At 44.5% G+C, this 115,343-nt stretch carries 91 protein-coding genes, 1 tRNA gene and 1 riboswitch (1 of these 93 running past the window's edge); of the genes, 58 read left to right on the top strand and 34 right to left on the bottom strand.

Translation table 11 applies throughout. The annotated features are described in order from the left end of the window. Window positions 1-878 precede the first annotated feature (878 nt). A complete protein-coding gene (locus AB4583_RS01345; protein WP_017061334.1) occupies window positions 879-2,159 on the bottom strand; it encodes a sodium:proton antiporter in 1,281 nt (426 codons plus the stop codon). A 169-nt stretch (window positions 2,160-2,328) separates the two neighbouring features. Here AB4583_RS01345 and metH point away from each other — a divergent pair, with 169 nt between their 5' ends. Next, window positions 2,329-6,006, top strand: a complete 3,678-nt coding sequence (gene metH / locus AB4583_RS01350; protein ID WP_017071532.1) for a methionine synthase — start codon at window positions 2,329-2,331, stop codon at window positions 6,004-6,006. 106 nt (window positions 6,007-6,112) lie between these two features. Here the strand turns inward: metH and lysC are convergent, their stop codons facing one another. Then, window positions 6,113-7,480, bottom strand: coding sequence for a lysine-sensitive aspartokinase 3 (lysC, locus tag AB4583_RS01355; protein ID WP_372072816.1), 1,368 nt, complete (start codon window positions 7,478-7,480; stop codon window positions 6,113-6,115). A gap of 108 nt (window positions 7,481-7,588) precedes the next feature. Then, a riboswitch (Lysine riboswitch) is annotated at window positions 7,589-7,766 on the bottom strand. A gap of 176 nt (window positions 7,767-7,942) precedes the next feature. Here lysC and AB4583_RS01360 point away from each other — a divergent pair. Beyond that, window positions 7,943-9,082 carry an alanine--glyoxylate aminotransferase family protein gene (locus tag AB4583_RS01360; protein ID WP_102332733.1) on the top strand — a complete coding sequence of 380 codons (1,140 nt, stop codon included), beginning with the start codon at window positions 7,943-7,945 and terminating at the stop codon, window positions 9,080-9,082. 112 nt (window positions 9,083-9,194) lie between these two features. On the opposite strand, the gene AB4583_RS01365 is transcribed toward AB4583_RS01360, so the two are convergent. From AB4583_RS01365 to AB4583_RS01380, 4 genes are all read right to left on the bottom strand, one after another. Continuing rightward, window positions 9,195-10,958 (bottom strand): PglL family O-oligosaccharyltransferase, encoded by a 1,764-nt coding sequence (locus AB4583_RS01365; protein ID WP_372116087.1) that lies wholly within the window; start codon window positions 10,956-10,958, stop codon window positions 9,195-9,197. Window positions 10,959-11,054: 96 nt separating this feature from the next. Next, on the bottom strand, window positions 11,055-13,886 hold the full coding sequence (gene uvrA / locus AB4583_RS01370) for an excinuclease ABC subunit UvrA (protein WP_372116088.1): 2,832 nt from the start codon (window positions 13,884-13,886) through the stop codon (window positions 11,055-11,057). Between the two features lie 149 nt (window positions 13,887-14,035). Next, complete coding sequence (gene galU, locus AB4583_RS01375; RefSeq protein WP_017061340.1) at window positions 14,036-14,908, bottom strand: UTP--glucose-1-phosphate uridylyltransferase GalU; 873 nt, start codon at window positions 14,906-14,908, stop codon at window positions 14,036-14,038. Between the two features lie 157 nt (window positions 14,909-15,065). Next, the gene (locus tag AB4583_RS01380; protein WP_029235590.1) at window positions 15,066-15,713 is read right to left on the bottom strand and encodes a LuxR C-terminal-related transcriptional regulator; all 648 of its coding nucleotides are present in this window, start codon (window positions 15,711-15,713) and stop codon (window positions 15,066-15,068) included. A gap of 278 nt (window positions 15,714-15,991) precedes the next feature. On the opposite strand from AB4583_RS01380, the gene AB4583_RS01385 reads away from it, so the two are divergent. The 26 genes from AB4583_RS01385 (at window position 15,992) to tldD (ending at window position 46,812) form a co-directional block, all read left to right on the top strand. Further along, window positions 15,992-16,543, top strand: coding sequence for a single-stranded DNA-binding protein (locus AB4583_RS01385; protein WP_017062970.1), 552 nt, complete (start codon window positions 15,992-15,994; stop codon window positions 16,541-16,543). 161 nt (window positions 16,544-16,704) lie between these two features. Further along, a complete protein-coding gene (gene csrD, locus AB4583_RS01390) occupies window positions 16,705-18,720 on the top strand; it encodes an RNase E specificity factor CsrD (protein WP_372116091.1) in 2,016 nt (671 codons plus the stop codon). Window positions 18,721-18,722: 2 nt separating this feature from the next. Beyond that, window positions 18,723-20,165: an MSHA biogenesis protein MshI gene (locus AB4583_RS01395; RefSeq protein WP_017061344.1), complete on the top strand. Its 1,443-nt coding sequence runs from the start codon at window positions 18,723-18,725 to the stop codon at window positions 20,163-20,165. After that, complete coding sequence (gene pilO / locus AB4583_RS01400; protein ID WP_102321222.1) at window positions 20,165-20,812, top strand: type 4a pilus biogenesis protein PilO; 648 nt, start codon at window positions 20,165-20,167, stop codon at window positions 20,810-20,812. Before AB4583_RS01395 ends, pilO begins: the two co-directional genes overlap by 1 nt. Further along, a complete protein-coding gene (locus AB4583_RS01405; protein ID WP_372116094.1) occupies window positions 20,805-21,137 on the top strand; it encodes an MSHA biogenesis protein MshK in 333 nt (110 codons plus the stop codon). Before pilO ends, AB4583_RS01405 begins: the two co-directional genes overlap by 8 nt. 15 nt (window positions 21,138-21,152) lie before the next feature. Continuing rightward, window positions 21,153-22,790 carry a pilus (MSHA type) biogenesis protein MshL gene (gene mshL / locus AB4583_RS01410; protein ID WP_017065932.1) on the top strand — a complete coding sequence of 546 codons (1,638 nt, stop codon included), beginning with the start codon at window positions 21,153-21,155 and terminating at the stop codon, window positions 22,788-22,790. A gap of 53 nt (window positions 22,791-22,843) precedes the next feature. Continuing rightward, complete coding sequence (locus tag AB4583_RS01415) at window positions 22,844-23,683, top strand: ExeA family protein (protein WP_017061348.1); 840 nt, start codon at window positions 22,844-22,846, stop codon at window positions 23,681-23,683. A 2-nt stretch (window positions 23,684-23,685) separates the two neighbouring features. After that, window positions 23,686-24,861: a tetratricopeptide repeat protein gene (locus AB4583_RS01420; protein ID WP_372116096.1), complete on the top strand. Its 1,176-nt coding sequence runs from the start codon at window positions 23,686-23,688 to the stop codon at window positions 24,859-24,861. Then, complete coding sequence (locus AB4583_RS01425; RefSeq protein WP_017061350.1) at window positions 24,851-26,575, top strand: GspE/PulE family protein; 1,725 nt, start codon at window positions 24,851-24,853, stop codon at window positions 26,573-26,575. Before AB4583_RS01420 ends, AB4583_RS01425 begins: the two co-directional genes overlap by 11 nt. A 12-nt stretch (window positions 26,576-26,587) precedes the next feature. Further along, entirely contained in the window at window positions 26,588-27,808 is a 1,221-nt protein-coding gene (locus AB4583_RS01430; protein WP_372116098.1) for a type II secretion system F family protein, read from the top strand. Window positions 27,809-27,810: 2 nt separating this feature from the next. Continuing rightward, complete coding sequence (locus tag AB4583_RS01435; protein ID WP_372116101.1) at window positions 27,811-28,290, top strand: hypothetical protein; 480 nt, start codon at window positions 27,811-27,813, stop codon at window positions 28,288-28,290. A 115-nt stretch (window positions 28,291-28,405) separates the two neighbouring features. Further along, window positions 28,406-28,948 carry a prepilin-type N-terminal cleavage/methylation domain-containing protein gene (locus AB4583_RS01440; protein ID WP_076645622.1) on the top strand — a complete coding sequence of 181 codons (543 nt, stop codon included), beginning with the start codon at window positions 28,406-28,408 and terminating at the stop codon, window positions 28,946-28,948. Window positions 28,949-28,982: 34 nt separating this feature from the next. Beyond that, window positions 28,983-29,450 carry a type II secretion system protein gene (locus tag AB4583_RS01445; protein ID WP_372116104.1) on the top strand — a complete coding sequence of 156 codons (468 nt, stop codon included), beginning with the start codon at window positions 28,983-28,985 and terminating at the stop codon, window positions 29,448-29,450. Window positions 29,451-29,576: 126 nt separating this feature from the next. Further along, window positions 29,577-30,092, top strand: a complete 516-nt coding sequence (locus tag AB4583_RS01450; protein WP_372116105.1) for a prepilin-type N-terminal cleavage/methylation domain-containing protein — start codon at window positions 29,577-29,579, stop codon at window positions 30,090-30,092. Further along, window positions 30,089-30,691 carry a prepilin-type N-terminal cleavage/methylation domain-containing protein gene (locus AB4583_RS01455; protein WP_372116107.1) on the top strand — a complete coding sequence of 201 codons (603 nt, stop codon included), beginning with the start codon at window positions 30,089-30,091 and terminating at the stop codon, window positions 30,689-30,691. Before AB4583_RS01450 ends, AB4583_RS01455 begins: the two co-directional genes overlap by 4 nt. Beyond that, entirely contained in the window at window positions 30,691-31,458 is a 768-nt protein-coding gene (locus AB4583_RS01460; protein WP_372116110.1) for a PilW family protein, read from the top strand. The genes AB4583_RS01455 and AB4583_RS01460 overlap by 1 nt, the downstream gene beginning before the upstream one ends. Then, window positions 31,448-31,870 carry an MSHA biogenesis protein MshP gene (locus AB4583_RS01465; protein ID WP_372116112.1) on the top strand — a complete coding sequence of 141 codons (423 nt, stop codon included), beginning with the start codon at window positions 31,448-31,450 and terminating at the stop codon, window positions 31,868-31,870. Before AB4583_RS01460 ends, AB4583_RS01465 begins: the two co-directional genes overlap by 11 nt. A gap of 3 nt (window positions 31,871-31,873) precedes the next feature. Further along, complete coding sequence (locus tag AB4583_RS01470) at window positions 31,874-35,779, top strand: DUF6701 domain-containing protein (RefSeq protein ID WP_372116114.1); 3,906 nt, start codon at window positions 31,874-31,876, stop codon at window positions 35,777-35,779. Window positions 35,780-35,929: 150 nt separating this feature from the next. Beyond that, a complete protein-coding gene (locus tag AB4583_RS01475; RefSeq protein ID WP_017062957.1) occupies window positions 35,930-36,973 on the top strand; it encodes a rod shape-determining protein in 1,044 nt (347 codons plus the stop codon). A 94-nt stretch (window positions 36,974-37,067) separates the two neighbouring features. Beyond that, window positions 37,068-37,955: a rod shape-determining protein MreC gene (gene mreC / locus AB4583_RS01480; RefSeq protein WP_004735927.1), complete on the top strand. Its 888-nt coding sequence runs from the start codon at window positions 37,068-37,070 to the stop codon at window positions 37,953-37,955. Continuing rightward, on the top strand, window positions 37,945-38,433 hold the full coding sequence (mreD, locus tag AB4583_RS01485; protein ID WP_017061361.1) for a rod shape-determining protein MreD: 489 nt from the start codon (window positions 37,945-37,947) through the stop codon (window positions 38,431-38,433). The genes mreC and mreD overlap by 11 nt, the downstream gene beginning before the upstream one ends. Window positions 38,434-38,440: 7 nt before the next feature. Beyond that, on the top strand, window positions 38,441-39,064 hold the full coding sequence (locus AB4583_RS01490; RefSeq protein WP_372098526.1) for a nucleoside triphosphate pyrophosphatase: 624 nt from the start codon (window positions 38,441-38,443) through the stop codon (window positions 39,062-39,064). Between the two features lie 20 nt (window positions 39,065-39,084). Continuing rightward, window positions 39,085-40,554 (top strand): ribonuclease G, encoded by a 1,470-nt coding sequence (rng, locus tag AB4583_RS01495; RefSeq protein ID WP_102321214.1) that lies wholly within the window; start codon window positions 39,085-39,087, stop codon window positions 40,552-40,554. Window positions 40,555-40,564: 10 nt separating this feature from the next. Beyond that, window positions 40,565-44,440: a YhdP family protein gene (locus AB4583_RS01500; protein WP_372116117.1), complete on the top strand. Its 3,876-nt coding sequence runs from the start codon at window positions 40,565-40,567 to the stop codon at window positions 44,438-44,440. A 94-nt stretch (window positions 44,441-44,534) separates the two neighbouring features. Further along, window positions 44,535-45,347: a carbon-nitrogen hydrolase family protein gene (locus AB4583_RS01505; protein WP_372116120.1), complete on the top strand. Its 813-nt coding sequence runs from the start codon at window positions 44,535-44,537 to the stop codon at window positions 45,345-45,347. 19 nt (window positions 45,348-45,366) lie between these two features. Then, a complete protein-coding gene (gene tldD, locus AB4583_RS01510) occupies window positions 45,367-46,812 on the top strand; it encodes a metalloprotease TldD (protein WP_372116122.1) in 1,446 nt (481 codons plus the stop codon). Between the two features lie 108 nt (window positions 46,813-46,920). Here the strand turns inward: tldD and AB4583_RS01515 are convergent, their stop codons facing one another. Continuing rightward, window positions 46,921-48,300 (bottom strand): PhoH family protein, encoded by a 1,380-nt coding sequence (locus AB4583_RS01515; RefSeq protein WP_372116125.1) that lies wholly within the window; start codon window positions 48,298-48,300, stop codon window positions 46,921-46,923. Between the two features lie 466 nt (window positions 48,301-48,766). Here AB4583_RS01515 and rapA point away from each other — a divergent pair, with 466 nt between their 5' ends. Beyond that, window positions 48,767-51,676 carry an RNA polymerase-associated protein RapA gene (gene rapA, locus AB4583_RS01520; RefSeq protein WP_017068801.1) on the top strand — a complete coding sequence of 970 codons (2,910 nt, stop codon included), beginning with the start codon at window positions 48,767-48,769 and terminating at the stop codon, window positions 51,674-51,676. A gap of 92 nt (window positions 51,677-51,768) precedes the next feature. Here rapA and AB4583_RS01525 read toward each other — a convergent pair whose 3' ends face one another. Continuing rightward, window positions 51,769-53,046 carry an NRAMP family divalent metal transporter gene (locus AB4583_RS01525; RefSeq protein ID WP_017061369.1) on the bottom strand — a complete coding sequence of 426 codons (1,278 nt, stop codon included), beginning with the start codon at window positions 53,044-53,046 and terminating at the stop codon, window positions 51,769-51,771. 158 nt (window positions 53,047-53,204) lie between these two features. Between AB4583_RS01525 and rluA the strand changes: the two genes are divergently transcribed. Continuing rightward, window positions 53,205-53,939 (top strand): bifunctional tRNA pseudouridine(32) synthase/23S rRNA pseudouridine(746) synthase RluA, encoded by a 735-nt coding sequence (gene rluA / locus AB4583_RS01530; RefSeq protein ID WP_372116128.1) that lies wholly within the window; start codon window positions 53,205-53,207, stop codon window positions 53,937-53,939. 36 nt (window positions 53,940-53,975) lie between these two features. After that, entirely contained in the window at window positions 53,976-54,938 is a 963-nt protein-coding gene (locus AB4583_RS01535) for a D-2-hydroxyacid dehydrogenase (RefSeq protein WP_372116130.1), read from the top strand. An 84-nt stretch (window positions 54,939-55,022) separates the two neighbouring features. Here AB4583_RS01535 and AB4583_RS01540 read toward each other — a convergent pair whose 3' ends face one another. From AB4583_RS01540 to argR, 4 genes are all read right to left on the bottom strand, one after another. Then, window positions 55,023-55,460 carry a universal stress protein gene (locus tag AB4583_RS01540; RefSeq protein ID WP_004740830.1) on the bottom strand — a complete coding sequence of 146 codons (438 nt, stop codon included), beginning with the start codon at window positions 55,458-55,460 and terminating at the stop codon, window positions 55,023-55,025. A gap of 104 nt (window positions 55,461-55,564) precedes the next feature. Then, on the bottom strand, window positions 55,565-58,144 hold the full coding sequence (locus AB4583_RS01545) for a TRAP transporter permease (RefSeq protein WP_372051225.1): 2,580 nt from the start codon (window positions 58,142-58,144) through the stop codon (window positions 55,565-55,567). A 254-nt stretch (window positions 58,145-58,398) separates the two neighbouring features. After that, window positions 58,399-59,367 carry a TAXI family TRAP transporter solute-binding subunit gene (locus AB4583_RS01550; RefSeq protein ID WP_372116133.1) on the bottom strand — a complete coding sequence of 323 codons (969 nt, stop codon included), beginning with the start codon at window positions 59,365-59,367 and terminating at the stop codon, window positions 58,399-58,401. 342 nt (window positions 59,368-59,709) lie between these two features. Next, entirely contained in the window at window positions 59,710-60,180 is a 471-nt protein-coding gene (gene argR / locus AB4583_RS01555; RefSeq protein ID WP_004740827.1) for a transcriptional regulator ArgR, read from the bottom strand. A gap of 332 nt (window positions 60,181-60,512) precedes the next feature. On the opposite strand from argR, the gene mdh reads away from it, so the two are divergent. Together mdh and AB4583_RS01565 are read left to right on the top strand one after the other, a co-directional pair. Next, entirely contained in the window at window positions 60,513-61,448 is a 936-nt protein-coding gene (gene mdh / locus AB4583_RS01560; protein WP_009847834.1) for a malate dehydrogenase, read from the top strand. Window positions 61,449-61,572: 124 nt separating this feature from the next. Next, entirely contained in the window at window positions 61,573-61,764 is a 192-nt protein-coding gene (locus AB4583_RS01565; protein ID WP_017061375.1) for a hypothetical protein, read from the top strand. 131 nt (window positions 61,765-61,895) lie between these two features. On the opposite strand, the gene ispB is transcribed toward AB4583_RS01565, so the two are convergent. Then, entirely contained in the window at window positions 61,896-62,867 is a 972-nt protein-coding gene (gene ispB, locus AB4583_RS01570; protein ID WP_017061376.1) for an octaprenyl diphosphate synthase, read from the bottom strand. A gap of 268 nt (window positions 62,868-63,135) precedes the next feature. On the opposite strand from ispB, the gene rplU reads away from it, so the two are divergent. From rplU to folA, 6 genes are all read left to right on the top strand, one after another. Then, the gene (rplU, locus tag AB4583_RS01575) at window positions 63,136-63,447 is read left to right on the top strand and encodes a 50S ribosomal protein L21 (protein ID WP_004740823.1); all 312 of its coding nucleotides are present in this window, start codon (window positions 63,136-63,138) and stop codon (window positions 63,445-63,447) included. Window positions 63,448-63,466: 19 nt separating this feature from the next. After that, window positions 63,467-63,724 (top strand): 50S ribosomal protein L27, encoded by a 258-nt coding sequence (gene rpmA / locus AB4583_RS01580; protein ID WP_004735905.1) that lies wholly within the window; start codon window positions 63,467-63,469, stop codon window positions 63,722-63,724. A gap of 323 nt (window positions 63,725-64,047) precedes the next feature. Then, the gene (cgtA, locus tag AB4583_RS01585) at window positions 64,048-65,220 is read left to right on the top strand and encodes an Obg family GTPase CgtA (protein ID WP_017061377.1); all 1,173 of its coding nucleotides are present in this window, start codon (window positions 64,048-64,050) and stop codon (window positions 65,218-65,220) included. Window positions 65,221-65,384: 164 nt separating this feature from the next. Beyond that, window positions 65,385-66,152, top strand: a complete 768-nt coding sequence (locus AB4583_RS01590; protein ID WP_017061378.1) for a threonine/serine exporter ThrE family protein — start codon at window positions 65,385-65,387, stop codon at window positions 66,150-66,152. After that, window positions 66,152-66,625 carry a threonine/serine exporter family protein gene (locus tag AB4583_RS01595; protein WP_017062945.1) on the top strand — a complete coding sequence of 158 codons (474 nt, stop codon included), beginning with the start codon at window positions 66,152-66,154 and terminating at the stop codon, window positions 66,623-66,625. Before AB4583_RS01590 ends, AB4583_RS01595 begins: the two co-directional genes overlap by 1 nt. Before the next feature lie 71 nt (window positions 66,626-66,696). Then, window positions 66,697-67,227, top strand: coding sequence for a type 3 dihydrofolate reductase (folA, locus tag AB4583_RS01600; RefSeq protein WP_372051227.1), 531 nt, complete (start codon window positions 66,697-66,699; stop codon window positions 67,225-67,227). Between the two features lie 45 nt (window positions 67,228-67,272). Here folA and AB4583_RS01605 read toward each other — a convergent pair whose 3' ends face one another. From AB4583_RS01605 to lptD, 6 genes are all read right to left on the bottom strand, one after another. Then, a complete protein-coding gene (locus AB4583_RS01605; protein WP_372116136.1) occupies window positions 67,273-68,085 on the bottom strand; it encodes a symmetrical bis(5'-nucleosyl)-tetraphosphatase in 813 nt (270 codons plus the stop codon). Between the two features lie 29 nt (window positions 68,086-68,114). Then, on the bottom strand, window positions 68,115-68,495 hold the full coding sequence (gene apaG / locus AB4583_RS01610; protein ID WP_372116137.1) for a Co2+/Mg2+ efflux protein ApaG: 381 nt from the start codon (window positions 68,493-68,495) through the stop codon (window positions 68,115-68,117). 88 nt (window positions 68,496-68,583) lie between these two features. Continuing rightward, the gene (gene rsmA, locus AB4583_RS01615; protein ID WP_017062942.1) at window positions 68,584-69,399 is read right to left on the bottom strand and encodes a 16S rRNA (adenine(1518)-N(6)/adenine(1519)-N(6))-dimethyltransferase RsmA; all 816 of its coding nucleotides are present in this window, start codon (window positions 69,397-69,399) and stop codon (window positions 68,584-68,586) included. Continuing rightward, the gene (pdxA, locus tag AB4583_RS01620) at window positions 69,396-70,388 is read right to left on the bottom strand and encodes a 4-hydroxythreonine-4-phosphate dehydrogenase PdxA (RefSeq protein WP_017061382.1); all 993 of its coding nucleotides are present in this window, start codon (window positions 70,386-70,388) and stop codon (window positions 69,396-69,398) included. Before pdxA ends, rsmA begins: the two co-directional genes overlap by 4 nt. Next, the gene (surA, locus tag AB4583_RS01625; RefSeq protein WP_136982213.1) at window positions 70,375-71,673 is read right to left on the bottom strand and encodes a peptidylprolyl isomerase SurA; all 1,299 of its coding nucleotides are present in this window, start codon (window positions 71,671-71,673) and stop codon (window positions 70,375-70,377) included. The genes pdxA and surA overlap by 14 nt, the downstream gene beginning before the upstream one ends. Window positions 71,674-71,716: 43 nt before the next feature. Next, window positions 71,717-74,053, bottom strand: a complete 2,337-nt coding sequence (lptD, locus tag AB4583_RS01630; RefSeq protein WP_032546258.1) for an LPS assembly protein LptD — start codon at window positions 74,051-74,053, stop codon at window positions 71,717-71,719. 149 nt (window positions 74,054-74,202) lie between these two features. Between lptD and djlA the strand changes: the two genes are divergently transcribed. Both djlA and AB4583_RS01640 read left to right on the top strand, forming a co-directional pair. Next, entirely contained in the window at window positions 74,203-75,057 is an 855-nt protein-coding gene (gene djlA / locus AB4583_RS01635) for a co-chaperone DjlA (protein ID WP_017061385.1), read from the top strand. A gap of 57 nt (window positions 75,058-75,114) precedes the next feature. Then, window positions 75,115-75,660, top strand: a complete 546-nt coding sequence (locus AB4583_RS01640; RefSeq protein WP_017061386.1) for a DUF924 family protein — start codon at window positions 75,115-75,117, stop codon at window positions 75,658-75,660. A gap of 95 nt (window positions 75,661-75,755) precedes the next feature. On the opposite strand, the gene AB4583_RS01645 is transcribed toward AB4583_RS01640, so the two are convergent. The 5 genes from AB4583_RS01645 to leuA form a co-directional block, all read right to left on the bottom strand. After that, window positions 75,756-76,538 (bottom strand): DUF547 domain-containing protein, encoded by a 783-nt coding sequence (locus AB4583_RS01645; protein ID WP_137001752.1) that lies wholly within the window; start codon window positions 76,536-76,538, stop codon window positions 75,756-75,758. Between the two features lie 156 nt (window positions 76,539-76,694). Then, window positions 76,695-77,297, bottom strand: a complete 603-nt coding sequence (leuD, locus tag AB4583_RS01650; protein ID WP_017062937.1) for a 3-isopropylmalate dehydratase small subunit — start codon at window positions 77,295-77,297, stop codon at window positions 76,695-76,697. Window positions 77,298-77,311: 14 nt separating this feature from the next. Further along, entirely contained in the window at window positions 77,312-78,724 is a 1,413-nt protein-coding gene (gene leuC, locus AB4583_RS01655; protein ID WP_017062936.1) for a 3-isopropylmalate dehydratase large subunit, read from the bottom strand. A gap of 111 nt (window positions 78,725-78,835) precedes the next feature. After that, the gene (gene leuB / locus AB4583_RS01660) at window positions 78,836-79,927 is read right to left on the bottom strand and encodes a 3-isopropylmalate dehydrogenase (protein ID WP_372116144.1); all 1,092 of its coding nucleotides are present in this window, start codon (window positions 79,925-79,927) and stop codon (window positions 78,836-78,838) included. Window positions 79,928-80,025: 98 nt separating this feature from the next. Then, entirely contained in the window at window positions 80,026-81,573 is a 1,548-nt protein-coding gene (gene leuA / locus AB4583_RS01665) for a 2-isopropylmalate synthase (protein WP_017066940.1), read from the bottom strand. Between the two features lie 568 nt (window positions 81,574-82,141). Here leuA and AB4583_RS01670 point away from each other — a divergent pair. From AB4583_RS01670 to AB4583_RS01715, 10 genes are all read left to right on the top strand, one after another. Then, complete coding sequence (locus AB4583_RS01670; RefSeq protein WP_017068813.1) at window positions 82,142-82,801, top strand: TetR/AcrR family transcriptional regulator; 660 nt, start codon at window positions 82,142-82,144, stop codon at window positions 82,799-82,801. Further along, window positions 82,801-84,138: an efflux RND transporter periplasmic adaptor subunit gene (locus AB4583_RS01675; protein ID WP_017068814.1), complete on the top strand. Its 1,338-nt coding sequence runs from the start codon at window positions 82,801-82,803 to the stop codon at window positions 84,136-84,138. The genes AB4583_RS01670 and AB4583_RS01675 overlap by 1 nt, the downstream gene beginning before the upstream one ends. Then, complete coding sequence (locus AB4583_RS01680; RefSeq protein ID WP_017068815.1) at window positions 84,135-87,242, top strand: efflux RND transporter permease subunit; 3,108 nt, start codon at window positions 84,135-84,137, stop codon at window positions 87,240-87,242. The genes AB4583_RS01675 and AB4583_RS01680 overlap by 4 nt, the downstream gene beginning before the upstream one ends. Window positions 87,243-87,535: 293 nt before the next feature. Then, window positions 87,536-88,060 carry a phosphatase PAP2 family protein gene (locus AB4583_RS01685; protein WP_017068816.1) on the top strand — a complete coding sequence of 175 codons (525 nt, stop codon included), beginning with the start codon at window positions 87,536-87,538 and terminating at the stop codon, window positions 88,058-88,060. Window positions 88,061-88,114: 54 nt separating this feature from the next. Beyond that, complete coding sequence (locus tag AB4583_RS01690) at window positions 88,115-89,170, top strand: MJ1255/VC2487 family glycosyltransferase (protein WP_017068817.1); 1,056 nt, start codon at window positions 88,115-88,117, stop codon at window positions 89,168-89,170. A 346-nt stretch (window positions 89,171-89,516) separates the two neighbouring features. Beyond that, complete coding sequence (gene leuO, locus AB4583_RS01695) at window positions 89,517-90,476, top strand: transcriptional regulator LeuO (RefSeq protein WP_017061397.1); 960 nt, start codon at window positions 89,517-89,519, stop codon at window positions 90,474-90,476. Between the two features lie 202 nt (window positions 90,477-90,678). Beyond that, window positions 90,679-92,487 (top strand): long-chain fatty acid--CoA ligase, encoded by a 1,809-nt coding sequence (locus AB4583_RS01700; protein WP_017068818.1) that lies wholly within the window; start codon window positions 90,679-90,681, stop codon window positions 92,485-92,487. A 460-nt stretch (window positions 92,488-92,947) separates the two neighbouring features. Continuing rightward, window positions 92,948-94,705: an acetolactate synthase 3 large subunit gene (locus AB4583_RS01705; protein ID WP_017062926.1), complete on the top strand. Its 1,758-nt coding sequence runs from the start codon at window positions 92,948-92,950 to the stop codon at window positions 94,703-94,705. A 1-nt stretch (window position 94,706) separates the two neighbouring features. Then, window positions 94,707-95,201, top strand: a complete 495-nt coding sequence (gene ilvN, locus AB4583_RS01710) for an acetolactate synthase small subunit (protein WP_008219984.1) — start codon at window positions 94,707-94,709, stop codon at window positions 95,199-95,201. A 113-nt stretch (window positions 95,202-95,314) separates the two neighbouring features. Next, on the top strand, window positions 95,315-97,198 hold the full coding sequence (locus AB4583_RS01715) for a diguanylate cyclase (RefSeq protein WP_372116150.1): 1,884 nt from the start codon (window positions 95,315-95,317) through the stop codon (window positions 97,196-97,198). A gap of 582 nt (window positions 97,199-97,780) precedes the next feature. Here the strand turns inward: AB4583_RS01715 and AB4583_RS01720 are convergent. Both AB4583_RS01720 and pykF read right to left on the bottom strand, forming a co-directional pair. Continuing rightward, window positions 97,781-98,452, bottom strand: a complete 672-nt coding sequence (locus AB4583_RS01720) for a GntR family transcriptional regulator (protein ID WP_080582236.1) — start codon at window positions 98,450-98,452, stop codon at window positions 97,781-97,783. A 176-nt stretch (window positions 98,453-98,628) separates the two neighbouring features. After that, the gene (gene pykF, locus AB4583_RS01725) at window positions 98,629-100,041 is read right to left on the bottom strand and encodes a pyruvate kinase PykF (protein WP_017061403.1); all 1,413 of its coding nucleotides are present in this window, start codon (window positions 100,039-100,041) and stop codon (window positions 98,629-98,631) included. A gap of 429 nt (window positions 100,042-100,470) precedes the next feature. Here pykF and AB4583_RS01730 point away from each other — a divergent pair, with 429 nt between their 5' ends. After that, a complete protein-coding gene (locus AB4583_RS01730) occupies window positions 100,471-101,241 on the top strand; it encodes a DeoR/GlpR family DNA-binding transcription regulator (protein WP_017061404.1) in 771 nt (256 codons plus the stop codon). Between the two features lie 107 nt (window positions 101,242-101,348). Further along, window positions 101,349-103,181, top strand: a complete 1,833-nt coding sequence (glmS, locus tag AB4583_RS01735; protein ID WP_017061405.1) for a glutamine--fructose-6-phosphate transaminase (isomerizing) — start codon at window positions 101,349-101,351, stop codon at window positions 103,179-103,181. Between the two features lie 102 nt (window positions 103,182-103,283). Here the strand turns inward: glmS and AB4583_RS01740 are convergent, their stop codons facing one another. The 6 genes from AB4583_RS01740 to rpsU form a co-directional block, all read right to left on the bottom strand. After that, window positions 103,284-104,552, bottom strand: coding sequence for an O-acetylhomoserine aminocarboxypropyltransferase/cysteine synthase family protein (locus AB4583_RS01740; protein WP_372116153.1), 1,269 nt, complete (start codon window positions 104,550-104,552; stop codon window positions 103,284-103,286). 204 nt (window positions 104,553-104,756) lie between these two features. Further along, a tRNA-Ile gene (locus tag AB4583_RS01745) sits at window positions 104,757-104,832 on the bottom strand. A 163-nt stretch (window positions 104,833-104,995) separates the two neighbouring features. Next, the gene (rpoD, locus tag AB4583_RS01750; protein ID WP_017061407.1) at window positions 104,996-106,840 is read right to left on the bottom strand and encodes an RNA polymerase sigma factor RpoD; all 1,845 of its coding nucleotides are present in this window, start codon (window positions 106,838-106,840) and stop codon (window positions 104,996-104,998) included. Window positions 106,841-106,939: 99 nt separating this feature from the next. Continuing rightward, the gene (gene dnaG, locus AB4583_RS01755) at window positions 106,940-108,691 is read right to left on the bottom strand and encodes a DNA primase (protein ID WP_102428404.1); all 1,752 of its coding nucleotides are present in this window, start codon (window positions 108,689-108,691) and stop codon (window positions 106,940-106,942) included. A gap of 119 nt (window positions 108,692-108,810) precedes the next feature. Further along, window positions 108,811-109,254, bottom strand: a complete 444-nt coding sequence (locus tag AB4583_RS01760) for a GatB/YqeY domain-containing protein (RefSeq protein WP_017061409.1) — start codon at window positions 109,252-109,254, stop codon at window positions 108,811-108,813. Window positions 109,255-109,279: 25 nt separating this feature from the next. Then, window positions 109,280-109,495, bottom strand: coding sequence for a 30S ribosomal protein S21 (rpsU, locus tag AB4583_RS01765; RefSeq protein WP_004396009.1), 216 nt, complete (start codon window positions 109,493-109,495; stop codon window positions 109,280-109,282). A 258-nt stretch (window positions 109,496-109,753) separates the two neighbouring features. Here rpsU and tsaD point away from each other — a divergent pair, with 258 nt between their 5' ends. After that, window positions 109,754-110,770, top strand: a complete 1,017-nt coding sequence (gene tsaD, locus AB4583_RS01770; protein ID WP_017061410.1) for a tRNA (adenosine(37)-N6)-threonylcarbamoyltransferase complex transferase subunit TsaD — start codon at window positions 109,754-109,756, stop codon at window positions 110,768-110,770. Window positions 110,771-110,894: 124 nt separating this feature from the next. Beyond that, a complete protein-coding gene (locus AB4583_RS01775; RefSeq protein ID WP_372116157.1) occupies window positions 110,895-111,710 on the top strand; it encodes an alpha/beta fold hydrolase in 816 nt (271 codons plus the stop codon). A 91-nt stretch (window positions 111,711-111,801) separates the two neighbouring features. Here the strand turns inward: AB4583_RS01775 and plsY are convergent, their stop codons facing one another. Further along, the gene (plsY, locus tag AB4583_RS01780) at window positions 111,802-112,398 is read right to left on the bottom strand and encodes a glycerol-3-phosphate 1-O-acyltransferase PlsY (protein WP_009847793.1); all 597 of its coding nucleotides are present in this window, start codon (window positions 112,396-112,398) and stop codon (window positions 111,802-111,804) included. A 138-nt stretch (window positions 112,399-112,536) separates the two neighbouring features. On the opposite strand from plsY, the gene folB reads away from it, so the two are divergent. From folB to AB4583_RS01795, 3 genes are read left to right on the top strand one after another with little or no spacing between them, the layout of a single operon-like run. Then, window positions 112,537-112,896, top strand: coding sequence for a dihydroneopterin aldolase (gene folB, locus AB4583_RS01785; protein ID WP_017080233.1), 360 nt, complete (start codon window positions 112,537-112,539; stop codon window positions 112,894-112,896). After that, window positions 112,893-113,375 (top strand): 2-amino-4-hydroxy-6-hydroxymethyldihydropteridine diphosphokinase, encoded by a 483-nt coding sequence (gene folK, locus AB4583_RS01790; protein WP_017062921.1) that lies wholly within the window; start codon window positions 112,893-112,895, stop codon window positions 113,373-113,375. The genes folB and folK overlap by 4 nt, the downstream gene beginning before the upstream one ends. A 15-nt stretch (window positions 113,376-113,390) precedes the next feature. Then, window positions 113,391-114,194: an undecaprenyl-diphosphate phosphatase gene (locus AB4583_RS01795; RefSeq protein ID WP_017069477.1), complete on the top strand. Its 804-nt coding sequence runs from the start codon at window positions 113,391-113,393 to the stop codon at window positions 114,192-114,194. 91 nt (window positions 114,195-114,285) lie between these two features. Here the strand turns inward: AB4583_RS01795 and AB4583_RS01800 are convergent, their stop codons facing one another. Beyond that, window positions 114,286-115,343 carry the 3' portion of a multifunctional CCA addition/repair protein gene (locus tag AB4583_RS01800; RefSeq protein WP_372116160.1) on the bottom strand. It continues 259 nt past the right edge of the window, so the window shows 1,058 of its 1,317 coding nt (coding positions 260-1,317); its start codon lies beyond the right edge, outside the window; its stop codon occupies window positions 114,286-114,288.

The raw sequence follows: 115,343 nt of genomic DNA on the forward strand, positions 1-115,343 counted from the left end.
AGGTCTGTAGCGCTTGGAATGGATTTCTTGAGTGCAAAGATCGCGTCACAAAAATGTGTACAAGAGATTGGATTGACCTGATCAGTTAATTTTCCGGATTGGTATAATATACGCCATTAGCAAAGCCGCGGATTCTCCTACTTACCAAAACAGCGCGTGTTGGGAGTCTAAACCTCCAACCTTTCCATATACTAAGCCTCAGCAGAAATACTGGGGCTTTTTTGTATCTGCTGCTTCTACGAAGTAATGTTGGGATAACTAGGCGCTCCTAGCTCACCTGCGTGCTCGAATCTCCGGAGTGCCTACTCATTCCAGCCTTGCCATATTTAAGACTCTAGTCTGCACGTCTCGGCAGAAATGCTAGCGCTTTTTATTCCTGTCATTTTTACAAGTATCACTTGAAGTACCATGTGTTCCTTTAGCTATCTCTATCGAACACTGATTTAGTGCAGCCTTGCTGTATTTAATGACTTAGTTCAAAGCTAAAGCTTTCTGTTCACCACTCATCTAGCTCCGTAGTCCTGTTAATAACTAACGCTATTCTAGCGAGACGTTGAGTCCCGTTATTTTTGTTTCCAGGTGAAAGGTGAAGTCTTTCGATTGAAGCTTATATAACTTGAGAGTGGGTTATTGGGTAGACTAGCGAGTGCGCACAAGAACGAGTTCTCTGTATGACTTAAGCTCCTTAAAGAGTTCTGTCCACCCACATTAAGGCTTTCGATTACTCAAATATTAGCGGTATCAAATATCGATATGAGCTCTATGTTCCACGCATATCTTTCAGCGATAGCTCCAGTATGGGAATTGGTGAGTTCGACTTTCATTGGGTATAAAAAAGGCCACCTAAAGTAGGCGGCCTTGGTTGATCTATTTAGATATTAATCTAGCTCTTTCTCTGCTTGCTTTGCTTTCTCTATCATAGGAGTGATTGTTGAGCCTTGAACTAGAATAGAGAACACAACAACGGCGTATGTCATGACAAGGATTATCTCTTTTACATCTATTGCTTTGTCTTCAATTACCCAGATACCTGAAGGGATTGAAAGTGCCATGGCTAGTGCTAAGCCACCGCGTAAACCACCCCAAGTTAGGATCTTAATCGACCACGGGTTGTAAGTTCTAAAGCGTTTAAATCCGATGTAAGACAAGAAAACACTCAAGTAACGTGCACTCAATACTAGAGGGACTGCGAACGCCATTAAGATCCAATCTTCTTGGTGGAATTTGAATAACAGCATCGACATACCAATTAGTAGGAATAATACGCCGTTTAAGAATTCATCTATCAATTCCCAGAAATGATCTAAGTGATCTTCACTCTCTTTTGAGAATCCGATAAAGCGAGTCCAGTTACCAATCATGATACCTGAGACCACCATCGCTAATGGGCCTGATACATGTAGAACTTCAGCAAACGCATAACCAGCAGTTGGAATGCCGATGGTTAATAGCAACTCCATCGAGTGGTCGTCGGTGTTGCTGATTAGGTAATGGAATACAAGACCTAAAACAAAACCGTAGACGATGCCGCCAATTGCCTCTTGAACGAATAGCATGGTCACACTACCGACGGTTGGCGCTTCTGTGCCGAATGCGATAGTAAATAGGGTTACGAAGATAACTAAGCCAAAACCATCGTTGAATAGAGATTCTCCCTCGATTTGAGTAGAGATTCTTCTGGGAGCGTCGAGTTTCTTTACTATTGCTAGCACGGCGATGGGATCGGTTGGAGAGATTAGCGAGCCAAAGAGTAGGCAGTAAATCAGATCAAATTGAATACCGATGAACTGGCAAAACCCGTACAGCACAAAACCGATAAAGAATGTTGAAAACAGCGTAGCACCTAACGCGAGTACTGTTATTTCCCATTTCTGGTCTTTTAGGTTTGGTAATTTGATTCCCAAACCGCCTGCAAATAGTAAGAATCCTAATATCCCTTTTAGAAGGAAATCTTCAAAATTGATACTGGCAACGGTCTCTGAGGCAATGTCTGCCAATTGGAACCAATTATTTTGTCCCGCAATGATAATCAATAGAGATAACATCATTGAGCCAGCTGTGATGGCGATGGTTGTCTGCATTTTACCAATTTTTGTATTCACGAAAGCAATAAGCATGGCTGCAGCGGACAAGAAGCATAAGGTGTAATAGACCGACATTGGGATTCCAACATGTAACAAAGTATGAATATGAATTTTCGTTGTCTCATGCTCAAATAGCAAACATTTTTTTGTCATGACTCAGTAATCAATTTCCTTTTTTAGACGTCTAGACTCCTTTTTAATGTGTGATAGGATGGAGGGATAATTAAAGGAATGAGGTTGTACCGTGGGAAGTAATGTAAGGCAAAAGATTGACGCTCTGTTGAAGCAACGAATTTTACTGATTGATGGTGGCATGGGCACCATGATTCAGGATTATAAATTGGAAGAGCAAGACTATCGTGGTGAACGCTTTGCTGATTGGCACAGTGACTTGAAGGGCAACAATGACCTTTTAGTTCTTACACAGTCTAAGCTTATCAAAGATATCCATATGGAGTATTTGGAAGCTGGGGCTGACATCCTCGAAACCAATACCTTTAACGCTACAACCATCGCTATGGCCGACTATGATATGGAAAGCCTTAGTGAAGAGATTAACTTTGCTGCTGCCAAGCTTGCTCGTGAAGCAGCTGATGAATGGACTGCAAAGACCCCAGATAAACCTCGCTTCGTCGCGGGTGTATTAGGTCCAACCAACCGAACTTGTTCTATCTCGCCTGATGTAAACGATCCAGGTTACCGTAATGTTAGCTTTGACGAACTGGTTGAAGCCTATTCTGAATCGACTCGCGCGCTCATTAAGGGCGGTTCAGATTTAATTCTTATTGAAACTATCTTTGATACGTTAAACGCGAAAGCGTGTGCCTTTGCCGTTGAATCTGTTTTTGAAGAGGTGGGTATTGCTCTTCCAGTGATGATTTCCGGTACCATCACTGACGCATCAGGTCGTACCCTTTCAGGACAGACGACAGAAGCATTCTACAACGCCCTTCGTCATGTAAAACCAATCTCATTTGGATTGAACTGTGCATTGGGCCCTGATGAACTGCGTGAGTATGTCGGTGAGATGTCTCGTATCTCAGAGTGCAATGTTTCTGCTCACCCTAATGCGGGTTTGCCTAATGCATTTGGCGAGTATGACCTTTCTCCTGAGGATATGGCTGAACATGTTAAAGAGTGGGCTGAAAGTGGCTTCTTGAACCTAATTGGTGGGTGTTGTGGTACTACTCCAGAGCATATCCGTCAAATGGCTGAGGCCGTTGAAGGTGTAACGCCGCGTCAATTGCCAGACTTACCAGTTTCTTGTCGTCTTTCGGGACTAGAGCCACTGACGATAGCTAAAGAATCTTTGTTCGTGAATGTAGGTGAGCGGACCAATGTTACCGGCTCTGCACGCTTTAAGCGCCTTATCAAAGAAGAGCTCTACGACGAAGCCTTGAGTGTAGCTCGAGAGCAAGTCGAGAATGGTGCTCAAATTATCGATATCAACATGGATGAAGGGATGCTAGACGCCGAGGCGTGTATGGTTAAATTCCTGAATCTATGTGCTTCAGAACCTGAAATCTCGAAAGTACCTGTTATGGTCGATTCTTCTAAGTGGGAAGTTATCGAAGCTGGCCTAAAGTGTATTCAAGGCAAAGGCATCGTTAACTCAATCTCTCTAAAAGAAGGCAAAGAGAAGTTTGTTGAGCAAGCCAAATTAGTTCGTCGTTATGGTGCTGCTGTGATCGTGATGGCGTTTGATGAAGTCGGGCAGGCTGATACTCGAGAGCGTAAAGTCGAAATCTGTACCAATGCCTACAACATTCTTGTTGATGAAGTCGGTTTCCCACCAGAAGATATTATTTTTGACCCGAATATTTTCGCAGTGGCTACTGGTATCGATGAGCATAATAACTATGCGGTTGATTTCATTGAAGCAGTAGGAGACATCAAACGCGATCTCCCGCATGCGATGATCTCTGGCGGTGTGTCGAATGTTTCATTCTCATTCCGTGGTAATAACTACGTCCGTGAGGCTATTCACGCGGTATTCCTATATCACTGTTTTAAAAACGGTATGGATATGGGCATTGTAAACGCTGGTCAGTTGGAAATTTACGATAATGTTCCAGAAGATCTGCGTGATGCTGTTGAAGATGTCGTACTAAACCGTCGTGATGATTCGACTGAAAGATTGCTGGATATGGCGACCGAATACCTAGAGCGTGCTGTTGGTAAGGTTGAAGATAAATCTGCATTAGAGTGGCGAACTTGGCCTGTAGAGAAGCGTTTGGAGCACTCTTTGGTAAAAGGTATCACCGACTTTATTGTTGAAGATACCGAAGAAGCTCGTGTTAATGCCTCTCGTCCTATTGAAGTGATTGAAGGTCCTCTAATGGACGGAATGAACGTTGTTGGTGACCTGTTTGGTGAAGGTAAGATGTTCTTACCACAGGTTGTAAAGTCTGCGCGTGTGATGAAACAGGCGGTTGCCCATTTAGAACCATTCATTAATGCATCCAAAGAAGTGGGCGCAACTAACGGTAAGATTTTGTTAGCGACCGTTAAAGGTGACGTTCACGATATCGGTAAAAATATCGTTGGTGTGGTTTTACAGTGTAATAACTACGAAATTATCGACTTAGGTGTGATGGTTTCTTGCGAGAAGATTCTCAAGGTAGCGAAAGAAGAGAATGTCGACATTATTGGCCTGTCTGGGCTGATTACACCGTCTCTTGATGAAATGGTACATGTTGCTAAAGAAATGGAGAGACAGGGTTTCAAGCTGCCTCTTCTGATTGGCGGCGCAACCACATCTAAAGCTCACACAGCAGTTAAGATTGAGCAGAATTATTCAGAACCTGTTGTATACGTAAATAATGCCTCGCGTGCAGTGGGTGTTTGTACTTCACTACTTTCTGATGAATTGAAACCCGCTTTCGTTGAGAAGCTGGATATCGATTACGATCGCGTTCGAGATCAGCACAATCGTAAGAAGCCTCGTACCAAGCCTGTCACGCTTGAAAGAGCTCGTGCCAATAAAGTTGCTATCGATTGGGATGCGTATACGCCACCGGCACCCGCTAAGCCGGGAGTTCATATCTTCAATGATTTTGATGTGGCAACTTTGCGTCAGTATATCGATTGGACTCCATTCTTTATGACATGGTCATTGGTTGGTAAATACCCTGCAATCCTTGATCATGAGGAAGTGGGTGAAGAGGCAAAACGTTTATTCAAAGATGCTAATGATTTACTGGATCGCGTAGAGAAAGAGAAATTACTTGAAGCGCGTGGCATGTGTGCCATGTTCCCAGCGAACAGTGTTGGTGATGATATTGAGGTGTATACCGATGAATCTCGTACCGAAGTTCTAAAAGTTCTACACAATCTTCGTCAACAAACAGAGAAACCAAAAGGTTTTAACTATTGCCTGTCAGATTACATTGCGCCAAAAGAAAGCGGTAAAGCGGACTGGATTGGTGGCTTTGCGGTGACGGGTGGTATTGGTGAGCGAGAGCTGGCTGATGAATATAAAGCGAAAGGCGATGACTACAACGCGATTATGATTCAGGCGGTTGCTGACCGATTGGCTGAAGCGTTCGCGGAATATCTGCATAAAGAAGTGAGAAAGGATATCTGGGGTTACTCGCCAGATGAGAATTTGTCTAACGACGATTTGATTCGAGAGAAATACCAAGGTATTCGTCCAGCTCCAGGTTACCCTGCTTGCCCTGAGCATACAGAGAAAGGCACGTTGTGGGAGCTGATGGACGTTGAAAAGGCAATCGACATGTCATTAACGACAAGCTACGCGATGTGGCCTGGTGCTTCGGTATCTGGTATGTACTTCTCACATCCTGATGCCCGATACTTTGCTATTGCACAGATTCAACAGGATCAAGTGGATAGCTATGCTGACCGCAAAGGTTGGGATATGTTAGAAGCCGAGAAGTGGTTAGGTCCTAACATTAACTAGTTTGAATCTATGATGAGCTTTGATTCGTAAAGTAAAAAGAGAAAGGGTTGCTGAATAGCAACCCTTTTTGTATTTGTGATTTATCTGTCGATGATAAACGGACTTTCTATTCAAATAATTCTTGGTGCAGTTTTTGAATCGCCAACTTAGAAACAGATTCATTTAGTAAGAAGCACAGGTTGTGTGGGCTTGCACCGTAACAAATCATGCGTAGGTTGAAGTCTTCAAGAGTGCCGAAGACCTGCTTTGCATAGCCTTTGCTTTCACTCATGTTGTTACCAATAAGAGCAACAAGGCATAGGTCGTGTTCAATATCTACAGAACACAGCTCCTCAAGCTCAATGCGAGCGGCTTCAGGTAACTCAGGGGCACCACCAGAGGTATCCGTTTGATCGAGTGTTAGTGAAACACTGATCTCTGAAGTGGTGATAAGATCGACCGAGATCTTATGTTTAGCAAGGATCTCGAATACCTTTGCCAAGAAGCCATATGCATGGAACATGTTAGCACTGCGTAGCGTAACCATAGTTTGGTTGCAGCGTAGGGCAAGCGCTCTAAATAGAGGAGAGCTCTCAACTTCTTGACGAATCCAAGTACCACCGAGCTCTGGTGCTTTAGAAGAGCCGACAAATACCGGGATTTGGTGGCGTAATGCAGGTACTAGAGTCGATGGATGCAAGATCTTCGCACCAAAGTTTGCCATTTCCGATGCTTCACTAAAGCTGATCTCTGGGATAGGAGAAGCTTTAGGTGCAATACGAGGGTCAGTGGTGTAAATACCCGGAACATCCGTCCAGATTTCTAGACCAATCGCCTTTACAGATTCGGCAATCAATGCTGCTGAGTAATCACTGCCACCGCGGCCTAAAGTCGTGGTGTTGCCTTCGCTATCAGCACCGATAAAACCTTGTGTAACGACAACTTGTTGTTGGCAAAGTGGAATAAGTTTCTGTTGCGCTAGAGCGGCAATATCTTCTAGTTGAGGTTCGGCTTTACCAAAATCATCATTAGTACGCATCACATCTCTGATATCAAAGCGAACAGCAGGAGTGCCTCGTTCAGAGATGATCTGAGCCAAGATGTGTGTCGACATCAACTCGCCACATGCGACAAGGTGATCCGTCAGTTTAGTACTTGTTTGGAATGATGCGGCCTCTGCAGCGCTCGCAATGTCATCAAGAATGCTGTGGACTTCTTTTTCGATGCTGATTGGATCTGCGAGTTGGTCAAGAATTGCGTTGTGAATGTCCGCTAATTGCGCCATTAGTTCCTGACGACGAGCTTTGTCTTGAACACCATGTGCTAGTTCAACCAGCAAGTTAGTGACACCAGAGCATGCACTACTCACGACCAGTTTCGTGTTTGAGTTGTTTTCAATAATGGCAGCACAACGGCTCATTGCTTCAAAGTTGGCAACACTTGTTCCACCAAACTTAGCGACATTAAAAGAACCAGCTACATTAGATGCACTCACGATATATCTCCCACGACTTCCTAAAATAAAATTACGGTTGGGTAATCCAACGTCCGATGTTTTTCGAAGAGAGTTTTAGAGCAAAAAGAGAGGAATTATTAGAATAGTAACCTCAGAAGCTCTTCACCATATAGAAATGGCGACAGTTGACGGGATTCAGCCCGCTCAACCGATAATAAAGGTCCTGCATCCTTTTATTATCTCGGCACTGCTCCCCATAAATGTTTTGTATTGGAAATGCGGTTCCACAAAACATCTGCCTGGGCAGTGCTCCTCTTCTGCTAGATAGCCGTTTCATTGAACGTTTTTGTGGTAACAATGTCAATCCGTAACTTGAGATAATTGAAAAATAATTTTAACAATTATGTGACAGTGGTTTGACCTCAATACTTATGGCTAATTGCTGAGGTAATCAATTTGCTTTAGGGTGGATTGTTCACAACATTAACGTAAGGGATGTACATGTCTAATTTCACACTCACTACTGCTATCGATAGCTTTTATCCACCACACCGAACGTTAATGGGGCCTGGTCCTTCTGATATCTCACCTCAAGTGCTACAGGCTTTGAGCCGTCCAACCATAGGTCACCTAGATCCGCTGTTTATTGCGATGATGGATGAGCTTAAACAACTTCTTAAATACGCTTTTCAGACTGAAAACGAATTTACGATTGCCGTTTCTGCACCGGGCAGTGCAGGTATGGAGACCTGTTTTGTTAACTTGATTGAGCCTGGTGAAAAGGTGATTGTTTGTCGTAACGGTGTCTTCGGTGAGCGTATGCGAGAAAACGTGGTGCGTTGTGGTGGCGAAGCCATCCTTGTTGATGACGAATGGGGCAAGCCCGTTTCAGTTGAAAAGGTAGAACAAGCATTGGCAGAAAACCCCGATGCCGTTGCTGTTGCATTTGTGCATGCAGAGACATCAACCGGAGCGTTATCTGATGCTCAAGCTATCTCTGCTGTCGCTCGTCAGTTTGATGCGTTAACGATTGTTGATGCAGTGACATCATTAGGTGGTGTGCCATTGCTGGTTGATGAGTGGCAGCTTGATGCGGTTTATTCTGGCAGCCAAAAGTGTCTGTCTTGTGTGCCAGGGCTATCTCCAGTGACTTTCTCTCAGCGTGCGGTTGATAAAATGAAAGCCCGTAAAGCACCAGTGCAAAGCTGGTTTTTGGATCAAAGTTTAGTATTAGGTTACTGGAGTGGAGAAGGTAAGCGTAGCTACCACCATACCGCACCCGTGAACAGCCTTTATGCTCTGCATGAGTCGCTGGTTTTGTTGAAAAATGAAGGCTTAGATAATGCGTGGTCTCGTCATCATGCGATGCACCAAGAGCTTAAAGAAGGCGTAGAAGCTCTAGGGTTAAAGTTTGTGGTTGATGAAGAGAGCCGCCTGCCGCAGCTTAATGCACTTTATTTCCCAGAAGGAATTGATGAGGCTAAGATCAGAACGCAGCTTTTAGAAGAATATAATCTTGAAATCGGTGCTGGGCTTGGCTCTTTGGCTGGTAAGGCATGGCGTATCGGCCTAATGGGTTACGGTGCTCGTAAAGAGAATGTCGCGTTGTGCCTAAAAGCGCTAAAAGATGTTTTGAAGTAGCTGCATGAACTGAAATTAAAAAGAAAAGCGCACGAGAGATCGTGCGATTTTTTGTATCTACCCCAAGCTCCTACTGCCTACTAAGTGAAGCTTGCGTTGCGAATTCTTAACATTATTCTGCAGACGAAACGTTATCTTCTGCTTGTGACACTTTCTTATACTGAACCTTTGAAAAGTCTCTGTTAGGGAATAAAAAGTTCGCTTCGCTACGAATTTGCTCTGCTTTACTTTCTTCTCCTAGGCCTTGATACGCCAGAATCAGATTGCTGTAGAAAGCCGGTCTTGGTTTGCTCTTAATGATCTCCAGTGACCAATCGATGTAAGGCTGTATAAGGCTCGGGTCGGCTTTGTAGAGGCCGATATTAAGGTAAGTGCTGTATATATCCCAATCGTAGCGATCTTTCCACACCACTGGGTTCGTTACCTGCTTAAGAATGTCCGGATTTTTCGGCTTAGACAGTTCAAACTTAGTCAGTACATAGTTGGTGTGCAGGGCGCTCAACATATAAAAACTGACCAAAATAGGGAGCACTAGGCTCAACACTCTAAATAGGGTCTTGCTGATGATACTGAACGACTGTTGATAATGTCGGGAAGAGCGCTGATCTACCCAGTAAATCAATATAATGAATGTTATCCAGTGAATCGCCGAGTGGTAAAAAGGATACTCAAGTTGAGAGTGCAAAAGGATTGGGATAAATAACGCGAGCAGGGCTAGACGTGTTCCCTTTGCTGAACTTGTTATGCGTGACATCACCAATATTGCAGCAATCAAGATTCCGATGATTGGTACAATCCCCCCTTCAACTCCCCAAAACAGGAACTCATTGTGCGGGTGATCCATTGAAGGAAGACCTGGATGATAGTTCGAGTTGAGTTGATGTTGGCGAGCTGTATATAGCGTGTATTCAGACTCAAATTTCCCGTAACCATAACCTGTAAATGGCTTTTCGATCATCATATCTAAAGCTTGCGGGAACGTATAAGCGCGCGGGCTTTCTAGGTTTGCTCTCTTGCTAGCGAGGCTATCAGTCGCACTTAGGCTGATCACCGTAAAAGCGACGACGACACCGACGAGCACTGATGCGCACCATCCGTAGAAGCGTTTCTTGGTCGAGAACTTGTATAGATAGGGCAGAATGCAGATAAACCCAATGACAGCGGCCAACCATCCGGTACGTGATGCAATGATGATCAGCAAGGGCACGGTTAAGGTTGGAGTTAAATACAGTAGGAATGATTCGCTGATCTTATGGTTATATTTAGCCGGCTGCCTTGCTAAAAGGTAAGCGGACAGCACAAAACCAGTAGCAAGAAAGCTTGCCATTACATTCGGTTGTTGAAATATCCCATATGGTCGGTTTGCAGCAGTGTTGTAGCCAAATAGGTTGCCAGGTTCTAATAAGAAATATTGCACATAGCCAAATAGTGCTTGTATAACAACAGCAAGTACAATGAACCACAACATACGTTGCTTGTGTTTATTGCTGAACTTAAATTGCTGCAGCACCACAAATAAGGCAAAGCCCGCCCACAATCCAAGCAAGCGTCCTGACGCTCCTTGAGGTGCAGCATTGCTGTATAAAATGGGTAGCGTGAGTATGATGCAGCTAATCAACAAGCCAATTGTTAATTTGGAATACTTGAGTACTCGATTGGTCGCGAGTTGGTAAAAGCCAATCGCTAGCGTGAAGCTTAGCGCTAGCCAAGTGGTAGGGTTAAAGGATAGAGCAAGGCCCGAACCACCAGGATTCGGCATAAAAAAATGCATAGCTAACAAGAATACAACAGCTAAAGAAGCCAGAAATGCTTTGTTGAGTGGTAGCTGAGTGACCTGATTTTCTAGCTGAGTACCGCTAGTGTGTATTGTTGCCATAAATCCCTAACCTTATAAAAACAGAGCTTGTTCCTTCTGAAACAAGCTCTGTTACTTTAACATTTTTCTGTCTGCCCGCAGGGCGCTATTTTACACCTACTTCAAATTTAACATAGGCTTAAGGAAGCGAGCAGTGTGTGAACCTTCGACTAACGCCACATCTTCAGGTGTACCCTCTGCAACAATCTCACCACCACCTTGCCCACCTTCTGGGCCAAGATCTAGGATCCAGTCTGCTGTTTTAACGACATCTAGGTTGTGCTCAATCACGACAACTGTATTACCGTGATCACGCAGTCTATGTAATACCGTCAGTAGCTGCTGGATATCGTGGAAATGAAGGCCTGTTGTTGGCTCATCGAGAATGTATAAGGTTTTTCCCGTGTCTCGTTTAGACAGTTCACGCGCTAATTTAACACGCTGAGCTTCACCACCAGATAAGGTTGTTGCCGCTTGTCCGAGGCGAATGTAGGAAAGGCCAACATCCATCAATGTTTGCAGCTTACGAGCGATAACAGGCACAGGGTTGAAGTATTCTCGAGCATCTTCCACTGTCATCTCTAGAACTTCGTCTATGGTTTTTCCTTTGTATCGAACTTCTAGAGTTTCACGGTTATAACGCTTACCTTTACACACATCACAAGGCACATACACATCGGGTAAGAAGTGCATCTCTACCTTGATTACGCCGTCTCCCTGACAAGCCTCACAACGACCACCACGAACGTTAAAGCTGAATCGACCTGGCTTGTAACCACGAGAACGTGATTCCTGAGTGCCCGCGAATAGTTCACGAATAGGGGTGAAAATCCCTGTGTAGGTCGCAGGGTTTGATCTTGGTGTACGACCGATAGGGCTTTGATCTATGTCGATTACCTTATCAAAATGTTCTAACCCTTTAATCTTTTTGTGCTTTGCTGGAACTGCAGTCGTGGCACCGTTTAATTGAGTGTGGGCGACTTTAAAGAAGGTATCGTTGATAAGCGTTGATTTACCCGAACCTGATACGCCCGTAATACAACTGAACAAGCCAACAGGAATTGTCGCGGTCACATTCTTTAGGTTGTTCCCCGTTGCGCCAACGATCTCGACGACCTTTTTCTTGTCGATAGGCGTTCTCTTTTCAGGCACTGCAATTTCTTTAGCACCGCTCAGGTATTGGCCTGTCAAAGAGTTCGGGTTTTCGATGATGTCTTGCATGGTACCTTCTGCCACCACGTGACCACCGTGCACCCCTGCTCCTGGACCGATATCGATAACATGGTCAGCACAACGAATTGCATCTTCGTCATGTTCCACAACAAGTACCGTATTACCTAAGTCTCTCAGGTGAATTAAGGTTTGCAATAGACGTTCATTATCGCGCTGGTGGAGACCAATTGATGGCTCATCAAGTACATACATAACGCCAACTAAACCGGCACCGATTTGGCTCGCCAAACGAATACGTTGCGCCTCACCACCAGACAGCGTTTCAGCACTGCGTGATAGGTTAAGGTAGTTCAAACCAACGTTGACTAAGAAATGCAGACGATCATTGATCTCTTTCATCACTTTATCTGCGATCTGCCCACGTTGACCGTCTAGCTTCAATTCTTGGAAAAATTGTAGTGCGTCAGCAATGCTAAGTTCAACGATTTCCGGAAGTGTTGTATCACCAATGAAAACATTACGAGCTTCTAATCTCAGGCGAGTGCCATCACAGCTAGAGCACGATTTGGTTGAGATGTATTTAGCAAGATCTTCACGCACTGCGCTCGATTCAGTATCACGGTAACGGCGCTCCAAGGTATTTAAAATGCCCTCAAATGGATGACGCTTAACCCGAATATCACCTCGGTCATTGATGTACTTGAATTCCACTTCAGTACGACCTGATCCTTTTAGAATGATCTCTTGAGTCTTTTTCGGTAGAGAATTAAATGGCGCATACAGATCAAAACCATAATGTTCTGACAGCGACGTTAGCATTTGGAAATAGTAGTAGTTCTTTTGATCCCAACCTTTTATCGCACCTTCAGCAATGCTTAGGTTCTCATCTAAAATCACTCGGCTTGGATCAAAATACTGTTGAACACCAAGACCATCACACGTACCACATGCTCCTGCCGGGTTATTAAATGAGAACAGGCGAGGCTCAAGCTCTTGCATGCTGTAACCACATTTAGGACAAGCGAAGTTAGCAGAGAATACGATCTCTTCTTGATCCGTTTCGTCCATCCAGCCGACGACAGCGATACCGCCAGAGAGCTCTAATGTGGTCTCGAATGACTCGGCTAAACGCTGTTGAAGATCATGACGAACCTTGAATCTGTCTACCACAACTTCAATGGTGTGCTTCTTATGAAGTTCAAGTGCTGGTGGATCGGATAGATCACAGGTTTCACCATCAATTCGGGCTCGGATAAAGCCTTGCGCAGCTAAGTTTTCCAGTGTTTTAACATGCTCACCTTTGCGCTCTTTGACAATCGGTGCCATCAACATCATCTTTGAGCCTTGAGGCAGTTCTAAGACCTTATCGACCATTTGACTGATGGTTTGTGCTGCTAGAGGGATGTTGTGATCTGGACAGCGAGGTTCGCCTACTCGCGCATACAATAATCTGAGGTAATCATAGACTTCGGTAATGGTACCGACGGTTGAGCGAGGGTTATGTGAAGTCGATTTTTGTTCTATTGAGATAGCTGGAGACAGACCTTCAATATGGTCGACATCAGGCTTTTCCATAAGAGATAGAAATTGACGAGCGTAAGCAGACAGAGATTCAACATAACGACGCTGACCTTCTGCGTAGAGTGTGTCAAACGCAAGTGACGACTTTCCTGAACCCGATAATCCGGTGATGACAGTCAGTTTGTCACGTGGAATGGTTAGGTTGACGTCTTTGAGGTTATGCGTACGAGCGCCTCTAATTTCTATTTTATCCATCTCAATAGACCATGTAATTTTAAGTGGCTAAAGTATTACATAGAGTGAGATTTGTGCAAAGTTTTACTGGATAAAAAAACAGTAAGCAAAAAGGGCGACTCAAAGAGTCGCCCTTTCTAAAATCAGTAACGTTAGTGATTAACCAGTCGTTATGCTTCTTTCTTGGTCGAGTGTTTACCTAGCTCGATTTGCTGCTGGTCTTTCTTGTATAGGTTTTCGAAGCAGTAGTTTGTTGCTTCGATATAGCCTTCAACACTACCACAGTCAAAACGTTGGCCTTTAAATTTGTAAGCCAATACACAGCCTGCTTTTGCCTGTTTTAGCAATGCATCAGTGATCTGGATTTCGCCGCCTTTACCTGGTTCTGTCTGCTCGATTAATTCAAAGATATCTGGAGTCAGAATATAACGACCAATGATCGCTAGGTTGCTTGGTGCTGTACCTTGCTCTGGCTTCTCTACCATGTCATCAACTCGGAAAAGGTCATCTTTGATCATTTCGCCAGAGATAACACCGTACTTGTGAGTCTCTTCTTCTGGAACTTCTTGTACAGCAACAATAGAACAGCGGAACTGTTTGTATAGCGCAACCATCTGAGCTAGCACGCCTTGTTGCTCGTTCACACAAAGGTCATCAGCAAGTACTACTGCGAACGGTTCATCGCCTACAAGTTCGCGACCCGTTAAAATAGCATGGCCAAGGCCTTTCATCTCACGTTGACGAATGTAGGTGAAGTTTGCCGCTTCAATCGTTTCACGGATATTAACCAATAGGTCTTCTTTATTGGTGCCGCTAATCTGGTGCTCAAGCTCGTAGTTTTTATCAAAGTGATCCATGATCGAGTGCTTACCACGTCCAGTAACGATGCACATTCCATCCATACCAGCTTCGATAGCTTCCTCTACACCGTATTCAATCAGAGGTTTGTTTACTACAGGCATCATTTCTTTAGGCATTGACTTGGTTGCAGGTAAAAAACGTGTACCGTAGCCAGCTGCCGGGAAAAGGCACTTTTTGATCATGATAAGACCCTTTATCTATAATAATTATGGATTCAACCTGAGTGGTTGATATTTCTGAGGGCAACTCTAGCATAAGTTATGTCGAAAATTCAGCAACAATAGCCATGGTTTACTAGAGCTTCCCTCAAAATTATCGTCAGACTAAGAGGTGGGTCGATTATGCAAGCAGGTTCTGGTTTGCCCATGCTATCGCTTGAACTCTATTTTTTACCGCAAGCTTACGGAATATTTGATAGAGGTGAGATTTAACCGTGAACTCACTAATAAACAAGTCATCGGCGATTTGTGTGTTTGAAGACCCGGATTGAAGACAGCGAATCACCTGGATCTCACGAATGGTTAAATCAACATTGGTTGGTGTGGTGTTGGTATTGACCATATTGCGATAATAAAACAATAGTTGATTGGTTACCTTCCTTGGCAGCCAGTTATCGCCATCAATGACTTCTTGAAGACCACGAGCAATCTTGTCCTTTTGTTCAGTGTTGTAAAAGAGTCCTTTTAGTACCCCATAGGTAAGAAGCTCTGAGGTTGGAAGTTGCTGGGGGACATTGAATAAAATGATTTCGTGATTTTTCCACATAACAGTCAGGTTAGGACAAATAATCAGTAGTTGTGGTACCTCTCTGTAATCGACGAGCAAGATCCGGTTACTCTGCTTTCTATCAACTAGCATTAATTCGTCGGGTGTCATTTTGTAGAGAACAATAGATAAATGCTTTTCTATCTCTTTTACATGTAGATAGGTATCGTTTGGGTCGATGCACAGAAAGTGTAAAGTGCGAGCGTATCTTGATTTTCTCATTGAAACGTCCTGTTTGAGTGGGATTAGATTCCACGTTGTCATGCAGGCTTTAGCTTCTCTAGCGCCTTGATAGTGACTTGCGTTGAATATCAATTATCAAAGTAAATGAGTGGTTTGTAAGTGGAGAAAAAAGCAACATCGCTCTGAATATCATGATTTGTTACGTTTTTATTCTTTGTAGTGAGGAGAGAATAGGAATGCGATTTATCACTGTAGAAAAGCATGCTATTCTTGTGCGCTAAAATTTTCTGAGACTATGAATTTAGACGGAGCAAATCATGGCTAGCCGTGGAGTTAACAAAGTTATATTAGTGGGTAACCTAGGTAATGACCCTGAAATTCGTTACATGCCAAATGGCGGCGCAGTAGCGAACATTACCATTGCAACGTCAGAGTCATGGCGTGATAAAGCAACTGGCGAGCAGCGTGAAAAAACAGAATGGCACCGTGTTGCTCTGTTTGGCAAGCTTGCGGAAGTTGCTGGTGAGTACCTACGTAAAGGTTCTCAAGTTTACATTGAAGGTCAACTTCAAACTCGTAAATGGCAAGATCAAAGCGGTCAAGATCGCTACACAACTGAAGTGGTTGTTCAAGGCTTCAATGGTGTAATGCAAATGCTTGGCGGCCGTGCTCAAGGTGGTGCTCCTGCTCAAGGTGGCATGGGTAACAACCAACAGCAAGGTGGTTGGGGTCAGCCACAGCAGCCACAGCAACAACAATACAGTGCTCCCGCTCAACAGCAGCCAAAAGCACCTCAACAAGCTCCTCAGCAGGCTCAACCTCAATATAATGAGCCGCCAATGGATTTTGATGATGACATCCCATTTTGATCCCTGTTTTTAATATATTATAAAGACAGTATTAAATTGGAAAAAGCCGCGTTCATCGCGGCTTTTTGTTACCTACAATTCTTAACGCTTTATTTACAACGTCAATTTATAGTATAAGTAGCAATACGGTATAATGTGAGTTGAAAAGGATTTCGTTATTCATGAGATATACCCCGACACTAAAATTGAGCACCCGATTGGTCGCATTTGTCACAGTGATAGTGATCAGCGCGATGTTCATTCTTTTTATTGGTGGCACACTTTCCTTTAAGCGTATTGGACAGGAATATTTAGACCATTATTTGGTTGGTATTGTCGACGTTGTAGATAAAGAGATGGAAGATCCCGACGCCGCGTATTCAATGCAGCGTTGGATGCCTAAAATGTTGCAGGCGAGCAATATTGTTGAGATGAAACTCTCGAACAAGACTGGCATCGTCTATCGTTTCAAAGATACCTCCCCACAAATTGATCCCAATCGCCTTTATGAGAAAAGCTTCATTTTAGAGCGTAATGAAGGTTACCGAATCGAATTTAAAGCGCTTCCTCCTTATATTGGCTACAACTACTCAATGGAAGCGATGTGGTCAATTACTTTGGCTGTCGCATTGGTCTTGTTCTGTCTGGCTCGAGGTGTTCGTTGGTTGAAAGAGCAACTCATGGGTTCTGAGATCTTAGAAGAGCGAGGAAGAATGATCCTTGCTGGGCAGGTTGAACCTCACGCAAAGGGAGATGAGCGTGAATGGCCTTATACTGCAAGTGAAGCCTTAGATGTATTGATTGAAGAGCTACAAGATGCTCGTCAAGAACGAAGTCGCTTTGATACCTTTATTCGTACCCATACTTTCCTAGATAAACTCACGGGAACGGCAAACCGAGTTTTATTCGATAATAAGCTGGAATCGGCACTGCATGAAAGTGGTGCTCGAGGCGGTGTGTTACTGATACGTATCGACGAATGGGAGCAAGTTAGTGATGCTAACGATAAGCAAACCACAGACGGCTTTATTATTGAAGTCGGTGAAGTACTGTCGAATATCGTTCAACGCTATCCCGATGTCATTTTTTCTCGCTATTACGAAGCGGACTTTGCTGTATTTATCCCTCATCAGGGCGCAAAAGATATTGCGACCTTGGCTGCTCAGTGTTTAAGGCAGTTAGATAAGCTAACTCCGCCAGAGCCTTTAGAGTCGGATAACTGGTGTCATATTGGTGTGACCATGTATACCGAAGGTGAGCGTCATAGCCAGATCATGGATGAAACGGAAACGGCACTAAAGAGTGCTCAGTTAGAGCGTATTAATAACTGGAGCCGTTACCCGAAAGAGAATAAGAATGAGCTTGATAGAGGCAGTGTTCGTTGGAGAACATTACTTGATAAAGCACTGCTTCCTGAAAATTTAGTAATCTTTGCTCAGCGGTGTTATCTTATGCCGGAATCTGGTCAAGTTAATGAATTACATAGAGAAATATTTACTAGAATTCAGGATCCTGACAAAGGTTTATTGAAATCGTCTCGATTTATGCCTGCGGTAGAGCAAGTGGGTTATCAAGCTCAAATGGACCAATCGGTTCTAAAGGTTGTGTTGAAATCGTTGAAAGAATCAACTCAACCTATCAACTATTCAGTGAATCTGAATGTTACCCCGTTTGCTAATAAACAGCACTTTAAGTGGTTTAGGAGTGAGTTGTTACAGCTCTCTGCTCAACACCGCTCTCAGCTTGCGTTTGAGTTTCCAGAAGGGCACTTGATTGCTCATCTTGATTATATGAGACCGGTGGCAAAGATGTTGCGAGGTTTAGGGTGTAAAGTTGTGGTTGGCCAAGCTGGGCGAACCATTGTTAGCACTCACTATATAAAGGATTTGAAGGTTAATTATATTAAGCTTCATCGAAGCCTAATAAAGAAAATCGACCAAAGGCATGAGAACCAACTGTTTGTTCGAAGCTTAATTGGGGCGTGTGGTGATTCTCCAACTCAAGTTATTGCCGTTGGAGTCGAGACAAAACAAGAAAAGAATACCTTGATAGAGTTAGGCATTAACGGCTATCAAGGGAGATATTTCGACGAAGAACAACAAATTATCCCTTTGCCTAATCAAGCAGAAAAAGCCGGGAAAGCGGAATCTGTTGTCAAAGTTGGACGAAGAAATCGATGGCGTAAGAGTAGTAGTTAAGAATGAATTTTAAAGCGATTTTAGACAAAATAAAGCCAACGAATAATAAAGGTAGCTCGCAAGTTGTCTTGCTGGGCAATGACGCCATTTATATTTCATCGACAGAACAAGATCCTCAAGTAGCCAGCATTCCCGTGGTTAATGGGGACTGGGAGAGTGCGCTAAAAAAATCGCTTAGCAGTGAGGCGTTTACCAGTAATAGCGTCCAACTGATTGTCTGTGCTAACTACTACCAAACCTACCAAATTGATAAACCGGACATTCCAGAGAGTGAATGGTCGGTAGCACTGCCTTTTTTACTCAAAGATCTTGTTTCAGAAAGAGTCACGGAAATTACTGCGAGTGCGGTCGCGTTACCAACGTCGAACAAGCTGCAAGTATATGTCCTGCCTAAAAAGCTGTTGGACAAGCTTTTGAATATCACTAATTCGGCTCAGGTTGAATTAATAGGTGTTGCTCCTGAAGATGAAATCTGGGGTTACAGTGCAGGCGAACTGTCTAATTTCATTCTTTTACAACGTAGCGTCAATTCACACTTTAAATTGGGTGCGTTTGTCGAAAATACCGTTTGTTTTCAAAGAACCATCCGCAGTGTTGTGCCACCTTTAACGGGTGTTGCGTCAAGTGCTCTGCAGTTAGATGGCCTCGCTTTAGAGCTTCAACGCTCGATTGATTACCTTTCTTCTCAAATTAAAGGCACCCAGCTTCACCAGCTTAAAATCTGTTGTGACGAAGAAGATGAAGCAGAGTTACAAAGTGCCTTAAACAGTACATTGAGCTCGACAGTTTCACTGTTGGTTGAAGGTGAGCGTGATAATTCAGAGAGTTTGTTGCTTAAACTTGCAGCTGAAAAAGAGACGTTTAAGGTCAATCTTTACCCTGAACACCTTAAGCCTAAAAAAGAATATTTTACGCTGACCAATGTTGTTGCGAGCTGGGGAGTAATTTGTGTTTTGATGCTTGGTGGTTACTTCGCAATGCAGTATCAAGTTTCTAATCTAGATAAAGAGCTAACAGCCCTGCAACAAGACTCGAATCAACTTAACAAGCAAGTTAACCAATTGAATAGTAAGTTAACTCAGCATAAACCGTCTCCAGAGAAAGTCGCGGCGGTTGCGCGTCTCAAACGTGAGACTGAGGCTAAAAAAGAGGCTTTGAAGGCTGTTGGACAATACGACGAATCCCAACAAGTCGGGTATTCTGGCGTCATGAATTCCTTAGCTAAATTAGGCCGAAATGACATTTCTCTTTCGCACATCTACATGACCCACGATACTTTAGATCTTAGTGGCTTGGCTCGTAACGCAAATGTCGTTCCGAACTGGATTGGTCAGTTTAAAAGTGAGCTTAATTTAGTCGGACGCACTTTTGAAAAACTAAAAATTGGCCGTAATGATCAGGATGTGGTGACGTTTGAGCTAAGTACTCGTCGGGAGAGTAAATAATGCAGCAGTGGAACCAGCTGAGCGATAAGTTTCTTGCATTAAGTCAAAGAGAAAAATGGCTACTTTTTGTGTGTGGTTTTGTTGGCCTATCGATGTTGTTGTTCACCTTATTGGTTGAGCCAGCGTATCTCGACCTACAAGCTAAAAATGCCAAGGCGACCAGCCTGACTCAATCGAATCAAAGGCAGCAAGGTGAGTTACTTGTTCTGCAAGCTAAGTTAAACAAAGACCCAGACAAAGACATTAATCGAGAGTACAAAAAGCTGCTGGTGGAGAGCCAAGATCTCTCACTTCAGCTTTCGCAGATTGTCGATGGATTAATCACACCTTCTCAAATGTCGCAGTTACTGGAGAGCGTTCTTAACGCCGGTACTGGGCTAAAGCTTGAGTCGCTAGAGTCATTAAAACCAGAAGCGATTTCGAACAATAAAGAGACCAGCGAATATTCAGGCTACTTTCTTCACCCTGTAAGAATGGAGCTAACCGGCAGTTACTTTGATATCTCAGCTTACCTTCAAGCACTTGAGTCTCTACCTGTGAGTTACTACTGGCGCACATTTGAATACTCAGTAGAAGAATATCCTAAAGCTCGACTGGTGTTCGAGGTTTACACATTAGGTACTAGACAGGAGTTTATCGGTGGTTAGAACTCTTTTGTTGTCCTTGCTATTTAGTAGCTCTTTTGTGTGGGCTGAGCAAGATCCCACGGCGCCATTAGGCTGGCTTTCACCTCAACAGAAAACGGCGCCTGCTAAGAAAGCACCAACTCGTTATCGCTTGCCTTCTTTAGAAAGCATCGTGTGTAAGGGAGATACGCCTTGCTATGCGATTATGAATGATCAGATTCTCGGACAAGGGGAAACGATCAGAGGGTACCGAGTTAAGAACATAGATCCAGAATACGTCACTCTGCAGAGAAGCTCTAAGCAGTGGAAATTAGAGATGTTCTCTTTAGATGTTAAGAATAATTAAGGTTAGAGTGAAGACATGCGTAAACTTGTAGTAGCAATCCTAGTGTCATCTTTAGTCGGCTGTTCGATGGGGCATAGAGATCCTGTTGAGATTAAAGAGTCTTTAAACGAATCGATTAATGAAGCGAATAGCAGAGCGCTTCATGAGCTGCCTTCGTCGGTTCAAGATGACCTTATGCCTCAGCTTAATTCTGACTCGATGTCTCCGGGGATGGAAACGGTTAAGCGTTTTCGTATTCAGGCAAAAGGCGTTGAAGCGAGAACTTTTTTTGCCAGCTTAGTGAAAGGTACGGAATATAGTGCGGCTATTCACCCAAGTGTGTCTGGAAACCTTACGCTTAATCTAACGGACGTGACGTTAGATGAGGTACTGGCTGTTGCTCAAGATATGTATGGCTACGATATTGAAAAGCGTGGCAAAGTGATTCAAGTTTATCCTGCCGGTCTTCGCACCGTAACGATCCCTGTCGATTACTTACAAGTTAAGCGTTCTGGTCGCTCACTAACGACGATCACCACCGGCACGATCTCTAACTCAGATTCGAATTCATCGAGCTCTTCAAACTCGAACTCAAACTCGTCAAATTCATCTAACTCTTCTAATTCATCAAACTCGACATCGAATGGTGGTACAGAGATTGAAACGACCTCTGAAAGTGATTTTTGGCCACAGCTTGAAGCGGCGGTTGCTCACTTAATTGGCTCGGGCGATGGGCAAAGCGTTGTCGTGACCCCGCAAGCAAGTGTGATTACAGTGCGTGCTTACCCTGACGAAATTCGTGAGGTTCGAGAGTTCTTAGGTATTTCTCAAAAACGCCTGCAGCGTCAAGTTATCCTAGAAGCCAAAATCATGGAAGTAACCTTGAGTGATGGTTACCAACAAGGTATTAGCTGGTCTAATTTATCTAAGTCGATTGGCAGCGGCGGTGTGGTAATTGATCGACCTGGTGGAACTTTGCCTCCATTAGATGCGATCAGCTCTTTGTTAGGCGGGCAAACCAACGTAACGATCTCAGATGGCAGTTTTGAAGCGGTATTGAGCTTTATGGATACTCAAGGTGACCTGAACGTTCTATCAAGCCCACGAGTCACAGCTGCAAACAACCAGAAAGCGGTTATCAAAGTGGGTACTGACGAATACTACGTGACGGATTTATCTAGCGCGGTAGGCAGTGGTGACAACGCGAACGTCGCACCTGAGGTTGAGTTAACTCCGTTCTTTTCGGGTATCTCCTTAGATGTGACCCCTCAGATAGATGATAAAGGTAGCGTATTCTTACATGTTCACCCAGCCGTTATTGAGGTCGAGGAAGAAGTGAAAGAGCTCAACCTTGGTTCTACAACGGGTGTGGTGCAGCTTCCTTTGGCGAAAAGCTCTATTCGTGAGTCTGACTCAGTGATTCGAGCTCGAGATGGCGATGTGGTTGTTATTGGTGGTTTGATGAAATCCAACACCAGTGATGTGACCTCTAAAGTTCCATTCCTCGGTGATATTCCAGCCTTAGGTCATTTGTTCCGTAATACCAATCAGTTAACGCAAAAAACTGAGCTCGTGATCTTACTTAAGCCAACGATCGTGGGTGTGAATACTTGGCAAAATGAGTTGGAGCGTTCACGTGATCTTCTTCAGCAGTGGTTCCCTGATGAAGAGTAATTGCTTACTTTCTCAATATAGAGTGGCAGTGTCTCACTAAGCTAGGTCGTCGTATGTATCAAGCTCACTTTGGTTTTGAACAACTGCCATTTACCTTAACGCCGAATACCGATTTCTTCTATGGTTTAGCGCCTCATTTCGAAGCGATTCAGACGGTAATCTCGGCGTTGGAAATGGGCGAGGGCGTGATTAAGGTGACCGGAGAGGTAGGCACTGGAAAAACCATGGTTTGCCGGATGTTGGTCAATCACCTACATGACTGTACAGCTCTGATCTACTTACCAAACCCTGTGTTATCAGGGGCAGACTTGCGCCAGGCGGTTGCAACAGAGCTTGGTTTAGCTGTCGATAATGAAGCAACCTTGGTTGATAACATTCAGCATAAGCTCATTGAATTGCACAATTCTGGTTTAAGAGTGGTGGCTATTCTTGATGAAGCTCAGGCTCTATCGGATGAAGCGCTCGAAACATTAAGGTTGTTTGGTAACCTTGAAACGGAAGATAAAAAACTGCTGCAGATTGTTCTATTAGGTCAGCCAGAATTGGATGCTCGATTAGAGGCTTATCACCTAAGGCAGTTTCGCCAAAGAATCACATTTAGTTCGACACTGAGACCGCTGAATCTCGATGAAACGGTGGCTTATATTGATAATCGAATCGCTAAATCTGGTGGCAGTCCTGAGTTATTCAGCTTGAATCAAAAAAAGGCGATCTGTCGTTCGTCGTTAGGTATCCCTAGATTGATAAACCAACTTTGCCATAAGGCTCTATTGCTTTCGTTCAGTGAAGATAAGAAAAGTATCGACAACCAACATCTTTTTTCAGCTATGCATGAAACGTACGATGTGTGTAAGCCTAAATTTAAAACGCCAATACTGTGGGGTTGGAATTAATTATGAGCGTCATTAACAACGCCTTGTCTGAATTGGCAAAGAAAAAGTCAGCGACTTCGATTGAAGCCGCAGTCGTACCTAAAGTAAAAACGCGTTCCCCCCTAGTTTGGGTTGTTGCAGGTTTTACTTTGAGCTTAGCGATGGGCGGTTGGGCGATATCGCAAGGCCCTGTGATTGATCAGTCTATTGTTGAGCAGTCAATCTCAACTCGAGATTTACAGGTTCAAGTCTCTGTCGTTGATGATTCAAATGGCATTCAGGAAGTTGCTCAACCTATCTCATCGCCAACTAAGAAATTGGTGACACTAGACTCTGCGATCCTTTCAACAGAAAACACTGCGATGGCAAAAAGCGCTCAATCTAAGCCTAGTGTTTCCGAATCAGTTGTTATGTCTGCCCCAAAAGCGACAAAACAACAAACACCGGCTAAACCTCTAAGCACGCCTAAAACGATTAGGACTGACATCCCCCAACCAGTTTACGTTGATAGTGTGGCCAAAAAAGATCCTGCGTCTATCTCTAATGAGCCTGTAGCCTCTGGTGATTCAGAAAATAGCGGAATGTTGATCGAACAGGTTGAGTTAACTCCGGAACAGCTATCTGTGAATGCACAAGGTCGAGCTCAGAAAGCGCTTGATGCGAACGATCTTACTGGTGCGTTGAAGGGCTACACTGAAGCTCTACGCTACACGCCACGAAATGAAGATGTCCGTCAGAAACTTGCGATTCTCTATTTTGGTAAAGGCGATACTCGCAAAGCCTATGAGCTTTATCAGTCTGGAATTAAGCTCAACATCAACAGTGAAAAATTGCGATTAGGGTTATCTAAACTGCTGGTTAAAGCGAATCAATCAGAAGCGGCGCTGAGCCCTTTAGTACACATGCCTCCGCATCCAACTCAAGAGTATCTAGCAATGCGTGCGGCGTTGAGCCAAAAATCACAGCAAGAAGAAATCGCACTCGAGAGTTATCAAAAGTTGGTTGAAGTCGATTCAGATAACGCTCGCTGGTGGTTGGGCTTAGCGATTCAGCAAGAACGCCAGTTAGACTTCGCTGCAGCAAAACAATCATATCAAGGTGCGTTGACTAGAGTCGGTATCTCATCTCAATCACAAAGCTTTGTGCGTGACCGGTTAAAAATACTCAATGCTTTAGAGGAGAGCGGCGATGCAAATTAGATTAAGAAAAAGACTTGGTGATTTGCTTGTCGAAGAAGGCATTATCACTGAGGCTCAAGTTGAACAAGCACTGGCCGCTCAGAAAAGTACTGGGCGTAAGCTGGGTGATGCGCTAATTGAGCTTGGCTTCTTGTCAGAACAGCAAATGCTGAGCTTTTTGTCGCAGCAGTTAGCGATTCCTCTTATTGATTTAAGCCGAGCCGTTGTCGATGTTGAAGCAGTACAGCTTTTACCCGAAGTACATGCTCGTCGCCTTCGTGCATTGGTTATTGGACGCCAAGGTGACACTTTGCGTGTTGCAATGAGTGACCCTGCGGATCTGTTTGCCCAAGAGTCTTTGCTTGGTCAGCTCGGCGATTACGCGCTTGAATTCGTTGTTGCTCAAGAAAGGCAATTGGTTGATGGCTTCGATCGCTATTATCGAAGAACCAAAGAGATTGCCTCGTTTGCTGAGCAACTTCACGCTGAACACCAAGTTAATGATGCTTTTGATTTCGATATCGCTGAAGAAGACAGTGATGAAGTTACCGTCGTTAAGCTGATCAACTCACTATTTGAAGATGCTATTCAGGTTGGCGCTTCGGATATTCATATCGAGCCAGATTCAAACGTATTGCGTCTTCGTCAGCGTATTGATGGTGTGCTGCATGAAACATTGCTGAATGAGGTGAATATTGCTTCGGCACTTGTACTGCGCTTGAAGCTGATGGCAAACCTCGATATCTCAGAGAAACGTCTTCCTCAAGATGGTCGCTTTAATATCCGAGCTAAAGGTCAGTCGGTTGATATTCGTATGTCGACCATGCCAGTACAGCACGGTGAATCAGTGGTTATGCGTCTTCTTAACCAGTCAGCAGGCCTACGTAAACTAGAAGAGTCGGGCATACCGAGTGATCTGTTGGTTCGTCTGCGTCAACAATTGCGCCGTCCACATGGCATGATTTTGGTTACCGGACCAACCGGCTCAGGTAAAACAACAACCTTATACGGCGCGTTAAGTGAATTAAACGAACCGGGTAAAAAGATCATTACTGCGGAAGACCCGGTGGAATACCGCCTACCTCGTGTGAATCAAGTTCAGGTAAACCCTAAGATCAATCTCGATTTCTCTACTATCTTGAGAACCTTTCTACGTCAGGATCCCGATATTATTCTTATCGGTGAGATGCGTGACCACGAAACCGTTGAGATAGGCTTGAGAGCTGCACTGACCGGCCACTTAGTATTAAGTACGTTACATACCAATGATGCGGTAGACAGCGCGTTGCGTATGATGGATATGGGTGCTCCGGGTTACTTGGTCGCGAGCGCTGTTCGAGCAGTAGTCGCACAGCGATTAGTTCGTAAAGTGTGTACAGATTGTAAGGTTGAGGATGAGTTAGATGAACCTCGCAAGCAATGGCTGAGCGTCCGTTTCCCTAACCAAGTAGGTGTGCCGTTTATGAAAGGCCGTGGTTGCCAGAACTGTAACTTAACCGGTTACCGCGGGCGAATTGGTGTATTTGAAATGTTGGAGCTAGAGCAAAACATGATGGATGCGCTGAGAGCTAATGATGCGGTAGGTTTTGCTCAAAAGGCGAGACAGTCTGAAAACTATAAACCGTTATTGGCTTCTGCGATGGAATTGGCTCTGCAAGGTGTCGTGAGTCTTGATGAGATAATGCATCTTGGCGAAGGTGATGCGTCCGGTGCCACTGACCCAATTTATCTGTAGGGGTAGAATGATATGCCAACGTATCGTTATGTAGGTCGCAGCTCTGATGGTAGTCAAGTAAGTGGGCAATTAGACGCGAATAACGAAGATCTTGCTGCTGAAAGCTTGATGAGTAAAGGGATCATTCCAACCTCTATCAAACTGGGCAAAAGTGGTGGTTCAGTCTTAGATATGGATGTATCGAGTCTGTTCTTTCCGAGTGTACCGTTAGAGGTGTTGGTTCTGTTTTGTCGACAGTTATACAGCCTAACCAAAGCGGGTGTACCACTATTAAGATCGATGAAAGGCCTAACTCAAAACTGTGAAAATAAGCAGTTGAAAGCCGCCTTGGAAGAGGTGGTTGCTGAGCTAACTAATGGGCGTGGATTAGCGGCATCGATGAAAATGCATCCAAATGTATTTAGTTCTTTATTTGTTTCTATGATCGGTGTGGGAGAAAATACCGGTCGTCTAGATCAAGCGTTGCTGCAATTGGCTAGCTATTACGAACAAGAAGTCGAAACTCGCAAACGAATAAAGACTGCAATGCGTTACCCCACTTTTGTTATTGCCTTTATAACAGTTGCTATGTTTGTCTTGAATACGCAAGTGATTCCTCAATTCTCAAGTATGTTTGCACGCTTTGGTGTCGACTTGCCACTACCCACTCGTATCTTGATTGGTATGTCTGAGTTCTTTGTGAATTATTGGGGCTTAATGGTTGGCGTGATCTTTGGCCTTATCTTTGCTTTTAAAGCATGGATTAAGACAGACAAAGGATTGGAAGAGTGGGATAGATTGCGCTTAAAAATTCCAGTCATTGGCGGGGTAGTAAATCGGGCACTATTGTCACGCTTTTCACGTACTTTTGCCTTAATGCTAAAAGCGGGTGTACCACTTAACCAGTCACTAGCGCTTTCGGCGGAAGCCTTAGATAACCGTTTTTTAGAGTTGCGAGTTCAAGCGATGAAGTCGGCCATTGAAGCCGGTAGTACGGTTTCATCGACTGCGATTAACAGCGAAATTTTTACCCCTCTAGTGATACAAATGATTTCAGTGGGCGAAGAGACGGGTCGTATCGATGAGCTGTTGCTGGAAGTATCTGATTACTATGATCGAGAAGTCGATTATGACTTAAAAACATTAACTGCGCGAATAGAACCCATTTTGTTGGTCATCGTTGCTGGTATGGTGTTAGTGCTAGCATTGGGGATATTTTTACCAATGTGGAGCATGATGGATGTAATGAAATAGTCATGTTGTCGAAGCCTTTGTTTCAACTAGACGTAAAAAGCTTAAAGTGGGTTCAGCGCTTTATTATTTATGTATTGGTTCTTTGTCTTATCGGTACTTTCCTTTCGTTTACGAAAAGAATTAGTGAAGAAGCGCAGAGAGTTGCATTGATTGCATCTGCAAAATCGATGCAACTAAAGTTAAACGAATATCATGAATATTGGTTGTTGAATAAGCAACCCAAGTTTGTGCAACTAGATGGTAATGGTATATCGTATGATTTAAGTGGGTGGGTGATTCCATCGACAAGTGGTGGCAACATTTGTCAAGAGTTACTTAAACTAGCCTCCCCTGAAAAAAAATTTAAAGGCTATACTTTTGAGTTGAGAAGTAGATCGTTAGTTGGTGGAAGTTATGAGTGTCGTTATCAACTGGTTAAAGACTCCACTTTAATAATAAATAAGTCAGCAGGATTCTCGGTAAAAGTAAGTTTCAATGAGTAACAACTTGTATATTGTCATTTTTTTTGACGATAGTGGTTTTTTTGACACAAAAACATTTCATTAATTTTTTTACAAGTTAGAATACGTTTATATTTAACATTTCAAGGGTATATCCATGAAAAAAGTAACAGGTTTTACGCTCGTTGAGCTAGTTGTTGTCATCGTTGTTTTAGGTTTACTCGCTGTGGCAGCGTTACCTCGATTTATTGATGTAACTGATAATGCAAAAGAAGCAAGTATTGAAGCCGTTGCTGGTGGATATGCTACAGCTGTGCTTTCTGCTCGTGCGCAATGGGAAGGGAACGGTCGTCCGGTAGCTGGAACTCAAGAACGACCACAAGTTGATTATGATGGTCAAGACTTCTGGTTAACGGAGTCTGATGATACTTACCGTGATGGCTACCCTTATGAACTTGAAGACAATAGTACTAACGGTATAGGCACCCCTACTTTTAACCCGGCAAGATGTGTTCGTCTAATGGAGAACCTTCTTCAGAACCCACCATCAGTAGCTGCAACGACTGCTTCTAATGGAGAAAAATATGTGGCGACAGCAGATGTGAATACTGTATGTCGTTATACACAGCAAGAAGGCAAAGAACATTATTTTGAGTACGACGTTACATCTGGTTCGGTAACAGTAACGTTAGATAATTAAGAATATTTTAAATTTAACCAAGTGAGAAAGTAGTATGAAAAAGCAAGGTGGTTTTACCCTAATCGAGTTAGTGGTAGTAATTGTGATTTTAGGTATTCTTGCGGTAACTGCAGCGCCACGTTTCCTTAATTTGCAAACCGATGCCCGTGAATCTTCACTGCAAGGTCTAAAGGGTGCAATGGCTGGTGCAGCTGGTATTGTTTACGGTAAAGCCGCAATAAATGGTGTGGAAACTGCGGATACAAAAACTGTCGTAGACGAGATTGATACTATTTATGGTTACCCAATGGCAAGTGCTACAGGTATTGGTGAAGCTGTAGACGGCCTAAGTTCTGACTGGAGTGTTGTTTCGACAGCAGTAGGTACTGGCAGCTTTATTGCCTATACTTTTAAGGAGCAAAAAGAAAGCTCTTGGTCTGCGACACAAGGTTGTTTTGTCCGTTACCAGGAAGCGACGAGCTCCGCGATTGCTACTGCAACAGTAATTAATACCAAGTGTTAATATTGTAACTTGAGTAGGCCAGCTAAGCTGGCCTTTTTTTACTTTAAATGCCTCACCTTCTCCACAGACATTCATTGTTCTCTGCGCTACAATTAATCAATTACTATCAGATGGTTAGTTCTCAAAATGCCAGTGAAAATTCCTTTTTTAAGTAGACATAATGGCTTTACTCTTATTGAACTAATCGTGGTGATTATTTTGCTTGCGATTATTGGTGTGGTTGCGACTAGTCGTTATATAGGTCTAAGCAGTGTGTCCGCTTATGCCGCGCAAGAGCAAGTGATTACTACCATTCGTTATGTTCAGCTTGCCCGCATGCAATCAAACAGTGATACCACTGAAGCAAGACATCAATTACGAATTAACAGCACTGGAGATTGCTTGGGATCTTTAGCGGGGTGTGATCTGATTGATGCCGCTAATTCTGTATCTGAAAGAAGCGGTATAGCTGCCACTCGAAGTGATATCAATTACTTTGAAGAGGGGGTGCTTTTTACACCCACAGATAAAACCTACACCTTTGACCTTTTTGGTAATCCGTCTGTTACTGACACCATTACCGTAAGAGATTCTACTGGTGGCAGCTCTTGTGAGGTACTTATTAACGGTCAAGGTTACGTTTCAGAGGGAAACTGTTCATGAAGCGTTTCCTAGGTTTCTCTCTTATCGAAATGATCGTTGCGATCATCATTATGGGGATTGCCTTAGTAGGCTTTACCTCTTATTTGTATCCACAAATGCGTGAATCGGCCGCACCGCACTATCAAACTCGCGCGGTGGCACTTAGCCAGAGTTTGATGAGTCAAATCCTATCAAGAGGGTTTGATCAGTGGAGCGATTTTGATGGTGGTTTTATTCGATGTGGTGAGGAAAGAGTTCCTGTTAATGCATCAAACCCAGATAACAACTGTACAGATGCAGGCTCTCTTGGCTTGGATGCTGGAGAGTTAGTATCGAGGCCTGAGAGCTATAACGATGTTGATGACTTTATTGGTTGCTGGAAGACAGGAACCACTGCTGCTGAGTGTAGTAGTAATGTAGAGCACTATCTTACTGATGTACTCAATAACTCTAGTGCTGATGAGTACAAGAATTTTCGTGCGGAAGTTAGCGTTCGTTATGCGACAAGTTCCGATATTTCAGATACCACTCGTCCCCAAGATTTTAAGATTATCACGATTAATATCTTTGCCAGTCAATATGGGCCTTACACATTGACAGCCTATAAGGGAAATTACTGATGAAGCAAAAAGGCTTTACCCTTATAGAGATGATCGTAACCATCGTCGTCGCAATGTTCTTGTTCCTTGGTATAGCGGGATTTGTGCAATTTGGCATGAAGGGTTATGCCGACTCGATTGATCGCCAACGCTTACAAACCCAAGCTCAGTTTGTTTTAGAAAAGATGTCACGTGAAATTAAACATGCTGTTCCCAATAGCTTTGATGTGCCGATAAGTATCGCTACGCAGAGGTGTCTGTCTTTCTATCCAATTAAATACTCGGGTTTTTATAGTTATGATCCTGTATTGATTGGTGGAGCGCGCACTGTAGATTTTCTTATTGGACAGGATAATTCAGTTCTTGGCGAAAATGATTTTATGGTGGTGAACCCTACTCGTCAGTCTGATCTTACGGATAATACCTCAGGTCAAAGAATATCGGTCAACACAACAGGTGTTGTCCCTGACCCAGATAATGATCATCAATTTTCTAGAACTGACTCAGAAGTCAGCTTAGATAGTGAATCCATTGCTAACCGCCACTTTATTTATGATGTGAATAACTTAATCACTTATTGTTTAAATACAGGAATAAATGAAACAGGTGGGTTTATTACTCGCAACGGAGAAACAGTCGCTGCGAACATTGATGTTGCGGAGAGCGAGTTTAGGTACCTAGAGCCATCTCTACATCGAGGTGGGCTAGTTCATATAAAGTTACGTTTTTCGCAAAATGGTGAAGTGAGTGACTACATACATGATGTGCAGGTGCAAAATGTCCCGTAAGCAGAAGCAGCAAGGAAACGTACTTATCGTCGCAATATTTACTTTGGTAGTTATGGGCTTTCTTGCGACATCATTGAACCGTGTCCGTTGGGCAAGTAGTGATGCTCTAACCCAAGAGTTTTTGGGCTCTCAAGCGTGGTTACTTGCGAATTCCGCTAATGAGTGGGCTTTAACTCAGATTTATCCGGTGGGAAGCTCTGCTGTGTCAGATGCATGCAGTGTCGTTAATGTAGTTCCAAGTATTGATGTGGCTAATGACAACTGTGCTCTAGAAGCTGTGAAATGTACGCCAATTGGAGAGTTAAACCTCGACGGTGAAGATCGAAGTTTTTTCAAAATAGAAGCTACTGCAGCATGTGGCAATGACAATATTAAAGTAACCCGACGCCAAGAAGTATGGGTGAGGGAGTAAACGATGGTAAAGCATTTCTCAGTATTGCTAGTAGCGCTTTTTTTATCACCATTAGTGCAAGCTGATATTAATACTAACCCTCAGTTTGAGTTCGGTACGATTCCCGCCGATAAATGTACTATTTCCGGATCAAAAGTAGAGTGTGTAATTGAGTTTGAAAAAACCTATGATTCAGCGCCTTTGGTGTTTGTTATGTCAACGGTTAATGCGACCCGCTCAAACTTTAATAGTAAAACGACAGAATACCCTTCTGATCTCCGTGTTTGGTCTATTTCATCGAGTCAGGCAACGATAAAGCAGCTACTTCCGCCCCATGATGCGGCGTGTGTTCGCTTGAAGCAGAATGATAAAGGGCAGTGGCGATGCAGCACCAATACCAACGATCCTTTAGTGGAGTACGTTGATGCTCCGATGGAAAATATCGACTATTTGGTCATTGAGCCAGGCGTTCTGGAGTTTGATAGTGGGGCGAAATTAGTTGCAGGGACCATTGATTATAACCGTACTTATTCAAATGCTGGTGGTGGAGCTAATAATAGTAAATCGGTGCAATTCAGTGATTTTGGCTTGTCATCCAACTTTAGCTCTTCCCCAGGCGTTTTAGTACAGATTCAAAGCTTGAGCAATATGCAAGGTAGCGCTCCTGTTTGGTTAACCCCAATAGCTCTAAACCCGACAACAAATGCATTTAATCTAGTCCTTGATCGTTCAGAAGTTTCATCTAATGCTCAGCTTACTAGTAATGAACAAGTTGCTTTTGTCGCAGGGCTAGGAGAAGGGTTTATAAATGGGCAGAAATTTTGGCTTGGCCAAGGGTCAACATCAAATACGCTGAATATCGATGATAGGGTTATCAAACCAATCACAGAAGGTTGTCAGCTTGTACAAGATTTTTCAGCTTCTGGTTTTTCGGGTATCCCTACATTACTCGCGTCAAAGCGTACACGTAATGGTAACAATGGCGGCTGGTTGAGGCGCTGTTCAGTATCGAAAACTGGTGTTGCTTTAATCAACGAAGAAGACATGACTCAAGATTATGAACGTGCGCATGTTGTAGAGCCCTATTCGTACTTTTTATTTGATAAGCCGCCAACGAGTGAAATTTGTCAGTTATTCCCTTCACCAGCTCAAACATGGAAAAATAACGAGAATACTTATATTTTGTTGGATACATCGGAGGGGATAGAAGGAGCGTTAGTATCAAATGGAAAGAGGTATATAGGGTTTCCTCAAAATACGATAACAGGAAATAAGAAGGAGAGCGCTTGTGATAGTACGGAGTGTTATGGTGAAGAAGGATTGTTGGTTAATAAGCAAGAACTAGAAAGCTTCCAATCTCCTGATAATGGACTGGAGACTGTAAATGTATGGCAGGATGATGCAGAATTTTCTAATAATGAATCAATAGGAAGTTTGAGTGTTGGAAAAGGCTCTGTAACATTTTATAGCGGCACATACTGGGTCGGTAGTTTGGATATTAATAACGCAGGGAGAGTCATTATCCCTGACGGAGAAAAAGTTATTATTCACATAGGAAAAGTGAATTTAAGTAATAATGATTCATTTTTCGGTGAAGAAGGTGATGGGCAACTAGTAGTTTTTATCCACGCATTGCAAAACTCTACTGTTAACTTTGCCAACCGGAGTGAGTTTAGAGGTCTTTTATATAGCGAAGTCGATGTCATTATGAGCAACCAGTCAACGGTCTATGGTGCAGTTACTGCTAAGGCTATTAGCCTGAGGAATACTTCTAAGATTATTGCGACTGACAATCATTGTTTTCAACCTTCGGATGACTATGAAATTGATATTTCCCCAGCAACCGATTTAGCTTTGATGTGTGGCGACGACTCCCCTCAATTTACCATTAATACCTCTAATAATGGTGTGGCTGAAAGTCTAGGCGTTACCGTAGGTATTACGCCAGACGCTGATGAGTTCGACGTTTCTGTACTACAAGGACAAGGTTCAGGTACTTACCCTAATTATGTTTCAAATGACGATGGTGAATTAACTTTAAAAGTTGTCGCTAAAGATACTGCCAATATTGATTTTGATACAGCTTATAAGCTAACAGCGACATTAGTCGATGATTCTGGTAAAGAGGTTGAAAGCCAGTTTAAGTTCGTACCATTTAAATTCTCTTTAGTGGAAGGCAATACTCCAACCAATCATCTTAACGTTATTGCAGGGCAGGCCACACCGACAGTAACTAAAGTTTTAGCATGCGATTCTGGTGACTCAATTGTTGTTGCTGAAAACTATGTAGGTGAAGCTGATGATGAAATTACTATTTCCCACGAGCTTGATAGTTCTTGGAGTGGCTCCGATGGCTCGCTGACCTACTTACCTGAGTTCAAAAAAGGTAGCGCCTCAACTGACTTAACTATCTCTGAGTCAGGGCTTTTCAACGTCACTTTAAAAGACAGCAGTTTTGATTGTACAGGTTTCGCAGGTTGCCCCGAGGATGGGAGTTACGATGTAGAGGGAAGTTTCTCGGTCTACTCCCGACCTTGGAAATTTGCAATTTGTACAGGCAGCAATTCTGATGGTAACAGCAGTGGTGGGAATGCGTTTGTTGCTGCGGGGGAAGAGTTTGACGTGTTTGCTAAACCAATTAGATTCTCGAGTAACGCTAACCCTTCGTGTAACAATAGCTTAGTAACACAAAACTATTTGCTGTCCTCTGGTGCTGTCGTTGCAACTCATACTCTGGATACTCCTAGCAATAATGGTGCAGTGCTTGGTAGCTTAGAGCCTGGTAGCCAATTGACTCAGTCTAGTTCCGATATTAGTCTTGATGATAATGGTTATAAATTCAAAAGTTTAAATTATTCAGAAGTTGGTAGTATAAATTTTGAAGTGACCGAAGACTCGAGCAGCTTTTATGGCAAGATTCTTGGCGGATTTTCTGGAAACAAGAATATAGGTCGTTTTTATCCTGATTACTTAACACTTATTAGTAACAGTTGGAACTATTCTAGCGGTCACGATAGTTTTGCTTATATGGCACAGGGTATTTCTTTCAATTTTATCGTTGAAGCCCGCAATCGAGATAACGAACCAGTGACTAACTATGGTCTATTTGCGGATTCATTAAAGGCATCGATTAAGCATGTAGCGATAAACGAAGAAGATGGTGCAGTTTTAAATACAAGGGTTTGGTTATCAGGAGAAAAGGATGCGGACCACATTAGTTGGGGAGAAGATGATTGGTCTTCGGCTCGTTTAACAATTGAAAATTTTGATTATGAATTCTTAAGGTTAGCTAGTGAAGATGGCCCGTACGATGACACTACTAGTGAATTTGGGGTGTGGGTCAGTGATAAAGTTGATGGTGTAGATTTACAATTTCTAGACTTAGACAATACTAATACAGATTATACCAATGGTACAAAGTTTAATGCTCAACCGGATTTTAGATATGGAAGGATGTCTCTCAAAGATGTAGGAGGTAATCAAGGTAGTAGTATCCAAGTTCCATTAGAAGTTCAGTATTGGTCTGGAAGTAAATTTGAGATTAATTCAGATGACAGTGGAAGCCAGTTTAATGGTAGTGATTACTGTGTAACTAAAATTTGGCATGATTCAGAGGTTACAGATGCCAAATTAACTAGCGATACAGATGATAATGGAAGTGATGATATTGTCTCAGTATTGAAGGGGGTATCAAGTAACCTTATTGCTAAGCAAGATACTAGTCGTCGTGAGCAAGTCAGGTTGTTTTTAAGGCAGGGTAGTTCACCAAGTGGAGCTACTTGTTTTGGAAGTAAGGGAACTCAACCTTGGCTACAGTATAACTGGAGAGGCTTAGGCGATGAAGATCCCTCCACCGTCGTCACATTTGGTATCTACCGTGGTAACGATCGTGTGATCTACCGAGGTGAAAGTGGCTTAACAGGTCAGTAATAATATAATTTTTGCCCCTTAAGTTAGGAATCTGTAAGAAATTGCGGGTTTCAGTCCATGTTTGCACTTCAATGCCTTGCCGTAACAGCAAGGCATTGGTACATTTAGTGCAATTTTTGTCTTCTAATTCTTGCAGGATGAGCGAAGAATATGTTTAAAAAACTTCGTGGCATGTTTTCAAACGACCTATCGATTGATTTAGGTACAGCCAATACCCTTATTTATGTAAAAGGCCAAGGCATTGTTCTTGATGAGCCTTCAGTTGTCGCTATTCGCCAAGATCGTGCGGGTTCTGCAAAGAGTGTCGCTGCTGTTGGCCACGCTGCTAAGCAAATGCTTGGTCGTACGCCTGGTAACATCTCAGCGATCCGTCCAATGAAAGACGGTGTAATTGCCGACTTTTACGTAACGGAAAAAATGCTTCAGCACTTCATCAAACAAGTGCATGACAACAGTGTGCTTAAACCAAGTCCTCGTGTTTTGGTTTGTGTACCTTGTGGTTCAACACAGGTTGAGCGTCGTGCTATCCGTGAATCAGCGTTAGGTGCTGGTGCTCGTGAGGTTTACCTAATCGATGAGCCTATGGCTGCTGCGATTGGTGCTGGCCTACGTGTCTCTGAGCCAACAGGTTCAATGGTTGTTGATATCGGTGGTGGTACTACTGAAGTTGCGGTTATCTCACTGAACGGTGTGGTTTACTCGTCTTCTGTTCGCATTGGTGGTGACCGTTTTGATGAAGCGATCATCAACTACGTTCGTCGTAACTACGGCAGCTTGATCGGTGAAGCGACAGCAGAGAAGATCAAACACGAAATCGGTTCAGCTTACCCTGGCGATGAAGTCGAAGAGATCGAAGTACGTGGTCGTAACCTTGCTGAAGGTGTGCCTCGTAGCTTTAGCCTAAACTCAAACGAAATCCTTGAAGCACTTCAAGAGCCTCTATCTGGCATCGTATCTGCAGTGATGGTTGCACTTGAACAGTGTCCACCAGAGCTGGCTTCTGATATCTCAGAAAACGGTATGGTACTAACGGGTGGTGGTGCACTGCTTAAAGACCTTGATCGTCTGTTAACAGAAGAAACAGGTATCCCTGTTGTTGTTGCAGAAGAGCCATTAACGTGTGTTGCTCTAGGTGGCGGTAAAGCTCTAGAGATGATCGACATGCACGGCGGCGATCTGTTCAGCGAAGAATAATATCTAGTGTTAGGCTCTTTTCTTATCTAGTTTTATGTAAAGAGCCTAGGACCTTGTCTATAGGATCAAATGTAGCTCTAGGACCAAATATAGAATGAAGCCAATTTTTGGTAGAGGTCCCTCTCTACAATTGCGCCTGTTTTTTGCTGTAATTTTATCAGCCAGCCTTATGCTGGCTGATAGTCGTTTAGATGCTTTCTCAAATGTTCGCTATCTATTAAACAGCATGGTTGCGCCTATTCAATATGCAGCCAACTTGCCTCGCACTATGTTCGATGGTGTTTACGACCGTTTTAGCACTCGCAAAGGGTTAATTGAATCTAACCATAATATTAAACGAGAAGTCTTGCGTCTGAAGAGCGAGCTGATTCTGCTTGAGCAATATCAAGAAGAAAACAAGCGCCTTCGTAAGCTGTTAGGCTCGCCGTTTATCCGTGATGAGAAGAAAGTCGTCACAGAAGTTATGGCGGTAGACACTTCACCATATCGCCATCAAGTCGTGATCGACAAAGGTCAGATTGATGGGGTGTATGAAGGTCAGCCGGTGATCAACGAAAAAGGCATTGTCGGCCAAGTCACTTTCGTTGCTGCTCATAATAGTCGTGTATTACTACTCACTGATGCAAACAATGCGATTCCTGTTCAGGTTATTCGTAATGACATCCGTGTGATTGCTTCGGGCAATGGCATGATTGACGAGATCCAGCTAGAGCACATTCCAACCAGTACCGATATACAAGAAGAAGATCTGTTGGTGACATCAGGTCTTGGTGGGGTATATCCAGAAGGTTATCCAGTCGCCTATGTTACGGCCGTTGATTACGACCCGAAACGTGAGTTCGCTGTGATTAAAGCAGAGCCTGTGGTTGAGTTCGATAAGCTCAGATACCTGCTGCTTGTATGGCCTGATGAAAACAAACAGATGCAAGCGGATCAATCGAGCATAGAACAAGCATTGTTAGAGGGCGAAGATGGCCAATAGCGTTTTGAGAAGCAAGGTAGTAATTTTCTGCTCATTTTTAATAGCACTGATTCTGCAGACGATCCCTTGGCCTGGTAGCTTAGATTTATTTAGACCATCTTGGTTACTGCTGGTTACGTGTTACTGGGTTTTGGCTCTACCGCATCGTGTTAACGTGGGTAGTGCTTTGATTTTAGGCTTATTGTGGGACCTTTTGATCGGCTCTACTCTGGGTATTCGAGGCATGATGATGGCAATAGTGATGTACATTATTGCGATGAACTTCCTCGTCATTCGTAACATGGCGTTATGGCAGCAAGCGATGATCATTGCCGCGTTAACGGTCTTGTTTGAGGTGTTGATCTTCTTTGGTGAATATTTGATCCAAGATGTTGTTTTCAATCCGTTATCGTTATGGAGCGCATTGATAAACTGTATACTTTGGCCTTGGATGTTTTTATTAATGAGACGCGTGCGTCGCCATTGGCATGTGAGGTAGCGTGACGATGGAAAAGAAACATTTAGTTTTGGCATCCGGCTCTCCACGCCGCAAAGAATTGCTATCTCAACTCGGTTATGAGTTTTCTGTCCTCGTAACCGATGTTGAAGAGTGTAAACACGCTCAAGAAACCGCCGAAGAATATGTTAAGCGACTATCTTTAGATAAAGCTTTAGCTGCGTTGTCTTTATTGAAAGATAACCCTTCTGAAAGGCAGCATGTCGTTCCTAGTTCTGATACTGTAGATCATGGCTCTGATATAGTCGTTCTTGGTTCTGACACAGTCGTCGTAAGCCAAGGGCAAGTGCTTGAGAAACCCACCGATTTTACTGACTCTAAGCGCATGCTTACTCAGTTAGCGAATGAACGTCACCAAGTGATGACGGCGGTTTCTGTGGTTTCAGAAGAAAAACAAAGAACAGAAATCATTATTACCGACGTATGGTTTAAACCCCTCAGTGAAAAAGAAATAGAACAATACTGGCAAACAGGGGAGCCATGCGATAAAGCCGGTAGCTATGGGATCCAAGGTTTGGGCGGACGCTTTGTTACCCGAATTGAAGGTAGTTATTACGCCGTTGTCGGCTTACCTTTATTTGAAACGGACCAGCTACTGCAAGAATTCTTATAATTACTAACCTGAGGTGCACCATGAGTGCTGAATTGTTGCTGAACGTGACCCCGAGTGAAACTCGTGTGGCCATGATTGAAGGGGGGGCTCTTCAAGAGATCCATGTCGAACGAGATGCTCGACGCGGTATCGTAGGAAATATCTATAAAGGACGTGTAAGCCGTGTTCTTCCGGGAATGCAGGCGGCTTTTGTGGATATAGGCCTTGAGAAAGCAGCTTTTTTACACGCCTCTGATATTGTCCCACACACTGAATGTGTCGCTGAAAACGAAAAGAAACAATTTCAGGTTCGTGATATTTCAGAGCTTGTCCGTCAAGGGCAAGACATTGTGGTGCAAGTGGTCAAAGACCCTCTTGGTACTAAAGGTGCTCGCTTAACCACTGATATCACTCTACCGTCTCGTTATCTGGTATTTATGCCGGGCGCAAGTCATGTTGGTGTATCTCAACGTATCGACAGCGAGTCTGAACGTAACCGTCTTAAAAAAGTCGTGTCTCGTTACTGTGACGAACACGGTGGCTTCATCATCCGCACAGCAGCAGAAGGTGCAGATTCAAATGAGTTGGCACAAGATGCCGCATTCTTGAAGCGATTATGGCTAAAAGTATTAGAGCGTCGTGGTAAGCACAAGGCGCGTACTCGTTTGTATGGTGAGCTTTGCTTAAGCCAACGTATCTTACGTGACTTCGTCGGTACTGAGCTGAGCAAGATTCAGGTCGATTCTCGTCTAGAATATGAAAACCTAAAAGAGTTTACCTCTGAATACGTGCCTGAGCTGACAGACAAGCTTGAGCTGTATGAAGGTGATAAGCCTATCTTTGATATGTACGATACCGAGAACGAAATTCAGCGTTCATTGGATCGTAAAGTCGAATTAAAGTCTGGTGGATATCTGATTATCGACCAAACTGAAGCGATGACCACGGTTGATATCAACACTGGCGCGTTTGTTGGTCGTCGTAATCTAGAAGAGACGATTTTCAACACCAACGTAGAAGCGACTCAAGCGATTGCTCGCCAGCTACGTCTGCGTAACTTAGGTGGCATCATCATTATCGACTTTATTGATATGTTGTCTGAGGAACATCGTAAGCGAGTACTAACTTCTTTAGAGGCTGCGCTCGACAAAGACCGTGTGAAAACCAATATTAATGGCTTCACGCAGCTTGGGTTGGTTGAGATGACTCGTAAACGTACTCGTGAAAGTATTGAGCATATCCTATGTTCGAGCTGTCCTGCTTGTGAAGGCCGCGGCAGTGTGAAGACAGTTGAAACCGTTTGTTATGAAATTCTTCGAGAGATCACGCGAGTGAATCGTGCGTACGACGCCGATAAATTTGTGGTCTATGCGGCAGCTGCCGTAGCTGAGGCGTTAGAGGGCGATGAATCTCATGCGCTTGCGGAGCTTGAAGTCTTTATTGGTAAGCTAGTTAAAATCCAGGCTGAGCCTCTGTACATACAAGAGCAGTTTGATGTTGTTATGATGTAATGGAAATTTTGTGAGCTCAAGCGTTACTCTGATTCTACGTGCATGTTTATGGTTAGTGGTTACTCTCTTAGTAACGCTAGCCATTGCCGTTACTACACTGCGTGTAGCCTTGCCCAATTTAAACAAGTATCAATCTGAAATTGAGCTTTGGGTAAACCAACACTCCGGTTTTGATTTTTCGATTCAAGATGTGGGCGGTTTTTGGCGTAACACTCACCCCTCTATTGCTCTGCAAGGCGTTAAAGCTAGCCTCCCCAATGCAGAAGATGTGACCTTCTCTGTTGAGCGTGTTGAAGTCGAGTTTGACTTGATTCAATCGCTCGTGCAGATGCGCCCGGTTGTGGCCGATCTAGTCATGAATCAAATGTATCTTGATATCCGCTCAATTGATCTGTTTGCCGGACAAAATGGCAAAGACGAACCTACAGATCCCGAGTCTTCCAAGCGAGTGATACAAGAGCTCGATAATTTACTGCTAAAAACACTCGTCGATGTAACTGCAAAAGATTCTTCTATTCTTTATCACTCTGTTTCGGGTGAAGAACGTCAGCTCGATATAGAAACCTTAAAATGGCAAAATTCAGACAAACATCACCTTGCTGAAGGTGTGGTGAGTATCAAAGATGCCAATCTAAACTCTCTGTCAGTGAGTGCTAACTTTATTGATGGTGGGTCACTGACTGATGTGACTGGTGAGTTTTATGTCAGTGCCGACAGCATTTCTGTTAAGCCATGGCTTACGCATTATATGCAGGCGGAATCCGGCATTGAAACGGGTACTGTGAGCTTGAATAGCTGGCTTACGCTGCGAAATAGCAAGCCAGTGAGCGCTTATGTTGAGGTTTTACCCTCAGAACTGGCGTGGAACGAAGATGGCGAGCATGACCTCATGCTTGAGTCCGGTGTCTTTAAGTTGTCGCCGACTGATGATGGTTGGCAAGTAAATGGTCACTCACTAAACCTTAGAACGGATGACACACCTTGGCCGGAACTCGACGTAGCGTTCAAGTGGAATCAAGGTCCATGGCAACTCAACATTTCTGAGCTGGATATTGCGACTATTACTCCGTTGATTAAGCTGCTGCCTGACTCTGAACAATCAACCAAAATGATTAACGTATTGGCGCCGGGCGGCTCTGTTTCTGATATCCGTGTTTCCATGGGTTCGGGAATTGACAGTTTACGTTATTCAGCCAGTTTTTCTGATCTTGCTATCGAGCAGTGGGAACTAGTCCCAGGCTTTAGCCAAGTGTCTGGTAGTGTGTTTGGTTCGGCCTCGGAAGCGAAAGCTAGCCTGCATGTTATTGACGATGTGTTCCCTTATGGTGACGTATTCCAAGCGCCTTTGAATATCAAACAAGGTCAGGTTGATATTGTTTGGCAGCAAGATGAAAACGGCTGGAAGCTGTGGTCAGACAAAATCACAGCTGCCACCCCCGATTTACAAGTACTAGGCGCATTCCGCTTAGACTTCCCAAAAGATGCGAGCCCGTTTTTATCGTTCTACGGCGAAGCGGACGCTTACAATGTCGGTGAAACATGGCGCTACTTACCTACATTGGCTCTTGGGCAAGATCTAACAGACTACCTTTCAACTGCGATTCAAGCCGGTAAAGCGGATACCGTAAAACTGTTGTGGCATGGTGATTTGTCTCAATACCCATACACTAACCACGATGGTATTTTCCAGGTTTGGGTTGGCTTAGAAGATGCGAAATTCAGCTTTGATACCGCGTGGCCACTGATTACTGATCTTCAGCTTGATCTGTTGTTTGAAAATGATGCGATGCATCTGGATTCTCGCTCAGCTCAACTGATGGATGTGACGGCAGATCGAATCACAGGACGCATTCCTTATTTAGGGGAAGGCGGCCATATTGAAATTGAAGCTAAAGCGACGGCGTCTGGCAACGCAGTACGCGATTACATGACGTCTTCGCCACTGGTGGGCTCGGTAGGCGCAGCCTTAACCGCACTTCAAGTGAGTGGTGATGTCTCTTCTGAGTTCCAGCTGAATATTCCGTTTGATTCTGAAAAAGAAGCAAGAGCATGGGGTTACGCCGACTTAAGTGGCAACCATGTTGAGATTGAAGCGCCGCCAATGGTGCTCGAGAACACCACGGGTCGAATTGAATTTGATAATGACGTAGTGACGGCAAATGGCCTCGCTGCGGATCTCCTTAACCAAGGTATCTCGCTTGATTTTAAGGGCCTTAATGATGGTCCTGGCTATGCAGTTGATATTGATGTGTTAGGTGATTGGGACGTCAAGCCTCTAGAACCTTACATCGGTGAGCAATGGTTAAGCCGCTTATCAGGTCATGCGCAATGGCAAAGCCAGATTGATATCCAGCTGAATGATATCGGCTTTACCTACCAACTAGACTTACAGTCAGACCTAAAATACTTGGCGAGTGATTACCCATATCCATTGGCGAAAAAATCACTAGAAAGTGGCTCTGCAAGGCTACAGGCATCGGGTAACCAAGAGACGATTACCGCGCGCCTGCAATTGCCAAACACCAAGTACCAAGCTGAGATTGATATCACAGGCGACGTGCCTGAGTTAACGGCGACCAACTTAGTGCTTGGTCGCGGTGGCTACAAAATTAGCCCGGTGGTGGGCCATCACGCCCTGATTCGTACAGACAAATTCAATGCCGATGATTGGTTATCGGTTGTAATGGAACCGGTAAAGCCTTCAACGGCTGTACTTAGTCAAATGAACACGCCAACCATACCTGCGCCAAGCCGTATTACCTTTGAGAGTAAAGAGCTGATCTTGGGTGGTATCTCTTGGAATGACGTCGATTTTAGTGCTAGTAAGAACAAACAGGCGTGGCAAATGGAAGTGTCTAGCCAAGAGCTAGAAGGGGATATTAACTACCTGCCTCCTTATGATTTGACAGTTTCACTGGATCGTCTGCATCTGTTTGTTCCTGAGTGGAGTGATAAGAACAACCAAGATCAGCAACTGCTGCAACGTAAAGAACAAGCTGCGCCATTGATATCCAAATTGGATAGAGAGATCCACGATGCGATGCCAAACCTGACCCTGACGCTGAACGACTTTTGGCTGCAAGGCTACAAGGTGGGTAAGGTCGATGTTGAAATGACGAGGAACGAAGATCGTATCGAGTGGAACAAAATCCAGGTGCGAAGCGGCGGTAACAAAGCGGATGTGAGTGGCTGGTGGGAACTGCAAGGTGACAAGAGTCTTTCATCGTTAACCGTTGATGTTGAAGGTGAAAACAACAGCGAGCTCATGGAGCGCTTTGGTATTACTTCCGGGATTCAAAAAGCGCCATTCGCGTTGGAAGGTCAACTAAATTGGGATGGTTCGCCTTGGGGAATCAAAATGGATACCCTTGATGGCAACGTTAAAACCAAGTTTGGTAAAGGCATTATCTCGGATGTGAGCGGCGCAGCTCGATTACTTGGCCTGTTTAGCCTAGATTCGATCATCCGCAAGATGCAGCTCGATTTCTCAGATGTGTTTGATAAAGGTATGGCCTTCAACAGCATCACCGGAACGGGCGAGATTCAAAATGGTATCTTCCTGACCAATGATCTGAACATGGATGCGGTCGCAGGTGAGATGAAAATCAAAGGTATCGCTAACCTCAACACGCGTCAGGTTGATGCTGAGGTGAACTTTACCCCAGATATTACCTCGGGTATTCCCGTATTAACGGCCTTTGCGGTAACCCCTCAAACAGCGCTGTACGTATTGGCGGTGACCACGGTTATCTCGCCAGTTGTGGAAGTCTTTACCCAAGTAAATTATTCGGTGAAAGGACCATTGGATTCACCAACGGTGAGCGAACTTTCTCGTAGCTCTGGCGAGTTTCAGCTGCCAGAGAAGCTGAGAAAATTAGCCGAATAGGCCTTAAATTAGCCGAAAAGACCTTATGCCCGAGTCAGCGAATATACGGTGAAATGCTGATTTCTGAATCATAATGAATGGAGGAGCGATACACATGGATTGTGTTGGGTTGATTCAAATGACATCTGGCCCCAGCCCTGAATTGAACTTTGAGTACCTTGCTCAAGAAGTTGCAAAGTGCAAAGAGTTGGGGGCTAAGTGGGTTGTTTGCCCTGAAAACGCGTTAGTTTTTGGCAGTAAAGCCGACTATCACCAGTGTGCTGAGCCTTTTAATGATGGCCCACTGCAAAAGAAAATCTCTGAGCTAGCAAAGCTTCACAGAATTTGGATCGTCATTGGCAGTATGCCGATAAGCACAACTAACGGAGTGACGACCACCACCTTGGTGATTGATGATTTTGGTTGCCTCGTTGCTCATTACGACAAGCTACACATGTTTGATGTGGATGTCGCTGACGTCCATAAGTGCTATCGAGAGTCGGATATTTTCACTCCGGGCAACCAAGTTGTGACAGCGGAAACGCCTTTTGGTCGCTTAGGTTTGAGTATTTGTTATGATGTGCGCTTTCCACACTTGTATTCAGAGTTACGTAAGCAAGGGGCACAAATCATTGTGGTGCCTGCGGCTTTTACAGCGGTAACGGGTCAAGCGCACTGGGAAGTACTATTAAGATGCCGCGCGGTTGAAACACAGTCGTGGATTGTCGCGGTAGGTCAAGGCGGAAAACACCCTTGCCAAAGAGAAACATGGGGACACTCAATGGTGGTTGATCCATGGGGACGCGTGGTCGCACAGTTAGACCAAGATCCTAAAAGTATGGTGGTTGAGATAGACACATCCAGTTGCGAGTCCATTAGGCAAAATATGCCCATCGCGCAACACTCTCGATTTACCAATCAATTTTAATTACAAACAAGAGCCATCTATGAGCATTAATCAAATTGAAGAAGCGCTACTGAACCCGACAGGGCTTACGGAGCAAAATATCGCAGATACATTGGCGAGTATTGCTACCCGCCAAATTGATTATGCTGATATCTACTTTCAGTCAAGCTGGCACGAATCTTTAGTGCTAGAAGACAGCATTATTAAAGACGGCTCTTTCAATATCGATTGCGGTGTTGGCGTTCGTGCAGTATCTGGTGAAAAGACTGGTTTTGCTTACTCTGACCAAATCCAATTGGATGGTCTTAAGCAGAGCGCAATTGCGGCTCGTGGTATTGCTAAACAAGGTCAAAACGGCAAGGTTCAAGCGTTCAAACGCAACTCTAATCAAGCTTACTATGATGCAGTTAACCCGCTTGCGAGTTGGGAAAAACAGCAGAAAACAGAATTACTAAAATCATTAGATGCTTACATTCGCACTAAAGAGCCGATGGTGACTGAAGTATCGGTGAGTTTAAGTGGTGTGCATGAGCAGATGCTGGTTGCTGCGACTGATGGCACTTACGCTGGTGATATTCGTCCGCTGGTTCGCTTGTCTATTAGCGTACTTGCACAGAAGGGTGAGCGTCGTGAGCGTGGTAGCGCTGGTGGTGGTGGCCGTTTTGGTTACGACTTCTTCTTAAGTGATGACAAAGGCACTCAAGTTGCTTACCAATTTGCGGATGAAGCGATTCGCCAAGCATTAGTTAACCTTGAAGCGGTTGCAGCGCCTGCTGGTGCCATGCCTGTGGTTCTTGGTTCTGGTTGGCCGGGCGTTCTGCTGCATGAAGCGGTAGGCCACGGTTTAGAAGGCGACTTCAACCGTAAAGAGTCGTCAGTATTCTCCGGCAAAGTTGGTGAGCAAGTAACTTCAAGCCTATGTACGATTGTCGATGACGGTACATTAACGGATCTACGCGGTTCATTGAACGTCGATGATGAAGGTGTTAACGGTCAGTACAATACGTTAATCGAAAACGGCATCCTAAAAGGTTACATGCAAGATAAGCTGAACGCTCGTCTAATGGGTGTAGCACCGACAGGTAATGGTCGTCGTGAGTCATACGCGCATCTTCCAATGCCACGTATGACGAATACATACATGCTACCGGGCGAACACACACCGGAAGAGATCATCGCGACGGTTGAGAAAGGTATCTACGCACCGAACTTCGGTGGCGGTCAGGTCGATATCACATCAGGTAAGTTCGTATTCTCAGCGTCTGAAGCGTACATGATTGAAAACGGTAAGATCACTCACCCAGTGAAAGGCGCGACGCTAATCGGTTCTGGTATCGAAGCGATGCAGCAGGTGTCTATGGTGGGTAACGACCTAAGCATCGACCGTGGTGTGGGTGTGTGTGGTAAGGCTGGTCAAAGTGTGCCAGTGGGTGTTGGTCAACCAACATTGAAACTAGACTCGCTAACCGTTGGTGGTACTGAGTAATTCAGACTAACCTCTGCCGACTTACTTCAAAATATTAAATTGAAAAGCGCCTCCAATGTGAGGCGCTTTTTGTTTTTAGATTACTGATTCAGTGAGCGTATAGAGTCACTACATGTTCTCTTCCGCAAACTCAGCTAGTCGGCTACGCACCACACCATTGAGGTGGATGTTGGCACTGCCTTCGAAGTTTTTAAAACGCTCAACCATGTAGGTTAAGCCTGAAGTCACAGGGGTTAGGTAAGAAGAATCTATCTGCGCTAAGTTACCTGAGCAGACGATCTTAGTACCTTCACCACAACGGGTGATGATGGTTTTTATCTGTGAAGCGGTGAGGTTCTGACACTCATCCAAAAGCACAAAGGCATTTTGAATCGAGCGGCCACGCATGAAGTTGATTGATTTGAACTGGATATTGGCTTTGTCACAGATGTACTTCATCGAGCCTTCTGTGCAGTGGTCGTTCTTGTGCAGCGCTTCCAGTGTATCGGTCACTGCGGCTAACCAAGGCAACATTTTCTCTTCCTCTGTACCCGGAAGGAAACCTATCGATTCACCAATATCAGGGGTGTTGCGGGTTACGATGACCTTATCGAATTGCTTACGTTCAATGGTTTGTTCAAGTGCAGCAGCCATAGCAAGCAGTGTCTTACCACTACCTGCGGCGCCAGTGAGAATCACAAGATCAATATCAGGGTCGAGCAGCGCATCAATCGCCATGCCTTGATAGACGTTCTTTGGTGTGATGTCCCATGCTCTGCGATTCATCAATCTTTCGCGGCTGAGGTCTCTCAGGGTAATGCTTTCCGGCTCAATCTCCTCGACTCGAGCGGCAAAGTCACTTTCTTCGTCAATCACATATTGGTTGAGGAAGGTTGGCTCGAACGGCGCTCTTGCTAAGGTGTGCAGTGTCTTTCCACCTAAACTTCTGCTCTCGACATTGTCGATACCATCCCAAAATGAGCCTTCGAGCTGTTGAAAGCCTTTGGTGAGATATTGGATATCATCAATCAGTTGGTCAGTTTGATAGTCTTCAACAAAACGTACACCGGCGCCTTTTGCTCGTAAACGCATATTGATGTCTTTGGTGATGAGAACCACTTCGCGTGGTGCGCGTTTATTTTGAAGATAGAGGACAGCGTTGAGGATTCGGTTATCGCCCGCCTTGTCATCGGCAAAGGCTTTGATGCTTTCTTGAAGTTCGTAGTCAGCGAGTATTGAAATACTGCCAGATGCATTTATGTCTTTAGAAAAAGGGATGCCTTCCGATATTTGGTCTGGTGTGGCTTCCCTGAACAGGTCTTCGAGCGTTCGAATCGCAATTCTCGCATCTCGAGCAACGTCTCTTTTACTGTCTTTGATTCTGTCGAGTTCTTCTAGCACTGTCATGGGGATAACGACATCGTGCTCTTGGAAAGAAAATATAGCGAAGGGTTCGTGAAGTAGGATATTGGTGTCTAAAACAAATAGCTTCCGGTTGGTCTCGCCCATAGCATCTCCTTGCCGACGTGCGGCTTGCCTTGCATTCATTGAACGTAGATAAAGCTCATATAAAGATTAGTATCTGATTCTGGTGATAGTCAACTACTTACCTAAACTTCATCTAGAGGAACAGCACCATATCGTTACGAGTGAATATGGTGTATTCGTTTGAGAGCAGCAATCTGCTACCTATAGATTAACCATGAATTTTTGACAGTTTGATTGCACTGGCGAAAACAGAAAAAAAGCATGAAATCATCTCCTTTAGGCGTGACCTAAATCACAGCATCGAGTAAGATTAGCGACCTTTTTCTGCACCATTTTCTCGAGATATTTATTATTGAGAGCGCACTTAAAAAGTGGCTGCAAACTAGACATTTTTGGCTATATTTTTAGTTCAGGAGCGATAATGTTCTTGTTTAAAACTGCAGTTAAGAAGACCAAATTCCAACTATAAGATTGAGGTAGTCGATTCATGACATTTGCTTTGGGGCAACGCTGGATAAGCGATACGGAGAGCGATTTAGGTTTAGGTACCGTTGTAGCAATGGATGCTCGCACAGTGACACTAATGTTTGCAGCGTCAGAAGAAAACCGTGTTTATGCACGTACTGATGCTCCCGTAACCCGAGTAACGTTTAATGTAGGCGATGTCATCGAATGCCAAGAAGGTTGGTCTCTGTCTGTCGAAGAAGTTATCGAAGACAAAGGGCTGCTAACCTACTTAGGTACTCGCGAAGATACCCAAGAAACAGAAGTCACTCTGCGTGAAATCTTCTTAAGCAACCAGATCCGCTTTAACAAGCCACAAGATAAGCTATACGCAGGTCAAATCGACCGTATGGATAACTTTGTGTTGCGTTACCGTGCGCTAAGCAACCAGTACCAACAACACAAGAGCCCGATGCGTGGCTTGTGTGGTATGCGTGCTGGCTTGATCCCTCATCAGCTATACATCGCTCATGAAGTGGGTCGTCGTCACGCTCCGCGCGTTTTACTGGCTGATGAAGTGGGCCTAGGTAAAACCATCGAAGCGGGCATGATCATTCACCAACAGGTGCTGTCTGGCCGTGCTGAACGCATTCTGATTGTGGTTCCTGAAACTCTACAACACCAATGGTTAGTAGAGATGATGCGCCGTTTCAACCTGCATTTTTCTATCTTCGATGAAGAGCGTTGTATTGAAGCGTTTGCTGAATCAGACAACCCGTTTGATACCCAGCAGTACGTTCTGTGTTCTTTGGACTTCCTACGTAAGAGCCGTAAGCGCTACGAGCAAGCACTTGAAGGCGAGTGGGACTTGTTGGTTGTCGATGAAGCGCACCACCTTGAGTGGAGCCAAGACAAACCAAGCCGTGAATACCAAGTGGTTGAAGGCTTAGCGGAAAATACGTCTGGTGTGCTACTACTAACAGCAACGCCTGAACAGCTTGGTCGTGAGAGCCACTTTGCACGTCTGCGTCTGCTTGATCCTGATCGCTTCTACGATTACGAAGCATTCGTTGAAGAAGAAGACCAATACGCACCGGTTGCTGATGCAGTAACGGCTCTGTTCTCTGGAGTGAAGCTTGAAAACAGCGCGAAGAACCAGATTACGGAACTGCTTTCTGAGCAAGATGTTGAGCCTCTATTCCGCGTTATCGAAGGTGATAGCAGCGAAGAAGAGCAAGCGTTAGCTCGCCAAGAATTGATTGATAACCTTATGGATCGCCATGGTACTGGCCGTGTTCTTTTCAGAAACACACGTGCTGCAATCAAAGGCTTCCCTAAGCGTAATGTAAACCTACTGCCGATGGAGATTCCAACGCAGTACACAACCTCAATGCGTGTATCTGGCATGATCGGTGGCAAAATGGCTCCCGAAGCTCGTGCAATGAAGATGCTGTATCCAGAAGAGATCTTCCAAGAGTTTGAAGGTGAAGATTCAAGCTGGTGGCAGTTCGACTCACGTGTTAACTGGTTGATTGAAAAGATCCAAGACAAGCGCAGCGAGAAAATCCTAGTGATCGCCTCTCGTGCAAGTACGGCGCTTCAATTAGAGCAAGCACTGCGTGAGCGTGAAGGTGTGCGTGCAACCGTATTCCACGAAGGCATGTCGATCCTTGAACGTGATAAAGCTGCGGCTTACTTTGCTCAAGAAGAGGGCGGCGCTCAGGTTCTTATCTGTAGTGAAATCGGCTCTGAAGGTCGTAACTTCCAGTTCGCTAACCAACTTGTGATGTTCGATCTTCCATTCAACCCAGACTTGCTTGAGCAACGTATTGGCCGTTTGGACCGTATCGGTCAGCTGCGTGATATCGACATTCATGTTCCTTACCTAAAAGGCACATCACAGGCGATCCTTGCGCGTTGGTTCGATGAAGGTCTGAATGCATTTGCGGAAACTTGTCCAACGGGTCGCACGGTTTACGATAAGTACTCAGATGTTCTTATCGAGATGCTGGCTTCTGGTAACACTGAGCAACTTGATGAAGTGATTGAAGAGTCTGCCAAGCTAAATCAAAGCCTGAAATCAGATCTAGAAAAAGGCCGTGATCGCCTATTAGAAATGCACTCAAACGGCGGCGACAAAGCGCATGAAATTGCAGAGAAGATTGCCTCGACTGACGGCGACACTAACCTAGTAACGTTTGCACTAAGCCTGTTCGATACGATTGGCTTGAACCAAGACGACAAGGGTGAGAATGCTCTGGTTGTAACGCCGTCTGAGCACATGATGGTGCCAAGCTACCCAGGCTTACCATACGAAGGCGCAACCATCACGTTTGATCGTGATACTGCGCTTTCTCGTGAAGACATGAACTTCATTAGCTGGGAACACCCAATGATTCAGGGCGGTATCGATCTGCTACTGAGTGAAGGTGTTGGTGCATCAGCGGTATCACTACTGAAAAACAAAGCGCTGCCAGTGGGTACTATCCTGCTTGAGCTGGTTTACCTTGTGGATGCGCAAGCGCCGAAACGCAGCGGTATCAGCCAGTTCTTGCCTAAGACGCCAATTCGTTTGATGATGGATGGCCGTGGTAATGACTTATCAGCTCAGGTTGAGTTCGACAGCTTTAACCGTCAATTAAGCCCTGTAAACCGTCACCTAGCGAGCAAGCTAGTTAACTCGGTACAAGGTGAAATTCACAAGCTAATCGAAGCGGGTGAGACGCACGTACTTCCTAAAGTGGAAGAAGTGCGTGAACAAGCTCAACGAGATATGCAGAATAACCTGAACGGTGAATTAGAGCGTCTACAAGCGCTTAAAGCCGTGAATCCTAATATTCGTGATGAAGAGCTAGAGGTAATCGAAGCTCAAATCAATGAACTGACCGGTTACATCAGCAAAGCTCAGGTTCAGCTAGATTCATTACGCTTGATTGTGGTTTCTCACAACTAGTTTTGAATTAGCGAAATGCTTCAACGAAATAAGGCCTTCATTATGAAGGCCTTATTTGTATCTGTAGCTTAATTAACAATTCAAGTAACTGGTTACATTAACCACTTCCACCAAACAAATACCGCTAGGAAACCAAATAGGTAAACAAGACCTGCTACAGACAACCATTTTAGTTTGCTGCCAATGGCTAGCGCTTCTGGAAGCTTAGCTTTGTTGACCAAGATGAAATTAAGCAGAGCGAAGAATGGCGTTGTTGCAAACGCGAGTACCATTGCGAAATCGAGCATAGGCATCAGTGCTGCGCTAAAGAACATCACAATCGCGAGTGCCGCGATAGAGACAATGATTATCCAGCCTTGCAGCATTCTTGGGCTTGAATCTTTTTTGAATAATAGACGTTGTGATTCAGCAAGCACGCGTGAGTAGCCATCGATAACGGTAATGGTGCTACCAAAGATACAGAAGAAAGCGATAAGAGCGATTAACGGGCGAGACCATTCACCAATTGTCGAAGCGTAGATGCCGACCAATTGATGAGTAAAGCCAACACCGGATCGAGACAGTTCAACTCCCGAACCGTGAAGTACTAGCGCGCCTAACGCAACGAATACTAAAGCAAGCAGCGCCGTACCAATGTAGCCAACGTTAAAGTCGAACAGCGCTGATTGTGCGGTCACTTCCTGCTTCTCTTTTTGGCTTTTTAGCCACATAGAGGTGATGCTTGATATTTCGATAGGCGCAGGCATCCAACCCATGGTCACCACGATAAAACCAATAGCAGCCAATGACCAAGGCGACGGTGGAACAAAAGCAGCATCAGGTTCGACTGGAGAGCCGATAGCAATGGCGACTGCAGCTAAGGTTGTGATGGTTAAGATCGCCATGATCGCTTTAGATAGTGTATCTAGAGCACGATAATGGCCAGCAAACAGAATGATCAAACAGGTCGCTAAAACGATCATGCACAAGGTGCTAGTGGCTAAATCGAAAGGAACAAAGTAACTGAGTAGGCTTGCACTGAATAATAGCAGGGCAGCGGTATTCACGACCGCAGATATGGCACTCAAGATCGAAAAGATCACAAGGTATGGGCGGCCTAGGTTAGAGTAACCTTCCACCAAGCTTTGACCCGTTCCTAGCGTGTATTGGATGCCGGCTCTGAAGAATGGATATTTAAATACGTTAACGAGGATAATGAGAGCGGCAAGCTGCCAACCATAAATCGCACCCGCCTTGGTTGAGGCGACTAAGTGAGAACCACCTACAGCCGCTGCGGCCATCATAATGCCTGGGCCAAGAGACTTAATTAAACTTGATAGGGGAGCTGAGGTTGGTGTTTTTGTGTTGGTGGTTTTAACCGTACTGTCCATCGTTTTTCCTTTGATGCTGACTTCTTATTATCTGTTACCCTATCAATACCATGTTTTGTAAAGCCGTCAACTTTTATGTACGAAAATATTGAAAATTGTATTTATTTATAAACGAATCAACCGTGAATTATTTGTTCACTAGCAATTAAGAGGCTTCAATGGCGTTAGAACAGTACACACCACCACGTGAACCGTGGATTGATATTGTTTATCAAGATGACGATATTCTTGTGGTGAACAAGCCTGCAGGCCTGCTTTCTGTTCCGGGTAGGTTACCTGAGCATTACGACAGTATGTGGAGTCGCTTGGTTGTCGAATTTCCAGAGATTCAAGTCGTGCATCGATTAGACATGTCGACATCGGGCTTGATGTTGTTAGCTAAACATAAGCAGGCTGAGCGGCATTTGAAGAAGCAGTTCCAATATCGACTGACACATAAGCTCTATTACGCACGAGTGTGGGGGGCAGTAGAAGAAGCTGAAGGTTTGATTGACCTCCCTCTTATTTGCGATTGGCCAAACCGGCCGAAGCAGAAAGTGTGTTTCGAGGATGGTAAATCATCTCAGACTCGCTATGTGGTTGAGCAAGAAGAGGTAAAAACGACCTTATTGAAGCTACTGCCTATCACGGGACGATCTCATCAGTTGCGAGTGCACTGCATGGAGGTGGGGAATCCTATTGTGGGTGATGAGTTTTATGCAACGCCAGATGCATTTATCTATAGCGAGAGGTTAGCTCTGCACGCGTGTGAACTCAGTTTTTATCACCCGGCCAATGATCAGTTATTCAAAGCCTTTGTTCCGTGTGAGTTTTATCCTCAAGCATCGCCACAAATCGAACAGCACTTTGAAATTGCGCCTGAGCTTCCAGACTACAGTAAGCTAAAAGCTTAGAATGGACTGATTCATAGATCTAACCAAGGAAGAAGAATGCCAACGCTGAATGTTGTGTTTCTCGATAGAGCGACTATCCCATCTCAAATTCATTTAAAGCCTCTGAGCTTTGAGCATGAATGGGTAGAGTATGATTTCACAGCTCCTGAGCAAGTATCAGAGCGAGTTGAAGAAGCTGATGTGGTGATCACTAACAAGGTAGTGCTCAATGAGTCGAATCTCGCTGGTGCGAAAAAACTCAAGTTGATCGCGGTTTCAGCGACCGGTGTCAATAATGTCGATGTGGAATACTGCAAATCTAAAAACATTGCAGTGACAAACGTACAAGGTTATGCGACTCAATCGGTTCCTGAACATGTCATCGCAATGCTGTTTGCACTTAAACGAAATCTTGTTGGTTATCACAAAGACATTGAGGCAGGTGAGTGGCAAAAGGACAAGCAGTTCTGCTTCTTTACTCATCCGATTCAAGATGTGGCTGGCAGCACACTGGGGTTGATGGGGAGTGGCAGCTTAGGTCAAGCCACCGCAATGTTAGCCAAAGCGATTGGTATGAAGGTGATGTTTGCCGAGCGAAAAGGAGCAGAGTCTTGTCGAGAAGGGTATCTACCTTTTGATACGGTATTGAAGCAAGCGGATGCGATCAGTCTACATTGCCCATTGACTGATGCGACCCAAAATCTAATTTCAGAGCGAGAGCTCACAATGATGAAATCGAGCGCGGTATTAATTAATGCCGGGCGCGGAGGTCTAGTAGATGAACAAGCCCTAGTTGAGGCTTTGAAAAAACATGAGATTGCAGGCGCAGGTATGGATGTGTTTACACAAGAGCCAGCCGACAACTCAAATCCACTATTGGCTAATAGCCACTTACCGAACTTATTACTCACTCCACATGTGGCGTGGGGCAGCGACAGCTCGATTCAAAAACTGTCTGATATCTTAATCGATAATATTGATGGGTTTGTTGAGGGTAATCCGCAGAACTTAGTGAGTTGATTAAAGAATTAAATGGTGCGAACGCAAAACAAAAAAGGTTGGCCTGTAGGCCAACCTTTTTAGATTGTGTGTCGATTAAATGACTTAACCTTGCGGTTTAACCACCAATACATTGATTGGTGAGTTCTGTACTACTTTGCTTGCAACCGAGCCAAGTACCACTTTGTCGATTTTTGAACGCTTATGGCTAGGCATCACGATAAGGTCGGCGCCAAGCTTTTCTGCGTAATCAAGAATCGTCGCGTAGGTTTTACCCTCAGCAACATGAACTTTGTAAACCACTTCATCGTCGATGTGTTTGTCGGCAAACTCTTTCAGCTGATTTTTAACATCAAGCTTCATTTGGTTCGCTGCATCTTTCGGGAAGTAAGACGCCACCATCGACATGTGAATGCCTGGTAGTACGTTCAGAATGTGGATTTCAGCATTGCTGTGTTTTGCGTGCCATACCGCCAGTTCGACTGCCTTATCAGAAAAGCCTTTGTCATTAAGATCAACAGGAACAAGGATTTGTTTATACATGTATTCGTCTCTTTTTAATCAGTGCCAAGCTCTCACTTAGCACTGTAATTATCCTTTCCATGTAATAAAGCTAAATAGCGTTAAGTGCTACTCAGCCTTATCCATTACGCGCTAATCTCATCCTTACGAGCACGTCTTCTTTGATTCATTGCTAAACCAATCAAAATGATCAGAGCAGGTAAGAATACCCACTCTTTCATTGGTCGATCTGCATCTTGGATAACCGATTTGATTTCCCAATCGAAATCAATACCAGCCGCTTCTGCTGGGCTACCGAACTCAACCATATCAACAATCATCTTGCCTTCTGATTCAGTCAGCATTAGACCCATAGAGGCAATACGATCTTCACTTGAGGTCGCAGAATCTTCAAACGGCAGGCGAACTGTCTTTTCAGAATAGTCACCTTCTAAGTTTTCGCCACCCACTCTAAGTTCAAGTGATTGTCCCACATCCAGCTTTTCCGTGATTTGAGCAATCTCAACTCCAGGTGAAAGAACTTTCTCTGGGTAAATCATGTCCCACCAGAAGCCAGGGCGGAAGAAAGTGAAGGTTAATGCAATAAGCAGCACCGTTTCCCACCACTTGTTCTTGGTGAACCACCAACCTTGTGTTGCAGCTGCGAAGATAAGTACCGCAGTCACAGATGAGAAAATCGTTAGTGCTAAGTGCCACCAAGAATCAATGCCCATCAGTAGTAGTTGAGTATTGAAGATGAACATGAAAGGTAGAATTGCGGTACGGATATCATAGGTGAAGCCTTGGATACCAGTACGAATCGGATCTGATTTCGCAATTGCCGCTGCTGCAAACGCCGCGAGACCTACCGGAGGTGTATCATCCGCAAGAATACCGAAGTAGAACACAAATAAGTGAACCGCAATCAGTGGAATGATCAAGCCGTGCGCTGCGCCTAGGGTCACGATTACCGGAGCCATCAGCGTTGATACAACGATGTAGTTCGCCGTTGTTGGCAAGCCCATACCTAAGATCAAGCTGATTACTGCAGTGAATAGCAACATAAGAATGATGCTACCGCCTGAGATAAACTCAACGAAGTCCGTCATTACTAGACCGATACCCGTTAGAGTCACCACGCCTACAACCGTACCTGCAGCCGCTGTCGCGACACCGATACCAATCATGTTACGTGCGCCTGAAACTAAGCTCTCTGCTAGGTCAACGAAACCAGCTTTGGTTTGCTCTGCAAGATCGTCTGATTTGTTCATCAGAGTCATTAACGGACGCTGAGTGATCAGAATGAAGATCATGAACACGGTCGCCCAGAATGCCGACAGACCTGGAGAGAAACGTTCAACTGTTAAACACCAAACAAGTACTACGATAGGCAGTAGGAAGTGCAAACCAGATTTAATCGTTGGCCCCGGATCCGGAACTTCTTTTAGATCAGCATCGATTTCCATGCCGCCTTCAGCTGCGTATTTTGCAGATACGCGAACCAGAGCAACATAAGCGATCAATAGCGCCACAGTTACGATTGGTGTTGCCGCATCGCCAAATACATCTTTCGTCCAACCCACACCGTAGTAAACCGCGGCGCTGATGACACACAGACCTAAAATGGTACCCGTGAAAGACAGTAAGCTTTGTACGATAGTTGGTGTGTGGCGACGAGGTAGGCCAGTCATACCTGCTTTACATGCTTCTAGATGAACAATGTAAATCAGAGCGATGTAAGAGATCAGAGCGGGCAGTAGCGCGGCTTTGATTACTTCTACATACGAAATGCCCACATACTCAACCATCAAGAAGGCTGCTGCACCCATGATAGGTGGTGTTAATTGACCATTGGTTGAAGCCGCGACTTCTACCGCACCGGCTTTTGTGCCCGGGAAACCAACACGCTTCATTAGCGGGATAGTAAAGGTACCCGTGGTTACCACGTTCGCGATAGATGAACCTGATACCAAACCAGACAGACCTGATGCGACAACGGCTGCTTTCGCTGGGCCGCCTTTCATGTGACCAAGCAGTGAGAATGCAACTTTAATAAAGTAAGCACCGGCGCCAGCACGTTCTAGCATTGCACCAAACAGTACAAACAAGAATACGAATGACGTTGATACGCCAAGAGCGACACCGAATACACCTTCAGTTGTTAGCCACAGATGCGACATTGCCTTGTTCAGGCTCGCACCTTTGTGGGCAATAACGTCTGGCATGTGAGGGCCACCAAAGGTGTAAAGTAGGAATACTGCTGCCACAACCATAAGAGGTGGACCTAAAGCGCGTCGTGTTGCTTCAAGCAGTAGAACCATACCGAACACCGCTGCAACAATATCAAATGTTGTGGGAGCACCAGAACGACCGGCAAGTTCAGTGTAGAAAATATAGATATAAGAAGCTGAAAAACTACCTACAAGCGCTAATACCCAGTCGACTGCCGGGATATGGTCCCGCGGCGAGTTCTTCATAGCTGGATAAGCGGTAAATGCTAGGAAAATAGCAAAGGTAAGGTGAATTGCTCGAGCTTCGGTATCGTTTAAAATTCCGAAGTTAAAAATGAACGGCAGCGGAGATGCATACCAAAGTTGGAACAGTGACCAGCATAGAGGCACAAACCATAAAATACGGCCTTGGATACCGCGAGGGCTACGCGCACCAGTGTCTGATTGTGCCACCATTTCTTGCACATCTGGAGACGGTGATGTTGTCTGCGTCATGTACTTTATCCTTATTATTGATGGTCTGCCTTTCTTACGAACAACGAGACGTTATTTCTTTCCTATCTAGTGTAGTGAATGGATAGGGAAATGCGTTTTTTGCTCGTCTTTGTCTTAGGCTTGATACGAAGGTAAGTCCGCCAAATTGGAGAAACTTAAAGGGCTGTTCTTTTCACTTAAATTATTTTTATAAAACGTGAAAAGCCAATAAGGAGGGCTAGCCTCCTTATTGGTGTAGTAGGCTTAAAGTAGAGTTACTTTAGAAGGCCCACTTCTTTGTAGTATTTTGCTGCGCCTAGGTGAAGAGGGATAGAGATACCCGCTTTAACCATGTCTTCTTTTTTCAGGTTAGCAAATGCTGGGTGTAGGCGTTTGAAAGTGTCAAAGTTTTCAAATACTGCCTTAGCAACGTTGTATGCAACTTCTTCAGAAACGTCTGAAGTTGTTACCATAGTAGCTGCAACACCGAAGCTGTTTACGTCAGCGTCAGTACCACGGTACATACCAGCAGGAACTGTGCTGTAAGCGTAGTATGGGTTTTCAGCTACGATCTTGTCGATCTGTGGACCTGTTGCTGAAACCAGTTTTGCATCACAAGACGTTGTTGCTTCTTTGATTGATCCGTTCGGGTGACCAACCATGTAGATGAATGCATCAATCTTGTTATCACAAAGTGCTTGTGAACGCTCAGAACCTTTAAGTTCAGAAGCAAGCTTGAAGCTGTCGTTAGTCCAGCCCATAGCGTCCATTACAACACCCATCGTTGCACGGTCACCAGAACCTGGGTTACCAATGTTTACACGCTTACCTGCTAGGTCAGACACATTATTGATGCCAGCATCAGTACGAGCGATGATGTTGAACGGTTCTGTATGTAGAGAGAACATCGCGCGAAGTTTCTTGTATTCGCCCTGATCTTTGAACTTACTTGTACCGTTGTAGCCGTGGTATTGCCAGTCCGATTGAACAACACCGAAATCTAGTTCACCAGCACGGATGGTGTTAACGTTGTAGATTGAACCACCAGTAGACTCTACAGAACAACGAATGTTGTGGTCTTTGCGGCCCTTGTTCACTAGCTTACAAATCGCACCACCAGTTGGGTAGTAAACACCCGTAACTGAACCAGTACCAATCGTGATGAACTCTTGAGCGTTAACAGCGCCAGCGCCCATTACAGCAGCTGCAATAGCACCAACTTTAATAAGTTTGGTAAATGCCATGAATTTCCCTTCCTTTATTCATTATTAACCCTGAAACAAGTGTAGTGGCTTCAGGAGTTTCCTATTTGGAAACGGCACCTTTTTCAATCCATGTGATGAAAAAGTGGCTGAATAATATCAAAAATTGGCAGAAAATTACTCGAATGTTAAAAGATATAGCTGAAAAATCTAACAAATGATGTCTGGATCTCGTGTTTGATTTGCTACTGAGTTTTTTAAAATCAATGGTTTAGTGTGATTTTGGAAGGGAGGTATGGATATTCTAGGATGTGATTTGGATCACGAAGCAAATAGATACTCGTGATCCATTAATAAGGCTGATAGTTATGAAACAGCGATCAATTATCCTGCGTATTCAAACAGTTCACACACTGAATCAAACAGTTGCTTAGTGGTAACCGATAACGTTGGAGTAATGAAGATAGTGTCATCACCTGCGACTACGCCCAGTATACCTTCCGACTTACCTAGTGAGTCTAATAAACGAGCAATCAGCTGCGCCGCACCAGGACCTGTGTGTATCACCACCAATGCATTGTTGTGGTCAATATCTAGTACTAATTCTCGTAAAGAGCTAGAAACGGTCGGAACACCTAGCTCAGCAGGAAGACAGTAAACCATCTCCATTTTTGCGTTACGAGTTCGAACGGCACCAAACTTGGTTAACATACGCGAGACTTTAGACTGGTTGATGCTTTCAAAACCTTCGTGTTTTAGAGCATCAACAATTTCGCCTTGTGAGCCAAAACGTTCTTCTTTTAGTAAGGCTTTAAATGCACGAACTAAGTTGTCTTGCTTTTCTGTATTGCGCATATGTCATTCTTATTCATTAACAAAGATGTTTGCATATTCTCGCATACATATTCAATTTTAGCCAAAACATCCCTGTAATTTGTTAGTCATATCACTGTAAATATTTAATGGAATAATGTGTTATTTGCGACGACTTATTTTGTTATTTCAGTCGATTATCGCCATAATGCGAACTTGCTGTGTAGCACGGTTTTATTGACTTGCGCGAAGTCGCAAAGCTAGCGTTAATTGATTGTAATCACTTTGTGATTAATATAGTTTTTTAACTTAGATTTAGCTCAAGAATTACCCTACAAAGAATCTATAAGAGAAAGCTCTCAAGGAGAATAACAATGAAAGTAGCTGTTATTGGTGCCGCTGGTGGCATCGGTCAAGCCCTAGCCCTACTACTTAAGAACCGCCTACCTGCTGGTTCAGATCTTGCACTTTACGACATCGCTCCGGTAACACCGGGTGTTGCTGCCGATCTTAGCCATATCCCAACGCCTGTTTCGATCAAAGGTTACGCGGGTGAAGATCCAACACCAGCACTAGAAGGTGCGGATGTTGTACTTATTTCAGCGGGTGTTGCTCGTAAGCCTGGTATGGATCGTGCGGATCTTTTCAATGTGAACGCTGGCATTGTTAAGTCTCTTGCAGAGAAAATCGCAGTTACTTGTCCGACTGCTTGTGTTGGTATCATTACTAACCCAGTAAACACAACAGTGCCAATCGCGGCTGAAGTACTGAAGAAAGCGGGCGTTTACGACAAGCGTCGTCTATTCGGTATTACGACTCTTGATGTGATTCGTTCTGAAACGTTCGTTGCTGAACTAAAAGACAAAGATCCAGGCGACATCCGTGTTCCTGTTATCGGTGGTCACTCAGGCGTAACGATTCTTCCTCTACTTTCTCAAGTTGAAGGCGTAGAGTTCACTGATGAAGAAATTGCAGCGCTAACGACTCGCATCCAAAATGCAGGTACTGAAGTAGTAGAAGCTAAAGCTGGCGGCGGCAGTGCGACACTGTCTATGGGTCAAGCGGCTTGTCGTTTCGGTCTTGCACTAGTTAAAGCACTTCAAGGTGAAGAAAACGTGATTGAATGTGCATACGTTGAAGGTGAAGGCGAGCACGCTCCATTCTTCGCACAGCCAGTTAAACTAGGCAAAGAGGGCGCTGAAGCGATCCTTAGCTACGGTGAGCTAAGTGACTTCGAACGTAACGCTTTAGATAGCATGCTTGAAACGCTAAATGGTGACATCGAGATTGGTGTTGAATTCGCTAAATAAGCGAAACGCTATTTAACTCAGACTTAAGCTAATTAATAAGGGCCGGTCATTATGATCGGCTTTTTTGATCCTGAAGTTCAAGCTACTCGTATTTAGCTTTACAATTAATGTGAAGGTAAATGTTATGGCTACTGTTCAGAAGGGTATGAATGTCGAATATTTGGGGCACTTAGGAAAAGTATTGGTAATTGATGAGCAAGAGCAGTACGCGCTAGTAGAGACTTACAACGGGCATGAGCAGTACGCGGTGCCAATGGAAGAGCTTGAAGAGATTGAAGCACAACTGCCGTTATCATTAGAAGCCAGTCGATATTGAATTTGGCTCACCTACAAATATTTGTTGAAAACCAAAAAAAAGAGCCCTGAGGCTCTTTTTGTTATTTATATAGAAGCTAGAAGCTAGAAGCTAGAAGCTAGAAGCTAGAAGCGAGTTGTCTATTAACCTGCTTACTTACTGCGTTTAACAGCTAAGTGTGCGAGCGTGGTTAGCGCTTGCTTATATTCTGAGTCAGGAAGTACAGAAAGCTCAGCGATGGCTTTATCGGCCTCTTCGTAGGCTTTATTTGTTGTGTACTCTAAAGAGCCTGTCTCTTTCATTACAGCCATAATATCGTCAAGACGTTCCATGCCGTTCGCTTTCTCAATCGCTTCACGAATCATGCTTGCTTGTTCAGGAGAGCCATTATGCATTGCGTAAAGTAGAGGCAGTGTTGGTTTGCCTTCGGCTAGATCGTCACCAACGTTTTTACCCATCTCTTTACCATCTGCAGTGTAATCCATCACATCGTCAATCAGTTGGAAAGCGGTGCCTAGGTATTTACCATAGTTCTGCATTGCTGTTTCGATCTCTGGTGATGACTCAGTAAGAATCGCGCCGATTTGGGTCGCAGCTTCGAACAAACGAGCAGTCTTAGAGTAGATCACCTGCATGTAGCTTTCTTCTGTGGTGTCTGGGTTATTGCAGTTCATTAATTGTTGAACTTCACCCTCGGCAATCACGTTTACCGCTTCACTCATTAACTCAAGGATCTTTAAGGATCCTAGCGTTGTCATCATTTGGAATGAGCGTGTGTAGATAAAGTCACCCACCAAAACGCTAGCGGCATTACCAAAAGCGGCATTGGCCGTCGCTTTACCACGTCTCATGTCCGATTCGTCGACAACGTCGTCATGAAGCAGGGTTGCGGTGTGAATAAACTCGATAAAGGCTGCAGAGGTGATATGAGCTTCACCTTGGTAACCAAGTGCGCGGGCAGATAAAAGAGCAAGCAAAGGGCGTAGGCGCTTTCCACCACCGCTAACGATATAAAAACCAAGCTGGTTGATTAAACTTACGTCAGAATTAAGTTGGGCTTGAATTGTTTCATTCACTTTTGCCATATCATTGGCAGTAAGCGTTTGGATAGCTTTAAAATCCATTGTTCATCCGGCTGAAGTTAGACCCTGTAAGGCTTATACGTTGTATTCAATTGTTGAATAATACACTAAAAAACGTTGATTAATACATCGCTAAAGGGCATGATTGCCACACTTTTCTTTGGCGAACAGGTTTTCGCCAATTTTTTAAAAATATGACTTGTCATAGCGCCATGATTCCCGTAGAATCTGCGCCCTATTGATTAGTTTAGCGCACACCCGAGTTGTACAATTAACAACCATAGGCTGTGCGGAAAAAGCGGAGTAAAATATGTACGCTGTTTTCCAATCTGGTGGCAAACAACACCGAGTAAGCGAAGGTCAAACACTTCGTTTAGAGAAATTAGACGTTGAAACTGGTGCAACTGTTGAATTTGATAAAGTTCTTCTTGTTGCTAACGGCGAAGAAATCGCTGTTGGTGCACCTCTTGTTGAAGGTGGCAAGGTTACTGCAGAAGTAGTACAACACGGTCGTGGCGATAAAGTAAAAATCGTTAAGTTCCGTCGTCGTAAGCACTCGCGTAAGCAAGCTGGTCACCGTCAGTGGTTCACTGAAGTGAAAATCACTGGCATTAACGCTTAAGTATTAGGAGAGTTTAACAATGGCACATAAAAAAGCTGGCGGTTCTACTAATAACGGCCGCGATTCAGAAAGCAAACGTCTTGGTGTTAAGCGTTTTGGTGGTGAATCTGTTCTTGCAGGTAACATCATCGTTCGTCAACGTGGTACTAAGTTCCACGCTGGCACAAACGTTGGCATCGGTAAAGACCACACTCTTTTCGCTCTTACTGAAGGTAAAGTGAAATTTGCTGTTAAAGGTCCTAAAAACCGTAAGTTTGTAAGCATCGAAGCTGAGTAATTTAATCTTTAACTAGATTATTTTATTAGCTTTCAAGCTGAATTCAAAAGCCCTGCCGATTCGGCAGGGTTTTTTATTTATAGCAAGAATAAAAAAGCAGACGCTCTTGTTTTGGTTTTGAGAAGCCGTTTTATTTTTTGATAAACAGATTAGTTTTTAAGAAGCCGTTTGTTTTTAAGAAATAAGAAGCAAAGAACCTCTCCTTATTTGTTCCTTGGTTGCAGGTCGGCCTAGATCTTAGGTGATCGATCTAAACACGGATCTGCTAGAATTTATATCACTCCTTGATGAGTGGTAACGCAACGTAAGTGCGGAGTTAAAAAATGAAATTCGTTGATGAAGCGGTAGTAAAAATAGAAGCCGGTGATGGCGGTAATGGTACAGTTAGCTTTTGGCGCGAAAAATTCGTCGCTAAAGGTGGTCCTGATGGCGGCGACGGTGGTGACGGCGGTGATGTTTACATCCAAGCGGATGAGAACTTAAACACACTGATCGATTACCGTTTCCAACGTTTTTACAATGCAGAGCGTGGCGAGAATGGTCGCGGCGGTAACTGTACTGGTAAACGTGGTAAAGACATTACGCTGAAAGTACCAGTTGGTACGCGTGCAGTTGATATCCACACCAACGAAATCGTTGCTGAAGTTGCTGAACACGGCAAGAAAGTAATGGTTGGTAAAGGTGGTTGGCACGGTCTTGGTAACACACGTTTTAAATCGTCTGTTAACCGCGCTCCTCGTCAAAAGACAATGGGTACTAAAGGCGAAGTTCGTGAACTGCGTTTAGAGCTTCTTCTATTAGCTGACGTTGGTATGCTTGGCCTACCAAACGCAGGTAAATCTACTTTTATTCGTTCAGTATCTGCTGCGAAACCAAAAGTGGCTGATTACCCGTTCACTACTTTGATCCCAAGCTTGGGTGTGGTAAGTGTTGTCCCTGAAAAGAGCTTCGTTGTTGCCGATATCCCAGGACTAATCGAAGGCGCAGCTGATGGCGCTGGCCTTGGTATCCGATTCCTTAAGCACCTTGAGCGTTGTCGTGTTCTTCTGCATATGATCGACATTATGCCGATCGATCAATCTGATCCTATTCAGAATGCACTAACGATCATCGATGAGCTTGAGCAATACAGTGAAAAAGTTTCACAAAAACCTCGCTGGTTAGTGTTCAATAAAGTTGACCTAATGCCAGAAGACGAAGCAGACGAAAAGATTCAAGAAATCATCGATGCTTTGGGCTGGGAAGGCGAGTACTTCAAGATCTCTGCTGTGAATAAAATCGGCACCAAAGATCTTTGCTTCAAACTAGGTGAGTTTATGGAAAACCTACCTCGTGAAGTTGTAGAAGTTGAAGAAGAAGAAAAAGTAGACTTTATGTGGGATGACTACCATAAAGATGCGATGAGCGGTAAGAATGTCGTTACTGAAGATGACGACGATTGGGACGATTGGGATGACGAAGAGGATGACGGCCATGTTATCTATGTTCGTGACTAATCCTCTTAGTTTCTCATAACGCATCGGTCGCTTCTTACAAGTACACTGATAATTTTATTAAACCGCAATGAAAATTGCGGTTTTTTTGTATCTAAATCATGACGTCTTACTGTTTTTTATGCAAAATTTATCTTTAGATAATTAACGCCTATGGGAAGGAAATCATGGCATCAAAGCAAAGAGCGATCTCAAGACTCGTCGCTCAATCAGGACAAATGTTATTGGCGCACGGGGCAGAGAGCACACTGGTCGGCGATATCATGCGTCGCATCGGTATTGCTTGTGGGGTGAATGAGGTTGAAGTCGCACTGTCAGCCAATGCGCTTGTTGTAACTACCGTAATGGATGATCACTGTATTACCACTACTCGAAGTTGTGCTGATCGTGGCATTAACATGCAGGTTATCACCGACATTCAACGCATTTGCATCATGATGGAGAAGGGAATTCTCGATTATGATTTGGCGTATAAAAAGATTCAAAACATCAGCCCCGAGCGCTACAACCGTTGGTTAGTGGTTGTGATGATAGGGTTGTCGTGCGCCTCTTTTAGCCACCTTGCGGGCGGAGACTGGCAAGTCTTCATGATGACTTTTATTGCTTCAGCTTGCGGTATGATCGTCAGGCAAGAGATTGGGCACCGCCATTTCAATCCGCTATTAAACTTTGCTATCACAGCATTCGTTACCACGACCATTTCAGCTCAAGCCGTACTTTACAATATTGGCGGCCAACCCACGATCGTGATGGCTTCATCTGTATTAATGTTAGTACCTGGTTTTCCTCTGATTAACTCCGTCGCTGATATGCTTAAAGGCCATATTAATATGGGGTTAGCGCGCTTTACCATGGCCAGCTTATTAACTCTGGCGACGAGCTTGGGCATTGTCGCGGCGATGAGTCTATCAGATGTTTGGGGGTGGGCAAGCTAATGAGTATTTTCGAACTGTTTTTAGGTCTGCTCAACGATATGTTTTTCGCCGCTATTCCTGCGGTTGGGTTTGCATTGGTGTTTAACGTTCCGCAACGTGCTTTAATTTATTGTGCACTCGGTGGTTCTATCGGTCATGGTAGCCGGTATCTGATGATGCACTTTGGTATTCCCATCGAATGGGCGACGTTCTTCGCCGCAACCGTGGTTGGTATGATAGGGGTTCATTGGTCACATAAACTGTTAGCACATCCGAAGGTGTTTACGGTTGCAGCGCTAATTCCTATGGTGCCAGGTGTGTTTGCCTTCAAGGCGATGATTGCGATGGTGGAGATTAACAGGGCAGGCTACACGCCTGAGTTGTTGGCAATGTTGATGGAGAACTTTTTAAAATCGATGTTCATTATCGCTGGACTGGCGGTTGGCTTGGCGGTGCCTGGGCTACTCTTTTATAGAAGAAGACCGATAGTATAATCGCATAATGATTTACCCTATGAGGGAAATCGGTATAATCTGTGTCTCAGAAATTACAGAGGTATAGAGTTGTGAAAATTAGCTTAATTGCAGCTATGGCTCATGGTGGGAAAATTGACAAGGAAAATGGTTTTTATTTACCTGAAGCTGGTGACAGAATTATTGGTAAAGAGAATGCCATGCCATGGCACTTACCTGCTGATTTTGCTTGGTTTAAAAAACACACTCTAGGAAAACCAGTAATTATGGGGCGTAGAACTTATGATTCTATAGGTCGCCCTCTTCCTGGAAGACAGAATATAGTTATAAGTCGTGATCCTGAGTTATCCATCGATGGGGTAACGACAGTTACATCTACAGAGGAAGCTCTAAAAGCTGTTGGAGACGTTGAAGAGGTAATGGTTATAGGTGGCGGTTCTATATATGAATCTTACCTTCCTATAGCAAATAAACTATATCTAACATTTATTGAAGCGGAAATTGAAGGTGATACTCGCTTTCCTAGCTGGGGAAGTGAAGGTTGGACTTGTGAGTATGATGAATATTACACTCATGATGCTAAGAACCGATTTGATATGCACTTTGTTATATTAGAGCGATAATTTTTAGTAGGGCTTGATTTATTGAAATATAAAACAGGCCCTATATTAAACTATAGTTAGAGCTTTCTGAGTGAAAAACTGTTTATCTTCCCAGCGAAGAATTGTCAATTCACCTCCCCAGACGCATCCAGTATCAAGTCCAATTACGTCTTTTCCGTTATAGCCTTCAAGCGCAGCCCAGTGTCCAAAAACAACGGTTTTATCGAGCTTTATGCGTTGCGGAAGGTCAAACCATGGCACTAATGGTTCATCGGTAATCTCATTCGGTGGTAGCTTACATGCCATGTCGAGACGGCCATCTTCAAAACAGAAACGCATTCTTGTCAGGCTATTGATCGCATAGCGATAGCGCTCAATATCATGTAAATCCTGATGCCATAAATCAGGCGCGTTGCTGTACATGTTTTCGATTAGCCATTGCCATTTATCGGACTTTAACAAGGATACGATCTCTCGATTTTCAACACGTGCTCTTTCTAGATTCCACTGCGGTGAGATACCCGCATGGCACATCACGAACTCTGGGTGTTCTTGAAGCAAAGGCTGTTGTCTTAACCATTCGAGTAGCAGTTCACGATCTTCAGCATCAAGAATCGCTTGAGTCTTATCTTTTGGTTTCGCTGGAAATAGTCCTAAGGACACCGCCAGAAGATGTAAGTCGTGGTTGCCTAATACAACCTTAGCTGCGTCACCAAGGTTACGAATAAAGCGTAACGTCTCCAATGATTTAGGGCCTCGAGCAACTAAGTCTCCGGCGACCCATAAAGTATCTTGGTGTTTATCAAAGTTAATTTTTTCAAGTAGTCCTTGAAGTTCGTCGAAGCACCCTTGGATGTCTCCGACAATGTAATTCGACACAATAGTTTCCTGTAGATACGGATGTACGGCTAATTAAGAATATTAGGGATTGCGAGTCTGAATGGGTCAACTTCGGTAATAAAATCAATGCCCTTGTTATCGGTCATCACATAGTGACCTTGCATAACGCCAACAGGGGTTTCGATGACCGTACCACTTGTGTAGGTGTACTCGTCGTTGGCTTCAATCACGGGTTGTTGGCCAACTACACCATCACCCTCAATGGTGAGCTGCTTGCCGTTAGAGTCGGTAATTAACCAGCGGCGAGACTTAAGTTGCACCGTTGTTTTACTTAGATTTTTGATGGTAATAATGTAGGCGAAGACATAACGATTCTTCGTTGGCTCAGATTGTTCTTCTATGTACTTAGAGTGAACCTGGCATTTGATACAAGGCGTAGATATATCCATATTCGCACCTTTTGTTGTTGATATACTTAATGTAATTAAAGTATTACATAAAAAAGGCTCCTAACCGAAGTGTAGGAGCCTTTTTTATTTATTTGTCAGCGTTATGACTGTCGTACAACCAGTTTGCCATGTCGACAAACTGCTCGAGCGTTAAGTTCTCAGGACGCATGCTTGGGTTGATACCTAGCTCTTCAAGCACTTCCTTATCGATTAAGCTCTTGTAGCAGTTACGAACTGTTTTACGACGTTGGTTAAAGCCTTCACGACAGACGCGATCTAGCCATTTCAGATCTTTTGCCGGATAAGGCAGCACTTCGTATGGCTGTAGGCGCACGACTGCTGAGTCTACTTTCGGTGGCGGAACGAAGGCCGTTGGTGGAACTTCTAACACAGGCGTTACTTTACAGTAGTATTGAGCCATTACAGTAAGACGACCGTAAGCTTTACTGCCAGGGCCAGCAGCTAGACGGTTAACCACTTCTTTTTGAAGCATAAAGTGCATGTCTTGCACGTCTTTATGGAATTCAAAAAGGTGGAACATCAATGGTGTAGAGATGTTATATGGCAAGTTACCAAAGATGCGTAGCTTATTGTTTGGCTTAACCAGTTCTTGGAAATCGAACTTCATCGCATCGCCTTCACGGATCGTTAGCTTGTCCGCAAGATCTGGATGGTTACGAAGACGTTCTGCAAGGTCTCTATCCAATTCGATAACAGTAAATTTATCGACAAGCTTACCCACAGGCTCAGTAATTGCGCCTAAACCAGGACCGATCTCTACCAAGTTTTGACCTGGTAGTGGGTTAATACTCGATACGATGCCATCAATAATGTATGGATCGTTAAGGAAGTTTTGACCAAAACGTTTACGCGCTTTGTGCCCTAAGTGGACATCATTTCTCATTGCTTTTTCTCTACTAATTCAATGGCGTGCGTGAGCGCTGTTCTAAAGCTCCCTGTATCGGCTTGGCCTTTCCCTGCCAAGTCTAAGGCGGTACCGTGGTCGACTGATGTGCGAATAAACGGTAAGCCAAGCGTGATGTTCACTGAGCGACCAAACCCTTTGTATTTCAATACCGGGAGTACTTGGTCGTGATACATACCTAAAACAGCATCTGCATCTTGCAAATATTTTTCATTAAAGATGGTGTCTGCTGGCAATGGGCCAACTAAATTGATGCCATCTTTTTGGCGAATTTTTTCTAGCGTCGGGGTGATAGTTTCAATCTCTTCACGCCCTAAACAACCATCTTCACCAGCATGTGGATTCAAGCCACACACATAGATAGTTGGTTTCTCAATAGCAAATTTTTCAACCAAGTCTTTATTTAGAATAGCAATAATTTGCTCTAATCTGTCTTCGGTCACAGCTTGAGATACATAAGCTAGTGGGATGTGCGTTGTTACTAGCGCAACACGCAGCCCTTCAGTTGCCAACATCATCACCACCAGTGGTGTATTGGACTTCTCTGCAAAGAACTCGGTATGGCCGCTAAAAGCAACGCCAGCTCGGTTAATTACACCCTTGTGAACGGGGCCGGTGACAATAGCATCAAATTCATCATTCATACAGCCAATTGCTGCGGTTTCTAAAGTATTTAATACGTAATGACCATTAGCCTCATTGAGTTGACCTGCAACTGCCGTTTTAGCAAGTGGAACGTGTTTCACTACCAGTGTGCCAGCGCGTTGCGGTTGCTTAGCTGCATTTGCATCGTAGTCCAGAAGATCGACTTCGATACCAAGAATTTTAGCTCGCTCGGATAGCAGTGTTTTATCAGCACAAACCACGAGTTGATGAGGCCAACTTTCTTGAGATAGAGCCAAAGTTAAATCTGGGCCTATCCCTGCTGGTTCACCTGCGGTTATGACAATACGTTTAGTTGTTGTCATCTTGGTCGTCCTCAACCATCTCAACAAAGGCACTTGCTCTTACTTCTTGTAGCCAAGCACCAGCTTCTTCGTTGAATTTACGGTTAAATAGAATTTGGTAAGCTTTGTTTTTCAAAGCTGAATCGGTACGGTCGACTTCGCGACGGTCTAGTACTTCAACAATGTGCCAACCGTGTACGGTTTTGAATGGCGCACTGATTTTGCCTTCTGGTAGCGTTTCTACTTGGTGTTTGAATTCTGGTACATACAAATCTGGTGTTTGGTAGCCTAGCTCACCATCTTGTACTGCAGAACCTGGATCTTGGCTGTATTGCTGTGCAAGGTCGCCAAAGCTCGCTTCACCTGCGTTTACGCGGCGCGTGATCTTTTCAAGTTGTTCTTTCGCGCCATCGTCACTCAAGATTACGGTTGGCTTAATCAAGATATGACGAGCATTCACTTCCGTTACTGCTACGGTTTCTAAGCCTTTCACATCTTCAATTTTTAGAATGTGGAAACCTACACCGCTACGGAAAGGCCCGATGATGCTGCCTTTATTTTGCATTTTGATCTGGTCAGCAAAAATGGTTGGCATCTCTTCTTTACGCATCCAACCCCAATCACCACCTTGCAGCGCTTTAGGACCCTTAGAGTAAGTATATGCCATGGTGCTGAAATCTTTGCCTGAGTTCAGTTCTTCGACAAGTTCTTTAGCTTGGGCTTCTAGCTCTTCTTTGGTTTGGTCATCATTAAAGCGAAGTTGAATGTGTCCAATCTTGTATTGAACGGTTGCGTTAGTCTCTTGCGCTAAGATATCCGCTAGGTTATCGACCTCTGCAGGAAGGATGTTAATACGACGGCGAACTAGAGCATTGCGAGCCTCACTTGCCGCAATTTCTTTTCTTACTTGCTCTCGAAATGCATTGTAGCTAAGGCCTTCTTCAGCAACCGATGCGGTAAGTTGTTCTACCGTTTGGTTGTTGTCTTTAGCGATACCTTCAATTGCTTGATCAAGTCGAGCATCATCAATACGAACACCGATACGTTCTGCTTCTTGAGTTTGAATAGTATCGATGATCAGTTTTTCTAGTACTTGCTCATTGAGCACATCTTGCGATGGCAATGTTTGCCCGCTTTTCTTAGCGTTTGCGCGCAGCGTCTTCATCGAGGCATCGATGTCGCTTTGTAAGATAACGCCTTCGTTAACGATAACTTTTACGCTGTCTAGCTCGACTGGCGCTGCAAAGCTTGTTGATAAAGTACAAGTCGCTGCGATAGCAATTAATGTGCGTTTCCACAATGTCATGTGTAATCCTTTAAATTTACTGACGTTTTATCAATAAAGAAAATTAGTTGTTTAAGAAGAATGGGCGACCATAGCTTAGAGAGTTGTCAGAGCTGCTATCCCCAACGGCTCCAGAGTCAGAACCAATGTTGGTACCAAAGCCTACAATACCGAAGTTAACGCTGAAGTTATTTTCATATTCAGGCGTAGTATTTGGATTACTAATGTTGTTTGTCAAACGGTTACTATAAGTAAAGCCGATGTACCAACAATCCGATTTGTAGTTTAAACGAGCTAACCACTCTAGATCTTCTTGTGTGGTTAAGTCATAGAAATATTGAGCACTGGTATTCCACTTTGGCGAAATTTGGTAGGCTCCGAGTAGACCTGCTTGTGAGATACCATCCCTCGTAATTGATGATACGTCAAAATCTACAGTTTCATTTATGTACTCTTCTGTTACATAGCGGTAGTTGGTTTGTATGTAACCGCCTGCGAAGCGATATTCTAATGTGCTGTTGGCAAGTTGCATCGCAGTGGAATCGATGTCGTATTGCACGCCACCATGGTAGAACAGATAGTCATCATAGTTGAAATCCATTTCAATAGCCCAAGACGAATAATTAGTTTTCTTATTAGAGTCGTCGTTGTCTAAAGTCTGTTTTGTATCTTTATCGATATAAAAAATCTGACCAAAAGAAATATTCAAACGCTCTTTATACTCATCATCGAAGAAACGAGACGATGCACCATAACTAATTTGATTCGCAGATGCGATACGGTCTACACCACTGTATTTACGGCTTCTAAATAGGCCGTAGTAATCGGTTTGTAACAGCGTAGTATCATAAAGACCAATATCGCTTTGATCTTCTTCTGGCACGTAAAGATACTGGACTTGCGGTTCGAGTGTTTGAGTATAGTTGCCAACAATAGTGGTGTCGCGTTCTAGGACGATACCTGCGTGGCTTCTAAACTCTGGAATAACTCGGCTTACCGATTCTTCTAAGCCTTCATAATCAGAACCCGCACCTGTATCAACGCCGTCAAGGTCTTGTTGATAGTAAGTACCAAGTAGTCGAGCTTCTGTTGTCCATGTGCCCCAAGTATTGCCTAGAGGGATGGTGATACCAGGCTCAACATGAACACGAGTCGCAGAAGGTTTACCTGAAGCGTCGGTATCAAAGAGTGAAACATGACTGATCATGTCGAAGTCTAAATACTCCATCACCTCAGGAGCATAGTAATTGTACTCGAGTTGTGGCATCAGACGATAAGGTAGATTGTTGCTCGTAGTAAGAACTTGGAAATCTCGTACAAGTACAGACGCATCCCAGTTTTGAGAACGGTAGGTAGCTTTTCCTTCTTGTAATAGTTGGCCATCTTCACGATTACCAATACTACTTCCACTAACGTCTGTGAAATAGTCGATATCACTGACTTTCGAGTAGTCGACTTCAAACAACCACGATTGCTGGAATATACCTGAGTGCTGTAGCTGAGCGCCCCAACGATCACCTTTGTCTTCGAACTTTTTGTCATCGGGGAGGTACTCTGACTCAATGCTACCTGAACCAAAATCAGTTAAGTAACGGAATTTACTATTAAGTTGAGTGCCACGTTCTTGCATGTACTTGAAGGTGGTTTCCAAGTCGTAGTTTGGTGCTAAGTTCCAATAAACTGGGATTTCAGCTTCAAAACCATCGCTTGAACCGTATGAAACTGTTGGGTATAAGAAGCCGGTTTTACGAGTATCACCAATAGGAACAGTTAAGTACGGTAGGTAAAACACCGGAACACTTTGAATTTCAAAACGTGGATTATAAAAAGTGGCTTGTTCTTCGTCTTGGTCGACACTGATGCTCGATGCTCTTAGGCGCCAAGCGTTATCACCAATCGGGCAAGACGTAATCGAACCATCTTCAATCTCATAAACCGCTTTACCTGTTTTTGCAATATAAACAGCATCTCCGCGACCGGGCTCGCAAAGGAATTCGTAATCGGTGTTCTCAAGCGTCATTTCATCTGTAGTCAGATTATTGGTCGCTCTGTCTGAGATAGATTTGATTTGACCATCACTAAAGTTTACGTTGCCTTCAGCTACAACGATATTTTCTTGTTGGTGCAGGGTTACGTTATCGGCAACGATGGTCTTGTTCCCTTGCGTAACGACTACGTCACCTGAATATATTGCCTTGTCACCATTGATAGCTTCTAAGCGATCTGACTCAACATGAGCGGGTAGCTGTGTCTCGTTTTCTGCAGCGGGCTCGATCAAGCATTGATCTATAGAGGGCATTTCCTGCACACTACTATCGGTGATTGTTTCAGCTTGAGTTGTCGACACGTATAAAGCCGTACTTATAGACGCGGCTAACAAGGTGCGGGAAAAAGATTGCATGAAGTTGAACTATCCTGTGTCACTAGATGAAGGGTTGATCTAGTATCAATCCAATTAATAAAGCATTTTCCTTATGATAAAGGAAATAATAGCATTCAGCATCATCAGACAGCATTACTCAGATAAAATTCATAGATAGAGAACACATAATGCAAATATTTGGCAAAATTTTGGGCGCGTTTTTTGGCTTTTTATTTGGAGGGCCACTCGGTTTAGTTTTTGGTCTGTTTTTAGGACACCAATTCGATAAAGCTCGCGGATTGAACCAATCAGGCTTCAATAGCTCTGGTTTTGGTCGAGGTCCAAGCCAAGCAGAAAGACAGAACGAGTTTTTTAAATCCGCTTTTGCGGTTATGGGGCACGTTGCTAAAGCGAAAGGGCAGGTAACGCCAGAAGAGATTCAACTCGCTTCTACCATGATGGAGCGTATGAACCTGCATGGCGAACAGCGTAAAGCAGCGCAAGATGCATTCCGTGACGGCAAAGAGAGCGACTTCCCTCTGAACGACGTACTTGAGCGAGTTAAAATCTCATCGGGTGGTCGTTTTGATCTTCTGCAGTTCTTTCTAGAGCTTCAGGTATCTGCCGCATTTGCGGATGGAAGTTTGCACCCGAGTGAACGTCAAGTTCTGCATAAAATAGCGCAAGGGCTTGGGTTTTCGGCAGCACAACTAGAACGCCGCTTGCAGATGCAAGAAGCTGCGTTCCGTTTCCAACAGCAAGGTGGAAGCTTTGGTGGCCATCAGGGGCATGGGCAATCATCAGGTTGGCAACAGGCTTCGCAACAGAACCAACTTGGCGACGCATATAAGGTTCTTGGTGTGAGTGAAAGTGCTGACGGTAAAGAGGTGAAGAAAGCCTACCGCAAGCTGATGAATGAACATCACCCAGATAAACTGATGGCGAAGGGCTTACCGCCTGAGATGATGAATGTTGCGAAAGAGAAATCGCAAGAAATTCAGAATGCTTATGACCTGATAAAGAAAGTAAAAGGTTTTAAGTAATTGAACACTAAACTGAGTAATAACAAAGTTACTCGGTTTTTTATTAAAGGGAATTATATGACGGTAACGTATCAGGATGTTCTAGAGTTTTGGTTCGATGAGTTGACGCCTAAAGATTGGTTTACTGGCGGCGCCGAGATTGACACTTTGATAGAGTCTCGATTTTCTGAATTGCATAAAGCAGCCATTCAAGGCGAGCTATTTGAGTGGCGCCAAACTGCGCAAGGACGATTGGCTGAGATTATCGTACTTGATCAGTTTTCTCGAAATATTGGTAGAAAAAGTCCGACAGCATTTTCTGCTGATCCGATGGCGTTGGCTCTAGCCCAAGAGGCGGTAGCGGGTGGTTTTGATCACCAGCTTAACGAGCAACAGAAAAGCTTCCTGTATATGCCTTATATGCACAGTGAATCTTTGTTAGTCCATGAACAAGCCGTGGAACTCTTTTCTCAAACGGGATTAGAGCATAATCTGGACTTTGAGTTTAAGCACAAGGTTATCATTGAGCGATTTGGTCGCTATCCGCACCGTAATGAGGTGTTAGGGCGAGCTTCGACTCCCGAAGAGATTGAGTTCTTGCAGCAACCGGGCTCAAGCTTTTAATTGTAGAAATACGGTCAAAGAATTGAGAAGAGGCTAGAGGTTAATAAAAACCTCTCGCCTCTTTTTTACTTTAGTGATCAACTTTAGCCTTAGAGCTAGTTTGCTTGGTTGAGCGACCAATCGTATTCATAACTGATGTTTTGAGTATTGGTTACTGCTTCAATTCGATATTGTTCTAAGTGCTGAATAAGCTGTTTCTTCGTACCAAAATCCACAGCAAACCATTCGTAAATCGATGATAGTTGAAGCTTATTGTTTGTAACCATCACGCCTTTGTCACTGCTTACAAACTCAGTTGCAGCTTGCTCTAGCAAGGCTTCAGTATTTTTAGAGGTAAAAGCGTCAGGTTGTAAGTTAGGGCAACCTAGGCTGGCACAGTTCACTGCATAATGCGTGCGAGGATCTTGCCAAATTGGTCTTAGGATTCGGTGTTCAATGTCATTGAGTGTCAGTGATTTCCCATTAACGACTACCACATCATCTCCCCACGGACCGAAACTAAATAGTCCGCCAAGTTTAGTTATGGATTTGATCGGGTAGGCATCAAGAATCAAATCGACAGTCACGGCGTTGTATAGGTTAACCCAATAGGCATACTGCTCCGCTTTTGAATAGTCGAGCGGATTCACCTGTTCGAGTTGCTTGATGTATTGTTTAAGCTTTGTTTTATCGGCGGTGTTCACTGCTTTATAGCGAACTAACGTATTTTGCCCCTGTTTAACCAAGTAGCTATCGAGGAATTGCTGCCAATCTTGATGAGATACCTGTTCTAGTTTGGTTTCGTCGCTTTGGTTCCAGTATGGCCAAAGATCGGACTTAGGCGCAGACCAAGCTAAGGTTGAGAAAAGTAGGCTGACAATAAAAAGTAGTTGTTTCATGGCATTCTCCTGATGACTGACTACTAAGACCTTAAGGCTTACCATTTTCTTTCATTGCTCTTCATTTAAATAAACATATGAAGTTAAGTTAAAAGCTTAGCCAAATAAAAAAGGTTGGCACTTGGCCAACCTTTAGATTTATTCAGAAACGTCTCATTATTTTAGGAAGCTAGGAATCTTAGCTTCAAACTCTGAGATCTTATCGGCATGTTGAAGTGTAAGGCCGATATTATCTAAACCATTCAGTAAGCAGTGACGACGGAACTCATCAATTTCAAACGAGTACTCTTTGCCGTTCGCGCTGACTTTCATTGCTTCTAGATCAACCGTAATTTCTGCACCTTCATTCGCTTCAACGAATTGGAATAGCTCATCCACTTCTTGCTCAGTCAATCGAACTGGCACCATTTGGTTGTTGATCGAGTTACCGTAGAAAATGTCGGCAAAGCTTGGTGCGATCATTACTTGGATACCGTAATCGGCAAGCGCCCACGGTGCGTGTTCACGAGATGAACCACAACCGAAGTTTTCACGAGCTAAAAGAATTGAAGCGCCTTGGTAGCGAGCTTCGTTCATTACAAAATCAGGGTTTGGCTGTTGGCCTGCATCGTCTAGGAAGCGCCAATCGTGGAACAAGTGCTTACCAAAACCGATGCGGTTTACTTTCTGTAGAAACTGCTTTGGAATGATCGCATCAGTATCGATGTTGGCCGTATCTAGAGGAACGACTAATCCGGTGTGTTGTTGAAAACCTGACATGTTAAATCCTCTAATTAAAGTTCACGAATATCGACAAAGTGACCAGCGATAGCCGCTGCGGCTGCCATTGCTGGGCTAACTAGGTGCGTACGACCATCACGGCCTTGGCGACCTTCAAAGTTACGGTTTGATGTAGAAGCACAGCGCTCTTGTGGACCTAGACGGTCGTTGTTCATTGCAAGACACATAGAACAGCCTGGTAAGCGCCATTCAAAGCCGGCTTCGATGAAGATCTTATCTAGGCCTTCAGCTTCAGCTTGTGCTTTAACTTGCTCTGAACCCGGAACGATAAGCGCTTGAACATGTTTCGCTACTTGACGACCTTTCGCTACCGCTGCTGCTGCACGCATGTCTTCGATACGAGAGTTAGTACAAGAACCCACGAACACTTTATCTACGTTGTAATCAGATAGAGATTTACCGGCTTCAAGACCCATGTAAGCCAGCGCTTTTTCAGCTGATGCTTTTTCTACAGGGTCTGCGAAGCTTTCTGGTGCAGGGATTGGTGTGTCTACTGAGATAACCTGACCTGGGTTGGTACCCCAAGTGACTTGTGGTTTGATGTCTGCCGCTTCTAATGTAACAACTGCATCGAATTCTGCATCAGCATCGGTTTTTAACGTATCCCAGTATTCGATTGCTGCTTCTAGGTCTTCGCCTTCTGGAGAGAACTTACGACCTTTGATGTACTCGTATGTCGTTGCATCTGGAGCGATTAGACCCGCTTTCGCGCCTAGCTCGATTGCCATGTTACATACTGTCATACGACCTTCCATCGTAAGGTCGGTAATTGCCTCACCACAGAATTCAACTACGTAGCCAGTACCGCCAGCAGCCGTTGTTTTACCGATGATCGCTAGCACGATGTCTTTTGCAGTGATGCCAGGAGTAACCTTGCCTTTTACTTCGATCTTCATGGTTTTAGCGCGAGCTTGTTTTAGCGTTTGCGTAGCTAGAACGTGTTCCACTTCTGAAGTACCGATACCAAATGCTAGTGAACCAAATGCACCGTGTGTCGCCGTGTGCGAGTCACCACATACGATGGTCATGCCCGGTAGCGTAATACCTAGCTCAGGACCCATTACGTGCACAATACCTTGGTATTTGTGGTTTAGATCGTAAAGCGTGACACCAAACTCTTCACAGTTCTTCGATAGCGTTTCCATTTGGATACGAGCCATCTCACCAGAAGCGTTGATGTCTTTAGTTTGTGTCGATACGTTGTGATCCATGGTCGCAAAAGTTTTGCCTACTTGGCGAACTTTACGGCCTTTTTCACGTAGGCCATCAAAGGCTTGAGGTGACGTTACTTCGTGGACTAAGTGACGATCGATATAAAGAATTGGTGTTTCGCCCTTCGCTGCAACCGCAACGTGAGCGTCATAAACTTTTTCGTATAAGGTTTTTGCGTGCTGGTTTGTCGACATAGCTTTTCTTCCTTGGGAGCATCAGTCCCAGTGTTTGTTTCTAGCCAAGTCAGGCACTCTGGATGACTTGGCTTGATATTATTCTTATGTACTTTCTTAAGAGCGTTATGCTTATGAAGCTAAGATGTACTCAGCGATCTTGTCACCCATTTCAGAGGTGGTTAGCGCTTGTTTGTCGCCTGCAAGGTCAGCTGTTAGCTCGCCTGCTGAAAGTGCTTTAGATACCGCTGCTTCGATGTCTTGTGCTGCCGCTTCTTCGCCTAGGCTGTAACGAAGCATTAGCGCTGCAGAAAGAATTTGTGCAACTGGGTTTGCAATGTTCTTACCTGCGATGTCTGGTGCACTGCCTCCTGCTGGTTCATATAGACCGAAGTTGCTTTCGTTCAAGCTTGCAGAAGGAAGCATACCCATAGAACCAGTGATCATTGCGCACTCATCAGAAATGATGTCACCAAAGATGTTTGAACATAGCATTACGTCAAACTGAGACGGGTCTTTGATTAGCTGCATGGTCGCGTTGTCGATGTACATGTGGTTTAGCGTTACATCTGGGTAATCTTTAGCGATCTCTTCAACCACTTCACGCCATAAGATAGAGCTCTGCAGAACGTTTGCTTTATCGATTGAGTAAACGTTTTTGTTACGTAGACGTGCAGATTCAAACGCAATCTTGGCAATACGTTCGATCTCGTAACGGTGGTAAACCTCGGTATCAAATGCTTTTTCCGTTGCGCCTTCGCCTTCACGACCTTTAGGTTGGCCGAAGTAGATGCCGCCTGTTAGCTCACGAACTACAACGATGTCGAAGCCGTTACCTGAAATGTCAGCACGCAAAGGCGAGAAAGACTCTAGACCTTTGTGGATTTGTGCAGGACGTAGGTTACAGAACAGTTGGAAGTGTTTACGGAGAGGAAGTAGGGCACCACGCTCTGGTTGATCGTTTGGTGGCAGGTGTTCCCACTTAGGACCGCCGACAGAACCAAAAAGTACCGCGTCAGATTCTTCACAACCTGCAACTGTTGCTTCTGGAAGTGGACAGCCGTGGTTATCAATTGCGATACCACCAACATCATACTCTTCGCGAGAAAAGCTAATTGCGTGTTTCTTTTCAATCGCGTCTAGCACTTTGTGTGCTTGTTGCATTACTTCTGGGCCAATGCCATCACCAGGTAGTACGGCAATTTTGTATGATTTATCAGTCATGTTAATCCTTTAATTCTTTGTTACTGAGCTATTTAGCTCGTTTTAAATTTTGTCCCTAAAGCCAATAACATCGGCTCTAGGGCTCTGTTATTGGGTGTTTAAACTGTTGCGATTCTTTGCTGTTTCATTTCAGCAATGGTGTCTGCGCGTTGAATGCTATTAATAACGTGCAGTAGCGCCTGACCAGAGGCCTCAACGATATCCGTTGAAACGCCTGTACCGTGGTACTTGCGGCCTTTGTAGTTCGCAATAATATCAGCTTGGCCTAAGCCATCTTCGCCTTCACCTTTCGCGGTAAGGTCGAATTTATCCAATGCAATTTCGTAACCCGTTAAGCGGTAGATACATTGGTATAAAGCATCAACAGGGCCGTTACCGACAGCCGCTTCGCATTTCTCTTCATCACCACATTGCAGCTTGATGCTGGTGGTTGACATAACACTACCAGATTGTACGCTTAGGTAGTTAAGTTTATAGAAGTCATCTTCGTCACGTAGATTTGCGAAGTGCATTAGTGCTTCTAGGTCGTAATCGAATACTTGGCCTTTACGGTCAGCCAGTTTCAAAAAGTCTTCGTACAATGAATCTAGGTTGTACTCATTGTCTTTGTAGCCCATTGCGTCCATGTGGCTCTTAACGGCTGCACGACCACTGCGACTTGTTAGGTTCAATGCCTTGTTTTTCAAGCCAATAGACTCAGGAGTCATGATCTCGTAAGTGTTCTTGTTCTTTAGCATGCCGTCTTGGTGGATACCTGAAGAGTGGCTGAATGCGTTAGCACCGACGATTGCTTTGTTGTCTTGAATTGGCATGTGGCAAAGCTGGCTAACCAACTTACTGGTACGGTGAATCTCTTGATGATCCAAACCAGTATGAACACCTAGTAACTCTTGGCGAGTTTTGATGATCATTGCGATTTCTTCTAAAGAACAGTTGCCCGCACGCTCACCGATACCGTTAATAGTACCTTCAACTTGACGAGCACCGGCTTGTACCGCAGCAATTGAGTTAGCAACCGACATACCCAAGTCATCGTGACAGTGAACAGAGATGATTGCTTGGTCGATGTTTGGAACGCGATCAAATAGCGTTTTGATAATGCCACCAAACTCGTTAGGTACTGTGTAGCCCACTGTGTCTGGAATGTTGATGGTTTTCGCGCCCGCGTTGATTGCCGCTTCAACCATACGACATAGGTTATCGATAGGCGTACGACCTGCATCTTCACAAGAGAACTCAACATCGTCTGTGTAGTTGCGCGCATGCTTTACCGCTTTTACTGCCATATCGACAACATCGTCGTAGCTACGGCGTAATTTATCTTGCACGTGAACCGTTGATGTAGAAATGAAGGTGTGAATACGGAACTGCTCAGCGACTTTTAACGCTTCTGCAGCGGCATCGATATCCTTCGCTACAGCACGAGAAAGTGCACAGATTCGGCTGTCTTTAATATTTTTTGCGATGGTTTGTACTGACTCAAAGTCGCCTGGTGATGACACCGGAAAGCCCGCTTCAATAACATCTACACCCAGTCGTTCAAGTGCATAAGCGATCTGTAATTTCTCTTTTACCGTTAAGCTTGCAGCCAACGCTTGCTCGCCATCACGTAAGGTCGTGTCAAAAATTATCACTTGATCGTTCATGGGTGCTTCCTTATATCGATAATGAATCGATTGCTATCCAAATTATTATTAAGAATGATGTTCTTTTAAAAGTGCCAGTTACAAAAAAACCCGCTCAGCGCGGGTTTTAATATTTGTGTAGTTCTTGACCCACAACTTACCCGCGCGATTGGTTCACGATAAGGAGAAGTTTCAGCAGTCGAGAAGAAGAAAAAATCATTACACAAATATCCGTAAATAAACTGTTAACACCATATTTACCGCAATTTATTCTGAGCGTCAAACAAGAAAATCCAATATCAGCGCGCTTTGGCGGTGTTTTTTTTTGGTTTGTGCTGCTTGCGTGTTGTTTGCTGGTGTTATCAGCTGATTGAGTGTTTTGTACTGGGCGGTTAGTTTATCGTTTGGCTGATGTGTAGGTTAAAACTTTGTAGTAAATCTTTTTGATGGAACGATTCACCAATAAAATTAAAAGGGTGGCTAAATTAATTAATCATTTGATTAAATAGTGAGTAATTAATCTTCTACAACCATGTCGATTTATCCCTATAATTAATCGTGTGATTAATTATAGGGATAGGTCTCAGTGATGGCAGCGCGTAAAGCGGGGCGACCTCAAAAAAACTTAGATGTTCGACAGTTATTGATTGAGCATGCTCGTGATCTGTTTGTCGTTCAAGCATACGACAAGGTCTCGACGCGCCTGATTGCTGAGCGTGCGGGTGTGAATATAGCGATGATCCGCTATTACTTTGGTAGTAAGGCCGGGCTGTTTGAAGCGATGCTGCGTGAAACGCTACGACCGATGCAATTCCAGATGCAGAGGTTGGTTGAAGAAAGCAGTCATGAGAACTTTCTTGATTTAATGAGGACTTACTACAAAGAGATGGTCAAGGTGCCGAAGTTTCCTCGCTTGATAGCCCAAGTGATGAATATGCCTCCCTCTGAAGTGCAAAGAGAGTTGCTCGAAAAGGTTTTCCTCGATGTTGCAAAGCCAGCCCAAGATGTCATTTTTGAAAAGCTGGTTGAACAAGGCATCTTAAAACAGAACATGGATCCAAAATTGTGCCGTGTTTCGTATGTAAGCTTGATGGTGTTTCCTTTCATCGCTCCGCCGCCTTTATTGGCAATTCATGGGATTGAGATTAATGAAGAATTTCTTAATCGTTTAATCGAACACAACATTCAATTGATGACTGAAGGCTTTATTAACGCACCGAGCCCTTCTTCCGTGCAGGACCAAAGATAATGAAAATAAATAGAAAACTACTCTTCTTTCCAGCACTTGCGGTTGGTGTGATTGGCCTTGTCGCCGCGATTAACTTGAAGCCGGATCTTCCAACCAAACCTGCGGGTGATAGGGCTCGCTTAGTTGATACTGTGAGCCTAGAACAACAACTGATAGCGCCGTTAGCGGTCGGCTTTGGCAAAGTGGTGCCTAAAGTCGAATGGAAAGCGATTGCAGAGGTGACAGGACAGATCGTGTATCGACATCCAGATCTTGAAAAAGGCCAGGTGATCCCTGCAGGAACGGTCGTGCTCAAGGTTGATCCATTGGATTACGAATTGAAACTGATACAAGCAGAGGCGGATCTAAAATCAAGCCAAACCTCATTAGCGAAATTGAATCAAGAAGAAGACAACCTTAATCAGACTCTTAAGATCGAAAAGAATCGCTTAGTGATCAGTAATAAAGAGTTACAACGTAAACAGGATCTGCGTAAGAAAGGGCTCACCTCTCAATCGGATGTCGATCTACAAAAACAAAGTGCGCTATCTCAACAGAAGTTGGTATTAGATATCGCGAACCAAATCGCATTAATGCCAGACGAAAAACGTGTTGCGCAAGCGGTGATTAAGGTCAATGTATCTAAAGTCAAAGAGGCGCAGCGCTCTCTCGATAAGACTACCGTCACTTTACCAAGAGCGATGCGAGTTGCTCAAGTTTATATCGAGCAAAATCAAGTGGTTAACCTTCAGCAAGAGATGTTTATTGCTCACGGGATTGATGTCATGGAAGTGGAGGCGCAACTTTCTATTCACGATATACAAACTTTAGCCTCCAGTTTTAAGCAGTTCCCTCGCGATACCGCAGGAATTCCTAATCCTTATGAAGCGCCAATCAAAGCAAGCATCCAACTTAACAGCGGTAACCTGAATCTTAGCTGGCCTGCGAAGGTAGCAAGAATCAGCGAAACGGTTGATGAAAACCAAGCGACGGCGGGGATTATTCTCGAGATCGCTCAAGACTATTCACAACTGCAGCCAGACAGCGCAACGCCGTTGGTTAATGGTATGTTTGTAAAAGCCGAGATTGAAGGTGTAGCGAATCTGAGTTGGGTTGTGCCGGAGCGAGCACTGCATGGTGATAAGGTTTACTTGATGGATGACAATCAGCGTTTGCAAGTGGTGAATGTTGAAGTGCTTTATCGCAGAGACAATCAAGTGGTTGTGAGTGGAGAGCTACAAACTGGAGATAAACTGGTTCTCAATGATGTCCTGCCAGCAATAGAAGGCATGTTACTGAGAGAGTCCAACTCTGAAGAGGCTGAGCTTGAATCAGATACTCAGGAGAGTGCGTCATGATCAAGTTTTTCTCTCGGCACCCAACAGCAGCAAACTTGTTGATGCTTGGGTTGTTGATCTTGGGTATAAGCTCACTATCAACCATCAAACGTGAAACCTTCCCAGCTTACGATCCGCCTTACATTATGGCTGCGATTGTTTATCCCGGCGCCTCTCCACAAGAAGTGGAAGAGAGCTTGTGTGTGCGAATGGAAGATGCAGTAGACGGCTTAGCCAACATTGAAGAAACTCAGTGTGAAGCCATCGAAGGCAGCGCTCGTTTAATTCTAAAGTTAAATGAAAAAGCGGACATCGGCCGAATGCTGGTGGATGTGCAAACCCAGATCAACTCGATCAATGATTTCCCAACTGAGATTGAATCGCCTGTTGTTCAAGAGCTAGATTGGAATGAACCGGTTGTCGATATCGCTATAACAGCCGAAACGTCGTGGCCAGAACTTAAGGCCTACGCGGAAGATCTTAAGCGCACCATGAAGCTTGATTACGATGTCTCTTTGGTCGAGGTTAGCGGCTTCTCGGATCATCAATATCGAGTGGAACTGGATACCCAAGCTATTCGTCAGTTGGGTTTGAGTGTCGGTGATATCGCGGATCAAATTGGTCGACAGAATGTAAAACTGCCGAGTGGTAACGTTGAAACACCAGACAAAAACTTTCTGATTCGTTTCGACGAGAGACGAGTTACGCCTGTTGAGCTGGAAAGCATCGTGGTTGGATCTGCGCCTAATGGCTCGGTGATTCGTTTGAGAGACATAGCCAAAATAACCGACCGCTTTGAGCTTGATGAGCAAAAGGTGCTATTTGATGGCAAGCCTTCAGCGCTGCTTAAGATCAGTAAGAACAAAGAAGACGATGCGCTGCGAATCAAAGAGAACGTAACACGATTCGTTGAAGATCAGAGCGCGATTGCTCCTGATGGCGTGACACTACAAATGACCAACGATCTCTCATCTGTACTTTGGGATCGTCTAACCATGATGGTGAGCAATGGCTGGCAAGGTATTGTGCTGGTGTTCGCCACCATGTGGCTGTTCTTCAGCTTACGTTATTCATTTTGGGTGGCGGCAGGGTTGCCAGTGGCCTTCCTTGGTGGCTTGTTCTTAATGGCCAACCTTGGTTTGTCGATCAACATTATGTCGCTGGTCGGGTTGTTAATGGCAATCGGTATTATGATGGATGACGCCATCGTGATCGCCGAATCGATAGCCTCCCACTTAGATAGGGGACAAAGCGTCGATGATGCGGTGTACAACGGCGTTAAGAAAGTGCTTCCCGGAGTACTGTCTTCTTTCTTAACCACGGTGTGTATTTTCGGTAGCTTACTGTTTCTTGATGGCGAGATGGGCGCGGTGCTTAAGGCCGTTCCTCAAGTATTGATTTTGGTGCTGTCGTTGAGCTTGATTGAAGCCTTCCTGATTCTACCTAATCACTTATCTCATTCATTACATAAAGAAAAAAATGATAAGCCAGCGTTGCGCTTTAAAGTGGTGTTGCTTGAGAAGTTTGAGAACTTCCGTAATACCACTTTGATGAACATGGTTGAGAAAGTCGTGACCTTCCGCTACGCCTTTATGGGCGGAGTGATTACGCTGTTGTTGCTTTCAGTCGCCTTGATTGCTGGTGGTGTTGTTAAGTTTCAACCTTTCCCAGAGCTGGATGGTGATATTGCCGAGGCGCGTATTATTCTTCCGCCGGGCGCATCACTGTCTCAAACCGAGAAAGTGGTCGACAAAATTGTCGCGTCTGCTGAGCGTTTGAACAAGCAATGGAGCGAAGAGGTTGAAGAAGGCAATACACTGGTCGAGCACATAACTAGCCAATTCAATGCTAACGCCGATGCCAATGAATCCGGCCCGCACTTAGCCACAGTGCGCTTAGATTTACGCGGAGCAGAGAGTCGTAATACGGTTATCGATGATTTCATTGATGCGTGGCGAGAGGATATTGGCGATTTAGCGGATCCTATTTCATTGGTGTTCAAGCAACCGACTATGGGGCCGGGCGGTCGTGCTATTGAAATCCGCGCCAAACACGATGACCTGAGCGCATTGAAATCCGCTTCTTTGGATATTCAGGAGTACCTTAATCAGTTCGATGGGGTGCACGGCGTGCTTGATGATATGCGCATGGGTAAAGAAGAGATTTTGGTTAAGCTGCGCCCTGGAGCCGAAACCTACAATGTGAATGGGCAGATGATTGCGTCTCAGTTACGAGCGGCTTTCTTTGGGCAAACGGCGGATGAGATTCAAATCGGCGTTGAAAATATCTCGATTGAAGTGCGTCTTGATAAGGAACAAGCGGGCGACATACAGCAGCTAGCTAACTTCCCAATCATTACCGCAGATGGCAGTCAGATCCCGCTAGCAACGTTGGCGACATTAGATTTCCAGCGTAACTACGTGCGAATTCAGCGTATTGATGGGCTGAGAACCATCAGTATTTTTGGTGATATTGATAATAAGAAAGCGAGTTCATCCGCGATTTTGGCTCAGTTCCAAAAAGATGAAGCTGCCAAACTTATTCAGAAGTACCCGGGTTTACGCTTTGATTTCGAAGGGGAGGCCAAGGATGCAGCCAAGACTGGCGCTTCGATGGGCAAAGGATTCTTGCTCGGCTTATTCGGCGTGTTTGCGATTCTTAGCTATCAGTTCAGAAGCTATTTAGAGCCTGTGGTCGTGATGTTAGCGATTCCACTCGCTTTTATTGGGGTGGTCGTTGGTCACTGGATACTTGGGCACTCTTTGAGTATGCCAAGCATGATGGGCTTTGTGTCGCTTGCCGGAATTGTGGTTAATGATTCCATCTTGTTGGTGCAGTACATTCGTCACCATGTCGATGAGGGAGATAGCGTGCATGACTCGGTGGTGAAAGCCAGTCGCGAGCGTTTCCGAGCGGTATTCTTGACCTCAATGACGACTGCGGCAGGTTTGCTACCGCTGTTGACGGAAACCAGCTTACAGGCTCAGGTTATCCAGCCATTGGTTATTTCGATCGTATTCGGCATATTTGCCTCGACCTTACTGGTGCTGTTTATGACCCCTGCTGCTTACGCGATATTGGCGGATTTCGGTTTGGTTAAAAAGCACGAGCCACTAGCGCTATAGCCTTTAGCGTTTAATTATTTGCGAGCTCTATTATCATTAGCGAACGCTATAACCATTAACACGATAGAAGTAGCGTTTGCTTGCTTATATAAAGAATTGAAAACATAGAAGAATAAAGCGGCCTTGGGTCGCTTTATTTTTATCGGTCGCTTCTATCGCCATCCTGACTTGATCCATTGACCAGCCTATCAAGCATGGGAAATTTCATTTTAGTTCATTCAAAATGTCACTTAACTGTCATTTGTTGAGCATAACTTGAGCCTTAACTGAATAAGGATTGTTAAGGAGATCGTATGCGTACTATCGAACCTATTGTCCGCTGGGATGTGGCATTTTCTGTTTTCTGTTTAAACAACCGCTATGGCGGGCAACATGCAACGCTCAGTAAAGCGGTGTCTCATACTGGAGATGGACACCTTTATGTTTTGATTGCCTTGATTGCACTACTGGCCGATAGCAACACCGGTCGAGACTTTCTATTGGTGGGCTTAACCGCCTTCGCAATCGAACTGCCTATTTACTGGTTTGCTAAAAATACCCTCAAGCGCCGTCGACCAGCTGAATTCTCTTCACTACTTCACTCTCATATTGTGCCATCCGATAAATACAGCCTGCCTTCAGGGCATTCCGCTGCTGCTTTTGTTATGGCGACCTTAATTGGACATTTCTATCCGAGCTTGTACCTCTTTAGCTTGGTGTGGGCAACTGCGATTGCAGGCTCTCGAATCCTGCTCGGTGTGCACTTTTTAACGGATGTATTGATTGGCGCAGCTTTGGGCATCGCTTGTACTAGCCTTGCTATCAGCTTCATCCTGTAATTATTTTGTTGGCAACCACTGCCGAGTTTAAGTGGCAAACTTAAAGGAACATGCATGAAAATTTTATATGGCGTACAAGGCACAGGAAATGGGCACATCGCTCGAGCGAGAGCAATGGCCGTCGCTTTTCGTCAGCAAAATATTGATGTCGATTTTCTGTTCTCTGGGCGAGATGAGAGCAAATACTTTTCGATGGAAGCGTTTGGCAACTATCAGACCCGCAGCGGCTTAACTTTTTACAGCGAGCAGGGGCAGGTTAAATACGGCAAAACATTCATGAAGAACAACATCTGGCGATTTCTCCGTGAGATTAACCAGATCGATCTTACGCCTTATGACTTAGTGATTAATGATTTTGAGCCTGTCACTGCATGGGCGGCTAAGAGACAAGGTGTGCCATGCATTGGGATAAGCCACCAGAATGCGTTTCGTTATGATGTACCCAAAGAAGGGGGCAACTGGATTGAACATTCAGTGATTCAACATTTCGCCCCAACCGAGCACTCTATTGGCTTGCACTGGTATCACTTTGAACAGCCGATTTTGCCGCCTATCGTTCACACGCTGGTTGGTGAGCAACAAACCAAAACAGCACAAGACTTTACGTTGGTCTATTTGCCATTTGAGGATCTTGAGTCGATCTCAGAGCTGCTGATGAAGTTCATTTCGCAAAACTTTGTCTGTTACCACCCGGATGTGATTGAGCATAGCCGAGTTGAAAATATTGAGTTCAAACCACTGAGTCATGCGGGCTTTCAATTCGACCTCAATCAGTGCTCTGGTGTGGTCGCAAATGGCGGCTTTGAATTGCCATCTGAAGCCCTAACTTTGGGGAAGAAATTGCTTCTCAAACCACTCGAAGGACAGTTCGAACAACAGAGCAATGTGGCGACGCTAGAGGCCCTTGGGTTAGCTCAAACCATGACGTTTTTAGATGCGGCTATCTTGCGCGCTTGGCTCAGTGAAAAACAGGCCGAAGTGGTCACCTATCCAGACGTGGCAAGTGCACTCGTTGAGTGGGTATTAGCAGGGAATTGGTCTAATCAAGATGATTTAAGAAAGCAACTTTGGGACAAGGTCGACTTTCCAAGTTATGCATCGCTCACCTAACTCATAAGTGCTATTTCTGAATTGACCGGTTGAACAATTCACGAGTTCAATAAATTGTAACAAATGTAACCAAACGATAGAACAGCTAAATAAGTCGAAATTAAACTCATAAGTGACGCATTTTATGTTTTTTTATAACTCTATAAATAATTGATTTTTAGATGTTGTTTAATCATTAAGGTAAAATAAAATTATTCTTTATCAATCTTGTTGGTAGCTCGAGATGCATTGGTTAATAGTAATGTCAATCCGAAAAACATCGGTCTGATAAATATAAGAATTAGTGGTTATCTATTCTCATACCATTACCAATTTAACGCTGTCGAACCGACAAGAGGCAACTTGAATGTTAGATAAGAAAGACGCAATGAGTGCTATTGCAAGCTACAGAATGGAAAGCACACTTCGTGGAGTCGACTTAAATCTTTTGACTGTATTTGATGCAGTTATGCAAGAGCAAAACATTACACGTGCAGCTCACAATCTGGGTATGTCTCAGCCTGCTGTAAGTAATGCTGTTGCTCGTCTAAAAGTGATGTTCAACGACGAACTATTCATGCGTCAAGGTCGTGGTATTCAACCGACTCAACGTGCTCGTCAGTTGTTTGGTCCAATCCGCCAAGCGCTACAGTTAGTACGCAACGAACTACCAAGTTCTGTGTTCTCTCCAGAGTCGTCTTCTCGCCTGTTCAAACTAGCGATTTGCAGCCCTTGTGATATGCGTTTTGCTCCTAAGATTATGTCGACAATCAACGAGCAAGCACCTAGCGTGAAACTGCACATGGATGCTGAATTCGATCGTCAACTTTCTGAGCGTATGCGCTACCAAGAAATCGACTTCGTTATTGATTACGCTCGTTTTGATGAGCAAGGCTTCTCAAGCACTGAAATCTTCCAAGACGAATTAGTTGTGGTTGCTTCTGCTTCTCACCCACGTATCAACGGTGAAGTTTCTGCGGCAGAGCTGCTTAACGAAAAGCACGCAAAACTGTCTCGCATCCATGGTCAACGTAGCTTCTCTGAGCAAGCTTACCGTGACCTAGATTGCACGCCTTTCTACGAAGGCACGAGCTTAAGCAACGTTCTTTACGTTGTAGGCCAATCTGAACTAGTAACAATTGCTCCTCGTTGGATGGTAGAACATGCAGCAAACAAAGAGCAGCTTCAGATTCTAGATTTCCCATTCGATAATGCGGCGATTTCTGGCTTCCTAAGCTGGCACGAATCAAGTGAAAAGGATAAAGGACACATTTGGTTACGAGATCAGTTAATGATGATCTGTGGCGAAGTAGTGGCACTTAACTAGACACTAATCCCTATGATTTATAAGCCCTAAGCTAGGAGACTGGCTTAGGGCTTTTTTATGCGCGCTATTTTAGTAGGTAGAAAACTAAGCGTTAGACGTACTATTACTTATAACTTTGAGCTTCATCAGTTGCCTTTTCCATGATCAGAGGTACACTTGTGCGCTCAAAAAAGCTTACAGGTGTAAGCCTAAAGGTAAAGAGATGGCCAATTTAGATTTTCATATCGTAAAAAGACTTCGTGACCAAATTGCCCAAGGCGGCAACCGTACAGCTTTGAAGCACAAAGTAGACAATGTATGGCAAGGCATTAGCTGGGAACAGTTTGGACAACAAATCGATACGCTTTCATTAGCACTATTGGCTCAGGGACTGAGAGTTCAAGATAAGATCGGTATCTATTCAAATAATATGCCTCAATGGACCGTGGCAGATTTTGCATCTTTACAAGCTCGTCTTGTGACTGTGCCGATTTATCCAACCAACACAGCAGCACAGTCGTCTTACATCATCCAAAATGCGGATGTGAAGATCTTATTCGTTGGTGAGCAAGTTCAATTTGACGCGGCGGTGAGCCTATTCGAAGAGTGTGAACAGCTAGAAGTGGTTGTCGCGATGTCTGATGATATCGATCTTCAAGGCCATAGCTTTGCGGTATCTTGGGCTGATTTCATGGCGCGCGGTGTTGAAGCACAACAAGCTGAACTTGACGTGCGTCTTGCAGATGCAAGCATGGACGACTTACTGACTCTTATCTATACCTCTGGTACTACTGGCCAGCCGAAAGGCGTAATGCTTGATTACACCAATATTGGCTATCAATTAGAAGGCCATGACGAGCGTCTAAGTTTAAGCAAAGACGATGTCTCATTGTGTTTCTTACCGTTATCACACGTATTTGAGCGTGCGTGGACGTTCTACGTTCTCTATAAAGGCGCAACCAACTGTTACTTGCAAGATACCATGCAGGTGCGTGACGCGCTGAGCGACGTGAAGCCAACCGTAATGTGTGCGGTTCCACGTTTCTACGAGAAGATTTTCTCTGCGATTCACGAGAAGGTTTCGAAAGCGCCGTTTATCCGCAAGGTTCTATTTACTTGGGCGGTGAACATGGGAGCGAAACTCTCTGTTTGTCACCAAGAAGGTCGCACTCCTTCGCTAATGCTGAAGAAGAGCCATGCATTAGCAGATAAGCTAGTACTCTCTAAATTGCGTGCGCTGCTGGGCGGTAATATCAACTTCATGCCTTGTGGTGGCGCGAAGCTTGATGAGACGATTGGTCGTTTCTTCCATGCTATCGGCATCAACGTAAAACTTGGCTACGGCATGACAGAAACCACAGCAACGGTGTCTTGCTGGGATGACCGCTGCTTTAACCCTGATTCTATCGGTATGTCGATGCCGGGCGCAGAAGTAAAAATTGGTGCTAAGGACGAGATTCTTGTTCGCGGTCCAATGGTGATGCGTGGCTACTACAAGATGCCAGAAGAGACAGCTAAGACATTCGATGAGCACGGTTTCTTGAAAACCGGTGATGCGGGTCATTTTGATGAAAATGGTAACCTGTTCATTACTGATCGTATCAAAGAGCTGATGAAAACTTCTGGTGGTAAGTATATTGCCCCGCAAGTGGTTGAAGGTGCGATTGGTAAAGATCACTTTATCGAACAGATTGCTGTTATCGCTGATACACGCAAATTCGTTTCTGCGCTGATTGTTCCTTGTTATGACTCGCTAGAAGAGTACGCCAAAGAGCTTAATATCAAGTATCACGATCGCGTTGAACTTGTTAAGCACCACCAAATCGTCGAGATGCTAGAAAAGCGTGTGAATGACCTACAGCAAGAACTGGCTAAGTTTGAGCAAGTGAAGAAGTTCAAGCTACTGCCAAAAGCGTTTTCTATGGATGATGGCGAACTGACGCCGACCCAGAAACTGCGCCGTAAGGTTATCAACGATAAGTATCAAGACGAAATCGAAGAAATGTACACTGAAAAGTCGAAAGATAAGTAGTTTTCTACTGAGATAAATTTTCAGTTGTTTAAAAATCCCCCTACGAATGTGATTGCATTTTTAGGGGGATTTTTTGTATCTAGTGATCAAGCACAATGTGCGAAAGCGCACACAGATAAGCTCGTTATTTATCGATAATTAGCGATTCATTTAAATATTAAGTGCTTTTTTTTGTTCGCTAACTAGTGTTTAAACCTAGCGTGGGGGGCTGGGTTGGGTTTTATTTAATGCTTTGAGCTAATAGTTGGTTTTTTGGCACAGTTGCCGAATAACAGGTGTTAGACCAGATGATAATAAAGCGTTAAAGTTGTTTCGTATTACTGTTTGTTGTTATCACGACAGACAGCCATAGCCGAAAAAGTGGAAGTATTTCGAATTAGGCTACGAATAAGACCTAGACTATGAAAAACCAGCCCAACATGTTCACCAAATATGATTGGAAACTGGTGAGGAGAGCAATATGACAACAAAACCTGAAACAGCCATGTCATCCGGCGCTGAAATGTTATCCGGCGCTGAGATGGTGGTGCAGTCTCTAATTGAAGAGGGTGTAGAACAAATCTTTGGTTATCCAGGTGGTTCTGTACTTGATATCTACGATGCGCTGCATGCTAAAACTGCTGAAATTAAACACGTATTAGTACGACACGAACAAGCCGCTACCCACATGGCAGATGGCTATACTCGTTCTACTGGTAAACCGGGTGTAGTACTTGTGTGTTCTGGTCCAGGTGCGACCAATACCGTTACTGGTATTGCAACCGCCTACATGGACTCAATCCCAATGATTGTTATTTCTGGTAACGTACCAAATAACCTTATTGGTAACGACGCCTTCCAAGAGTGTGACATCGTGGGTGTATCACGCCCGATCGTTAAACACAGCTTCTTAGTTAAGAAAGCGGAAGATATCCCTGAAGTCGTTAAAAAAGCATTCTATATTTCAACGACAGGGCGTCCCGGTCCTGTGGTTATTGATCTGCCGAAAGATATCTTAAACCCACAAATCAAGCTTCCTTATGAATACCCAGAAACGCTCAAAATGCGTTCGTATAACCCAACGGTTACGGGTCATAAAGGTCAGATCAAAAAGGCGCTAAAAGCCCTTCTTGAAGCGAAGAAGCCGGTACTTTATGTCGGTGGTGGTGCGGTTATTTCTGAGGCAGATAAGCCGCTGTTAAAATTAGCAGAGGCACTGAATTTACCTGTGGTAAGCACCCTAATGGGGCTTGGCGCTTTCCCTGGCACCCATAAGAACTCTTTGGGTATGTTAGGCATGCATGGTTTATATGAAGCCAATATGGCGATGCACAATGCGGATTTGATCTTTGGCATTGGCGTACGTTTCGATGATCGAACGACTAATAACCTAGATAAGTACTGCCCTGATGCGAAGATCATGCACATTGATATCGACCCATCTTCGATCTCTAAGAACGTAAAAGTGGATCTACCGATTGTAGGTTCTGCTGAAAAGGTTCTAGAGAGCATGGTGAACTTGCTCGTTGAGCAAGGCGGCACTAACGATGCAGAAGCGATTGAAAGCTGGTGGAGTGAAATCAAGCAGTGGCAAGAGCGTGACTGCCTAGCTTACGAGAAATCGTCTGAGCGCATCAAACCACAGCAAGTAATTGAAACACTGCATAAAGTAACCAATGGCGATGCCTATGTTGCTTCTGACGTAGGTCAACACCAAATGTTTGCTGCTTTATACTACCCGTTTAACAAGCCACGTCGTTGGATTAACTCTGGTGGTCTAGGCACGATGGGCTTTGGCCTGCCTGCTGGTATGGGCGTTAAGTTTGCTAAGCCAGATGAAGAGGTGGTTGTGGTAACCGGTGACGGCAGTATTCAAATGAATATCCAAGAGCTGTCGACTGCGCTGCAATACAATATCCCGGTTAAGATTATCAACCTTAACAACCGTTTCCTAGGCATGGTAAAACAGTGGCAAGACATTGTTTATCAAGGCCGTTACTCTAACTCATATATGGACTCTGTTCCTGATTTTGCTGCTATCGCTGAGGCTTATGGCCACGTTGGTATGCGCATTTCATCTCCGGATGAATTGGAATCAGGTTTGGAAAAAGCACTGGCGATGAAAGACCGTTTGGTATTTGTCGATATTAGTGTGGATGACACCGAGCACGTATACCCAATGCAGATCAAAGGCGAGGGTATGGATAACATGTGGCTAAGCAAAACGGAGAGAACATAATATGAGACACATTATTTCACTACTAATGGAAAACCAACCTGGTGCGCTTTCTCGTGTGGTTGGCTTGTTTTCTCAGCGTGGCTACAACATCGAGTCTTTGAACGTATCTCCAACCGATGATCCGACGCTGTCTCGTTTGAACGTCACTACTAACTCGAGCGAAATGCAGCTTGAGCAGATTCAGAAACAACTGCATAAGCTAATCGACGTACTTAAAGTACAAGAAGTGTCTGAACTTGAACACATTGAACGTGAGCTGTTGATGGTAAAAGTACGTGCGAGCGGCTTTGCTCGTGCGGAAGTGAAGCGCACAGCGGATATCTTCCGTGGTCAGATCGTTGATGTTACGGCTTCTCAATATACGGTTCAAATGGCGGGTACTAGCGAGAAACTGGATGCCTTCATTCAGGCGCTGTCTGAAGTGACGGAAGTGCTTGAAGTAGCTCGAAGTGGTGTTGTTGGCATCGCACGAGGCGAACGTGCGTTGAAAGCCTAGACGATAAGTCTTTAAAAAATAACTTTAAAGCCGCTTTTTTAAGCGGCTTTTATTTTGTTAATTTTTTAGAGTGCTATAATCCCGCGCTGCACTTCCATTCATCTGAGTTAGCAATGCGAAATAAAAAATCAATAATTACATTGCTGATTATCTCTATCATATTGTCTTCTGCAGTATGTCTGTATTATTTGCAGCGCTACAAAGAAGTAAAACAGCAGAGCTTTGACTACTCAGCTAAGCAAGCCGTTCATCAGTTAGTGTATGCCAAGCGAGATTATGATCTTCTCAAGACTCAGTTAGTCTCGGTCATGGAGCTACTCAGTCATAGCCAGAGCTTGGTTAACTTTGCTTCCTCTCCCTCAGACCAAACCAAACATCTACTTGAAGAGGTCTGGCAATCTGTTCTCGTGAACCAGAAGTGGTATACACAAATCCATCTGTTAGATGTCACTGGCAAAGAATTGGTGCGTGTTAACTATTCCTCTGATACCGGTAGAGTGACGTTTCCTCAACAGCTGCAAGATAGGTCGGATTCTAACTACTTCCAATACGCTCAAAAACTAGAAGCCGAACAGATTGGCGGTTGGGGTATTGAGCTTGAAACTGAGCATGGTGAAGTCACCTTCCCTTATTCGCCGGTAATCCGTGTCTTTACCCCAGTAGAAACCCCTGACGAAAGAGTAGGCTACCTCGTCATCAATCTTGATGTATGGGGCTTATCGTCGCGTCTGAGCTTTTCACCAGATAACGATCTTAGAGCAGAAGTTCTCAATGACGCGGGTTACTTCATCGCGAGTAACAACAGCGGTAAGTTGTTCGGAGACTCTATTCCTGAAAGAAAAGGCTATAACCTGAAAAATATCGCGCCGAAGACGTGGGATGCGATCTCCAATGATCAGGTGGGATACGTTTTTGAAGATGGTAATTTGTTTGCCTTTAACACGGTTATGCTCGCGAACAGTCAAAAGGTCCATTTACTGATTCAACTTAATCAAAAGCAACTGATGGATCGGGCTGAGCGTGATCTAGATGATTTGGCCCATGAAGAGATCATTGTTCTGATTACGGTGCTGATATTCGCTTTCCCGTTTGCTTACCTGGTGACGCACTGCCGACGCCGAAGCCTAGAGAGTAAATTGGCACGAGCCGCATTGAATGGTATGTCGGCAGTGATGATCTCTGACAAGCAGCACCGCACAATGATGATCAATAACGAATTTGAGAACATGACTGGGTACTGCAAAAAACAAGTTATCGGTCAGAATGCCCTGCAGTTGTTGCTTGAGAATACCGACCAAGTACTCTCAAGTTCGGCTATCTGGAGTCATTTAGAGCAAGAAGAAGTATGGGAAGGGGAAGTTCAGTGTAAGAACAAACTGCGTATTCCTTTTACAGCGATCATGCGAGTGCATGCGGTCAAAAACAATTCAGGCAAAGTCAGTTACTACATCACCTCGTTGGTTGATATTTCCGTAAGGAAGGAGCTTGAGGTGCGTTTGAGGATCTTAAGTGAACGTGACTCTTTGAGTAACCTCTGGAACAGACGAAAGTTCGAAGAGCAGTTGGCCTACTATTCTCGCTTGGTTGAGCGTTACCCGAACGAAGCTACCACTTGCTTAGCCTTAGTCGACATCGATAACTTCAAGCGAATCAATGATGAACTTGGCCACGACGAAGGTGACCGAGTGATTGCTGGTGTTGCTAAGCTTCTGCAAGACAGTCTTCGTGGGACGGATTTTGTTGCACGTGTCGGAGGGGAAGAGTTTGCACTCTTGATGCCACACACCTCACTGCCAGAAGCAAAGCGCGTATTGGATCGCTTACGAATCGAGATTGAGCTAGCGGCCGGAACTAAGGTAACAGTGAGTGTTGGCTTTACGGATTTAACCAGTAACAGCACTCGCTCATACAAGTGTGCGGATGTTGCGCTTTACGAATCTAAATCGTCTGGCCGTAATACGGTCTCTATGTGTCCTAGCTATGATGATGTCGCTTAGGCTCGCTTCTATCTAGTCCTGTCTTCTATTTCCTTCACCTCTTCAAGTCGCGGCCCGACTCACTTTATCTCTCCCCCTTTTTATAGGAATCTCACTTTTGAGCGACCTATGTCACAAAATCTATACAGTTAGACTAAAGTCTAATGCTGGTGGAAATTTGAGCTAAAATGAACAATAAGTAAACTACCTTGCTTCAGATTACATCGTGCTTAACGGTGTAATAAATAGAGTGTTTACCAGATGTAAAAGGATGACACCGTTAACTTAATTCAACTGATTAGCTAGCCTTTTCAATGGTTTGAAAGGCAGCAGTAGAATTAGGTTAGCTGGAGCAATAGTTTGGGGATCATACAGTCTGGTTAAAAGAGGCGTGGTATGTTTGTCGATTTTTTAGTGAGGTTAACCATAGGCACATTAGCCATTCTTGGCTTTCAACTTAGTGCATTGTATTTTTTACCTATGGTTGTGCTGCTCAATACTCATCACAAAGAGTTTTTTGGGTGGTAGTTCAGTCGTGGTACTGGAAACAAAAAAACGGAGCCGCTGGGCTCCGTTTTTATTTGGTTAGAATCTATCTTGGCATCATGCCGCTTCGATAACTTCTTCAATTCGTTTCATTGAACCTAGCAGGTGTTGATCAAGCAGTTCTGTTGCTTGTTCTACATTCTTAGAGAGTACTAGTTTCATGATCATTTCGTGCTCATCAATATTGAACAGATCATCAGATGCGCTTTCTGCAGACATAGCGAGGAAGCGGTAACGTTTCACTTGGTTAATTAGGTCATCAAAGAACTTAAACATGTTCTCTGAATCTGCACCTTCAAGCAGTGCGACATGGAATTGCTGGTGGCGCTCTTCCCATTCTACACAGTCAAACTCTTCAGATACGTACTGTACTCGCGATAGTTTATGGTAAGACGTTAGTACATCCAGTTCCCAGCTCTCATCACCTGCTGCAATCGCTTTTTTAAGCAGAACCGATGATACAACACGAAGGCTTTCGTATAGGTCATTCAGTTCTTTCTTTGATACAGGAGATACCCAGCAGCCTTTTTGTGGCTCTAGCTTTACGTATTTGCTCCAAGATAACTGTACCAAGGCTTCGCGAATAGGGGATGCGCCAACGTTGTAGCGTGCTTTTAGATCAGCAACAACAAGCTTTTGGCCTGGGGTTAACTCACCATTAAGAATATCTTGGCGAATCATCTTTGATACTTTGTCAGTGAGCGTAGGACTAGACATTACAAACCTCATCTATATATGATTTCTAGTCTGCTAATCCGTCTCTTAGAAAGAGTCAGTTGGAGGTTAACAGTACGTAGTTCTATTGTGATTGATAATACAGCGTACTGAAAAGTTAGGCAAGATTTTGTTTCATAAAAAAAGAGGGCCGAAGCCCTCTTTTATATTTTATGCGAATCGGTTCATTCTTATAGAACGTGAACAGATGCCGTGTTTGTAGTACCAGAAGCCACTAGAGCACCAGAAACCATAACTACGATGTCGCCTTTGTTACCTAGGCCAGATTGTAGAGCGATTTCTTTACCGTTGATGTAGAACGCGTCTGTGTTCTCGATAGAGTCAACAAGAACTGGCTTAACACCTTTAGTAAGAACTAGCTGTGCAGCTGTCTTTTCGTTAGTTGTTAGAGCTAGGATGTTTGCAGTTGGGAAGTACTTACGTACTGAACGTGCAGATTTACCGCCTTCAGTTGCAACAACGATTAGAGGAGCAGCTAGCTTCTCTGCTGTGTCTACAGCGCCTTTACATACTGCTTCAGTGATGCGTAGACGTGGGCTGTCTAGACGAGAACCTAGCTCAGCTTTAAGTGCTGAATCAGTACGGTTCGCGATTTGAGCCATGATAGTAACAGCTTCAACTGGGTACTTACCTTTAGCAGTTTCACCAGAAAGCATTACTGCATCAGTACCATCCATGATTGCGTTCGCAACGTCACCCGCTTCAGCACGAGTTGGACGTGGGTTGCTGATCATAGAGTCAAGCATTTGAGTTGCAGTGATAACCATCTTACGTGCACGGTTACACTTCTCGATCATCATCTTCTGAGCGAAGATTACTTCTTCAGCTGGGATTTCAACACCTAGGTCACCACGAGCAACCATGATGCCGTCAGAAGCTTCAAGGATTGAATCGAAGTTATCTACACCTTCTTGGTTTTCAATCTTAGAAATGATGTGGATGTTCTCGCCGCCGTTAGCGTTTAGAAGCTCACGGATTTCTTTAACGTCTTCTTCTTTACGGATGAAAGAAGCAGCAACGAAATCTACGCCTTGCTCACAACCAAACTTAAGGTCAGCTTTGTCTTTCTCAGAAAGAGCAGGAAGTTGAACAGAAACGCCAGGAAGGTTAACACCTTTGTTTTCGCCTAGAGCACCGTTGTTAAGAACTTTACACTTAACTTCAGTTTCTGTTGTTGCGATAACTTCCATTTCGATTAGGCCGTCATCAACAAGGATAGTGTTACCTGCTGTTAGGTCTTTAGCGAAACCTAGGTAAGTTACTGCTACTACGTCTTTGTTACCAACAACTGTTGCGTCAGTTGTGAAAGTGAACTCTTGACCAGCTACTAGATCTACGTCGTTACCATCTTCAAGTTTGATAGTACGGATTTCTGGACCTTTAGTATCTAGAAGGATAGCAAGTTGCTCACCTTTGTTTTCCATTACTTTACGGAAGTTCGCGATACGAGTGCCGTGCTCTGCGAAATCACCGTGAGAGAAGTTAAGACGCATAACGTTCATGCCAGCATCTACTAGTTCAGTTAGCTTCTCTACAGATTCAGTTTTAGGGCCAATCGTACATACGATTTTGGTCTTTTTCATGGAAGGTACTCTCCGGTAAGTATTGTTACAATTTGAAATTTATTTAAGTTCTGAAGATTGGTCCGCTACATCAACATTTTGTGCCTGTTGTGTAAAAGCGCGGGACTTCCAATATGTCCTTCAGAGTTGTAAGTCTTTCATCAATTTTAGTCATTTTATGACTAAAAGATTTTGATTCAATATCGGTTTTCTGTGACTTACCCCACTATATAGGGGGTAAGTTGCAAAAAAATAACAGTCAGTTTTGTAATTTTTTTTCTTTTCGGGTGCGGATTCTACCACCTAATGAGTTCAATATCACTGCTTAACAATTGTCTTAGGACAAGGTTTTATCGCTATTTATTAATTTTTTGGATCAAAATAAATGGACTAAATAGTTTCGTTGTAACTATAATATGTTTCATATCGAAACTTAATGGCCTTTTTTAAATGTCGAAACGAAACACCCAGCTCAGAAGACATGCAATTTCTAACCTAGTGAATGAAAAAGGGGAGGTTAGTGTTGATGAATTATCCGCTAAGTTCGAAACCTCAGAAGTCACTATTAGAAAGGACTTGGCGTCTTTAGAGAAAAACGGTCAGCTTTTACGCCGTTATGGTGGTGCGATTTCGTTACCGAAAGAGGTTGTCAACGAAGAACTGGGTCAACAAGTTTCGACTCGAAAGATTTCATTGGCAAAAGCCGCTGCAGATTTAATTCGCGACCATAACCGCATCGTGATCGATAGTGGCAGTACGACCGGTGCTCTAATTCAGCAGCTTAATGCTAAGCGTGGCTTGGTTGTTATGACCAACTCATTGCACGTTGCTAATGCGCTTAATGAGCTTGAAAGCGAGCCGACGTTATTAATGACTGGCGGCACTTGGGATACCCATTCGGACTCTTTCCAAGGCAAAGTTGCAGAGTCGGTACTTCGTGCTTACGATTTTGACCAACTATTTATTGGGGCTGATGGTATCGACCTCGATAGAGGCACAACCACGTTTAACGAACTGGTTGGCCTGAGCAAAGTAATGGCTGAAGTGTCACGAGAAGTGATCGTGATGGTTGAGTCGGAAAAGGTGGGACGAAAGATCCCGAACTTAGAGCTGGCATGGGAACACATTGACATCTTAATTACCGATACAGACTTAGGCGAAGAATCCAAAGCAAGTATCGAATCACATGATGTTCGAGTGATCCTGACCGATCCAGCGTAAAAACAAATTTAAGTATTATGCATTTACCTTCCTATAATTGATCTTAATGAAGATTTGGCCTTTGCTTGCTGCCAATAGGAATAAAACAAAATTGATGGAGTGAAACTATGTGTGGAATTGTTGGTGCAGTAGCACAGCGTGATGTAGCTGAAATTTTAGTAGAAGGCCTTCGTCGTCTAGAATACCGTGGCTACGATTCAGCTGGTGTCGCTGTAGTCGATACTGAATCTAACCTAACTCGTGTACGCCGCCTAGGTAAAGTACAAGAGCTAGCTGACGCAGTAGAAGAGCAACAAGTGATTGGTGGTACAGGTATCGCTCATACACGTTGGGCGACACACGGTGAGCCGTCTGAAGCGAACGCACACCCACACATGTCTGGTGATATTGCCGTTGTACACAATGGCATTATCGAAAACCACGAAGCACTGCGCGCTATGCTGCAAGAGCGTGGTTACGTATTTACTTCACAAACGGATACAGAAGTTATTGCTCACTTAGTTGAGTGGGAACTTCGCACTTCAGCTTCTTTGGTTGAAGCGCTACAGAAAACAGCAAAACAATTAGACGGTGCGTACGGCACGGTTGCGGTTGATCGTAAAGATCCTAGCCGTATCGTTGTAGCTCGTTCTGGTAGCCCGATCGTTATCGGTTTTGGTGTCGGCGAGAACTTCCTTGCTTCTGATCAACTGGCGCTACTGAGCGTAACTCGTCGCTTCATGTACCTAGAAGAAGGTGATGTTGCTGAGGTAACTCGTCGTGATGTTACGGTATTTGATGTAGCGGGTGAGCGTGTTGAGCGTGAAATCGTTGAGTCAAACGCTGAACACGACGCAGGTGACAAAGGTCAATACCGCCACTTCATGCAGAAAGAGATCTTCGAGCAGCCAACAGCGCTGATCAATACAATGGAAGGCCGTATCTCTGACACTTCGGTTATCACTAACGCGATCGGCGTTAAAGCTGAAGAGATCCTAAGCAAGGTTGAACACGTGCAGATCATCGCATGTGGTACGTCTTACAACTCAGGCATGGCAGCGCGTTACTGGTTTGAATCTCTAGCTGGCGTAAGCTGTGACGTAGAGATTGCTTCTGAATTCCGTTACCGTGATTTCGTTGTTCGTCCGAACAGCCTATTGGTGACTCTGTCTCAATCTGGTGAAACGGCGGATACGCTTGCTGCACTTCGTCTTGCAAAAGAGAAGGGTTATATGTCTGCAATGACTATCTGTAACGTTGCGGGTTCTTCACTGGTTCGTGAATCTGATTTTGCCTTCATGACTCGCGCAGGAACAGAGATCGGTGTTGCTTCTACTAAAGCTTTCACAACTCAACTAGCAGCGATGCTGATGATGGTAACGTCAATTGGTCGTCTACAAGGTCGTATCAATGAAGAAAAAGAAGCGGAAATCGTTCAAGCACTTCACCAACTGCCTGCTGATATCGAGAAAGCATTAGCGTTCGATAAAGAAATTGAAGCACTGGCACCTGATTTTGCTGATAAGCATCACACACTGTTCTTGGGTCGTGGTGAGTTCTACCCAATCGCGATGGAAGCGTCTCTTAAACTGAAAGAGATCTCTTACATCCACGCAGAAGCATACGCAGCTGGTGAGCTTAAGCACGGTCCTTTGGCTCTTATCGATGCAGATATGCCTGTAGTCGTTATTGCACCAAGCAACGACTTGCTAGAGAAGCTGAAATCGAACGTTGAAGAAGTGCGTGCTCGTGGCGGTCTACTTTACGTATTCGCTGATGAAGATGCGGGCTTTGAAAGCGATGAGAACATGAAGATCATCAAGATGCCTCACGTAAGTGAAGTAACAGCGCCTATCTACTACACAGTACCGATGCAGCTGCTGTCTTACCATGTCGCACTAATAAAAGGTACCGACGTTGACCAACCTCGTAACCTAGCGAAAGCGGTAACAGTTGAGTAATCGACAGCTTACCTAAGATATAGATAATAAGAAGCCCATCCTGTGATGGGCTTTTTTATGTCTGTTAGTTAACGATCAGTGTTAGAGCTAGCTGTAGCGTCATTAAGCGCTCAGTGCTTGCTCTAGGTCAGCCAAGATATCGTCAATGTGCTCGATACCTACTGATAGGCGAATCATCTCCGGTGATACACCGGCTTGTTTCTGTTCAGCTTCGCTTAGTTGACGGTGTGTCGTCGAAGCTGGGTGACAAGCGAGAGATTTCGCATCGCCAATGTTAACTAAGCGCTTGAAGATTTGCAGTGCATCATAGAAGCGAACACCGGCTTCATAACCGTCTTTTAAACCAAAAGATAGAATGGCCGATGGCTTACCTTGCATGTACTTTTCAGCGAGTGGATAGAATTCTGAATCAGGCAGGCCAGCGTAACTTACCCAACTGACTTTCTCGTGTTGCTTGAGGTATTCCGCTACTTTCAAGGCATTCTCTGTGTGTCGCTCCATGCGTAGCGACAACGTCTCCAAACCTTGCATCAACATGAAAGCATTCATTGGTGACAGTGCTGCACCTGTATTACGTAGGGGAACCGTTCTAGCACGACCAATAAACGCAGCCTCACCAAATGCCTCGGTATAAACCACGCCATGATAAGAAGGCTCTGGCTGATTAAAAACAGGGAAGCGCTCTTTGTGCTCTGCCCATGGGAATTTTCCTGAATCGACAATCACGCCACCTAACGTTGTACCGTGACCACCCACGTATTTGGTTAGTGAGTGCACCACGATGTCAGCACCAAAATCGATAGGTTTACACAGCACAGGCGTCGCTACCGTGTTATCAACAATCACAGGTACACCTTGTGCGTGAGCAAGTTCAGCAACACGCTCTAAGTCGATAATATTACCTGCTGGGTTACCGATACTTTCACAGTAAACCGCCTTGGTTTTTTCATCGATCAGTGCCGCTAAGCTTTCTGGTTTGTCGTCTTTAGCAAAACGAACTTCAATTCCTTGGTTTGGCAACATGTGAGCAAATAGGGTGTAAGTACCACCGTAAAGCTGAGGCGTTGAGACAATGTTGTCACCGATTTGCGCCAACGTCTGAATCGCGTAGTTGATCGCAGCACTGCCCGCACTTACCACTAAGCCTGCAATCCCCCCTTCTAAGGCTGCCATGCGTTTTTCTAACACATCATTGGTTGGATTCATTATCCGTGTGTAGATATTACCTGGCACCGCAAGGTTAAACAGGTCGGCGCCATGTTGTGCGTCATCGAATTCGTAAGCGACGGTTTGGTAAATAGGTGTGGCAACCGATTTGGTTGTTGGATCAGTTTCGTAGCCGAAGTGAATCGAGAGTGTTTCGTCTTTCATGTTTCTTCCCTGAACTATTGAATGATTTGTGTACACTCATATTGCCGATTTTTTTATAAAAGAAAAGTATGTTTAGTCACAGAGAGGCAATTGGAATTGTGTGCGGGATGATTCGTTATTGGTTCGGAAGTGCAGGGTGTGATTGGTACTGAATCAGAAAAGCAAAAAGCCAGAGCAGCGTGAACTGTTCTGGCTTTTCTAATTTGGTGGCCCCTCCCAGATTTGAACTGGGGACCGAACGATTATGAGTCGTGCGCTCTAACCACTGAGCTAAGGGGCCGTAGGGCATAGATTATAGGGGAAGCGTTCAATGGTGTCTAGACACTATAAGGGGCAATTCCGCTTACATCTTAGCCACTTAAATCACACAGATAAAAAAAAGGTGAGCCAACGCTCACCTTTTCTTATTTATGCTTAAAAGCTAACCACACTAAAGCGTGTGATTACTCGTCTAGGAAGCTACGCAGAGTTTCTGAGCGGCTTGGGTGACGAAGTTTACGCAGTGCTTTTGCTTCGATCTGACGGATACGTTCACGAGTTACGTCGAACTGCTTGCCCACTTCTTCAAGAGTGTGGTCAGTGTTCATGTCGATACCGAAACGCATACGCAGTACTTTAGCTTCACGAGGTGTTAGGCCTGCAAGAACGTCTTTAGTTGCACCGCGTAGGCTGGTTGCCGTTGCAGAGTCTAGAGGTAGTTCTAGCGTTGTATCTTCGATGAAATCACCTAGGTGCGAATCTTCGTCGTCACCGATTGGTGTCTCCATTGAGATTGGCTCTTTAGCGATTTTCAGTACTTTACGGATCTTGTCTTCAGGCATTTGCATGCGTTCAGCCAGTTCTTCCGGAAGTGGTTCACGACCCATCTCTTGTAGCATTTGACGAGAGATACGGTTTAGTTTGTTGATCGTTTCGATCATGTGAACCGGAATACGGATAGTACGAGCTTGGTCGGCAATCGAACGAGTGATTGCTTGACGGATCCACCAAGTAGCGTAAGTAGAGAACTTGTAACCACGACGGTATTCAAACTTATCTACCGCTTTCATCAGACCGATGTTACCTTCTTGGATTAGATCCAGGAATTGTAGACCACGGTTTGTGTACTTCTTAGCAATCGAGATTACTAGACGTAAGTTCGCTTCAACCATCTCTTTCTTCGCACGACGAGCTTTCGCTTCACCGATAGACATGCGACGGCTGATATCTTTGATGCTTTGAACAGTAAGAGACGTTTCACGTTCGATCATATCCAGCTTTTGGATAGAGCGACGGATGTCGTGCTCGTTACGTTTAATCTTTTCTGCGTATGGCTTGTCTGAAGCAAGAACTTCATCCAACCATGCTTCGCTAGATTCGTTGCCAGTAAATAGAGCAATGAAAGATTTCTTCGGCATTTTGCCGTACTCAACCGTTTGACGCATGATTAGGCGTTCTTGAGTACGTACGCGATCCATAGAGTTACGCAGTTCGTTTACTAGGTAATCAAACTGTTTTGGTGTTAGACGGAACTCTTTGAATACGTCTTGCATCATTGTCGTTGCAAGCGTTGCTTTCGGGCTTTCATGGCCGTACTCGTTGATCGCTAGCTGACGGTTCTGGTAGCTAGTACGAAGCGCTGTGAACTTCTCAAGAGCAAGCTCAGGATCGATACCTGTATCTTCTTCTTCCTCTTCCTCGTCGTCTTCAGCGTCTTCTTTGTCTTCGTCTTCCAGATCAGTTTCAGCAAGTTCTGAACCGATGTGAGTCGCCGTTGGCGCAGCTGTGCCATCGTCGTCTGGGTCAACAAAGCCATTGATTAGGTCTGTTAAGCGAATCTCTTCTGCTTGTACGCGGTCAAACTGTTCCAAGATGTATGGAATAGTGCCTGGGTACTCAGCAACCGATAGTTGAACTGTATTGATACCATCTTCAATACGTTTCGCAATGTCGATTTCGCCTTCACGAGTCAGTAGTTCAACCGTACCCATTTCACGCATGTACATACGAACTGGGTCAGTAGTACGGCCAATCTCGCTTTCTACGCTTGAAAGCGCAGCAGCTGCAGCTTCGGCTGCATCTTCATCTATATTGGCATCGTCATCATTAAGTGCTAGATCATCAGCATCAGGTGCAGTTTCAACTACCTTGATACCCATGTCGTTGATCATTTGAATGATGTCTTCTACCTGTTCAGAATCCACGATTTCTGCAGGTAGGTGGTCGTTTACTTCGGCGTAGGTCAGATAGCCTTGTTCCTTGCCTTTAATAACAAGTAATTTTAGCTGTGACTGCGGATTTTGATCCATAGATGATATCCAACTTCAGGTCTGGTGAAGGACGTTGCATTCTCAAATGCAAACCAATTATGTTAACAAATTTATTAAATGCTGACTAATCAAACAGGGTTACGCTTTTAGATCTAGCATTAAAGCTAGTAGCTCCCTTTTTTCTTCGGCTGATAAACCGACGCTTCTTGCTTTGGCCTGCAGGTTTTCAATTTGTTTTTCAACGCACTGGGCAAGTATATTGTCCAATGAGTCTAAAAATATGTCTTCTTGATTGTCTTCGTCGAGGGGGATTTCCCAGCTCGCGAGACGAGACAGAAGAGCCTCATGTTTATTGTGTCGCCAATGCTCTAATAATTGGCCTGTGTTGATATGGGGATGCGCATGGCATTTATCAAGTACTTCGACGAATAAACTTAGTCCAGGCAGCTGTAAGCCTTTGACACTTGATAAATCCGGTACCATATCAGCATAGCTCGGATTTTGGATAAGCAAAGCGATAACTTCACGCATTGGAGTGCGCTTGAGCTCTTTATGCGGTTGAGGTATCGGGTTCTGTGTATGAACACGCGCTCGCCTCAATTGGTTATCAAATCCAGTGCGCTCATCGAGCAATTTTTCGAGCAACTCTTGGAAGTAACTGTCAGGGATTTTGTTAATCAAGGCGCTAGCGTGTGCACGCAGTGCCGATTTTCCTTCGGTTGTTCCCAAGTTCAACTTGTGTATTTCAATCAGGTTATCGAACAAATAAGTCGAAAGCGGCGTCGCATTATGAACAAGCTGTTCGAAAGCGGCTTTGCCGTGTTCTCTTATATAGCTGTCTGGGTCTTCACCGTCGGGCAAGAATAGAAACTTGAGTGTGTTACCGGTTTTCAGGTACTCAAGGGCATTTTCTAGTGCGCGCCACGCGGCTTCTTTACCTGCTCGGTCACCATCGTAACAACAAACCACTGTGCTGGTTTGGCGGAACAGCATTTGAACGTGGTCACCGGTTGTCGAGGTGCCCAGTGATGCTACTGAGTAATCAACACCATATTGCGCTAATGCCACGACATCCATGTAACCTTCAACCACAAGTATTTGCGGCGGTTCACGGTAGGCTTGCAGCACTTCATAAAGGCCGTAAAGCTCTTTACCTTTATGGAAGATAGGCGTTTCTGGTGAGTTGAGATATTTTGGAGTACCGTCTTCTAATACACGACCACCAAAACCAATCACACGGCCACGACGATCGCGAATCGGGAACATTACGCGTCCACGGAATCGGTCGTATCGGTTACCTTTATCGTTCTCAATTAACATGCCGCCAGTTACGAGCATGTCTTGGGCTTCTTTCTGTTGGCCAAAGTTCTTACGAACTAAGTCCCACTCATCGGCCACATAACCAATGCCAAACTTCTGGACGATCTCGCCCGAAAGGCCACGATTCTTTAGGTAATCAATCGCAGGTTTGTTGGCTGATATTTTCAGTTGAGAGCGGTAAAAATTACTGATGCCGCCCATCAAATCGTAGAGGTTACGTTTTTGTTCGCTGTTGGCTCTTGGTGCTGTTGATATCTCGCCGCTGCGTTGCTCTCTAGGAACATCGAGGCCTAAGAAAGAGGCAAGCTCTTCAATCGCTTCAACAAAATCGAGACGTTCGAACTCCATAATGAAGTCGATAGCATTACCGTGTACGCCACAACCAAAGCAGTGATAAAACTGTTTTTCTTGGCTTACGCTAAAAGAAGGGGTCTTTTCGTTGTGGAATGGGCAACAAGCACCATAGTTTTTGCCTTTTTTCTTAAGTTTCACGCGTGCGTCCACTATGTCGACAATGTCGAGACGCGCTAGGAGATCATCAATGAAACTACGCGGGATGTGTCCTGCCATAAAACCTTAGAAAAATGCACTAACTGAGAGTGTGGATAATAATAGTTTGAATAGGTTACAGATACAAACAAGCCGTGCGTTCCGAAGGATTGCACGGCTTGTTGCAATTTGATTTGGGATTAAGCGAGTTTAGAACGAACTAAACCACTAACTTTACCCATATCTGCACGCCCTTGAATTTGTGGTTTCAAGATAGCCATTACTTTACCCATGTCTTGCATGCCCGCTGGTTGAGCTTCGGCGATTGCGCTATCAAGTAGTGCAATAACTTCTTCATCACTTAGCGGTTGAGGCATAAAGCCTTCAAGTACCGTAATTTCTGCTTTTTCCACGTCAGCAAGATCTTGACGATTTGCTGATTCATATTGAGCAACAGAATCGCGACGTTGCTTAACCATTTTAACTAATACAGCAAGAATGTCGTCGTCGTTCAGAGTGATCCGTTCGTCAACTTCACGTTGCTTAATTGCTGAAAGAGCTAAGCGGATAGTGCCAAGGCGCGGTTTGTCCTTGGCTTTCATCGCTAATTTTTGCTCTTCTTTGAGTTGTTCAATAAGAGCCATAACTCAGTCCTTATGGATTAAGTTATTAGTACAGGCGAACGCGACGTGCGTTTTCGCGAGCTAGCTTCTTAGCGTGACGCTTTTGAGCTGCTGCTTTAGCGCGTTTGCGAACTGTAGTTGGCTTTTCGTAGTGCTCGCGACGGCGAACTTCAGAAAGGATACCTGCTTTTTCACAAGAGCGCTTGAAACGACGTAGTGCAACGTCGAACGGTTCGTTTTCACGTACTTTAACTATTGGCATATGCCTTTCACCTCAGGGGTTATTCATTATCGCTGGCTACTCAGTACCAAATCAGAGAAGTTACCCATCGAGCTAACTCTCTATTCGCGTTTGGCCATTAACCAGCTTGATCAAAAATGGTGCGGAATTTTAATCCGATCACAGTGGCTTTGTAAAGCACTTTGTCGATTATAGTCTGTACAATATTTGTTTGAAGAGCTTAGGCAGGGTAATATTGCGCTAATTTCCCATTTTAGACGAAAGCGTGCCGAGAAAATTATGCGCATTATTGGTATTGAAACCTCTTGTGATGAAACAGGAATCGCGATTTATGATGATGAGCAAGGGCTGCTTTCTCATCAATTATATAGCCAAGTAAAGCTGCACGCCGATTACGGTGGTGTGGTACCTGAGCTAGCTTCACGTGACCACGTGAAAAAAACAATTCCTCTTATTAAAGCGGCATTAGCTGAAGCGAACCTAACGTCGAAAGACATTGATGGTGTGGCTTACACGGCTGGCCCTGGTTTAGTGGGTGCACTGCTGGTTGGTGCAACGATTGGTCGCAGTATTGCTTATGCGTGGGGAGTGCCTGCAGTGCCTGTTCACCATATGGAAGGTCACCTTCTTGCGCCAATGCTAGAAGATAACCCACCACCATTCCCATTTGTGGCTCTGCTGGTTTCTGGCGGCCATACCATGATGGTAGAAGTGAAAGGTATTGGTGAATACCGAATCCTTGGTGAATCGATTGATGATGCAGCGGGTGAAGCGTTTGATAAAACCGCGAAACTGATGGGCTTAGATTACCCTGGTGGTCCACTGTTATCTCGTTTGGCGGAAAAAGGCACTCCGGGTCGTTTTAAGTTCCCGCGTCCAATGACCGATCGTCCGGGTCTAGATATGAGCTTTTCTGGTTTGAAGACGTTCGCAGCGAATACCATTCGCGATAACGATAATGATGACCAAACTCGCGCTGATATCGCTTATGCATTCCAAGAAGCTGTTTGTGCAACCTTAGTAATCAAGTGTAAGCGAGCCTTGGTTGAAACGGGCATGAAACGTATAGTGATTGCTGGCGGTGTAAGTGCCAACAAACAACTGCGTGTTGAGCTTGAAGCTCTTGCTAAGAAAGTCGGTGGTGAGGTGTACTACCCACGCACAGAATTCTGTACAGATAATGGTGCGATGATCGCTTATGCGGGCATGCAGCGCCTAAAGAATGGCGAAACGGCTGATTTGTCTGTTCATGCCACACCGCGTTGGCCTATTGACCAGCTAGAGCCAATTGCTTAATCATAACCAATCGCCAAATAAACCATAGTATTTCGATAAACGGTCGCCTTGTGCGACCGTTTTTATATCCTAGCTTACCGACTATATGTCGATAAATAATTGCTTATAGAGATTAGGGAAGAAAATGAATAAGTTCACTGTAGACAATCAATCGATGACGTACCTAGATGAAGGTCAAGGCCCTGTTGTTGTATTTGGTCACAGCTATCTTTGGGATAGTGCAATGTGGCAGCCACAGATCGAGGCTCTAAAAGATCAGTATCGCTGCATCGTTCCAGATCTTTGGTCTCATGGTGAGTCACAAGCTGCGCCGAACTCGATGCGTAACCTGAAAGATTACGCTCAACACATTTTGGATCTCCTTGATCATTTAGAAATCGAAGAGTTTTCCGTTATCGGCCTATCGGTTGGCGGTATGTGGGGAACAGAACTGGCGGAGTTAGCACCAGCACGAATCAAGTCTTTGGTACTTATGGATACCTTTGTTGGTTTAGAGCCAGAAGTTGCTCATGCTAAATACTTCAGCATGTTAGATACCATCACTCAAACCAAGATGGTTCCGCAACCGATTGTTGAAGCCGTAGTTCCACTGTTCTTTGCTAATGATGCTCAAACAAACTCACCAGCTTTGGTTGAGAGCTTTACTCAGCATTTGTCTGAACTTCAAGGTGATAAAGCGGAAGAAGTCGCGCGAATCGGTCGAATGGTGTTTGGGCGTCGTGACATGATTGAAGCGGTAGAGAACTTTGCACTGCCAGTTTTGATTGCTGTAGGACAAGAAGATAAACCACGTCCGGTACTTGAGTCATACCTAATGCACGATTGCATTACGGGCAGTGAATTAGTGGTGATTCCTGGCGCAGGTCATATTAGCTCGTTAGAGCAACCAGAGTTTGTGAACACAATGCTGAAGACGTTTTTAGATAAACATCTGCTATAAGCTTTAAATACTGAATAGTGTTGTTCGACTTATACTTACGTCGGTTTAAACGCATCTCGGTTTAAAAATAGTTCGGCTTAGACGTGACAGTTTAAGCCGATTTTTTTTGTCCGAGTTTTGGTTCGCTGCCATCGAGTAGGCGGCGGATATTCTGGTGGTGACGTAACACGATCAAACAGCACAGCATGGCTACTGGCAATGTGTATTGAGGTTTGACTAACCAAGCGTAGAAAGGGGCAAGTAGCACAGTAACCAGTGCCGCTAAAGAAGAGTAACGAAACAAAAACGCCACCACTAACCAAGTCGCCATGATCATTCCGGTTAGATCGAACCCTATTGGGGCGATAGCGCCGAGTGCGGTTGCCACGCCTTTACCACCTTTGAAGTGGAAGAAGATTGGATACATATGGCCAAGACACGCCGCAATTGCGACAACCCCTAAAATAATTGGGTCGATCTTGAGGTAGTAGCCAAGCCAGACAGGGATAGTGCCTTTCAGCATGTCACACAAAAGGACGGCAGCTGCTGCGCCTTTACCGCCAACACGCAGGACATTGGTTGCTCCTGGGTTGTTAGAACCTACTGTTCGAGGATCTGGGAGCCTCAAAACTCGGCATATCAAGACCGCACTAGAGATTGAACCTAGTAAGTAGGCAGCAATGATCATGATAAGTGCCAATGGGGTCATGTCTGTCCTTTAACGGTTATACGCCTAACGATGGGAAAATAATGCTCAATCCAAGAGTAATTGATATCATATCTCGAATTACGCAAATAATACGTTTTTTTCCCCAATTTGGGTATCCGACCTCTAAAAGGACAAGTCATGGCACTGGATAAAGTTTTCATTGAGCAGCTAGAAGTAATTACAACGATCGGTGTTTACGATTGGGAGCAAGAGATCAAACAGAAACTGGTGCTTGATATTGAAATGGCTCATGACAACCGCCCAGCAGGCAAGAGTGATGATGTGGTTGATGCTTTGGATTACTCGACAGTGAGCACTGCAGTACTTGAGCACATTGCAAATGGCCGTTTTCTACTCGTAGAACGTGTTGCAGAAGAAGTCGCAGAGCTTATTATGACTCAGTTCTCTGTGCCGTGGATTAAAATCCGATTGGCTAAACCTGGCGCAGTGCCACAAGCAAAAGCCGTTGGTGTGATCATCGAACGAGGTCAAGCATGACAGTAGCCTATGTTGGTGTTGGCACGAACATAGACCGCGACAAGCATGCAAGGGTGGCATGGACAGAGCTTCAATCGTTAGGGACTAACCTTAAATGCTCTAAAATCTATCACTGTGAGCCCGTCGGTTTTAATAGCCATCCGTTTTATAACTTTGTGATAGAGCTCGACACGTCACTCTCATTGACTGAATTTTCACAGCAGCTGCGTAAAATTGAGTTTAAATGGGGTCGCTCTCAAGATGCGCACAAACTACAAGATCGAAAACTCGATCTTGATATTGTGCTGTTTGGAGAGGAGGTTTCTGAGTGTGAACCAGAATTACCACGCAGTGATATCTACAAATATCCTTTTGTAACACAGCCGCTTTATGATCTTTGTCCTGCGCGAGTGATCCCGCAAGACGGAAGAACCGTCAGTGAAATATGGCAGAAGATGCAGCAATTAGACTCGCTCTCTGTCGTAGATATAAAACTATAATTTTTAAGGTAAGTAATGAGTTATTTTGAAGCGTTTATATTGGCGTTGGTGCAAGGCTTTACAGAGTTTTTACCTATTTCCAGTTCTGCACACCTAATCCTTCCTTCAGCTGTTTTAGGCTGGGAAGATCAAGGTTTGGCTTTTGATGTCGCTGTCCACGTTGGTACTTTGGCAGCTGTTGTTATCTATTTCCGTAAAGAAGTGGTCTCTCTGTTGAGCGCATTCTTTGGTTCAGTGTTTAAAGGTGATCGTAGTAAAGAAGCGAAGTTAGCGTGGATGATCATTCTCGCGACGATTCCTGCGTGTATCTTTGGCTTGTTGATGAAAGATATTGTTGAGCTTTACTTACGCAGTGCGTGGGTGATCGCGACGACAACGATTATCTTTGGTCTATTGTTATGGTGGGTGGACAAGAACTCAAGCCTGCGCGATGACGAATACCAAGCGGGTTGGAAAAAGGCGCTGTTTATTGGTCTTGCTCAAGCAATGGCGATCATTCCGGGCACGTCTCGTTCTGGCGCAACCATTACCGCGGCGCTTTACCTTGGTTTCACACGTGAAGCGGCGGCTCGACTCTCTTTCTTGATGTCTATCCCAATCATCACTCTGGCTGGTGGTTATTTAGGTCTTAAGTTGGTGACCAGTGGTGATCCAATCCATGTTGGCACTTTGCTAACGGGCGTTGCGGTGTCTTTCATCAGTGCTTACATCTGTATCCACTTCTTCTTGAAGCTTATCTCTCGTATGGGCATGACACCGTTCGTTATCTACCGCCTGATTCTAGGTTGTGGTCTGTTTGCTTTCTTAATGATGCAGTAACAGACACAGGCAACGGTCTCGCTGTAAGAATTGAAACAAAAGGCCCGCTTAACTGCGGGCTTTTTATACGTTTTAGGTAGAGCGGCGACGATTAACTGCTAGCGAGTTCTGATAGGGCGTTTTCAATTGCGATGGCTCTGCGTTTCTCTTGTTCTTCTCGAATATCTTTGCCTTTAAAACCATCGGTAATGATCGCTTTTACTTCGACTTGAAGCGCCGCTTGGTAGGCGACTTCAAAGCGCGCTTTTTGAGGATAAGGCTGATCTTCTAATCCTTTTCGGCCTGCGTGGTCGGCCTGGCAGCAAAGTAGTATATCGTCGAACCTATCTGGCTTACGCCAAACATCGAACTTGTTGAGAACCTTGAGAAAGGTGGTTGGTTTGAGCTCGCCTGCGCGGTGGATATTAGAATGTTGCTCGCACACTAACAACGCAAGGTCTCTGAACTCATTGGGCACTCTCACTCGCTCACACAGTTTCTTGATTATCTTAACACCTGTGTGGCAGTGCATTTTATGGCTTGGCCATTCAGCTTGTGGTGTGACGCCTTTACCTAAGTCATGCACTTGAGCTGCAAAGCGTACCGGTAGCGATGGGCTTAATAGTGCGGCTTGCTGAGCAACCATCAGAGTGTGAATACCCGTGTCGATTTCAGGGTGCCATTTTTCAGGTTGAGGGACGCCAAATAGAGCGTCAATCTCAGGTAATACGACTGCCAATGCACCACACTCTTTCAATACAGAGAGGAACACTTCAGGGTGCGGTGTACTAAGAGACTTATGCCACTCTTGCCAAACTCGCTCTGCAGTAAGGTGTGCCAGTTCACCAGATTGGACGATCTCACTCATCATATCCATGGTTTCAGGTGCAACCGTGAAGTTAAGATGGTGAAGCTTGGCGGCGAAGCGAGCCACACGCAGTACACGAAGAGGGTCTTCAACAAAAGCGTCTGAAACGTGTCTTAAGATACGATTCGAGAGATCTTTCTGGCCATGATAAGGATCGTGAAGTTGGCCTTTATCATCTTGAGCTATAGCGTTGATGGTCAGATCTCGACGCATGAGGTCTTCTTCCAAACTCACGTCTGGCGCGAAGTAACATTCGAAGCCTGTGTAACCAGAGCCTGATTTTCTCTCAGTGCGAGCCAGTG

This window comes from Vibrio sp. 10N.222.49.C12 (assembly GCF_041475025.1).
GTDB lineage: Bacteria > Pseudomonadota > Gammaproteobacteria > Enterobacterales > Vibrionaceae > Vibrio > Vibrio crassostreae_C.

What these genes read in the sequence shown, in the direction of transcription:
- AB4583_RS01535 (WP_372116130.1), top strand. Translation starts at nt 53,976, where the DNA reads ATGCCAACGCTGAATGTTGTGTTTCTCGATAGAGCGACTATCCCATCT.
- AB4583_RS01365 (WP_372116087.1), bottom strand. Translation starts at nt 10,958, where the DNA reads ATGGCAACAATACACACTAGCGGTACTCAGCTAGAAAATCAGGTCACT.
- galU (WP_017061340.1), bottom strand. Translation starts at nt 14,908, where the DNA reads ATGATCAAAAAGTGCCTTTTCCCGGCAGCTGGCTACGGTACACGTTTT.
- AB4583_RS01490 (WP_372098526.1), top strand. Translation starts at nt 38,441, where the DNA reads ATGGAAAAGAAACATTTAGTTTTGGCATCCGGCTCTCCACGCCGCAAA.
- AB4583_RS01550 (WP_372116133.1), bottom strand. Translation starts at nt 59,367, where the DNA reads ATGGCATTTACCAAACTTATTAAAGTTGGTGCTATTGCAGCTGCTGTA.
- AB4583_RS01685 (WP_017068816.1), top strand. Translation starts at nt 87,536, where the DNA reads ATGCGTACTATCGAACCTATTGTCCGCTGGGATGTGGCATTTTCTGTT.
- AB4583_RS01760 (WP_017061409.1), bottom strand. Translation starts at nt 109,254, where the DNA reads ATGGCTCTTATTGAACAACTCAAAGAAGAGCAAAAATTAGCGATGAAA.
- AB4583_RS01440 (WP_076645622.1), top strand. Translation starts at nt 28,406, where the DNA reads ATGAAAAAAGTAACAGGTTTTACGCTCGTTGAGCTAGTTGTTGTCATC.
- rplU (WP_004740823.1), top strand. Translation starts at nt 63,136, where the DNA reads ATGTACGCTGTTTTCCAATCTGGTGGCAAACAACACCGAGTAAGCGAA.
- AB4583_RS01450 (WP_372116105.1), top strand. Translation starts at nt 29,577, where the DNA reads ATGCCAGTGAAAATTCCTTTTTTAAGTAGACATAATGGCTTTACTCTT.
- AB4583_RS01465 (WP_372116112.1), top strand. Translation starts at nt 31,448, where the DNA reads ATGTCCCGTAAGCAGAAGCAGCAAGGAAACGTACTTATCGTCGCAATA.
- AB4583_RS01690 (WP_017068817.1), top strand. Translation starts at nt 88,115, where the DNA reads ATGAAAATTTTATATGGCGTACAAGGCACAGGAAATGGGCACATCGCT.
- AB4583_RS01590 (WP_017061378.1), top strand. Translation starts at nt 65,385, where the DNA reads ATGGCATCAAAGCAAAGAGCGATCTCAAGACTCGTCGCTCAATCAGGA.
- AB4583_RS01540 (WP_004740830.1), bottom strand. Translation starts at nt 55,460, where the DNA reads ATGTATAAACAAATCCTTGTTCCTGTTGATCTTAATGACAAAGGCTTT.
- uvrA (WP_372116088.1), bottom strand. Translation starts at nt 13,886, where the DNA reads ATGGATAAAATAGAAATTAGAGGCGCTCGTACGCATAACCTCAAAGAC.
- AB4583_RS01670 (WP_017068813.1), top strand. Translation starts at nt 82,142, where the DNA reads ATGGCAGCGCGTAAAGCGGGGCGACCTCAAAAAAACTTAGATGTTCGA.
- AB4583_RS01380 (WP_029235590.1), bottom strand. Translation starts at nt 15,713, where the DNA reads ATGAGAAAATCAAGATACGCTCGCACTTTACACTTTCTGTGCATCGAC.
- leuB (WP_372116144.1), bottom strand. Translation starts at nt 79,927, where the DNA reads ATGACTGATAAATCATACAAAATTGCCGTACTACCTGGTGATGGCATT.
- AB4583_RS01775 (WP_372116157.1), top strand. Translation starts at nt 110,895, where the DNA reads ATGAATAAGTTCACTGTAGACAATCAATCGATGACGTACCTAGATGAA.
- glmS (WP_017061405.1), top strand. Translation starts at nt 101,349, where the DNA reads ATGTGTGGAATTGTTGGTGCAGTAGCACAGCGTGATGTAGCTGAAATT.
- AB4583_RS01525 (WP_017061369.1), bottom strand. Translation starts at nt 53,046, where the DNA reads ATGGACAGTACGGTTAAAACCACCAACACAAAAACACCAACCTCAGCT.
- AB4583_RS01425 (WP_017061350.1), top strand. Translation starts at nt 24,851, where the DNA reads ATGCAAATTAGATTAAGAAAAAGACTTGGTGATTTGCTTGTCGAAGAA.
- AB4583_RS01705 (WP_017062926.1), top strand. Translation starts at nt 92,948, where the DNA reads ATGACAACAAAACCTGAAACAGCCATGTCATCCGGCGCTGAAATGTTA.
- rsmA (WP_017062942.1), bottom strand. Translation starts at nt 69,399, where the DNA reads ATGAGAAATGATGTCCACTTAGGGCACAAAGCGCGTAAACGTTTTGGT.
- AB4583_RS01420 (WP_372116096.1), top strand. Translation starts at nt 23,686, where the DNA reads ATGAGCGTCATTAACAACGCCTTGTCTGAATTGGCAAAGAAAAAGTCA.
- AB4583_RS01565 (WP_017061375.1), top strand. Translation starts at nt 61,573, where the DNA reads ATGGCTACTGTTCAGAAGGGTATGAATGTCGAATATTTGGGGCACTTA.
- pdxA (WP_017061382.1), bottom strand. Translation starts at nt 70,388, where the DNA reads ATGACAACAACTAAACGTATTGTCATAACCGCAGGTGAACCAGCAGGG.
- AB4583_RS01640 (WP_017061386.1), top strand. Translation starts at nt 75,115, where the DNA reads ATGACGGTAACGTATCAGGATGTTCTAGAGTTTTGGTTCGATGAGTTG.
- ilvN (WP_008219984.1), top strand. Translation starts at nt 94,707, where the DNA reads ATGAGACACATTATTTCACTACTAATGGAAAACCAACCTGGTGCGCTT.
- rapA (WP_017068801.1), top strand. Translation starts at nt 48,767, where the DNA reads ATGACATTTGCTTTGGGGCAACGCTGGATAAGCGATACGGAGAGCGAT.
- plsY (WP_009847793.1), bottom strand. Translation starts at nt 112,398, where the DNA reads ATGACCCCATTGGCACTTATCATGATCATTGCTGCCTACTTACTAGGT.
- AB4583_RS01720 (WP_080582236.1), bottom strand. Translation starts at nt 98,452, where the DNA reads ATGAGGTTTGTAATGTCTAGTCCTACGCTCACTGACAAAGTATCAAAG.
- lptD (WP_032546258.1), bottom strand. Translation starts at nt 74,053, where the DNA reads ATGCAATCTTTTTCCCGCACCTTGTTAGCCGCGTCTATAAGTACGGCT.
- surA (WP_136982213.1), bottom strand. Translation starts at nt 71,673, where the DNA reads ATGACATTGTGGAAACGCACATTAATTGCTATCGCAGCGACTTGTACT.
- leuO (WP_017061397.1), top strand. Translation starts at nt 89,517, where the DNA reads ATGTTAGATAAGAAAGACGCAATGAGTGCTATTGCAAGCTACAGAATG.
- AB4583_RS01515 (WP_372116125.1), bottom strand. Translation starts at nt 48,300, where the DNA reads ATGGGCGAGACCAACCGGAAGCTATTTGTTTTAGACACCAATATCCTA.
- folK (WP_017062921.1), top strand. Translation starts at nt 112,893, where the DNA reads ATGACAGTAGCCTATGTTGGTGTTGGCACGAACATAGACCGCGACAAG.
- cgtA (WP_017061377.1), top strand. Translation starts at nt 64,048, where the DNA reads ATGAAATTCGTTGATGAAGCGGTAGTAAAAATAGAAGCCGGTGATGGC.
- rpmA (WP_004735905.1), top strand. Translation starts at nt 63,467, where the DNA reads ATGGCACATAAAAAAGCTGGCGGTTCTACTAATAACGGCCGCGATTCA.
- tldD (WP_372116122.1), top strand. Translation starts at nt 45,367, where the DNA reads ATGAGCATTAATCAAATTGAAGAAGCGCTACTGAACCCGACAGGGCTT.
- AB4583_RS01645 (WP_137001752.1), bottom strand. Translation starts at nt 76,538, where the DNA reads ATGAAACAACTACTTTTTATTGTCAGCCTACTTTTCTCAACCTTAGCT.
- AB4583_RS01475 (WP_017062957.1), top strand. Translation starts at nt 35,930, where the DNA reads ATGTTTAAAAAACTTCGTGGCATGTTTTCAAACGACCTATCGATTGAT.
- AB4583_RS01395 (WP_017061344.1), top strand. Translation starts at nt 18,723, where the DNA reads ATGAATTTTAAAGCGATTTTAGACAAAATAAAGCCAACGAATAATAAA.
- AB4583_RS01385 (WP_017062970.1), top strand. Translation starts at nt 15,992, where the DNA reads ATGGCTAGCCGTGGAGTTAACAAAGTTATATTAGTGGGTAACCTAGGT.
- pilO (WP_102321222.1), top strand. Translation starts at nt 20,165, where the DNA reads ATGCAGCAGTGGAACCAGCTGAGCGATAAGTTTCTTGCATTAAGTCAA.
- mreC (WP_004735927.1), top strand. Translation starts at nt 37,068, where the DNA reads ATGAAGCCAATTTTTGGTAGAGGTCCCTCTCTACAATTGCGCCTGTTT.
- AB4583_RS01360 (WP_102332733.1), top strand. Translation starts at nt 7,943, where the DNA reads ATGTCTAATTTCACACTCACTACTGCTATCGATAGCTTTTATCCACCA.
- leuC (WP_017062936.1), bottom strand. Translation starts at nt 78,724, where the DNA reads ATGTCGACAAACCAGCACGCAAAAACCTTATACGAAAAAGTTTATGAC.
- AB4583_RS01505 (WP_372116120.1), top strand. Translation starts at nt 44,535, where the DNA reads ATGGATTGTGTTGGGTTGATTCAAATGACATCTGGCCCCAGCCCTGAA.
- AB4583_RS01680 (WP_017068815.1), top strand. Translation starts at nt 84,135, where the DNA reads ATGATCAAGTTTTTCTCTCGGCACCCAACAGCAGCAAACTTGTTGATG.
- AB4583_RS01715 (WP_372116150.1), top strand. Translation starts at nt 95,315, where the DNA reads ATGCGAAATAAAAAATCAATAATTACATTGCTGATTATCTCTATCATA.
- AB4583_RS01435 (WP_372116101.1), top strand. Translation starts at nt 27,811, where the DNA reads ATGTTGTCGAAGCCTTTGTTTCAACTAGACGTAAAAAGCTTAAAGTGG.
- AB4583_RS01545 (WP_372051225.1), bottom strand. Translation starts at nt 58,144, where the DNA reads ATGACGCAGACAACATCACCGTCTCCAGATGTGCAAGAAATGGTGGCA.
- mreD (WP_017061361.1), top strand. Translation starts at nt 37,945, where the DNA reads ATGGCCAATAGCGTTTTGAGAAGCAAGGTAGTAATTTTCTGCTCATTT.
- AB4583_RS01455 (WP_372116107.1), top strand. Translation starts at nt 30,089, where the DNA reads ATGAAGCGTTTCCTAGGTTTCTCTCTTATCGAAATGATCGTTGCGATC.
- AB4583_RS01740 (WP_372116153.1), bottom strand. Translation starts at nt 104,552, where the DNA reads ATGAAAGACGAAACACTCTCGATTCACTTCGGCTACGAAACTGATCCA.
- leuA (WP_017066940.1), bottom strand. Translation starts at nt 81,573, where the DNA reads ATGAACGATCAAGTGATAATTTTTGACACGACCTTACGTGATGGCGAG.
- AB4583_RS01430 (WP_372116098.1), top strand. Translation starts at nt 26,588, where the DNA reads ATGCCAACGTATCGTTATGTAGGTCGCAGCTCTGATGGTAGTCAAGTA.
- tsaD (WP_017061410.1), top strand. Translation starts at nt 109,754, where the DNA reads ATGCGCATTATTGGTATTGAAACCTCTTGTGATGAAACAGGAATCGCG.
- AB4583_RS01460 (WP_372116110.1), top strand. Translation starts at nt 30,691, where the DNA reads ATGAAGCAAAAAGGCTTTACCCTTATAGAGATGATCGTAACCATCGTC.
- leuD (WP_017062937.1), bottom strand. Translation starts at nt 77,297, where the DNA reads ATGTCAGGTTTTCAACAACACACCGGATTAGTCGTTCCTCTAGATACG.
- AB4583_RS01795 (WP_017069477.1), top strand. Translation starts at nt 113,391, where the DNA reads ATGAGTTATTTTGAAGCGTTTATATTGGCGTTGGTGCAAGGCTTTACA.
- mshL (WP_017065932.1), top strand. Translation starts at nt 21,153, where the DNA reads ATGCGTAAACTTGTAGTAGCAATCCTAGTGTCATCTTTAGTCGGCTGT.
- rpsU (WP_004396009.1), bottom strand. Translation starts at nt 109,495, where the DNA reads ATGCCAATAGTTAAAGTACGTGAAAACGAACCGTTCGACGTTGCACTA.
- argR (WP_004740827.1), bottom strand. Translation starts at nt 60,180, where the DNA reads ATGCGCAATACAGAAAAGCAAGACAACTTAGTTCGTGCATTTAAAGCC.
- djlA (WP_017061385.1), top strand. Translation starts at nt 74,203, where the DNA reads ATGCAAATATTTGGCAAAATTTTGGGCGCGTTTTTTGGCTTTTTATTT.
- rpoD (WP_017061407.1), bottom strand. Translation starts at nt 106,840, where the DNA reads ATGGATCAAAATCCGCAGTCACAGCTAAAATTACTTGTTATTAAAGGC.
- mdh (WP_009847834.1), top strand. Translation starts at nt 60,513, where the DNA reads ATGAAAGTAGCTGTTATTGGTGCCGCTGGTGGCATCGGTCAAGCCCTA.
- pykF (WP_017061403.1), bottom strand. Translation starts at nt 100,041, where the DNA reads ATGAAAAAGACCAAAATCGTATGTACGATTGGCCCTAAAACTGAATCT.
- rng (WP_102321214.1), top strand. Translation starts at nt 39,085, where the DNA reads ATGAGTGCTGAATTGTTGCTGAACGTGACCCCGAGTGAAACTCGTGTG.
- AB4583_RS01445 (WP_372116104.1), top strand. Translation starts at nt 28,983, where the DNA reads ATGAAAAAGCAAGGTGGTTTTACCCTAATCGAGTTAGTGGTAGTAATT.
- dnaG (WP_102428404.1), bottom strand. Translation starts at nt 108,691, where the DNA reads ATGGCAGGACACATCCCGCGTAGTTTCATTGATGATCTCCTAGCGCGT.
- apaG (WP_372116137.1), bottom strand. Translation starts at nt 68,495, where the DNA reads ATGGATATATCTACGCCTTGTATCAAATGCCAGGTTCACTCTAAGTAC.
- AB4583_RS01700 (WP_017068818.1), top strand. Translation starts at nt 90,679, where the DNA reads ATGGCCAATTTAGATTTTCATATCGTAAAAAGACTTCGTGACCAAATT.
- rluA (WP_372116128.1), top strand. Translation starts at nt 53,205, where the DNA reads ATGGCGTTAGAACAGTACACACCACCACGTGAACCGTGGATTGATATT.
- AB4583_RS01595 (WP_017062945.1), top strand. Translation starts at nt 66,152, where the DNA reads ATGAGTATTTTCGAACTGTTTTTAGGTCTGCTCAACGATATGTTTTTC.
- ispB (WP_017061376.1), bottom strand. Translation starts at nt 62,867, where the DNA reads ATGGATTTTAAAGCTATCCAAACGCTTACTGCCAATGATATGGCAAAA.
- csrD (WP_372116091.1), top strand. Translation starts at nt 16,705, where the DNA reads ATGAGATATACCCCGACACTAAAATTGAGCACCCGATTGGTCGCATTT.
- AB4583_RS01345 (WP_017061334.1), bottom strand. Translation starts at nt 2,159, where the DNA reads ATGTCGGTCTATTACACCTTATGCTTCTTGTCCGCTGCAGCCATGCTT.
- AB4583_RS01730 (WP_017061404.1), top strand. Translation starts at nt 100,471, where the DNA reads ATGTCGAAACGAAACACCCAGCTCAGAAGACATGCAATTTCTAACCTA.
- AB4583_RS01415 (WP_017061348.1), top strand. Translation starts at nt 22,844, where the DNA reads ATGTATCAAGCTCACTTTGGTTTTGAACAACTGCCATTTACCTTAACG.
- folB (WP_017080233.1), top strand. Translation starts at nt 112,537, where the DNA reads ATGGCACTGGATAAAGTTTTCATTGAGCAGCTAGAAGTAATTACAACG.
- AB4583_RS01470 (WP_372116114.1), top strand. Translation starts at nt 31,874, where the DNA reads ATGGTAAAGCATTTCTCAGTATTGCTAGTAGCGCTTTTTTTATCACCA.
- AB4583_RS01675 (WP_017068814.1), top strand. Translation starts at nt 82,801, where the DNA reads ATGAAAATAAATAGAAAACTACTCTTCTTTCCAGCACTTGCGGTTGGT.